We start from the raw sequence: 114,311 nt of genomic DNA, 5'->3' as shown, positions 1-114,311 counted from the left end.
AGAGCATCGAGGCTGCCAAGAACCGTTTCCAGCGAATGGAGGGAGGCGGTTTCGGAGTAGCCTTCAAAACGTTCTTCCGGCCCAACGGCTGGTACTTCAGTGCAGGCGTCGTATTCAACTATTACGGCGTATGGTATGACGGATATACGTATGTCTCTTTCGAGGAGGAGGGGTCGTCTTACCTGAAACGCGAGGCGGGCGTCATACGGGCCGATTACTATAAGCCGGGATTCAATTTCAATATCGGTAAACATTTCGCCCTGACCCGCAACCTGTTCTTCGATGCGTATGTCGGTGTGGGCTATGCCTACAGTTTTTACGACAGCCGGCACCGTTTCGCCTTCGACGGAACCAATCCTTTCACGTTTGCTTACCGGGGATTGCTGGTGAGCGGCGGTTTCCGTATCGGCTGGCTCTGGGGCGGCAGCCGCTGACCTGTCGGCCGGTGCTTCGCCCGGATGGGCGTGGAACGGAGATTTGGACATGAAAGTACAGGCGGCCCGCGGGCCGCCTGTCTGGTCTCGGGACGGGACGAGGGTTATAAAGCCTGTTTGATTAAGCTCATGATGTATTCTAGATGGTCGTTATTGGAGACTTTGATTCCATAATCGCCGTTTCCCAAATGTCCGATACCGGAGATGTCTCGGGCCAGATGTTTGGGGTCGTCCAATGCGCCGCGTTTGATGTTGATTATCAGTTTCAGTCCGGCTGTCTGGATTGCGATATCGGTAATATTGTGGCCGTCTTTTTTGAAGGCTATGTAAAATTTTTGCGGCTGGACTTCGATACCGTCGGTCAGATTGTGTATCGCAGCTTTGAATTGTTGGTATAGCTCCGTGACCGTATCCGGTTTTCCTTTTAGCAAATCCTCTTCCGTATATGTCTTGATGACTGCGGTAATCGTTTTAATCGCAGCGGTGTTTTTGCCTGTAAGTTGTTTGATGCTCTCTGCATTTTTGCTTTTTTGAATAGGCGTTATGCTGACCGTTCTGTTCTCATAGCGTTTTACCTGCAACAGTTCGATGGAGAAATCCTTGAAATTGGTCGCCTCGATTTGATTTTCCGTAAAATCCGAAGAGACGAAAATTACGCGGGTCTGTGACCAATCGACGGCAGTCCGTTTCAAGGTACGGTTCAGGGACTCGTTGTATTCGATGATGAAGACCTCTTTGTTTTGCAGCATCAGGTTCAGATAGGTCACTCTCTGGTCGAAGACGCTGGCATTCCTGTCGCGTTTGTATTCGATGATGGCGAAAGCCTTGCTTTGGGGGTCAAAAGCCAGCGTGTCGATACGTTTGTTTTTGACGGAAAACTCTGATTTTACCAGTTCCAATCCCATAATCTGTTTGAGATTTAACTCGAATAAACGTTGTATGTCCTTTTCGAGTTTGAACGGTTTTTCCTTGATTGCGGTTAATAGGTTATCGGCACCGGCGTTGAACAGTATCATGTGTGCAGGTTATTTGTCCGTATTGGAAAGATGTCGGATTCCGTCGTGACCGACGGATTGATTGAATGTTGTCCGGATGAGTGGCAAACGGTCGTAAACGGTGTATGCAAAATACATCTGTCCGGCTCAGCCGGACAGCGTTCATGTTCGTCCGTGTCGGTCTGCGGATTTATCGGCGCAGTCTGCCGAAAGCCTGGACATTCGTTCCCTGTCGGAGGAAAAGCGAGTCGTCCGTGCTTTTCCGGTCGATGGTCAGGGTATCGGTGAAGGCGATGTTGATGCCGTTGCCGACGCTTTTCCCGGTCAGGATGAGTTTGTCTCCCTCGCGTTTCCAGCTTTCGAGGACCAAGGTGTACATATTTACCGAACTTGCCGTACCGTCCGCATTGAGCTGCATACCCTGCGACCATCCGCCCGCTTGGCCCGGTACGGGTTGGGTCCATGTTCCTGTCAGGTCGATTTCTTTGGGCTTGCAGCATACCGATGCGGCCGCCAGCATCAGGATAAGAAGTTTTTTCATCGGGATGTGGTTTTATGTCTCTTTGCTCTGGTGGTACGTTCGGGAACGGCTGTGGTCGTTCGCATAACGCTCTCCGGCGCTAAATTACCAAATATTTCGATAGGTTCGACCGACCGGACCGGTTTCCGGAGCGAAGGACTCCTTATCCTTTGATGGCGAAGACGAAGGTTTCGATGCCGTTGAGTATCATCTGCAGTCCGATGGCGGCCACGATGAGCGCCGTGATGCGGATGAGCGGCATGAGCATGTTTTGCCGGACGAGAAATTTCCCTATCCGGTCGGCATTGCGCATGATGAGCAGGTTCAGCAGCAGGGCGAGTATCACGGCCGCTATCGTCATCCACCGGCCGTAAACGGCAGGCATCGTCACAGCCGCGGTAATGGTTGCCGGGCCGGCTATCATGGGGATGGCTATCGGGACGGCAATCAGTTCCTCCATGCGCGTATTCTTGTCTATCGTGAGGAAAGCACCCTTTTGTAATCCGACAAAACCGTTGTAGAACAGGACGATGCCGCAGGTTATCTGGAAAGCGTATATCTTCAGGTTGAATACGTAGCCGAGGATGGCTTCGCCCAGAAAGAGAAACAGCAGCAGTACGCCGATGGCCGTCACCGTGGCCTTGTCCACGATGCGGTGCAGCTCGGCCCGGGAGTAGTTCTCCTGCAGCGAAAAGACCACGAAAACCTTCTGTATCGGGTTAATCAGCGCGAGAAAGGCGAAGAAGGCACTGAAGAATGTTTTTATATCCATGACCCTAATAATGCATGATTACGAGCAGCGAAAGGATGGAGACCGTTATCCACAGGATGATGCCGAGTATGAGCGGTTTCCAGCCAACCGACTTGATTTTTTCGACCGACAGTCCGGCACCTATCAGGAAGAGCGTTACGACGAGAGCCGATTTCGATATGGCCGTTATCGCCGGTGCGACGGTACTGATACCGGGCAGGTAGCTGTTGGCCAGCATGGCGAGGATGAAGAAGAGGATGAACCACGGTATCGAGATTTTCTTTCCCTTGTTCTTGAATAGGAAGGCGGAGAGGAGTGATACGGGAATTATCCACAAGGCGCGTGCCAGCTTGACGGTCGTGGCCACTTCGAGGGCCTCGTTGCCGTAGGCGGAGGCGGCTCCGACAACCGAACTCGTGTCGTGGATGGCAATGGCGCTCCACAATCCGAACTGGTGCTGCGAGAGGCCGAGCAGGTGTCCGATGAAAGGGAAGACCACGAGGGCGACGGCATTCAGCAGGAAGACAACACCGAGCGATACGGATATCTCCTTCTCCGATGCATTGACTGCGGGAGCCACGGCGGCTATCGCGCTGCCACCGCATATCGCCGTGCCGGAGGCTACCAGATGGGAGGATTTGCGCGGCATTTTGAGCCATCCGCCCACGAGGTAGCCGAGTATGAGGACGGTCGTAATCGAGGCGACGGTGAGGCCCAACCCTTCGCGGCCCACTTGCAGGGCGCTCTGCACGTTCATTCCGAAGCCGAGCCCTACGACCGATGCCTTGAGCAGGATGTTCGTGGCCTTGTGGTTGAGCTTCGCATAGGGATGGCCGAAGAACAGGGTGAAGAGAAAGCCGCCGACAAGGGCGATGGGGGCGGATACGTAAGGGGTGGCACAGAGTACGAGGGCGAGAATGAATCCCGTTTTGGTGAAGACTTCGCGTTTGGTGGTTTTGCTCTTTTCCATGAAATATCGGCATTTGTCGTTTACAGTGCAAAAGTAACGCCCTGTCCGATAAATGTCCAATATATAAATGTATTCGTCTATAACTTCGTGTTATGATGATTTGTGCAGAACTGTTTGAACAGTTTCGGGAGCCTGCCATAGTTGCCGTGAGCGGTAACGAAGCTGAAACTGCGGTTGATTTCGAGACCGTCCGTGTCGACAATACGCAGTTTGTTGTGTGCGAGTTCGTCCAGAATGGCCTGAATGGAGATAAAGGCGAAGGCTCCCGAATCGTACAGGTAGCGTTTGATGCTTTCGCTGCTGCCGAGTTGCATCTCAATGTTCATGGATTGCAGTTCCAGACCGCAGCGGGCGAGGGCTTCCGTGAGGATGTCCAGCGTCCCGGAACCGTTCTCCCGGATGACGAGGGGGAGGCGACCGAGTGTTGCCATGTCCACTTCGTCGTCGCGGAAAGCCGAATTCGATGCAGAGGTTACCAGTACCAGTTCGTCGTGCATGAAGGGTTCGTAGTGCAGGGCATGGCCCGCGGCTTTTCCCTCTATCATACCGATGTCGATACGTCCCCCGGCGACGAGCTCCTCTATCTGTTCGGTATTGCCGTTGGCCAGTTCCACGTCGATTTCCGGATAACGTCGCCGGAACGAAGCGAGGATGCCCGGCAGGAGGTATTGGGCGATGGTGGTACTTGCGCCTATCCGGATGTTGCCGGCGGGTCTGCCGGCATCGTCCGCGAACGTGTCGTTCAGGTCGGCGTAGATGGCGAGGATACGGTTTGCGTAGTCGAGCATCAGCTTGCCGTGTGCGGTAAGGGAGACGTTTCCCCTGCATCTGTCGAACAAGGGGACACCTAACTGTTTTTCGAGTTCGCTGATGTGTCTGGTGACGGCCGGCTGCGAAATGAGCAGTTCGGCGGCGGCTTTGGTGAAACTCAGCCTGTCGGCGACCGTCTTGAATACTTTCAGTCTGAAATCGGTTATCATCTTATCCGTAATTCGTGCGGCGGAGGTGGGTGTGGCGTTGCCTGTTGCGGGGCGGAGTTTCTGGACCGCCTTGTCGGAACAGAAACAAAGGTAACAATATTATTCGATGAAAACACCGAAAGCGCCTGCCGGTAATCGGTGTGCGTTGCGGAAGATGCCGTTCGAAGCCACATGTCAGGATGACGGGGCAGCGGGCGCGCCCCCGGATGTTTCTGCCTGCCGGCAAAAGCGGATGCATGCCGTCGCTCTTCGCAATCGGTTATTGCCGCGGCCGGGGATGGAAAAGAAAGACTCCCCCTCGGGAATCAATCCTGTCGGGGGAGCATTCTCTGTCGCCTCTGTCGTATCCACGGTGCCGTGGAAGGCGGGGCGTGCATTCCGGATTATTTCCGGAAATATCTGTTGTAGAGTCCTTCGAACCCTTTTCCGTGACGAGCCTCGTCCCGGGCCATTTCATGGACAGTGTCGTGGATGGCATCCAGATTCTGCTGTTTGGCGAGTGTGGCGATGCGTTTTTTGTCTTCGCATGCACCGGCTTCCGCCTCCATGCGTTTTTTCAGGTTGGTTTTCGTATCCCAAACCACGTCGCCGAGCAGTTCGGCGAATTTGGCGGCGTGTTCGGCTTCTTCCCATGCATAACGCTTGAAGGCTTCGGCTACTTCCGGATAGCCTTCCCGGTCGGCCTGACGGCTCATGGCAAGGTACATGCCCACTTCCGTACATTCACCCATGAAATGTGCGTTCAGCCCTTCGAGTATCTCCGGAGCGACGCCTTTGGCTACACCGAGCACATGTTCGTCCGCAAAGGAAAGCGCTCCTTCCGATTCGACGAGTTCTTTGAACTTCTCTTTGGGTTGCTTGCACTGGGGGCAGAATTCGGGTGCTTCATCGCCTTCGTGTACGTATCCGCATACGGTACAAATCCATTTCTTCGTCATAATTCTTAGCCTTTTCGTAAATTGATAAAAAAGTCGTCTTGCAAAAGTAATCAATATTTGCGAACCGTCATACACGGGAAGAAGAATCGGGAACGGGCGGCCGGAGCGCTTTTCGGTTCGGAGATTCGGTTAGGCACAAGGCTGCTGGCTGCCCGTAACTTCTCCGATAACGTCCCGATGGGAATCTTTCTGTCCGGATATGCGGCTAAGCTTCATATTTTTACAAAATATCGACAGACAGAGTAAAAACAAATGAAGGACAGAAGCCGTGCCGTATAATTCAGAGAGCAGGATACGTTTCCATGTGGTGTTGATTCTGGCTATTGTGACGATGGTTTGTCTGGGGGCCATGATTTATTTTTATACGTTCCGGGTGAACATCGACCAGCAGAAAGAGGCGGTCAAAGGTTATTCCGTGGAAGTAAGGAATATCAACGGTCTCATACAGTCGGTAAGCGATACGAGAACGGCGGCCAACATGTATGTCATTACCCGGGACAGGAGATACCTCGACGATTTCGAGAAGTATATGGGGGAGGTTCGGTGTCGGGCCGATTCGCTGCTGTTCGATAATCCCGAATACGGAGCGCAGATTGCCGAATTCAACGAACTGTTGGAGGAGAAAAGGAGTATCGTAGCGGAGCTGACGGCCCTTTTCGGCCGGAGCGATACGATGGCCCCGCTTGACGAGGTGATTCGCATCTATGAGCCGGCCGATACCCTCAGGCAGATACGGGTGACTACCGTGACGACCGATACGCTGACATTACCCGCGCCGAAAAGACGCTTTTTCCGGCGGTTGGCCGATGTATTCTCCGCCCGGGCGAAAAGTGCGGAGACCGTGGTGGTGAATTCGTCCGTCGCGGTGGATACGACCGAGATTCCGGCGTCGGTCATGGTCGATATTAGCGGAGCGGCCGAACAGGTGCGCCGGAATTACGAACGGCAGATGGCTACCATCGAACGGAATGTCATCTCGCTGTTGTCGGCCGACCAGACCATTTCGTCCCGGATAGCGGCCATTCTTCTCGACCTGCAGAACGATGTGATGCATTCCCGTATGAACGAAATCGAGCAGTACGAGAATCTGGTACGGCGCAACAGTACCTTCTCCATCGTGGGCGGCACCCTGGCACTGGTCGCAATCATGGCCTTTATTGTGCTTATCGTATTGAATGTCAATAGAAGCGTGAGAATACGGGAGAAGCTGGAGGAGGCGAATCTGCTTGCGCAGAAAACCATAGAGAGCAGGCATCGGCTGCTGCTCTCCGTGTCTCACGACATAAAGACTCCGATGAACTCCATTCTCGGGTATCTGGACATCAGCGATGCCGACGGCAAGTTGTCGGCGCAGGAGATAGCTGCGATGCGCAATTCGGGCAGGCATATTCTCGCTCTGCTCGAAAATCTGTTGGAGTATTCCGGACTGGAGCAGGGAACCCTGCAGGCTGTTATGGAACCGTTCAATGTCCGTGAGCTGTTCCTCGAAACGTCCGATATGCTCAAGCCGCTGACTTTGCGCAAAAATTTGCATCTGGAGTACGACGTACGGATAGGCAATGAAGTGCAGCTCGTTTCCGACCCTTTGAAAATCAGACAGATTGTAATGAATTTGCTTTCCAATGCGGTAAAGTACACGCCTCAGGGCGGCATTCGGTTTACGGCAGCTTACCGTGCGGGGATGCTGGAGTTCTGCGTTGCCGATACGGGGGCGGGGATTCCTGCCGAGTTTCTTGCGAAACTTTACGAACCTTTTACCCGGAGTGTGGAAAATAGTCATTATGCGGAAGGTACGGGTCTCGGTATGTTTGTGGTCAAAGGACTCGTCGAACTGCTGAACGGAACGGTGGATATCTGGTCGGAAGTCGGCAAGGGAACGGCCGTAGAGGTCAAGATACCGGCCGGAAAGGCGGAGGAGACGGATGCGGCGGCTGTCTCGGGACAGGCTCCGCAGCACATCATTCTGGTGGACGACGACCCGTCCATCCTTCTCCTGCTGGAAGATATGCTGCACCGGTTGGGGCATGACGTTACGCCGTGCAATACGTGGACGGAGTTTGAACGGGCCTTGTTTGCGGATACCCTGTATGATGCTATCCTGACCGATATGGAGATGGGAACCTTTTCCGGGGGAAGCGTGCTTGCCCGGACACGGGATGCCGGCTTTTCGGTACCGGTAATCGTCATGACGGGAAGGGGGAATTTCGGACTCGACCGGGCCCGCAGACTGGGGTTCAGCCATTATCTCTGCAAGCCGGTCTCCATGTCGGCCCTTTCCCGGCTGTTCGGAGCGGTCGGCTCCGGGAAGGCGGAGTCCTCTTCTGCAAAGGAGGGAGTGGGATTCGCTGCCCTCGAAGAGATGCTCGGCGGTGACCGGGCGGCTGTCCAAGAGGTATTGGAGAGTTTCCGGACAGCCACTCGGGAGAATATGGCAGCGCTTGAGAGGGCGACGGAGGAGCAGGATTTCGGGCGGGCGCAGGCGTTATGCCACAAGATGCTCCCCATGTTTCTTCAGATAGGGGCCGTAGAGGCCGGGGATTTACTGAAAAAGATGGACTCCATGCGCGGTCGTCCGGCGGAAGACTATCCCGGTTGGAGGGAAGAGATGCACCGCCTGCTCGAACTCGCAAAGGAGGTGCTGAACCTTATCGAACGGGAATATCCGGCTTCCTGAGGACGGTCGGGCGTTCCGAAAAACCGCCCGAAGACCGTCCGTTGGGAAGGGGACAGTCTTTCTTTCAGACATGGACCGGAGTGTCGCTCCGGGCTATCGATTCCAGCATGGAGGAGGGGAGGTTCTGTAACGTCACTTCGTCTCCGCTGGCGAAGAGTACGGCACGGCGGACGACATTCCGCAGTTCCCGCAGGTTTCCTTTCCAGGCATAATGTTCCATGGCGGCCATCGCATCCCGGCTGAATCCTTTGATATTCTTATTCAGTTCCTGGTTGGCGTTTTCCAGGAAATGTTCCACGTATCGCGGCAGGTCGCCGTGCCGTTCCCGCAGGGGAGGCATTCGCAGCATGAATTCATCGAGTCGGTGGTACAGGTCTTCCCGAAACCGTCCGGCCGCAATGGCCGCTTCGAGATTTTCGTTGGTGGCAACGATGATGCGTACGTCGATAGTGATGTCGTTGGCTGCGCCGACCGGGCGTATCTTACGCTCCTGCAGGGCGCGCAGCAACTGTATCTGTACGTCGTAGGGAAGGTTGCCTACTTCATCGAGAAATACGGTACCTCCGTTCGCTACTTCGAATACCCCTTTCTTGTTGGCGACAGCCGATGTGAATGCTCCTTTCAGGTGGCCGAACAGTTCGCTGGGGGCAAGCTCCCGCGAAAGGCTGCCGCAGTCTACCGCGATGAAGGGGGCCGCACTGCGCGGACTGTATTCGTGTATCATGTGGGCGGCATGTTCCTTGCCCGTCCCGCTCTCGCCGACGATGAGGACCGACATGTTCGTGGGGGCTACAATCCGGATGTAATCGTACAGTTGTTTTGAGGCCGGGCTCTCTCCGTAGACGATGTTGCCGACCCGGTTTCCGTCCCTGTCTTCGTCTCCGTCCCCGTCCCGCTGTTTTTTCTGCGATACGGAGACCCGCGGCGAGGGTAGCGGTGCATTTTGCATGGCCTGTTCGATTTTTTCCTTGAGTATTCTCGGATTCACGGGCTTCTCCAGATAGTCGAAGGCACCCAGCTTGATGGCCGACACGGCACTCTGTATTTCGGCATAGCTGGTCATTACGATGACCTGTACGTCGGGACGTTTGTCCTTTATCCAGGCCAACAGCATGATACCGTCGCCGTCGGGGAGCCGCAGGTCGGTCAGGGCGATGCGGAAATTCTGCCGCAGTATCTCTTTCTTGGCCAACTCCATCGTCATGCAGTGCGTGGGTTCGTAACCGTTTTTCTTTGCCCAGTTCGATATGGTCAGGCCGTATGCGGCGTCGTCTTCTATAATAAGTATCTTGTTCATGGCGAATAATTCCGTTAGTAGTCGGTAAGAGAATTGGTACAGGCGGATATTACCAGAAAGGGGAACCTGTGAAGCGGAGGCAGTGAATCTTCTTGCCGGCGAGGCAGCCTGTATCCGTGCGGTGTACGGACCGGTGTGGGTTTTGCCGGTTTTCGGCACAAGTGTACCCGGTATCGTGCGTCCGGGCAGGGGTACGCCAATGGGCCGAAGGACCGGACGGTTGATGGAAATATGAAAGCGAATACCGGTTCAGTATATTGAATACATTTACCATGCATCTACCTAAGTTGGGGCTAAATACGTTCTTCAAAAATTCAGAATAAAGGTACGGCGTTTCTTGGATTGATACAGGGTATTGTGTCATTCCGGGACTTTATCTGGGAAGTTCCGGATGATTTTGCCTTCTTCGAGGCTGAACATACCGGTATTTGGCCTCCGATTCAACGATAGAATAACAGGGGCGATCCAAGGGGAAATTTTTGTTGTGACAATTTGAATTATTGCGGTCGTTGTGGCCCGTTCCGGGGCTGCTCGCCGTAGGGCGGTCACTGCCAACCGAGGTAGTCGGCGTAGATTTCGACTGCGCTTTCGACGAGCTTCCGGCAGCGTTTCCGGTCTTTGCCGGCCGGTCCGCACAGTGTGGCACAGAATACCGAACCGTGGCGCCGTTTGAATTCCGCCACGAGTTCCCTGACCATACGATAGTTCTCTTCGCGTGTTCCGGTATCGCCCGGTATGCTGGTATCTTTCTCGAATCCCGCCATTATCACAAGGGCGTCGGCTGCCCCGCAGGTTCCTCTCAGACGACTGGTGCCGTCGCCGAAAGAGGAAGCCATTCTGAATGCGGTTTCCTGGTCGAGGCCGTAGTGTCCAGCCAGTGCTCCGCAAACCGCTTGGGACGAATTGCAACCGAGTTCATAGAGCTCTCCTGCCTTGAAAATCAGAGCCGCTTTCATTTGGGTCGTCATTTTCGGTTATAATGACTTTAAATCCGTCAAAATACGGGCCGGTTTCCGCCGGAAACGACCGGAATAGTATCCGTAATTACGGTAATCGGGTTCCGTAGCGGAATCGGGAGGCCCGGCGGTATGAACGGAGGACATGCAGCGGTGCCTTTCCGGCCGGAAGATGGTGACCGTGGGGATTCCGGAATGCATGGCGTACACGGTGATGCTATTCAATATCGTTTATCTGCTTAACATCCTTCGGGGAGAAAGAACGTATTTGTTGTCTTTATTTCTAATATAGCGTCCATTTTGGGAGAAGATTCCAAAAGGGGCATATCAAATATTTACCTTTACATCATTATACCGTAAAACCTTTCCCTGACCTGACCTAACTTAACCTATGAATTCCGGTATTGATAAACGTGTTGCCACTCATACTTCCCATATTATTTTAGAGGACCTTTCGCGGTTGCCCATAGGTACTGAACCGACCTATCTGGCCGAGGGGATGGTCGGACTCTGCACCGGCGGAAGTGCCGTCATCGAACTGTTCGACTATTCGAGTCGGGTGTACTGCGACGACATGGTCGTGATACTGCCCCTGCAGTTCGCGTCGCTGCACGACAGGAGCGCCGATTTTTCCATGCGGTTTTTCAAGGTGGACCGGGTGCTTTTCATGGATATCATGAGCGGTGTATGCCGGATGACGCCCGATTTCTACTTCTATATGCGGAAACATTTCTGTTTCCATTTTACGGAAAACGAAGTGCGGCGTTATAATTTATGGTGCGATTCGCTGAACTTCAGGATGGAGCATAAGAAGCCCGCATACAGACGGGAAACCTCCATCCATCTGCTGCGCTCCTTCTTCTGGGATTTGTATGTCGATTACCGGGAGAATCCACAGGTGCACAAACTGTATAATTTCACCCATAAGGAGCAGATTATCTTCAACTTCTCGATGCTTATCGCCGAGTATTACAAGACGGCCCGCGAAGTTTCGTTCTATGCCGACAAGCTGTGCATAACGCCCAAGTACCTGACCTTGATAGCGACGCAGGTGACGGGACGTTCGGCGCGGCAGTGCATCGCCGATTTCGTCATCATCGAGATGAAGGCCCTGCTCCGTAACGCCAATGTCGATATCAAAGAGCTGGTCAAGGAGCTCGGCTTCCGGAACCAGTCGGCACTCAGCCGTTATTTTCGCCGCCAGACCGGCATGTCGCCTTCGGAATACAGAGATTCGATATATCTGACTACGGCTTCCGGCGACCAGCCCGCATAGCCCTTTCTCATTGCGGTCGCTGCGAGTATTTTCTCGACGGCCGGGCAGCCGGAAGCGGAGCTGTCCGGTTTACAGGGCAGTACCTTTGCGGGGAACGAAGGTTCCGGTCAAATCCGCCTGTTCGAGTGTAAGAAGCGCCGTTTTCCGTGCAATACCGCCTGCATAACCCGTCAGGCTGCCGTTGCTGCCTATGACCCGGTGGCAGGGTACGATGATGCTGACCGGATTGTGCCCCACCGCGTTGCCTACGGCTTGCGCCGACAGGGCGGTCTTTCCGTTTTGCCGTGCGACCTTCCGGGCGATTTCACCGTACGTAACGGTCTGTCCGTACGGGATACTGCACAGGATTTCCCATACGGCCATGCGGAAAGGCGTCCCTGTGAGGTGGAGCGGCGGCAGGTATCCGGGATTCTTCCCGCTGAAATAGAGGTCGAGCCACCTCCTCGTCTCTTCAAAAAGCGGCAGAGGCCGGGATTCGCAGGCAGGGGAGAGCGTAGCGGCAAAATATTTCTGTCCGTCGAACCAAAGACCGGTCAGCCCTTCGCTGTCGGCGGCAATCATGATGCCTCCCAGCGGTGATTGATAGCGGCAGGTATAGTGCACGGGCCGGGCCAAGGGTGGTGTTGTCGGTGTGAAATCGGTTTTCGTCATGGCAGTCTTATTTGTTTGTGTTTTGTTCATGGTTTGCGTCTCTTTTCGATGTTCGGCAGGAAGCCGGTGATGACGCCGAGCAACGGCAGCAGGGTACTGACGCGGAAGATGAATTCGATATTCGTCCGGTCGGCGAGCCACCCGAAGAAGGCGGAACCGATGCCGCCCAGTCCGAACATGAGTCCGAAGAAGATGCCGGACACCAGTCCTACCTTGCCGGGCATCAGGTCGGTCGCATAGACGAGGATGGCCGAGAAAGCCGATGAGATGACGAACCCGATGATGACCGCAAGCGCGATTGTCCCGGACAGATTGGCATAGGGCAGCAGCAGGGCGAAGGGGGCTGCTCCCAGAATGGAGCCCCATATCACATACTTTCTTCCGAAACGGTCGCCCAGCGGGCCGCCGATGACCGTGCCTGCCGCCGATGCGGCGAGGAACCCGAACAGGCAGTATTGTGCATCCTGTACCGAAACGGCGAACTTGTCCATGAGAAAGAAGGTGAAGTAGTTCGTCATGCAGGCAATATAGAAGTATTTGGAGAATACGAGTACCGTCAGGATGACCATGGCGGTGCGTACTTTCCGTTTGGGCAGTTCGTATGGCCGGGATGCCGTAGCCGCCGTACGGTACGGTGCGGCCGCGAGTTCTCCCTTGTACCAGTCGCCGATGCGTTTCAGCAGCAGAATGGCGAGCAAAGCGGCGAGGGCGAACCATCCGATGGAGGTTTGCCCGAAGGGAATGACGATGAGTGCGGCCAACAGCGGTCCCATGGCGCTCCCCGCATTGCCGCCGACCTGAAAGATGGATTGGGCCAACCCTTTCCGCCCGCCCGAGGCGAGTTGGGCGACGCGCGACGATTCGGGATGGAAGACCGACGAACCCCAACCGATAAGCGCGACGGCGAGCAGGATGGAGAGAAAGCCGTGTGCCGTTGCGAGCGTGAGCAGTCCGGTGAGGGTGAAGCACATCCCCACAGCCAGCGAGTAGGGTCTCGGGTGCAGGTCGGCGTAACGTCCCATGAGGGGCTGCAGGAGCGAGGAGGTCATCTGAAACACCAGCGTGATGATGCCTATCTGGGTGAAGGTGAAGCCGAAATTATCTTTGAGGAGAGGGTAGACAGCCGGTATTACCGATTGCATCATGTCGTTGAGCAGGTGTGCGGTGCTGACCATGAAGAGTATCGGGTACACGGTAGCGCTCCCTGTCGGTGCACATGCCGGAGCGGAAAGATGTCTGGTTGCGGGATTCATGGCATTACGGTTCCTCCAGAATGATACGTATCGTTTTCAGAGCGTTTCGGGTGTCGTGTGCCAGGATGAAGGCGGCCAGCCGGTCGTGGGAGGGCTGCGATGCGAGCAGGTAGCCCGTATCCGCATAGATACGTTTGAAGCCGTCCCGCAGATGGATTGCGGTCGCCCGGTAGAGTCCGCTCAGAATTTCGTTATGCGTCGCTTCGGCTATAGTCGCGTGGAAGTTCACGTCGGCGTCTATGCACTGTTCTAGCCGGCCCGTTTCGGCCGCCTCTTTCCGTTCGGACAGGTAGGCCTTCATTCTGAAGGCATCCTGCTCCGTATACCTTTCAGCGGCCTTTTCGACGATGGCCGCTTCGAGGATTCGCCGTACTTCGTCCAGCTCCCGGATGTCGGCCCGTTTCAGGCGCTGCGTCATGAGGTCCGGTGCGTTCCGGCTTACGACGAATGTCCCGGCTCCCTGACGTACCCGGAGGAGCCCCATGTCGGAGAGTATCCGGACGGCTTCGCGTACCGTGGAACGGCTGACTCCGAAGATGCGCATCAGTTCCGGTTCGGGGGGAAGTTTCTCTCCGATGCCGAAAATGCCTGCGGCAATCTGTTCCTGGAGTCGTGCCGCCAACTCTTCAGCCAGCGATTTTTTCCGTATGGCCGGATTCTCCATCATCATATCATCTGATGTTTGTGCAAAGGTAACGCTTTTCCGGGAAAGATGTTTTGTTCGTTCGTTTTTTGCCGCTGGATGACCCGGCCGCAGGTCGCCTCCGAAAAGGCTTCGTTCGGGGGACTGTCGGTAGTAGTGCGTTTGGTAAATGACGGAGTATTGTTCGGAACGGCCGGAATATAAAAGGATGTGATAGGCGTATAAAAAATGATTATTTCAACCGGCGGACATGTTCTGGTAATGTTCATTATATTTGTCCCGGAAAAAGTTATCAATCATAAAACAGAGCGTTATGAAATTTACGAAAAGACTTACCGATGCGTTCAATGAACAGATAAAGGCGGAGATGTGGTCTGCGAACCTTTACTCGTCGATGGCAATCTATTTCCAGAGCATGGGGTTGGCCGGCTGCGCTCATTGGATGAAGAAACAGGCCGAAGAGGAGCTGGAGCATGCCAACAAACTCATCGAGTTCGGCGTTACGCGCGGCGGAGAGATGAAGATAAGCTCGATAGACGCCGTTCCCGGTACCTGGGCGGAACCCAAGGCCGTGTTCGAGCATGTGTACAAACACGAATGCCATGTTTCGGAACTTATCGATAATCTGATGGACGTGGCGATAGCCGAAAACGACAAGGCTACGCAGGAGTTCCTCCGGTGGTTCGTGAACGAACAGGTCGAGGAGGAGGAGAATGCACAGGCCATTCTCGACAAGTTCAATGTATTCGGCGTGCACGGTCTCTACTGTGTAGACCACGACCTTGCCAAAAGGTAGCGGTATCCGTTTCCGTCGGAACGAAAGGGATAAAGGGCGGCTTTTCGGGCCGCCCTTCCTTTTTCCCGGAAGAAAATCGCGCAGCAACGGTTGCGTATGTTGCCGGAGGCCGCCGGCGAATAATTGGCGGCACCGGCACCTGTTGCTAAAAAGAATTTCAGAAAACGAAAGTTTAAGTCATTCCATAGCTCGTGTCCCTTACTGTCTATACCCATGGCTGCGTCGTACACGGTGAAATTATCGGGATGGATACATCGAGGCTCCAGAGTTTGAATTACAGAATAGTCATTTCTGACCGTCTGTTCACCATTGATTACGCAAATCTCGGATACCATCTGACTTTGCCCAACGGAATAGATGCCGGAGTGCCGGTGTGGAACTATTGCGGTCAGCGTAAGGCTCTTATCATAAGCCGACTGCAGAAAGACAAGTTCATGCGACTGTGTGCAGCCATCGAGTTCTGTGCCACCCGCAATATTCCTTTCGAGATTGCGGGGATGTCTGAGAACAGCTCCATGACCAAGAGACTGAAACGCCGATATACCCTGCGCCCCGACGTGTTTGCACCCGGAGCCATCAACACAAGGGAATTTCTGAAAAAGAATGCGGACAGATACCTTTTTGTTGCAGGAGTCGGGCAAGTTCTTCTCGAAGCCGGTGCTGCGGGCTTTCCATGTCTGCTCGCATCGAATAAAGGAGCCGAATATTTCACATTCCTGACCAGACACAATGTTCGGGAGAATTACGGCAGAAACCTGACGTTGGCCCATCCGGCAGAGCGGCATACCAATGTCCGGGTGTCGGACATCGAATTTGGCCAACTCGATGACTACGATATTTCCGATGCCATACGGAAGAATTTCTCCTTTTCCAAGTGTTTTGAGGAGTAACTCAACTATATCAATATCCTCCGTCTCCCCGTTTACGCCCTCAATGGCAAGTGCTTCCTGCCTGCCTCGATTCCGTATCATACATATTTACCGAAAACACGTCAATTAGCTGCCTGTGTGTTCGATGTGCCGAAATCATGCGCTTTTACAAAAATGCACCGATATCTTAAATCCTGCCGATGACGTGTGATGGGATATGTCTTCCGGTGACGCTTGTAGCGGGTGCTTTGTACAGCCCGATAGCCCTGTCGGCTTTTGGAAGGCTTTTTGCGCCGTCTTAATTATGTACTTGTTCGTTAGCTTCGTAGTCGTGAAACTGCCTAAATAAAATGTGCCCGACACACTGTGTCGGGCACATTTGTTCGTTTCTCTGCCAATCAACGAGCAAGTGTCAGCTTTATATAATCAATATTCCTCCTCGTTGAAGAAGAAGTCGTCTTTGCTGGGGTAGTCAGGCCAGATGTCTTCGATGCTTTCGTAGATGTCGCCCTCGTCCTCAATCTCGTTCAGGTTCTCTATGACTTCAAGCGGAGCGCCGGAACGGACCGCGTAATCTATCAATTCGTCTTTTGTGGCAGGCCACGGCGCATCTTCCAATTTGGATGCGAGTTCTAATGTCCAATACATAATTTGCCTGTATTTAAGTTGTCACTCAATCCTACAAGGATGCGAATGTATAAAAAAATTTTCAATATGCAACTCCCTCTCATCAATGGGCACTGATTTTCTTGGCTTTTGTCTTATGCCTTATCGTAACGTATTTGCCCGGAGGCTTATTGCGCGTCTGTCCGGTAAAGAGGGCATTTGTCGCCGGCCTTCAGGGTTCCCACAGGATTTCCTCTGCGCCGAGGAGCATGGCGAGTCTTCGTCCGAGTACGTAAAAGTAGTCCGACAGTCTGTTCAGGAACATGAGCGCATTGGAAGAGATGGGGTACTGCGCGGCAGCGCGACAGGCCTGGCGTTCGGCCCTGCGGCAGACGGTACGGCAGATGTGGGCCTGCGATACGACGATGTGTCCGCCCGGCAGGGTGAACCGCTCTATCGGCGGCAGGACGGCGCTGATTTCGTCGATTCGTTTTTCGAGAAATCCGATGTCAGCGCCGTTGAGGTCTTTTACCTTATCTTCGCTGCCATGCCCAAGGGCCATCAGCGATTCGGTGTGCATCAGCAGTCTCGATATGACAATCAGGTCGTCGTCGAACTGTGTAACGTCCTCACCGTTCAACATGTCCCGGAGCATGGCCGTCTGGGCGGAGAGTTCGTCGATGGAACCGTAGGCCTCCACCCGGACGTCGTATTTCGGGACGCGTTCTCCGCCGATGAGGGAGGTACTCCCTTGGTCGCCGCCTTTGGTATATATTTTCATCGTTTCAGAGTTTTATGTGTTCATTGTTCAGGCCGTCGGAACCGAAAAGAAAGATGACTGTCCGACAATCGATGCTCATTCCTCTGTGGTTGCTTACCGCCTTCATACACCCGCGGTAACGAGCTTTTCCTTTGGCAGGAGAGAGCAGGCAGACGATGTGCCCGGGGGCGGGCAGCGTTTCATTGCCGACGGTCGTCGCCGTCGTGAAAACCTCCATACTTCCTCCGTCTTCCCTTGCGGGGCTTTCCGCGACAGGTTCTGCGTCTATGCAGCATTGCCGGCATACCAGATAGTCGTATAGAGCCTGTATCAGGCTGGCCTGCCGTACGGTACCGCCATGTTCCCTGAGAGCCGAATAGACGCTGCCTTTTGCAGGGAGGTGCCGGCGTTTCATGTAGATATTCCGAACCAAACCGTAGGCAAAAGGCGAGTGAACGCCATGTCCCCGGAAATGGCGTAGCCGGCAACAGGAGGCTGCGTGCATGAAAGCGTTGAAGATGTAGTCTCTCGCTCCTGGCATCTATTCCTCGTGTTTAAGCCGGCCGGCCAGACGGCCTGTGGAGAAGGCTATCTGGAGGTTGTAACCGCCGGTGTTGGCGTCGAGGTCGAGCACTTCCCCTGCGAAATACAATCCCCGTACCAGCCTCGACTCCATCGTGGCGGGATTGACTTCACTGACCGTTATGCCACCTGCGGTAACTATGGCCTCTTCGAACGGGCGGTAGTCGCTGACAGGAATGCGGAAATCCTTCAGTGTCCTTATCAATGTTTCCGCCATCTCCGGAGCGGCCTGCCGAAGGAGCCGTTTCGGATGTCCGCCGACGGCTTTGGCTATCGGCATCACCAGTTCTTTCGGGACGAGCCGGCGCAGCAGGTCGGCCATCGGGGCTTCCGGACCGAGCTCGCCGGTCTCCCGTCCGATACGTTCACGCAGGGTGGCCTCGTCCAGCGCCGGTTTGAGGTCGACAGACAGCTCTACCCGGTGCCCCTCTATCAGGGCATCTACGGCTGTCCGGCTCATGCGCAGTACGACGGCCCCCTCTACGCCGCGCGGCGAAAAGGACATCTCCCCGAACTCCTCTGCGACGGCCGTTCCGTCCAGAAGAAGTTTGGCGGATATGTTCCGCAGATGTAGTCCGTACAGAAACTCCCGGTCGGGCATGGAGGTCTCCAGCGGGACGAGCGATGGCCGGATGGGTTCGATGGTATGCCCGAGGGCATGGGCCAGAGCGTATCCGTCACCCGTGGAACCTGTGGCCGGGTAGGAGGCGCCTCCCGTACAGAGAACGACGGCCGGGGCTTCCGCCCGTCGGAGGAATCCCTTTTTCGTCTTGTAATTGACGCCGCGCACCCGGTTGCCGAGCAGCAGTATCTCGCAGACGGCCGCATGACAGATTATCTCCACGCCCGCCTCCCGACACCACTCCACGAGTGCTTCGGCGATATCCCATGCCTTGCCGCTTTTGGGGAATACGCGTCCGCCCTGTTCGGTGGAGAGCCGTACCCCGAGCCTCTCGAAGAATTTTACGAGTGCCCTGTTGTCGAACTCCGCATAGGCAGGGGCGAAGAACTCCTGGTTGGCCTGTATCTTTGCGAGGAACTCTTCGGCGGGTCTGATATTCGTCAGGTTGCAGCGTCCCTTGCCCGTGATGCGTACTTTGCGTGCGGGTTTCTCCATTTTTTCCAGCAGGACTACTTTCGCTCCGGCCGAGGCGGCGGTACCTGCCGCCATGAGTCCGGCAGCCCCGCCGCCGATTATGATGAGGTCGTATTCCATATGTCCGTCTAATTTTACGCAAAGATAGCCTCTTGTCCACAAAACGTCTTATCGGCGGCGGTTATTTATCCGTTGCATGGAAAAATGATTATCTTTGCCGACGCTAAACGAAACCACGATAGAGATATGTTCAGCCGCAGGTTCCTGAGGATAAAAGTTATAAAGGCCCTTTATTCGCATTTCAAGTCGGGATGCGACTCCATGATAACGTCGGAGAAGAATCTCGTCGGCAGCATAGACAAGGCCTATGACCTTTATTTTCAGATGCTCCGTCTCGTGGCGGACGTGAAGGTCTATGCGGAGGAGCGGATTGAGCTCGGGCGCAACAAGAAGCTGCCCACCTATTCCGACCTGCATCCGAATCTGAGTTTCGTCGAGAATGGGGTGATAGCCCAGATAGAAGAGAGCGCGGCGCTCAATGCACGGCTTGAAAAAGCGGCGCTGGGGTGGAACCAGTATCCGGAGCTCATTAAACACCTCTACACCCTGATGTCCGAAAGCGAATACTACAAGCGTTACATGCAGTTGCCGACCCATGGTTATGCAAGCGACCGGACCGTGGTGGAAGACTTCTACATCGAGACGGTACAGAACAACGATATGTTGGAGTCTGTCGTGGAGGAGCAGTCCATCCTGTGGTGCGACGACATAGATTTCGCCCTTATCATGGTGGTACGTACCCTGGAGAACTGCCGGGAGAAGCAGGACGACCTGCCCATCCGGCGTGAATATAAGAGCGAGGACGACCTTTCCTTCACGAAAGAGCTGTTCCGTAAGACGGTCGTGCATTTCGACGAGTATCAGGAGTATATCGAGAAGTTTACTACCAACTGGGATGTGGAGCGTATTGCGTTCCTCGACAACATCATCCTCGCATGTGCCGTGGCCGAGATTGTCGGATTTGATTCCATACCGGTCAAAGTGACGCTGGACGAGTATATCGAAATAGCCAAATATTACAGTACGCCGGGCAGTAGTCTCTTCATCAACGGCGTGCTCGACCGGATTGTCGAGTCGCTCCGCAGTGAGGGAAAGATAAACAAAACCGGCCGCGGGCTGATGGAGTGAGCGGACAGCGGCGCGATGAAAGTGGGGAGGAGATACATGGCATTGCTTTTAGCCGGAGGCCTTGCGGCCTGCTGTTTCTCCTGCCGTTCTCGTGGAGCTGCGACTCATCTTCCGGGTACGGTGCTGGAAGTCTCCGATTCGTCCATTCTCTCTCTCCGCAGGGATACGTTCGATTTGGGCAGGCTTCGGGAAGGAGAACGCATCGTGAAGGAGTTTTCCGTGAAGAATAGCGGCAATGTACCGTTCGTCGTCAGCAGTGCGGAGTCCGATTGCGGATGTATCGTGTCCGAATACGACCGCCGGCCCGTTGCGCCTGGTGAGTATGCGCCGCTCGGTGTATCGTTCGATTCGCGCGGCTACCGGGGATACCTGCTGAAGAGGGTGGCGCTGACTACCACGTTACGTCGCGAACCGCTGGTATTCTATCTGGAGGCAGTCATCGAATAGGGAAAAATAGACGTTCCGTCTTGTAATTTCACTGAAAAGGCTTACATTTGCAGAACAACATTTTAATATAGTAAGGATACGACGATGAGTTTAAACATGATTTATTTGCAGCAGGCTGCCGCACAGGGAGGCAGCGGTCTCAGTTTCATCATAATGATGGTTCTGATATTTGTCGTGATGTGGTTCTTTATGATACGTCCGCAGCAGAAACGGCAGAAAGAGCTGAACAATTTCCGCAATTCGCTCGAGGTGGGGCAGAAAGTCATCACCGCCGGCGGTATTTACGGCAAGATAAAGGAGGTGAAGGAGGCTTACGTACTGATGGAAATCGACAACAACGTCCACATCCGCGTAGATAAGAATATGATTATGAAAGACCCGACGGACCTGCCCCAGCCGCAGAAGTAGCCGTCGTCCGTTACAGACGATATGCAGCACGGCCGGATAAGTGAACTTATCCGGCCGTGCTTTTCCTGCGGACAGGCATCCGTGCCGTTATTTCGTGGCGACGAAAAACATGTCGAAACATTTGTCGTCGGCTTTCTTGAGAAAATAGTCACTGGTGCAGATGGAACTCGTCAGTTCGTGGTCGGCTTTCAAGAGTTTCCGACGGTTCAGCCGGTTCATGATGTCGTACGGCAGGCGGAGCATCCATCGGGGCAGGTGCTGCTGCAATTTGAGAATGTCGAACTTCATGATGCGTTCCACCGACTGTCGGTTGTTCTCGTAATATTGCATGACTTTTCCGTTGCCGTATATGCCGAGCGGCTCGTAATCGTCGAAGTAGCAGCCGATGAGTCCCTTGAATTCGTCTACGGTGTACTCCCGCAGATGCCACGGATTGCGCGTGAGCGACATCTCCTTGTTGGGAGTCGTGATTATCAGTTTGCCGCCCGGTCGGAGTACCCGCCGGATTTCGTTTATTGTACCGAAGTCGTCTCTGATGTGTTCGATGACCTGAAAGCAGAGAACGAAATCCATGCAGCCCGATTGTATTCCCTTTAGGGGAGGCGCCTTCATCCGGCAGAACTCGACATTGCCGCCTTCCGGCAGGATGCCGGCCGGGGGAGGTGTCTTGTCTATGGTGGTGAATCTGTCGGCATGCGGTGCAATGACGGATACGCCGTATCCGCTTCCGGTTCCTATTTCCAGTACGTTGCCGTGGACTATTTCCGCTGCCTTGCAGTAGGCCAGCATGGAACGCTGGAAAACGTAGTTGTCGGATGCATCCGTTTGAGATACCCGCTCTGCGCTCTGTATGGCCATTGTGTCATCCTTTCTTTTTTATTGCCTTTATCGTTCCATCCTCTGTATACACCGCTCCGTGGCTCAGCAGGTGGCCGAGCGCCCGCTTGAACACCTTTTTGCTCATGCCCGTGACGGTGGCCACCTTTTCCGGGGAACTTTTGTCGTGCAGGGGGAGGGTGCCTCCCGCTTCGTCGATGAGGAGTGCAAGCCGGCGGGCCGCATCCTTCACCTCATCGAATCCCTGCCGTTGCAGGCTGATGTCGATTCGGCCCTCCTCCGTGATGCGGTTCACATATCCTTCGAGTCTGTCGCCGATGTGTATCGGGCGGAACAGTTGGTTGTCGTACAATACGCCCCAATGGCGGTTTTCGATGACGACCCGGTAACCGACCGGAATGCGGCGGGCCACCAGGATATCCACCCGCTGCCGCGGACGGACGGAAACGGATTCGTTGGAGATGAAGCCGTTGAGTTTCGTGGTGGCGACTACCCGACCCGAAAGGTTGTCGCGGTAGACGAATACCACGTATCGCTTGCCCGGTTCCATTCGGAAGGACTGGTTGGAGTTGGGTACGAAGAGGTCCTTGGCCGTTATTCCCCATGCGAGGAATGCGCCGTGCAGGTTCTTGTCCACCACTTCGAGAAAAGCCGTTTCGCCCGCAGCTGCATAGGGGCGTTCGGTCGTGGCGGTCAGCCGGTTTTCGGTATCGTGATAGACGAACACCTCTTTCGTGTCGCCAATTCGGTCAGCGAGCGACACGTAGCGGTTGGGAAGCAGCACTTCGTTGCCTTCCTCGTCCGCGAGGTAGAGTCCGTAATCGGATATTCTGTTTACCGTCAGTGTGTGGTAGCTTCCCGCCTGCAGCATGATTGAAGATTTATCTCTTGCAAAGTTAAGCCGGAATCCCCGCATTTCCGCATGCCGGAGGATTTTTATTTGTCGCAGTTGAATGGTGTATCGTGGACCTGGCGGCGTCAATGTCGTCATAAATCCCTACTTTTGCGGAAAACTCATGGAGATGGTATTGCGGGCAGCATTGCTTCAGATGGATATCGAGTGGGGAAAGCCTGCGGCCAATCGGGCCGTAGCCGGGCGGTTGGTACGTGCCCTGCACGATACGGATATTGCCTTTCTGCCGGAGATGTTCACCACGGGATTCATGGCTGCAGACACCGCTCTGGCCGAACCGATGGAGGGGCCTTCGGTGGAGTGGATGCGTTGTACGGCAGCCGAAACGGGTATCGCCCTGGCCGGAAGCCTTATCATAGGCGACGGCAGAGAACGGCCCTACAACCGGTTCGTGTTCGCCTTTCCGGACGGGCGTATCGATTGGTACGACAAACGGCACCTTTTTTCGTTCAGCGGCGAAGATACGCTGTATGCTCCCGGATGCGCCAGGGTCGTATTGGAATACAAGGGTTTCCGTATCCTGCCGATGGTGTGCTACGACCTTCGTTTCCCCGTGTGGAGCCGCGCTCGGTCGGATTATGACGTGGCTGTCTATGCGGCATCCTGGCCGCAGGCCCGGATAGGGGCGTGGGATGCCTTGCTTCGGGCGCGGGCCATCGAGAATCAGTGCTACGTGCTCGGCATCAACCGGGTGGGCAGCGACCCGTCGGCCTTTTATGACGGCCATTCCGTCGCAGTGGATTTCTTCGGCAATGTCATGGGCAGGCTGGCGGAGGGCGAAGCGGGCGTTATTCGTACCGAACTCGACCACGAGCGGCTCGATGCCTACCGAGAACGTTTCCGGGCATGGGAGGATGCCGACCGTTTTACGCTGACGGTGTAGCGCGTTCCGTTTTCCTTCGGCCGACTGTTGCGGCAGAAGAGTTGCGGAAATAAAATCGTATCTTTACACGTTTAATTTATCAATGGGATTCCGATGAAAAGATTGACCTTGTATGCGGCGACATGCGCGGTTCTGCTCGCGGGGTGTTCGCAGCCCTCCTATTCGCAGGTCTCGGCGGGGGGAGAGGAGTTTTCGGCTATCGCTCTGCCGGCGTTGCCCGAGAAGCTGGATTTTGCGGGCGAAGAGGTGCCGCTGGAGTATTTCGACGTCCGGGAGGCTCTTCAGCGGGAACTGCTCGTGACCTCGTACATGCATTCCGGTACGTTCCGGACGCTGCTGAACATGAAGCGCTACTTCAGCGTCATCGAACCGATATTGGAGCGGAACGGGATTCCGGACGATTTCAAATATCTGTGCATGGCCGAGAGTGCTCTGAATCCGGAAACGGTTTCACCGGCCGGGGCGGCGGGGCTGTGGCAGTTCATGCCCAAGACGGGTAGAGAGTACGGATTGGCCGTCGGGTCTCAGGTAGACGAACGGTACGACATCGAGAAATCGACCGAGGCGGCCTGTGCATACCTGCGCGATGCCTATGAACGGTTCGGCAGTTGGACGCTCGCGGCGGCGGCCTACAACGCCGGCAATGCAGGGGTGAGCCGCCGCATGGAGATTCAGGGAACGGAAAACTATTACGATACTTTTCTGCCGCAGGAGACCATGCGGTACCTTTATCGCATCCTCTCCCTCAAAATCGTGGGGTCCGACCCGGAAGCATACGGGTTCCGACTGCGTGGGGACGATTACTACGGGCCGCTGGACGATTACCGGACGGTGGAGGTGAGCGGACGCGACATCAAGTGGCCGGAGGTGGCAGGCCGTTACGGGACGAACTATAAGATGCTGCGGTTGCTCAATCCGTGGATGCGCGATTATGTGTACGACAACAAGGAGGGTCGCATCCTGAAGGTCAAGGTGCCCGGCAGAAATTTCAGGGCTGCGCGGTAGGAAACGGGCCGCGGGCGCAACGGAGAGCTGTGAAGTGAAGGAAAACGATATGATATCGGTCCTCGGAGCGAGGGCCAACAATCTGAAGGATATAGACGTCGATATTCCGCGCGGGAAACTGGTGGTGATAACCGGCCTGTCCGGGTCGGGCAAGTCGTCGCTCGCATTCGACACCATCTATGCCGAGGGGCAGCGGCGTTATATGGAAACGTTGTCGGCCTATGCGCGGCAGTTCGTCGGAGCCATGGAGCGTCCCGACGTGGACAAGATAACGGGGCTCAGTCCTGTAGTGGCCATCGAGCAGAAGACCACCAACAAAAATCCCCGCTCGACGGTGGGGACGGTGACCGAAATCAACGACTTTCTGCGTCTGCTCTATGCGCGGGCTGCACGGGCCTATTCGCCCGTGACGGGCGAGGAGATGGTGCACTACACCGACGCGCAGATAGCCGACCTGATTATGGACGGTTACTCCGGCCGGAAAGTGGCGCTGCTGGCTCCGGTCGTGGCCGGCCGCAAGGGGCATTACCGGGAACTGTTCGAAGCTTTTGCCAAAAAAGGGTACATTTATGCCCGTGTGGACGGAGAGATACGGGAAATCACGCCCGGCATGCATCTCGACCGTTACAAGGTGCATAACATAGACCTCGTCGTAGACCGTCTTGTGGTGAACGACGGAGTGCGGGAGCGTCTGATGAAGAGCCTGCAGGAGGCGATGCGTCAGGGAAAGGGGACGATATCCTTGTACGATTACGAGCGGGACACGTCGCGTTATTACAGCCGTCATCTCATGTGTCCGACCAGCGGAGTGGCGTTCAACGACCCTGCACCGCACACCTTCTCCTTCAATTCGCCGCAGGGGGCTTGTCCGCATTGCGGCGGCCTGGGCGAGGTGGCGGTATTCGACCGGGAAAAAGTGATTCCCGACCCCCGCAAGTCCATCAAGGCCGGAGGCATCGAACCGTTCGGCAGGTATGCCAACAACATGCTGTTCGCCATTCTTACCGCATTGGGGCACCGTTACGGTTTCACGCTGGAGGAACCCATACGGAACATATCGGAAGAGGGTATCAATGCCATCCTGAACGGCGACTCGGAACCGTTGAAAATCAATATGCAGGAGTTCGCCTCTTACGGCGGGACGCGTATGGTGGGCTGGGAGGGTATCGGTGAATACATCTCCCGGCTCGATGACGATGCGGCCGGCGGCAGGGGTAACAAATGGGCCGGACAGTTCATTGTCCGCCGTCCGTGCGAAGTGTGCGGCGGAACACGTCTGAAAGACGAAGCGCTGCATTTCCGTATCGCGGGTAGGAATATTGCCGAAGTGTCGGCCATGAGTATCGAGGAGTTCGCGCGCTGGGTGGACGATGTGCCTGCGCAGCTGACCGAACGGGAGCTGACCATTGCCCGCGAGATACTCAAGGAGATACGCGAGCGGCTCGGTTTCCTTATCGACGTGGGATTGGGGTACCTTTCCCTCGCGCGTTCGTCGCGGTCGCTATCGGGCGGCGAGAGCCAGCGTATCCGGCTCGCCACACAGATAGGTTCCAAATTGGTGAACGTTCTCTATATTCTGGACGAGCCGAGCATCGGGCTCCATCAGCGGGACAACCGCAAACTCATCCGAAGCCTTCAGGAGCTCCGGGACGCCGGCAATTCGGTCATCGTAGTGGAGCACGACGAGGAGATGATACGCAGTGCCGACCATATCATCGACGTCGGGCCGCTTGCCGGGCGGAAAGGCGGCTATATCGTGGCGCAGGGTACTCCGGAGGAGATTATGAAGTCCGACAGCATCACCGCCCGGTACCTGAACGGTGAATGCCGCATCGAAGTGCCCTCCAGAAGACGCGCAGGCAACGGGAACCGTATCGTACTGAGAGGGGCGCGGGGCAACAACCTGAAAAACGTTACGGTCGAGTTCCCGCTCGGCGAACTGATATGCGTGACGGGTGTCAGCGGCAGCGGCAAGTCCACCATCGTGAACGATACGCTGCGTCCGGCCATCAGCCGTCGGCTCTACCGTTCGTTCGACCAGCCGCTCGAATACGACTCCATCGAGGGGCTGGAGCATATCGACAAGCTGGTCGTCGTGGACCAATCCCCGATAGGACGTACCCCGCGGAGCAATCCGGCCACCTACTCCAATGTTTTCGGTGATATACGCAAACTCTTCGAGGCCACTCCCGATGCGCAGGCACGCGGTTTCAAGGCGGGACGTTTCTCCTTCAATGTGAAGGGGGGACGCTGCGAAGAGTGCAAGGGAGCCGGAGTACAGACGATTGAAATGAACTTCCTGCCCGATGTTTACGTGACGTGCAAGGCGTGCGGCGGGAAACGTTACAACCGGGAGACGCTCGAGGTGAAATACAAGGGGAAAAGCATCAACGACGTGCTCGACATGACCGTGAACATGGCCGTCGAATTTTTTGAGCATATTCCCGGTATCTATACGAAACTGCGTGCGATTCAAGAGGTGGGACTCGGCTATCTCAAGCTGGGACAGCCGTGTACCACGCTGTCGGGCGGCGAGAGCCAGCGTATCAAGCTGGCGAGCGAACTGGCCAAACGCGATACGGGTCGTACCCTTTATATCCTTGACGAACCCACGACGGGGCTGCATTTCGAAGACGTGCGTCAGTTGCTGGAGGTTATCAACAAACTGGTGGAACGGGGCAATACGGTCATCGTGATAGAGCATAATCTCGATGTGGTGAAGACGGCGGACCACATCATCGACATCGGTCCCGAAGGGGGAGCCGGGGGCGGTCGGGTGATAGCGTCCGGTACGCCGGAGGATGTTGCCCGTACCGAGGGCAGCTATACGGGGCAGTATCTGAAGGAGCTGCTCGGCGCGGACCGGTAGCTCACCCGACGGAAACGGAATGGATGGTGCGGGGCGACATTTGTCGCCCCGCACCATCCTGTTTTATATAAGTTGTTATATGTGGCTGGAAGTGTATGAACGTATTACCTCTAACGGCTGATGGATTATGAAGAGATTGTTGCTCGCAGTCCTGTTCGTGTGCGCATTGTTCCCGTTGTCGGGGCAGATACGTCCTTATTAGCTGATGGTGAACGAGGAGCGTACGAAAAGGTATAGTTGGGGTGTGGAGGCTACGACCAGCCTTTTTCTTGAGGGTGGGCTGCTGGCCGCATGCAATGTGTTGTACGGCTACCATTTGTCGGAAGTCTTTACGGTCGGGCTCGGATTCGGACTGAATACGCCCGTCGGCGATTTGCTTCCCGGTACCGACTTTTTCGCCCGGCTGGAAGCCGAACTGCCTGCGGGAAAGGTGGCACCGTACCTTTCGTTCGACATCGGGGGAATGTACAGTCCGTGGAGCGGCATGCCGTTTTTCGCTTTTGTCAATCCCGGTATGGGGCTCTCTTTCCGGCTCCGGAATGCCGACCGCATCTATCTCGGTCTGAGATATCAATATATGTGGCGGTATCTCTATCCCTACAGGCTCTATTCGCATAACCTGACCTTCAAGTTCGGGTACCGGTTCTGAAGCAGCCCGACGGGAGGGGGCCGTGCGATTTTTTCAGCCGCAAGTATTTGTATTTCGGAATGGAATGCCTATATTTGCACCCGCATTTTGCATATACTTAATGTAAACAACACATTTATGAACAATTACGAATCCGTTTTCATTGCCACTCCGGTCCTTTCGGACCAGCAGCTCGAAGAGCTCGCAGGCAAATTCCGCGGTGTTATCACCGAAAACGGGGGTCAAATCGTGAATGAAGAGGCGTGGGGCTTGAAAAAACTCGCGTATCCTATTCAGAAGAAGACCACCGGATACTATTTCCTCTTCGAATTTACGGGTGAAGGTCCCATCGTAGAGGCTCTCGAAACGCAGTACCGCCGCGACGAGCGTATCATCCGCTTCCTTACTTTCCGTCAGGACAAGTATGCGGTGGAATACTCGGAAAAACGCAGGAACAAACTCGCCGGTAAAACAGTCGAAAAGAAAGAGGAGGAATAGACCATGGCAGCACCTAACGCACAACAGTCGGAGATAAGGTATCTCAATCCCGTTACGGTAGATGTACGGAAGAAAAAATATTGCCGTTTCAAGAAGGCAGGTATCAAGTATGTGGATTACAAGGACCCGGAATTTCTCAAGAAGTTTCTGAACGAGCAGGGTAAGATTCTGCCCCGCCGTCTGACCGGTACTTCGCAGAAGTTCCAGAAGAAAGTGGCCCAGGCCGTCAAGCGTGCCCGTCACCTTGCCATCCTGCCATTCGTAACCGATTTGATGAAATAATAAGAGGAGGAGAGACGACCATGGAAGTAATTCTGAAAAAAGACGTAGAGAATTTGGGCTATGCCAACGACATCGTTTCGGTAAAGCCCGGTTACGCCAACAACTATCTCCTTCCGCGCGGCCTGGCGACCGTAGCTACCGAATCGGCGAAGAAGGTGTTGGCCGAGAACCTGAAACAGCGTGCCCATAAAGACGCTAAGATACTTGCCGACGCACAGGCGCTCGCAGCGAAGATAGAGGGCCTTGCGCTTGTTATCACCGCCAAGGCGGAGGAGGGGCGTATCTTCGGCTCCGTGACCTCCGCAGACCTGGCCGAAGCGATGGCCGCTCAGAGTGTGGAAGTAGACCGCAAGAACATTTCCGTAGAACCCGTCAAACAGGTGGGACAGTATGAAGCGACGGTCAAGCTCCACAGGGATGTGAAAGCGACGCTTCACTTCTCCGTAGTAGCTGCACAGGAAGAGTAACAGTTAGACAACACGAGGAAAATGAAAAAAGATATACATCCCAAGAATTACCGGTTGGTGGCATTCAAGGATATGTCCAACGACCATGTATTCATTACCCGTTCGGCGGTGAATACGAAGGAGACCATCGAGATAGACGGCGAAACCTATCCCGTGTACAAGATGGAAATTTCCAATACCTCTCATCCGTTCTATACGGGTAAGATGAAGCTCGTGGATACGGCCGGCCGTGTGGACAAGTTCATGAGCCGTTACCAGAAACACTACGACAAGAAGAACAACAAACAGTAGTTCCCTTGCGTGTAAGGATAATTTCGGGCGCAACCAAGACGGTTGCGCCCGAAATCGTTTTGGACGGGGATGGAAAGCAGCAGGAGCAGGAAAAGGAAGCGTCATGACGTGCTGTGATTGAGAAGTTTCCGTCTCGTTTGATGAAGGATGGAACGTTTGCAGGTCGGGACAGATATCTGCATCCATATTCAGGGAGATGGGACAGTGAAACTTTTCCATTGACCGACCGGCCGGGTTCTCGTTTCGGATAATCGTTAAACGGGAACATCGTAAAGATGTTCCCGTGATTATTGATGGGCGTGGAAAGATAGAGTGTGGAGAAGGGGACGAAATGTGTCGGACGGAATTTCGTGGTTCCGCCCGGCGGGCCGTATTTTACTGCATGGATTCTGCGATGCGGATGGCAGCTTCGAGAACTTCGTCCCGTCCGGCGAGGAGACCTTCGGGGGTGGGTTCCGCCCAGTGGTCGATGCGTACCCCGCAGCGTTGCGTCTCGCTGCCGTCGGGGTAGTAGACTCCTAAGCTCGATATGAGTGTCTTGTAACCGCCGGGCAGCGGGATTTCGGCAATGTTGCCGTCTGCCCCCAAGGTCGTCGAACCGACCGTTAGGCCGCGGGGAAGGGCCTGTACGGTTATGGCGGTATATTCCGCCTGACTGATGGTGTTGCCGTCAACCAGGGCGATGACAGCACCCCGGTAATAGTCCGGATTATCGTGACCTATCGCGGGACGGTCTTCACGGAAACAGCCGGGCAGGCTGTAAACGGGGTGCGTGAATATTACATGGTTGATTGCATAGGGAGCGAAATACTTACCGAGGAAGGCGAAAATCATGAAGTCGGAGGGGTAGCGCCTGAGGTCGATGATGATGGCTTCGGTATTCTTCAGTACATTCATGATGCGTCTGCCTTGCTCATTGGAGAACTGTGCGGCGTCGATGTATCCTATCCGGTCGTTGATGAGCATACAGCCCTCTTCGGAAACGGCATATTTGGGAAAATCGATGAATTCTCTTGCGTTGCGGTCTGTACGGGTCGCTATCCGTACAGTATCTGTGGCGTTGCCGCGCCGGTATTCGACGACGTACTCATCAGCGTCGGTCGAAGTAAAGGCATAGACTGTCGTTCGAAAACCTACGGCTGTTTCGTTGGAGCAGCTCACGTATTTCCGGATATCGCTGCGGATGCTGTCGATGCTTTTGCCGTTTACTGAAAGAATCTCGTCGCCGAATCGCAGGGGAGGCCATGCCGGAATATCATCCGGAATAGGCGTATGTATATCCGCAGGCTGCGAGGGGACGACCATCAGCCGGTCTCCGATAAACTGCGCATTGACCTGAATGAAAGCTTCGGCAGGGAGGAAGGCTGGGTAGAGCATGGCATGCGAATCGTGGAGCTCGGTTATCAGCATCGCCAATTGTGCGTGGTAACCTTCGGGGCCGCACTCCGTGAAGCGGCGGATATATTCCGGCAGTACCTCGTCCCACTGCTTGTCTGTCAGGTGTCGGTTGGGGTAGAAGTATTCGATGACGTTCCAATAGCGGAAAAGTGCCAGCAACCTGTAACCCGTATCGGGAGAAGTCAGGTTCGGATAACCGTTCTCCCGGGAGAAGTCCGGACTGGAGCTTCCGGGCTGTCGCGGTTTGACATAGCGATTGAACCCGCGCCGGTCGGCGAACCGGAGGCGGCATAGCAGGTCGGACAATTCGCTGCCCAACTCTGCCGTATCGGCCGTCCACGTTGTGGCAGCTTCGTGCCTGAATCCTTCGCCGCAGTACGATTCATAACGTTCGGGGGCCTCCGTGAACTCTCCAAGGCTGTGTATCCATTCGGCGAGCAGCCGGTTCCGTTCCGTTTTGTCCGCATTGCAGATAGTCGGCAGGAGACGCAGAAGCTCGGCGTCGACATCGAGCTGCCCCTTGGTGCCGTAGAAAGCAGGGTGGTGGTATTTGGCATAGCCCCATACCCGGCACAGAACATTCAGATTGCGGACGGCCGGTGTATCGACTTTCGTGCCATTAAATCCGCTGCATGTTGTCGGAAGGGCGTCGTTCCGCCCGTTGCCTGAACCGCAACCTGCAGCGATGCCCATGCAGAGAAACAGAATGCAAAGTTCCGAAAGGAAATGTCTCATATCAAGACCGCTTTTAAAGGGTTTCGGCAAGCAAGATAGGGTATTTCCGGTTCGGAAACAATAACTAATTGGAGAACGCCTATTTGAACGGCGAGTCGGGCTCGCGGGCCATTACCTTATAGAACATCATGTCGAGAAAGCGAGGCGAAAACTTTTTGATGAAGTGTGTCGCACGCCCTTCGAATTCCATTAGCAGGAGCCGTTTGCGGCGCATGATTCCTTTGGCGATGCGGTGCGCCACTTCCTCGGCGGTCATCATCTTCTCCTCTTTGCGCGGTGTGGCTCCCTGTTCCGTGCCGTCGGCAGTCAGGGCGGAGAAGCGCACGTTGGTCGCCGTGAATCCGGGGCAGGCCACCATGACGTGTACCCCTTTGCGGCGGTTCTCTATCCGCACGGTATCGAGGAATCCGGTCATGGCGTATTTGGAGGCCGAATAGCCGGTACGTCCCGGCAGCCCGTGCAGTCCGGCCACGGAAGATACTCCGACGACCGTTCCCCGGGCCGCCTGCAGGTAGGGCAGGGCGTATTTGGTACAGTAGACCGTTCCCCAGAAATTGACATCCATCAATCGGCGGAGCACATCGAGTTGCACATTGTCGAAGAGCGCCCGCATGGAGATGCCGGCGTTGCATACCAGGATGTCGATACCTCCGAAGCGTGCGACGGCCGTTTCTACCAGGCGGCGGCAATCCTCCTCGCGGGTGACATCGGCGGCACACCAGGCCACTGCGGCCCCCCGGTTCGTCAGGTCGCCGGCGATTTCGGCCAGTTTCGTGTCGTGCCGCGCCCCTATGACGACGTTGGCGCCGTTTGCGGCGAATTCATAGGCGAGCGCCCGGCCGATACCCGACGAAGCTCCTGTTATCACTACGGTCTTGCCTTTGAAAAATTCCTTTTCGGACATAGCTGTATGGTCGTTTTGATGGTTTTTGATAATATGTGCCGTCGGCCGTCATGCGGTCAGACCTGTAGCAGGCCGTAGCTCCGCAGAATGTCCCATTTTTTCGAGTGGTAGAGGATGGCAAAGGGCTCGGGGGAGTACTCCGCATAAAGCCCTTTTATCCGGCCGAGGAGAACGGGAGGCTCCGCCGTGCCGCATATTCCGGCCACATGAAGCAGGAAATCGGCCTCAGTACTGCTGAACCGGAGCGTCTTCTCTTCGCTGTTGCTGCGCACGCGTATGCCCTCCTCGATACGTTCCATGCTTCCGCCTATCCATACCAGGCGGGCCTGTTCGTCGAAAATCCGGCTCGCATCCGGCTTTATCAGGTGACCGGCTATCAGCGACTCTTCGACGGTGGTGTGCGGAACTTTCGCCGCGAACCATTTGTGAACGGGACGGTCGAGGCCGTTGCCCGCCATGTAATTGGCCAGCGACAGTCGCAGTGCGTCGCCGACCATGCCGATGTCGTAGCCGCGGTTGTCGGAGAAGAAGACCTCGTTGTTGGCGAAAGGATTCGGAACGGAGCCTTTGCGCCTGACGCCGAAGCGTTCCGGGTTCTGTCCCGACGGGCTGTGGACGGTCATGGCGTACCGATGCCAGAAAGCGGAGCCGACCAGTTCGGCACGAAAGAGCTGCCGTACCACTTCGAGGGCATCTACCGTCTCCTGGAGCGTCTGCGTCGGGAGTCCGTACATGAGGTAGGCGTGTACCATAATCCCTGCTTCGTAGAAGTTGCGCATGGCGATGGTAGCCTGTTCGATGGTGATGCCTTTCCCTATCATTTCGAGCAGCCGGTCGGAGGCTACCTCCAGCCCGCCCGATACGGCAATGCAGCCGGCGGCGGCCATCAGTCGGCACAGGTCGCCCGTAAAGGCCCGCTCGAAACGGATGTTCGTCCACCATGTGTAGCGGCGGCCGCGCCGAAGCAGTTCCAGCGACAGGTCGCGCAGCAGCCTCGGCGGTGCGGCTTCGTCTACGAAATGGAAGCCGCGGGAACCGGTTTGGGCCGCTACCGTGTCCATCCAATCCGCCAGTTCAGCAGCCGTTACGGCGTCGTACCGGCCTATGTAGTCGAGCGACGTATCGCAGAAGGCGCATTTGGCCCAGTAACATCCGTGGGCGAGCATCATCTTGTTCCACCGTCCGTCGCTCCAGAGGCGGTGCATCGGGTTGGTCACCTCGCAGAGCGAGAAGTATTTCGACAAGGGCAGTCCGCTGAAGTCGGGACATCCCCGTTCCCGGTGGCTTATCCGTTCCGCCCCTGTATGATATCCCTCCGCCGTGATGGCTCCGGTGGGTTCCTTTTCTTCCAGAATGCGGGCGAGTGTCGTCTCGCCGTCGTCGAGTACGATATAGTCCACATAGGCGAAAACGGAGCGGTCGCTCATCAGCCGCAGTTCCGTCGTGGGGTATCCGCCGCCCATGATGACCCGTATATCCGGATAACGGAGTTTTATCTGCTGCCCGCAGCGCAGGGCGGCGAGCAGGTTGCCCGGAAAGGGGACGGTGAAAGCGACGAAATCGGGGCGGTGCTCTGCTATGGCAGCGAACAGGAGTTCCGTCATCCGCTCCTCGATGATGTTCATGGGGCGGAGGAGTTCCGCTTCAAGGGTGGAGAATTCGGCAAGCGACAGCGACAGGTGTTCGGCATACCGGACTATTTCGAAAGCCGGTGTGACGGTAGCCCGGATGAAATCGCTGATGTCCTGCAGATAGAGCGTGCAGATATATTTCGCGCAATCCTGTATTCCCATCCAGCCGAACTCCTCTTCCGGCGGGGACATGGTTTCGAAACGCCCCGCCTGCGGCAGAAAGTCGCCCCGGCAGACAGCGGTGGCGAGCGTCGGCTCCTCCCCCCGGAGAAAGGCCATGACGCCCTCTATCGTAGCGGTATATTGGCTGCGCAGTGCATAGATACGTTCGAGATTAGCGTCGGCCGCATCGCCGAGCGCCTCCTCTCCCCGGGCCGATTTGTGTTCCGCGTAGGCCGTGAATACCCTTTCCAGAAATGTCTTCGAGAATATGTCTCCAAGCAGTTCTACCGAAAGGTCGTACTGTTCGGCACGGTGTCCGTGCCGGGCGAGATAACTTTTCAGATAAGCCGTTGCCGGATAGGGCGAATTGGGCTGCAGGAAAGGAGGTGTTACAAGCAATATTTTACCCATCGTGCGGATATTATTCAATCTCTATACGCAGGCCGTCCCAGGCGAATTCTACGCCTGCGGGAAGCGTATCTTTCTTGTCTGCATAGAGTCCGATTTGGTGCGACATGTGTGTGAGGTAGGTACGGCGGGCGTGTACCCGGCGGCTTATCTCCACCGCTTCGTCCACCGTGAAGTGGGAAATGTGTTTTTCGTAGCGCAGCGCATTGATGACCAATACGTCCACACCCCACAGTTTGTCGAGCTGCCTGTCGTCTATACCGTTGAAATCGGTCAGGTAGGCCAGTGCCCCGATGCGGTAGCCCGTCACGGGGAGCAGGTAGTGACGTCCGCTTATCGGTATCACGTGAAATCCTGCTACATCGAAAGGCTCGTTTTGCCGTATCGTCCGCAGGTCTATTTCCGGAGCGCCGGGGTAGCGGTTCTCGGCGAATGCGTAGTCGAAATCCTTGCGGACTGCTCTGCCTACCCGTTCGGTGGCGTATATCGGTACCGCGCGCCCTTCGAAATAGTTGAAGGCGCGGATGTCGTCTATGCCCGCGATGTGGTCCTTATGTTCGTGGGTCAGCAGGATGGCGTCCAGTGTCTTTACTCCTTCGCGCAGCATCTGGTAGCGAAAGTCGGGGCCGGCGTCGATGACGATACGGGCATCTGCGCCGACAGGACGGGGGTACATGGCATGGGCCGGTTGCTGCGGCAGTTCGTCGGCCGGTCGCTTTCCGGGTGCCGAATCGAAACGTTCTATCATGACCGATGAACGCAGCCGTTTGTCGCGGCTGTCGTGCGAGCGGCACACTTCGCAGTTGCATCCAATCATGGGCACTCCCTGCGACGTACCCGTGCCGAGAAACGTCAGTCTTAGCATCTTCCTCCTCCGTTGGTTGTAATCCGTGTTTTGATTCTTCAAAAATAACGAATTTTCGGGCCGCGGCAAATAAAAAGGTCTCCGAATCCGGAGACCTTTCGATATGGTGACGGCGAAGGCTTAGCAGTCTGCGGTAGCCTTTTCGAGTCGTTTAAGAATGGAGAAGATGAAGATGGCGGAGATGACGCATACCACGATGAGTACGCCCCAAATCATCCAGAGCTGCATGCCGCTTTCCCAGATGTTGGCGATGACGCTGGTCAGGTAGTTGCCAACGGCCGTAGCAGCGAACCAGAAGCCCATCATCATACCCTTGTATTTGGGCGGTGCCACCTTCGATACGAACGAGATACCCATCGGGCTGAGGAGCAGCTCGCCGAACGTCAGCACAAGGTATGTGGAGATAAGCCAGTTGGGCGATACGAGAATGTCGCTCGTACCGTTGATTTGCGTAGGATTGGCCAGGCCGCGCGAAGCGAGTGCCATGACGAGGAATCCGCAGGCCGCAATCAACATACCCATACCGATTTTCTTCGGAGTCGAAGGTTCCTTGCCTTTCTTGGCGAGGGCTCCGAAGAGCGCTACCGAGATGGGCGTCAGCAGTACCACGAAGAAGGGGTTGAACTGCTGGAAGAGCTGCGGCTCGATATGTGTACTGGGATTGAGGTTCATGTAAAGGATGATGCACAGTACAATCATTAGGGCGAAGATACCGGCCGAGATGGATTTCGCCTTTTTCGTGGTGGACTGGAAGATGCTGAACAGACTGTACATGGCGATGACGATGCAGGTCATCATGGGAAGGCTGAATCCTATCCGGGTGAGACCTTCGGCTGAATTGGCGGTGTAGTCACGTGCGAACCAGGTGAGTGTAAGACCGTTCTGATGGAAAGACATCCAGAAGAAGATAACGACCACGAATACGAGCACGAGGGCAGTGATACGCTGTTTGGTCTGTTCTTTGGTCAGCTCTACAACCTTTTCTCCATGGGCGGCGGCCTGTGCTGCCTGCTGCTTGGAGGTTACGTCGGCATGTTTGAAGGTCTTCTTGAAACCGAGGTAGATGGCCATGGAAACCACGAGCGAGAAGCAGGCTACCGCGAATCCCATGTGGTATGAACCGGCCAGAGCGTCGATGTAGGAACTTGCGAAATCGGCGATGCTGCCCGTCCATCCCTGAGCGCCGGCGAGGGTCTCCAGCTTGGAGGCCACGTCGCCTCCGGTATCCGGATTCTTGAGGAATTCGTTGGCCAGCGAGGGTATGTTGGCGTCGTAGAAGAAACCGTTTTTCTTCAGCTGCCAGTTGGCGATGGCCGTAGCCGCCGAGGGAGCGTACATGGCGCCGATGTTGATGGCCATGTAGAAGATACTGAACGCGCTGTCGCGTTTGGCGCTGTACCGCGGGTCATCGTAGAGGTTACCTACCATTACCTGCAGGTTGCCCTTGAAAAGGCCCGTGCCGACGCATATCAGCACGAGGGCTCCGATGAGCGAGACCATGGCGACGGAACCCGATGCGGGGACGGCCATGAGCAGGTAGCCGAGGAACATGACCACGATACCGAGCGTGACCATCTTGCCGTATCCGAACTTATCGGCGAGGATACCGCCGATGAGCGGCATGAAATAGACACCGGCCAGGAAGAAGCCGTAGAACTGGCCTGCCTGAGCCGCCGTGAAGCCGAACTTTGCCTGAAGGAACAACACAAAAATGGCGAGCATCGTGTAGTAGCCGAAACGCTCGCCCGTGTTGGCCAAAGCCAAAGCGTACAAGCCTTTGGGATGTCCTTTAAACATAAGATTTTAATTTAGAATTAGTTAATTATGGTAAATGAATTTTCCTTTATTCCTTTTCTGGTCAAGCGATGACAAATATATTAAAAATAAAGGTTAAAACGCCCGTATTACAGGGAAAAAGCCTAACTTTATTTGCCGTATGGCCCGATTCATGCGGCGTGCGCGAAAGATGGCGGAAAGACTGAAGATAGTAAAGGACGACCCGTGGCTGGAACCGGTCGAAGGCGAATTGGAATATCGCCGGAAGCTGTACCTTGATGCCCTGAAGGAGATAGAAGAGGCGTCGGAAAGTATCGCCGACTATGCCGATGGATACCTGTATTTCGGTTTCCAGCGCGACGAGGAGGCGCACGGATGGTGGTTCCGCGAGTGGCTGCCGGGGGCATGGGAGGTGTTTCTGTTCGGTGACTTCAACGGTTGGGAGCGGCGCAGCCTGCCGCTGGCCAGGGGAGCCGACGGTGTGTGGAGTATTTTCCTTTATGACGGCGATTGGGGCAGGGGTCTGAAACACGGCTCCCTGTACAAAATACTCGTGCACGGCGAAAACGGCTGGCACGAGCGTATTCCCGCCTATGCGCGTCGCGTGGTGCAGGACGACGCGACGAAGAATTTCACGGCGCAGTTCTGGAATCCGGAGCCGTTCGATTGGACGGGCGACTGTTTCGATATCGGCAATCTGCCTACGCTTTACATTTACGAAAGCCATGTAGGCATGGCGGTCGAGCAGGAGCGGGTCGGCAGTTATGCCGAATTTGCCCGCGACGTGTTGCCGCGCATCAAGAGGGCGGGATACAATACAGTGCAGCTGATGGGAGTGGCCGAACATCCCTATTACGGCAGTTTCGGTTACCACGTATCGAGTTTTTTCGCCCCTTCGTCGCGTTTCGGAACGCCGGAGGAACTCAAGGCTCTCATCCGAAGCGCCCATGCGCTCGACCTGGCCGTGGTCATGGATTTGGTACATGCGCATTACGTCAAGAATCTGAACGAGGGGCTGAACGGGCTCGACGGTACCGACTGCCAATACTCGCCGTCCGGCGAGGAGGGATATCAACCTTATTGGGACTCCAAGCTGTTCGATTACGGCAAGCCGCAGGTCAGGCATTTTTTGCTGTCGAACATCAAATACTGGCTGGACGAATTTCGTTTCGACGGTTTCCGTTTTGACGGCGTTACTTCGATGATATACCGCCATCACGGTTATACGGAGTTCGACAGCCGCGGGAAATATTTCGGGCCCGACGTGAACCGTGCGGCCCTGACTTATCTGACTCTGGCCAATACGCTCGTCCACGAGGTGCGGCCGTCGGCGGTGACGATAGCCGAGGATGTGAGCGGTATGCCGGGGATGTGCATTCCGGTCGGCGACGGCGGGGTGGGGTTCGATTACCGGCTTGGCATGGCGGTTCCCGATTTCTGGATACGGATGCTGAAGGATGTGCCGGACGAGGATTGGAATATCTGGGATATCTGGAACATTCTGACCGACCGGCTGCCTGTAGTCCGGACGGTGGCGTATGCCGAATCGCACGACCAGGCGATGGTAGGAGACCAGACCATTGCTTTCCGTTTGATGGACAAGGAGATGTATACCGGTATGGCGTGTGGCGTCAGGAATATCGTCGTGGAACGGGGAATTGCGCTTCATAAGATGATACGCCTGGTGACGATTGCGCTGGGCGGACAGGCTTATCTCAATTTCATGGGAAACGAGTTTGGCCATCCGGAGTGGATAGATTTTCCGCGCGAGGGGAACGGATGGAGTTACAGGTATGCCCGGCGACAGTGGTCGCTCGCCGACGATGCCGGCCTGCGCTATGCGCAGCTCGGCCTTTTCGACCGCGACATGCTCGATATGGTGGAACGCAACGGCATCATGCGCAGCGGATATGCGTATAATCACCTGATGGATACGGCAGCGAAGACGATGGTTTTCAGCCATGGATGCGTCCTGTTCGTATTCAATTGGCACCCTTCGCTGAGCATTGCCGATTATATAGTGCCTGTGCCGGAGGCGGGGCGTTACCGAATCATTCTCTCTACGGACGACCTGCGTTACGGAGGACAGGGGCGCAACGACCGGTCGGTCGCCCATTTCAGCTTCCCGGTGACGGATGACGAGGGAGTTACACGGCATTATATTAAGGTGTATAATATATGCCGTACTGCAGTCGTCTATAAAATCATCCGATAGCGGAGCCGGGCTGTACCGGTTCGATGTCGCCGATGCCGACATACCAGATGTAGCCGGATACATCGGCGTATCCCATCTGCAAGAGGAGTTCCATGTAACGTGCTACCTGCCGTCCGTAGCGGGACTGGCGTTTCAGACCGAACTTGTAGTCTACGACCACTGCACGCCCCTCTTTTATCATCACCCTGTCGGGACGGTAGCCTCCGCCGCCGGGAACGAGGAGGTCGTTCTCGTTGCGAACCGTTTCCCAGTCTCCACTGAACCAAGCTTTCACCGTATCGTTTTCCAGGGCCTTGTCGAGCGACGAGCGAAGCGTTGCAGCTTCTTTCGCCGAAACGGAACCGTTGTTCTCCAGCGCTTCGATGCCCCGGCGGATGTCGTCCGTATTGTCCGCCTGCTCGAATAATCGGTGGAGCAGGACGCCATAGTTACGCGGCGACAGCCTGTCATCCGCGACTCCCTCTTCGGCATAGCGTTGCGAATCGAAGCGGACGGCCAGCCGTCCGGAGATGTCGGTCGTCCCGTAAGCTGGGAGTACGGGCGGTTGTACGGGTTTCGTTTCGGAGGGGCCGGAAGGGGTTCCGAACAGGATGGAGAAGCCCTCCTCTCCTTCGACAACCTTTCCGCAGGCATCGCCTAGGCGGGCCTCCCCGCCGCTGCGCGATATGACGCTGTCGAGCAGGGTGCCGATGCGTTCGCTCTCCGTGCGTCCCGGAACGGGCAGCATGATGTGGAGCTCTTCGCGGGCCCGTGTCAATGCTACATAGAAGAGGTTCAGATTGTCCACATGCGACATGACGTATTCGCGGTAGTAGTCGGCAGCGAAGTGGGAGTTTTCCATCGCCTTTTTATAGTGTACGGGGAACTGTCCGACGGCAGCTGGCGGGGAGTCCTCTTCCGCCCCCGACCACACGACGGTACCGGTCTTGGTCGTCAGGGACCAATTGCAGTAGGGAATGATGACGGCCTTGTAGCCGAGCCCTTTGGAGCGGTGGATGGTGTCGATGGTGATGGCGTTTCCCCCGGAGGGCATCGGGATGGATTTGGTACTGCCTTTTTCTGTCCACCACGACAGAAAAAGGGGAATGTCCGCCACGTTCGATTTCGTGAAAGCGATTATCTGTTCGTGGAGGGCCTGCAGGTAGGAGATATCTTCGTCACTGCAGCCGAGCCCGTAACGCATGACCGTGTTTTCAAATGCCTCTTCGGGCGGCATCAGCCGCAGCCGGAGGAGAAACTCCGTATCGTTTCGGGTGAGCCGTTCGCCGAATCCGCGGCCGAGGAAACGGTTGTAAATGGCCCGGTGAATGGAGTCCTCCGGATTGCCGGCGAGCCGCAGGCAGGATATGACGAAATTCACGACGGGGGAGCGGCCGATGACCAGCGCGTCCTGTGTGATGACGTCGTATCGGTAAGGCGACTCCGGATGGGTGCGCTTGTGTTCGAGCAGCATGGATGCGATGCGTGTCGCCTCCGAGTTGCGCCGCACGAGAATAGCAATGTCCCCCGCTGCGTAACCGCGTTCCTGCAGCCGTTCCACTGTCTCCACTACCGGGGGGCCGGTCGTCTCCCTCTCTGTGCCGTAATAAGTGACGGTCACGTAGCCGCCGGTATTGCGCTCGTCCGGCACCTGCACGGCATCGGCGTAGGCTTCGGCCACGGTTCCGCGGAGCTCGTCCCGCAGTTCGGTCCCGATACGGCCGGCTGCGTGTGCATCGTCGAGCAGTGCATCTATCCGGTCGTTCTCCGACCGTGCACAGGCCGATACGGCTGCGTTGATAAAACGTACCACTTCGCTGCGGCTGCGGTGATTTTCGCGCAGCGAGGTTTTGACTACGTGGTCAAAAGCCTCTTCGGCCCTGCGGGCGAGGATACTCCAGTCACCCCCGCGCCAACGGTAGATGGACTGCTTCACATCTCCCACGAGCATCACGGGCGTGGTTTCGGACTGTGCCGTGGCGTTGCGCAGCAGCGGCAGGAAATTCTCCCACTGCATGGCGGAAGTGTCTTGGAACTCGTCTATCATGAAGTGCGAGTAGTAAGTGCCCGCTTTCTCGAAGACGAACGGCGTGTCGTTGCCGGAGATGAGCCTCGCCAGCATGTCGTTTATTTCGGAGATGTGAACGATGTTCTCCTCTTTCGACACTTCGGCGACCTTGGCCTGCAAGTCGCCCAGCAGTGCGAAGTTGCGGTAGTTCTCTTTGAGCAGGGAGGCACTGTTGATAAGCCGGATGTTGGTGTCGTAAGCCTCGGCAAGTTCAGCAAGCAGTTCGGTGAGCTGCGGTGCTATCGCTTCAATCTGTGTCTTTTTGGGCGATTTGGCCGTGCACCACCGGCCGTTGGCGATGGTGTCCGTCACCCGTTTGCCGTAAGGGGCTATCTCTCCGCCGGCTATCTTGGCGGCGTATCCGGCAGGACCCATCCGACCGTTGCTGAAGTCGCTTATGTCGAGGCCGTTTTCGGCTGCCAGGTCGAGTATCCGGCGGGCAGGGGCCATGATGGCATGTTTTGCCCGTGCGGCCTGTGCCGTCGCTTCGGCGACGATTTTGCCGAGTGCCTCCTTGCCTTTGTCCCAGCCGTTGCGTCCGCGTTTGTACTCCTCCTTGAAGAGTTCTCCGCCGAGGTTCAGCAGTTCTCCGCGGATGTCCCATTTCCGGCCGTCCTCTATCCGGTCGTTCACGAAAGCGGTTATCCACTCCCGCAGCGTATCGTCGGATGTTATCTCCTCTATCATTCTGTCCGCCGCACTGCCGAGCAGGGTTTCCACCGGAAGTTCGAGGTTGAAGTTGAGGTCGATGCCGAGTTCCCGGATGAAGGAACGGATGATGCGCTGGAAGAATTTGTCGATGGTCAGGACGGCGAAGTGGCCGTAGTCGTGCAGTATCAGGCTCCGTACCGTGGCCGCCCGTGCCCGGATATCGGCTGCCGGGAGGCCGAGCTCCCGCTGCAGCATGGGCATGTATTCCTTTTCATCGCCGCAGGCGAGGTCGTTGATTTTCGACAGGATACGTCGCTTCATCTCTTCCGTCGCCTTGTTGGTGAACGTGACAGCGAGGATGTGGCGGTAAAGCGGCGGTTCGGCGACGACATTCCGCACGTATTCGTATGCGAGGTTGTAGGTCTTGCCCGAACCGGCCGATGCACTGACTATTTTGACGTTGCCCATTGCTGATATATTATTGCCACGATAAAAGTAGTGAATAATGGCCGGAACTCGGCCTTCGGTTGGATTTTTCGGCGGAAAAGCGCTAACTTGGCGTGCCGGAACGCCCGCAGGGGTTCTTCCCGGAATACGGTTATGGAAACTTTTCTCGGCAATGTGGCCCGTTCGCTTTACGACGAATTCGGCGAAGATATATCCTCCGTCCGGATATTGCTGCCCAATACCCGTTCGAGGCTCTTTTTCCTCGACGAACTGGGGCGTCTTATCCGGAGACCCGTATGGCAGCCCCGTTACACTACGGTGGACGAGGTGATGCGCAGTCTGGCGGGGTACGCACCGGTGGAACGGGTGCGTGCCGTGGCGGAGCTTTACAAAGTCTATTCGCGCTATCACAAGGAGGGCTTCGATTCGTTCTATTTCTGGGGAGAGGTGCTGCTTAACGACTTCGACCAAATCGACAAGTACAGGGTGGATGCCGACATGCTCTTCTCCAACCTGCGCGACCTGAAGGATATGGACGGCGACCTCAGTTATTTCAACGAGCAGCAGCGGGCTGTGGTGCGCCGTTTCTGGGAGGCGTTCGGCGCGGAGGAGGGGTATTCCGACGAGAAACGCGATTTCCTGAGTATCTGGCGCAGTCTGCGGACGATATACCACGAGTTCCGGGAGCGCCTGGCGGAGCTGGGGCTCGCTTATACGGGGATGATGCACCGCCGGGCTGCGGAGCGGCTGCGGAGCGGCGAGGTGTCGGCGGACGATGGCCGTCCCGTGGCCGTCGTGGGTTTCAATGCGCTCTCGGAGTGCGAAAAGGTACTTTTCGACCATTTGCGTAATGTATGCGATGCGCGGTTCTTTTGGGACTGCGACGACTATTATATGCAGGACCGGCATCAGGAAGCCGGGCTTTTCGTGCGGGAGAATATCGCCCGTTACGGACAGGTGGCGGGGTTCGTGAACCGTACGGATAACTTCGTGCAGCCGAAGGAGGTGACGGCCGTTTCCGTCCCGTCGGGGGCGCTCCAATGCAAATATGCGGCGGACTTTCTGCGTGACGTCATCGCCCGTCAGGGGTATGCAGGGAAGGAGACGGCCATCGTTCTGACCGACGAGAGCCTGTTGCTGCCGTTGCTTTACGCGATTCCTCCGGAAGCGGGCGAAATCAACGTGACGATGGGCTATCCGCTGCGGCAGACCCTTGCGTACAGTTTCGTGGAACGCCTGCTGCGGCTTCAGACACATGCCAGGCGCAAGGGCGGGACATCGGCTTTTTATCATGCCGATGTGACGGGTATTCTGTCTCATCCCTTTGTCGTGGAGCTCGAACCGGAGCAGGCCGGTCGGCTTAACAGTGAAATCGTTGCGCGTTCGCATATTTACGTCAAGGCGGCCGATCTCCGACAGGGGGCGTTGCTGGAGACCGTTTTCACCGAACACGGGGAGTGGCGTGAGGTGGCCGAATGGGTGATGGAGGTGCTCTCCGCCGTTGCCGGGAACGGGGAGGATGAGGAAGCCCGGCTGCGGTACGAATATGTCGGCATCATTTCGGATACGCTGCGCCGGCTTGCCAATTCGCTGGAAGGGTGCGGCGTGGAGATGGATGTGCCGGTGTTCGCGTCGCTCGCCCGGCGCATGCTCCAGAATCTCCGGGTACCTTACGAAGGCGAACCGCTTCGGGGCATCCAGGTGATGGGGATACTCGAAACGCGAAACCTCGATTTCCGCAATGTCCTGCTGCTGTCGATGAACGACGACAACTTTCCCGGCAATCCGGCGGCTTCGTCGTCTTTCATCCCCTATAATCTGCGGCTCGGTTACGGACTGCCCACTCCTCAGCATCACGATGGGGTATATGCCTACTATTTCTACCGGCTTCTGCAGCGGGCCGAGCGGGCGGATATGGTTTACAGCTCCCGCACCGACGAGAACAGTACGGGCGAACCGAGCCGATATATCTATCAGTTGGAATACGAATCCCCCCATACGGTACGGCACAGGGAGATAGGGTTGGATGTCGGTATCGCGGTCCCCGAACCGATTGTCGTGGCGAAAGACGAAGCGGTGGTCCGCCGGTTGGAACGATATCTCGGTAGCGGGGGCGAGACCCTTTCTCCCACGGCACTGAATACCTATCTGGAGTGTCCGCTGAAGTTCTATTTCCGGTATGTGGCAGGACTGAAACCGGAAGACGAAGTGGTGGAGGAGGTGGATATGCCGATGTTCGGCACCATTCTCCACAAGACCATGGAGCTGCTTTACACACCGTTGATAGACGTCCCTGCACCGGAACAGACTATCGGAAAGCTGATAGGGTCGGATGCTGTCGCCGATACCGTCGAACGGGCTATTTCCGAAGTCTATTTCCACGGAGGGGAGACAAACCGCAGCGAATACGAAGGCAATCTGTTGCTGGTGCATGATATCGTCATCCGTTACGTGAACGGCAACCTGCTGCCGTTCGACAGCCGGTTGCGGGATTTTACCGTGGCGGCTCTCGAACAACGGCTGACGGCGCCGTTCGCGTTCGGCCCGAAAGGAAAACATGCGGTGACCTTCAGCGGGCTTGCCGACCGTGTGGACCGAATAGCAGGCGGACGCATTCGAATAGTGGACTACAAAACGGGAGCGCCTCATACGGATTTTGCCGGTGTAGCGGCGCTGTTCGGGAAGGAGTCCGGCGAGAGGAACCCGGCAGTACTCCAAACGCTGCTTTACTCCATGATGGTCACCCGTATGCAGGAGGCAGGTGAAATGGAGGGGACGGATGTCTGCCCGTCGCTCTATTATGTACGGTTGATGAACCGGCCGGACTACTCGCCGCTGCTCAACCTGAAGGACGGTCGGAGCATTACCGGTTACGGGCCTTACAGGGAGGAGTTCGAGGCGTATCTCGACGGATTGCTGACGGAAATGTTCGATGCGTCGGTGCCGTTCCGCCAGTGCGGGGATACCAGGCCGTGTACCTTCTGCGACTTCGCACCCGTATGCCGCCGCTGACCGGATACCCGGAAATGTGGATTTCGATAGCGGGCCGTACCTGAAATTGGTTATTGTCCGTCCGACTATTTTTTCCCACCTTTGTGGGCTCAAATAATAGATTCGATATGCGTCTTTCCGACTTGAAGACAGGGCAGAGCGCCGTTATTCTCAAGGTGCTCGGCCATGGGGGATTCCGGCGCCGCATCATGGAGATGGGATTCGTGCGGGGCAAGCGGGTGGAGGTTTTGCAAAACGCTCCGCTGAAAGACCCTATCAAGTACAAGGTGATGGAGTACGAGGTTTCGCTGCGTCGCAGCGAAGCCCAGATGATAGAGGTGATTACGGAAGAAGAGGCCCGGGATATGGCGTTGCAGGCGGAAAGTATCCGCGGCACGTCTGCGGCCGAGGCGATGGAGCGGGCAGTGGACCGTTCCCGAAAGCGGATAAACGTGGCGTTGGTGGGCAATCCCAATAGCGGAAAGACCTCGCTGTTCAATATCGCGTCGGGCAGTCACGAACATGTGGGGAATTACAGCGGTGTCACCGTAGGCGCCAAACTGGGGCACATGCGTTACAAGGGATATGAGTTCAATATATACGACCTGCCCGGAACTTACGCGCTGTCGGCCTATACGCCGGAGGAGGTGTATGTCAGGCGCCAGCTTTTCGAACATACGCCGGATGTGGTGGTGAACGTCGTTACGGCTTCGAACCTCGAACGCAACCTCTACCTTACTACGGAATTGATTGATATCAACCTGCGGATGGTCGTGGCACTCAACATGTACGACGAACTGCAGAACGACAAGGCGGAGCTGGATTACCGGCTGCTCGGCGAACTGCTCGGCGTTCCGATGGTGCCGACCGTTTCGAAGACGGGCAAAGGTATCGACGAATTGTTCGATACGGTGATAGCGTTGTATGAAGACAACGGTCAGGACACCCTCTCGCACCATATACACATCAATCACGGGGCCTGTATCGAGGAGAGTGTCGGACGTCTCGCGGCCGGAATGAAGAAAGACTCCTCGCTGGCGAACTATCACACCCGCTACCTTGCGTTGAAGATGTTGGAACGTGACCGGGAGGTTGAGAGGCTGCTGTCGTCACGGGCCGGTTACGCCGAGTGGGTCGGTTTGCGCGACCGGGAGGTGGAACGTATCGAGAAAGAGCTGGGAGAGGACATCGAGACGGCCATCGCCAATGAGAAATACGGTTTCATAGCGGGCGCCCTGAAGGAGACCTATACGCCGGGAACGCACGAAAAGGAGAAGACGACGAATATCATTGATACCATCGTCACCCATAAGGTGTGGGGATATCCGATATTTTTCTTCATCATGTGGGTGATGTTCGAGGCGACATTCGTGCTCGGCGCATACCCGATGGAGTGGATAGAGCATGGTGTCGGTGCGTTGGGAGCATGGCTGGGGAGGATTATGGCCGACGGCCCGCTGAAAGACCTCGTCGTGGACGGCATCATAGGCGGTGTGGGGGGAGTTATCGTCTTTCTGCCCAATATCCTTATCCTCTATCTGTTCATATCCCTCATGGAGGATTCCGGCTATATGGCCCGTGCGGCATTCATTATGGACAAGATAATGCACAAGATAGGCCTGCACGGCAAGTCGTTCATTCCGCTCGTCATGGGCTTCGGATGCAACGTACCGGCCATTATGGCCACGCGTACCATCGAGAGCAGAAGCAGCCGGTTGATTACCATTCTGATAAACCCCTTCATGTCGTGCAGCGCACGGCTGCCGGTCTTTGTGCTGTTGGCCGGCGTCTTCTTCCCGGCCCATGCCGGTACGGTGCTGTTCTGCCTTTATCTGTTGGGTATCGTAGTGGCTGTCATTACGGCGAAATTGCTGCGAAGATTCCTTTTCCGGAGAGATGATACGCCTTTCGTCATGGAATTGCCGCCTTACCGGGTTCCTACGTCGCGGAGCGTCCTGCGGCACATGTGGGAGCGGGCAGCCATGTACCTTCGGAAAATGGGCGGTCTTATCCTCGTGGCCTCCGTTTGTGTCTGGTTCCTGAGTTATTTTCCGCGTCATGACGACCCTGTGATACAGCAGGAGGATTCCTATATTGGTCGAGTAGGACGGTTCACCGAACCCCTCGTCGAACCGCTGGGACTCAATTGGAAAGCCAGCGTGGCGCTGCTGACGGGGGCTGTCGCCAAAGAGGTGACGGTGAGTACGCTCGGCGTGCTGTATGCCGGTACGGACGATGACGGCGATACGGCGGTGCTGTCACAGCGGTTGACCGAGGTGAATCCCCAAACCGGCGTATCCGATTTCAACAAGGCCAACGCCCTGTCGTTCCTTGTTTTCGTATTGCTCTATTTCCCCTGCCTCGCATCGCTCGTAGCGATAAAGCAGGAGGCCGGAGGATGGAAATGGGCGGCGTTCTCGTTCGTGTACAATACGGTGGTGGCGTGGATAATCGCCTTTGTCGTGTATCATATAGCGGTATTGTTGATATAGAAGGAGGTACGGAGATGTCTGGACAGATGATAATCGTCTATGTTATAGGTGTGGCGGTAGGGGCCTACCTTGTGTATAGGATATATAGAGTCGTGGCAGGGAAAAGACGGGGAGGAGGATGCCCCAATTGCTGCAGCGGGGGGAAAAACTGCTGCTGCGGGGAGTCCGAAAAGCGGGCTGGTGGAGCCGGCAGGGAGCGTTAGGTCCATCTTCGTCGAAACAGATTGAAAGGGCAGGAGCGTTTCCGCGCTCCTGCCCTTTTTGTCGGGATACGTTATGGAATGTGGCGCGTGGCGAATCAGTCGAACGACTGCATGCCGCTCTGTGCTATGCGTATCAGCCGGTGGTACTCGGCGGGAGAGAGCTCCATGAAAAAATAGTTGACGGGGTCAACAGGCTGGCCGTTGTAGATGACTTCGTAGTGGAGGTGCGGGGCGAGCGAGAGTCCGGAGTTGCCCGAAAGGGCGATGATGTCTCCCCGGTTTACTTTCTGTCCCCTCTTGACCGATGTCTTGCTGAGGTGTCCGTAGCGGGTTTGATAACCGTTGCCGTGGTCTATCGTTACGGTCAGTCCCGTAGAGGAGTTCCGTCGGGTAGCCTCCGTGACCGTACCGTCTGCCGTGGCAAAGACGCGGGAACCTTCCGGTACGGTGAAGTCGACGCCATTGTGTTGCGACAGGCTTTTGTAAAAGGGATGTATCCGCATTCCGAACGAAGCGGTCAACAGGGTGAGGTCGTTGTTGATGACGGGCTGTATCGCCGGTATGGCGTCTGCCGCGCCGTCGAGGGCCGATGCGTTCCCGCGGATACTGTCGAACGAGCGGGAGAGGTTGTCCAATCCCTCTTCGAGAAGTGCCGTGTGTTCCAAAAGATGGGCACCGAGGCTGCTGTTGCTCATCGAGAGCAGTCGCTCCATCCTGTTCCAGCGTGAAGAGGCGTATTCGTCGAGAACGTAAGGTTCCGATTCGAATAGGATGCCGAAGACGTTCCGGTCCCGCTCCTCCACATTGTCGAGTACGGCCTCCACCTCTTCGAGGCGTTTTGAGAGTGCCTCGTATTCGCGCCGCATGGCTTCGGTCGATTTACGCATGCTGTACTCCTGCGGGGTATCGAAGAAGAAAGAGAATACCACATAATACAATACTCCGGCACCGAGCAGGACGAACAGGTTGATGAAGAGACGGAAAATCCTTCGCTTCACGACCGTGCGCCTCTCCTCCAGCGGAGGGAATATCTTATGCTGCCTGCCCATACCGTTATTCGAATATTTCGTATGTGGTCTCCCGTGCCGCCCGGATGATGCGTTCGAACTCCTCGTCGTCCATATCCCTGCGGAAGTAGTTGATGGGGTCTACCGTGTGTCCCATGTAGATTACCTCGTAATGGAGGTGCGGGCCGGTTGAGGCTCCGGTGTTGCCGACGCGTCCGATTTGTTCGCCGCGGGTGACGTGCTGCCCCGGCTCCACGTCTATCTGGGAAAGATGGGCATAGCGTGTCTTGTAACCGAAACCGTGGTCGATAAGTATCTGCCTGCCGTATCCCCGATTGCGGAAACCGATGTCGGTGGACTGCACGACACCGTTGCCCGTCGCGTAGACCGGGTCGCCTATTTTTGCGGGAAGGTCGATGCCGTCGTGTTTGATGTATCTTTTATAGATGGGGTGCATCCGGCCTCCGTAGGCACCGATGCTGTTGCGCAGGTCTCGTTTGTCGATGGGCCATATGGCCGGGATGGCGGTGGCCATGTGTTCTTTGTCCGTGGCAAGAAGCTGCAGTTCGTCGAGAGAGCGCGACTGCAGGTAAGTGCGGCGCGTCACCCGGTCGAGCCGTTGCCAGCTTGCCTTTATACGGTCGCCGTAGGGATAGGCATCGAGGTATGCGTAAACGGAATCGGGATAAGGCACATAGATACCCGTTATGTCGAGGGAATCGGCTCCGAAGAGCGGTCTGTAAACGCTGATGTCCCGTTGGTGCATGGCATCCAGACGCTCTGCGTCTTCGCGGATACGGTCGTCGAGCAGGGCGTACCGCAGCAACAGCTCCTCATTCTCGCGTGCGATGCGGTCCATTTTTGGAGTATGGAAGACGAACGAGAAAAGAAGATTGACGATACATACCGTGATGATTACCACCAGTCCTTTCCGCAACAGGCGGTATATGCGCAGACGGAGCGGTTCGCGCACCTCTTCGTATGTCAGCGTCTCCGGATTGAACCTGTATTCCTTTCCCGGCATCCGTCAGTATCCCCCTCTTAAAATATCGTGTAGAATATTCGCGGTCTATTTGACAGACCGGATATACAAAATTAGGCGATTTTGCGTAATTTTACAACCTCGTTTTCATCGCATATGCGGAGCATCGGCTTCGCGACGGACAACTTGGAAGAATAACGTAACGGATAATCGGAATAGTATATCTACCTGACTATGGAATCGAACAGGATAAGGGAGACCTTTCTGGATTTTTTCAGAAGCAAGCAGCATACCATCGTACCTTCGGCACCGATGGTCGTAAAGAACGATCCGACGCTGATGTTTACCAACGCCGGCATGAACCAGTTCAAGGATATTTTCCTCGGCAACAGCCCTGCCAAATACCCCCGTGTGGCGGATGCGCAGAAGTGTCTTCGCGTATCGGGCAAGCACAACGACCTCGATGAAGTGGGGCATGACACCTATCATCACACCATGTTCGAGATGCTCGGCAACTGGTCGTTCGGCGACTATTTCAAGAAAGAGGCTATCGAGTGGGCGTGGGAGCTGCTGACGAAGGTGTACGGGCTGCCCGAAGACCGGTTCTATGCGACGGTATTCGAAGGAAGCGAGGAGGACGGTGTGGCGTTCGACAGCGAGGCGTATGCGTATTGGAAACGTTTCTTTCCCGAAGAGCGGATTTTGCGCGGCAATAAAAAGGATAATTTCTGGGAGATGGGCGATACGGGTCCCTGCGGTCCCTGCAGCGAGATTCATTTCGACCTGCGTTCGGACGAAGAGCGTGCCGCGAAACCCGGACGGGAGCTGGTGAACCGCGACCATCCGCAGGTCATCGAGATATGGAATCTCGTCTTCATGCAGTACAACCGCAAGGCCAACGGTACCTTGGAAGAGCTTCCTCACCGTCATGTCGATACCGGTATGGGGTTTGAAAGGCTCTGTATGATAATGCAGGGCAAGCAGAGCAATTACGATACCGATGTGTTCCAGCCGCTTATCCGGAAGATAGCCGGGATGGCGGGCAAACGTTACGGGGACGACCCCCGCAGCGACGTGGCCATGCGTGTCGTGGCAGACCACCTGCGGGCAATCGCCTTTTCGATTGCCGACGGGCAGCTGCCGTCGAACGTGAAGGCGGGGTATGTCATCCGCCGTATCCTGCGCCGTGCGGTACGTTACGGATATACCTATCTCGGATTCAACGAGCCGTTCATCTGTCGGCTGGTGGATACCCTCGCCGAACAGATGGGAGGGCAGTATCCGGAGCTTGTCGCCCAAAAAGGGCTTATCGTAAGCGTTATCCAGGAGGAGGAGAGCGCTTTCCTTCGGACGCTTTCCACCGGCATCAATCTGCTCGACGGCGTCATCCGCCGGGCCCAGGCCGACGGTGTGAAAGAGATAAGCGGCAAGGATGCTTTCCTGCTTTACGATACGTACGGCTTTCCGATAGACCTGACCGAGCTCATTTCCCGGGAGCACGACATGGGGGTGGACCTCGCCGGGTTCGAACGGGAGTTGGCTGCACAGAAAGAGCGTTCGCGCAATGCCGCCGCGGTGGATACGGACGATTGGGTACAGGTACATCCCGTGGAACAAAGCGAGTTCGTCGGTTATGATACGCTGCGTGCCGAAGTCCGCATCGCCCGTTACCGTCGCGTGACGACCAAGGGAAAGACCTTTTATCAGCTCGTCTTCGACCGTACGCCTTTCTACGGCAATTCCGGCGGCCAGGTAGGTGACAGCGGCTACATAGGGAGTGCGAACGAACGGATTACGATAGTCGATACGCAGAAGGATAACAACCTGACGGTACATATTGCCGAGACACTGCCGGAGAATCCTGCGGCCGATTTCATCGCCGTCGTGGACGAGGGGAGGCGTATCGCTTCGGCGAACAACCATTCGGCCACACACCTGCTCCACCGTGCCCTTCGTACCCTGCTCGGTACGCATGTGGAGCAGAAAGGGTCGCTCGTGAGTCCCGATTATCTGCGGTTCGACTTTTCGCATTTCCAGAAAGTGACGCCCGAACAGATTCGGGAGGTGGAACGGATGGTGAATGCGATGATTCGTGCCAACTATCCGCTCGAAGAGAACAGGAACAGTACGATTGACGAGGCGAGAAAGCAGGGGGCGATGATGCTCTTCGGTGAGAAGTACGGCGAGGTGGTACGTACGGTACGTTTCGGCGATTCGATAGAACTGTGCGGCGGAACGCACGCTTCGGCTACCGGTAATATCGGTTATTTCCGGATTCTTTCCGAAAGTGCCATATCGGCCGGCGTGCGCCGCATCGAAGCGGTTACGGGTGCGAAGGCGGAGGAGTTCGTGTATGTCATGCAGGATACCTTGCAGGGTATCCAGCAGTTGGTGAACACGCCTTCCGTGATGCAGGCGGTCAGAAAGATGTTCGAGGATAATGCCGAGCTGCATCAGAAATTGGAGGCACTGATTAAGGAAAAGATAGCTTCGTTCGTCGAGACGATGGGGTCGGAGCTGGCCGTTTCGTCGGATGAAGTGACGGTGCGTGTGGCGGAGGTTCCCTTTGCCGGGGAACATTTGCGCGACGTGGCCTTCATGCTTCGACCGCGTCTCCGGAATGTGGCGATGGTATTGGGGACGAAGGCCGACGGCAAGGTGAATCTGGCCGTCGTTCTCGGAGACGATGTCGTGGCGCGAGGACTCAACGCATCCGAAATAGTGCGCGAGGCGGCCAGGGAGATACAGGGCGGCGGCGGCGGTCAGCCGTTCTTCGCCATGGCGGGCGGTAAACGTCCCGAAGGGCTCGACAGGGCGATGGAGGCGGCCGAACGGCTTATCAATACCAAATTGGGAAGATAATCCATCTGCGCGCCGAATCTTTAGGAAAACGGAGATAGAAAGATTGAACAGATATACAGGTTTAGGTTATGGCAGGCAAAACAGTAGATAAGAAAGTGTTGCTGATGATACTCGATGGATGGGGCAAAGGCGACCATTCCAAAGGGGATGTGGTGTGGAGCGCTCATCCGGAGTATCTCAATGCGCTGGAGGCGAACTATCCGCATGCGCAGCTCCGTACGGACGGCGAGAATGTCGGTCTTCCGGCCGGACAGATGGGAAATTCGGAAGTCGGACACCTGAATATAGGTGCCGGCAGGGTGGTTTATCAGGACCTTATGAAAATCAACCGTGCAATAGCGGACGGTTCCATCGCAGAAAATCCGGAGATAAAAGCCGTTTTCGAATACGCCCGCAGCAAAGGAACGAGGATTCATTTCATGGGCCTCGTGTCGGACGGAGGTGTGCACAGTTCGTTGGAGCATCTCTTTAAATTATGCGACCTGTCGGAGGCTTACGGCATACCGGAAGCGTATGTTCACTGCTTCATGGACGGACGCGATACCGACCCGCACAGCGGCAAGGGTTTCATCGGTGCGCTTCAGCGCCATATTTACGGCACGAACGTGAAAATTGCCTCGGTGATAGGCCGTTATTATGCCATGGACAGGGATAAACGTTGGGAACGTGTACGGACGGCTTACGACCAGCTCGTAAACGGGGTAGGTGAGAAATCTACCGACCTGGTGGCGAGCATTCTTAAATCCTACGACAACGGCGTGACCGACGAGTTCATCAAACCCATTGTGGCGGTGGACGAACGGGACGAGGCGATAGGTACGATAAAGAATAACGATGCGGTCATCTTCTTCAACTTCCGGAACGACCGGGCTAAGGAGCTCACCATCGCTCTGACGCAGGAGGATATGCCCGCCGAAGGAATGCATACGTTGCCTCTTTACTATTGTACGATGACGCCCTATGATGCCAAATTCCGCGGACTGCACATCCTCTTCGACAAGGAGAACGTGCAGAATACCATCGGGGAGTACGTCGCTTCGCTCGGGCTGAATCAGCTGCGTATTGCCGAAACGGAGAAATATGCCCACGTCACGTTCTTTTTGAACGGTGGCCGCGAGGAGAAGTTCGCCAATGAGGAGCGTATTCTGATTCCTTCTCCCAAGGTGGCGACCTATGACCTCAAGCCGGAGATGAGTGCCTATGAAGTGAAGGATGCGCTGGTAGGGGCTCTATCGTCGGGGCGTTTCGATTTCATCGCCCTCAATTTCGCCAATGGCGACATGGTGGGCCATACGGGCGTGTACGATGCAATAACCAAAGCGGTCAAGGCGGTGGACGAGTGTGCCGGCGAAGTGATAGAGGCTGCCAAGAGAAACGGTTACGAGGTGGTCGTCATCGCAGACCACGGCAATGCCGACAATGCGATTAACCCGGACGGTTCGCCCAATACGGCCCATTCTCTCAATCCGGTGCCGATTATCGTCGTGTCGGACAGGGTGGCGTCGGTGGCCGACGGCGTACTTGCGGATGTCGCTCCGACCGTCCTTGCGCTGATGGGACTTCCGCAGCCGAAGGAGATGACAGGAAAAGCGCTCGTTAGCTTCAAGTAAACGATAGTTAAGAACTAAGGCAGAGGGGGCACTTCACACGGAGTACCCCCTCTGTGTCTGACGTGATTTGCATCCGGCTGACGGTTATGCCGCTTTGAGGAATGTTTGGATATTCTCTACGATTGCCTGTACGAGGTTGTCGATGGACTCTTGCGCCGACCAGGCATTGTGAGGAGAGAGCAGCAGCCGGTAAGGGTCTTTTATTTTGAGCAGGGGGTTGTCGGCCGGTATCGGTTCCTGTGAGAATACATCCACCACGGCCCCGCAGAGGATGCCGCCGTCGAGTGCATCGGCGAGCGCCTGTTCGTCGACGATGCCGCCGCGGGCGACGTTGACGAGGATGGCCGTCGGTTTCATGCAACGAAGTTCCGCCATGCCGATAAGTCCTCGTGTCCGTTCATTAAGCGGTGAGTGTATGGACAGAATATCCGCCCACTTCAATAGTTCCATTAATTCCATTTCGGGGTATTTCTCCGCCCGCTTGTTCCCCGATACCGAATGGTAGGCCACTTCGCATCCGAAAGCGCCGGCGAGTTCCGCCACGGCATGACCGATGGCTCCGAGCCCGACGATACCCCATTTGCGGCCGTACAGTTGCCGGGTGGGGCGGTCGTAGTTGAAGAGCCGCGGAGAGGAGGAGTATTCGCCCTGTTTGACGAAACCGTCGTAATAGACGATTTCGCGCAGCATGGCTATCGCGCCTCCGAGCGTGGCTTCCGCAACGGAGTGGGTGGAGTATCCTTTGGCATTTTTCACGGGAATACCGCGTGCGGCGGCGGCTTGCACGTCGATGTTGTCCACCCCGGTGGCCGCTTCGCAGATGAGCCGGAGTTTCGGCAGGTTGCCGATGATGTCTGCCGTAAGTTTCACCTTGTTCACAATCAGAATATCGGCATTCGCCGCACGTTCGAGAACCTGTTCCGGTGCGGTGAATTCGTAGCCGGTGTAGTTACCCAAAGCCCGGATGCCGTTCAGGTCCGCATCGTTCAGACTGTATTCGTCCAGAAAAACTATATTCGCCATAATGAATCGTTTGTATTTTGTTATCTCAATTCTCCTATAAGGTCGCGGACAACCACCGATGCACAGCAGCAGCCGAAAACGGCCGGCATGTAGGAGATGGTGCCCGTGTTGGATTTTTTGTTGGTCTGTTCATCTATTATCATCGCCCCTTCCCGGATTTTCTCGGCCGAAAAGACGGCTTGGAAACCCGTGTGAATTCCCATTTTGTGCAACCTTTTGCGCAGCATGTGGGCCAGGGGACAGTGGTGGGTACGTGCTATATCCTCTATTTCCACTTTAGTCGGGTCGGTCTTCGCTCCTGCACCCATGGAACTTACTACCGGAATGCCGCGGTCAAGACATCCTTTTATTAGATGCGCCTTCGGGGAGAGCGTATCTATCGCGTCGACGACGTATGTGTAGGGCTCGCTGTCAAGCAGGGTGTAGGTCGCTTCGTCCTTGATGAATTCGCCGACCGTACGAAGCTGTAAATCGGGATTGATATCGAGCAGACGCTGAGCGAGTACCGACGTTTTGGCTTGGCCGATGGTCGAAGTAAGGGCGACGAGCTGCCGGTTGATATTGCTGGCGCTTACCGTATCGGCATCCGCGATGGTCATGCTGCCCACGCCGGCTCGGCATATCATCTCGGCCGCATAGGCTCCTACGCCGCCAAGGCCGACTATCAGTACGTTGGCCTGCCGCAACCTGTCGAGTTTTGCCCTGCCCAGTAGCAGTTCCGTTCTTTCAAGCCACTCCATAATCGGGGAAAACTGTTTTAAAGTTTTGATATATGTCTGCTTTCAGTTCAGGTACGGGTATATTGAGGAGGGCGCCGACGGCAGTGTACATCTGCTCTATCGGGACGTCGCTGTCGTCTGTTTCGATGAAAAGACGATGGAGAGGCGCTTCCCGGAGCGATGCTTCCGTTTTGGGCGACCGCAGCGATATCGGTCCGACCGAGAGGTAATATCCGGCGGCGAAAAGCCTTTCGGTCTGCTGCGGACTGCCTGTATAGCCATGGAAAATGACGGCGGGCAGCGAGTATGCGGCCAAAAGTTCCATCAGTAGCTCGAAAGCTTTGACACAGTGGATAATGACCGGAAGACGGAGCGCCGAAGCGCTTTGCAGTTGGGCAGTCAGGACTGTTGTCTGACATGATTCGTTCCTCCGGCCGGAAGCATGGTCGAGTCCGATTTCTCCGACGGCCGCTGCTCCGCATCGTTTCAGTTGCTGCAGCAGCTCGGGGAGCCGGTGGCATGCCTCCGTCGCATCCCACGGATGAATACCGGCGGAAAAGGGGGCCGGAGGCAATACGCTGTCGTATCCCAAACGGAAAGAGGAGATGCCGATGCACTCTTTCGGTTCCAGAGTGGGAGGGCGATGCGTGTGGATATTCGTGTAGGGTATCATATGCCGAACAAAGGTACGAAAAATCGGGGCGAAGATACGGTTTTGTGCTTGTCCGGCTGTCGGAAACAGTTGTTTTGCTTTTGGTTTTTATGTCTTAATTGATTGATTTATATAGGTTTATTGTGTGTGTCGAAATGGCGGAGTGAGGGTATTTCGGAAAGGTGCCGAATTATTGTGTGAAAAAATTCACATTAAAGTTATCAATCCGGGAAAATAAACGTAAATTTGCCGTGGATTTTTTTCGGGGTATTGGTTTCCCGGCACAAACGTACAGACTTGTAAGCAATTGTTCCGAAACACTCATATCAATAAATCATAGTATGTCGAAAGTCATAAAACTGAAACGTGGTCTCGACATCCGGTTGGTAGGCGAAGCGGAGAAGACAGTGGTCCAGATGCCCGTCGGCTCCACCTATGCCGTCGTTCCGGATAGCTTTCCGCGCATCACGCCGAAACTGCTCGTTTCGGAGGGTGCCAAAGTGAAAGCGGGTACCCCTCTGTTTTTCGACAAGGCGCGTCCGCAGATACTCTTCACCTCGCCGGTGAGCGGTACCGTGTCGGCTGTCCGCCGCGGCGAAAAACGCAGGATAATGTCTGTGGTAATCGATGCCGACCCGGTTGTCGAATACGAGAAATTCCAGGCCCCCGTTCCGGCTAAATCCACTCCGGAGAAAATCACCGAGGTCTTGCTGCAAAGCGGGCTTTGGCCTCTTATTATTCAGCGTCCCTACGGGACGATAGCAAACCCGGGTGACCGGCCGAAAGCCGTTTTCATCTCCGGATTCGATTCCGCTCCTCTCGCACCCGATATGAACTTCGTGCTGAAGGACGAATACGACAACTTGGTTGCGGGCATCGAGGCGCTGAAGAAACTGACCGACGGCGAAGTGCACCTCGGCCTGCGCAACGGCGAGAACGGTGTGCTCAACCGCTTGACGAATGCCGCCCAGCACCTTTTTGAAGGGCCGCATCCGGTTGGCAATGTGGGCGTGCAGATACACCATGTATCGCCCATCAACAAGGGCGAAACGGTGTGGACGGTGGATATACAGAACGTGGCCGTCATCGGTCGTCTGTTCAATACGGGAACGGTCGATATGCGGAAAGTTATCGCCGTGACGGGTTCCGAGGTGACCGAACCCAAGTATGTTTCGGTCATAGCGGGTACTTCGGTCGTGCAGCCGGTCATGGCGGCAGGGGTGAAGCACCAGCGGGCCGGGGAGAGTTTCCGTATCATTTGCGGCAACGTACTGACCGGAACGAAGACCGACGGCGACGGCTATCTGGATGTCTACCATAACCAGATAACCATGATACCCGAAGGCGATAAGTACGAATTGCTGGGGTGGATAGCTCCGCGCTTAGACAAGTTTTCGGTTTCCCGCAGCTACTTCTCGTGGCTCATGCCCAAGAAAAGGTATGACCTCGATACCAACCTGAATGGAGGCAGGCGTGCATTGGTGGTGACCGGGCTCTACGACCGCTATCTGCCGATGAACATCTATCCGATTTATCTGCTTAAGGCCTGCATGGCCGGAGATATCGACAAGATGGAGAATCTCGGTATCTACGAGGTGCTTCCGGAAGATTTCGCGCTCTGCGAATTCGTAGACCCCTCCAAGACGGAGATGCAGGCGGTCATTGCGGACGGTATCAATTTGATGATTAAAGAGCTGAGCTAAGGATATGGAGAAACAACTGAGAAAAATCGTAGACAAATACAAACCGGCGTTCTCCAAGGGCGGAAAGTTCGGTTTCCTGCACTCTACGTTCGATGCGTTTGAAACGTTCCTGTTCGTTCCGAATACGGTGACCCGCAGGGGAAGTCATATACGTGATGCGAACGACTTGAAGCGTACGATGATAATCGTCATTATCGCCCTGTTGCCCGCCCTGTTGTTCGGCATGTATAATGTCGGTTACCAGCACTTCGCTGCCATAGCCGACCCCGTATCGCAGGCGATGTGGTTCAAATGCTGGTGGTACGGATTCGTGCGTATGCTGCCGATGATACTCGTTTCGTATATCGTCGGGCTCGGTATCGAGTTCGCAGTCGCACAGCATAAGGGCGAGGAGGTGAACGAAGGATTTCTCGTCACCGGTCTGCTCATCCCGATGATAATGCCTATCGACATCCCGCTGTGGATACTGGCGCTTGCCGTCGCATTCTCGGTGGTGTTCGGCAAAGAAGTGTTCGGCGGAACGGGCATGAACGTCTTCAACCCGGCCCTGCTGGCGCGTGCATTCGTCTTCTTTGCCTATACGCCGAAGATTTCCGGCGAACAGGTGTGGATTCGCGGTTTCTCCAAGGGGGGGGCGTATGCCGACGGATTCTCCGGCGCTACGCCGCTCGGGTACATCAATGACAGCGTTTCGGCCGGTGCCTCTACGCTAGACTTCGGCGGTACGACGCCGTGCGACTGGTTCTGGGGCTTCATTCCCGGCAGTATCGGCGAGGTTTCCACTTTCTGTATCCTCATAGGCGCTGCTATACTCCTTTACACGGGAGTGGCGAGCTGGAGAACGATGCTGAGCGTTTTTGCAGGCGGCCTCATTATGGGGTGGATATTCAATCTCGTGGGCGGCAATGCCTACATGGAGATGCCCGCCTACTACCATCTGCTGCTGGGCGGTTTCGCTTTCGGTGCGGTCTTTATGGCTACCGACCCGGTGACCTCCAGCCAGACCAATGCGGGCAAGATAATCACGGGACTTATCATCGGTATGCTGACCGTGCTCATCAGGGTGGTGAACCCCGGTTATCCGGAGGGCATGATGCTTTCGATACTCTTCGTGAACGCCCTGGCGCCGCTCGTGGATTACTATGTGGTACAGGCCAATGTCCGTAACAGGAAAAAACGTTTGAAAACAGTTAAACAGTAGTGCGGCCATGAATAAGAACAGCAACGTTTATATTATCATATATGCTTCGGTGATGATAATCATCGTGGCGGTGCTTCTTTCGGTGGCCTCCATGGCACTGAAAAGCCGGCAGCAGGCCAACATTGCCGTTGAGAAACAGGGGGCCATCCTCTCTACCATCGGTTTGGGCGGTGATGCCGACAAAGTGAAAGACAAGACCAAATACATCGAACAGGAGTACGAGAAATACATTACGGACAGCTATGTGGTGAACGGCGAAGGCGACCGTGTGGAAGGTGCGGCGGCGTTCGGCCTGCTTGACAAGCTGAAGGACGAATATGCCAAACCGCAGGCAGAAAGGCAACTGCCCGTCTTTGTTGCCAGGCTGGACGACGGTACCGTACTGAATGTACTCGCCGTGTACGGCGCGGGGCTTTGGGGACCGATATGGGGATATATCGCCCTCGGAAGCGATTGGGATACCATCCGCGGTGCGGTTTTCGACCATCAGGGCGAGACTCCCGGACTCGGTGCGGAAATCACCACTCCCGCATTTTCAGGACAGTTCATCGGCAAGACCATATTCGACGGCGAGGAGTTTACCGGAATAGCGGTGCTCAAAGGGGCCGGTGCTTCGGCCGGGAACGACCATGCCGTGGATGCGATATCGGGCGGAACCATCACCAGCCGCGGTGTCGAAAGTATGCTCCGGAACTGCCTGGAGGCCTACCTCCCGCTGATACGCAAGCAGCAGGCCGCCGCGGCGCAGCCGGAGTTGAAACAGGTCAGCTTAACCGATATAACAGTTGAAAACCATGAGTAAAGATAAAGCGTCCATGTTCTCTTCGAAGAACTTCAAATTACTGTGGGGGCCGTTGAACCTGAACAACCCGGTCATCGTACAGATACTCGGTATCTGCTCTTCGCTGGCCGTGACGGCGAAACTGAAACCCGCATTCGTAATGGCGGTGTCCGTTACGGTCGTGACCGCCTTTTCCAACCTTGTCATGTCGCTTCTGCGCAAGGGGCTGCCCAACCGTATCCGAATCATCGTGCAGCTCGTTGTGATTGCCACGCTGGTAATTCTCGTAGACCAGGTGCTCAAAGCCTACGTCTATGACGTCAGCAAACAGCTCTCCGTATTCGTCGGACTGATAATCACCAACTGTATCATCATGGGCCGCGTGGAGGCGTTCGCGCTGAGCAACAAGCCCTGGCCGTCGTTCCTCGACGGTATCGGCAACGGTTTAGGGTACGGACTCATTCTGATTGTCATCGCGTTCGTCAGGGAACTGTTCGGAGCAGGCACGCTTTGGGGATACAGGATAATTCCCGAGAGCGCCTATCTGCATGGCTACATGAACAACAGCCTCATGCTGCTGCCGCCCATGGCCCTTATCCTCGTGGGCGTCATTATCTGGATACACCGCAGTAAAAACAGGGATTTGATAGAAAAGTAGGGGTATGGAGAGTATATTTAATATATTTATAAGGTCGATATTTATCGACAACATGGTTTTCGCCTACTTCTTCGGCATGTGTTCCTACATCGCCGTAAGCAAGAATGTGAAAACGGCTTTGGGACTGGGTGCTGCCGTGACGTTCGTCATGTTCATCACCGTACCCCTGAACTACCTGATAGACGAGTTCCTGCTGCAGCCGGGCGCTTTGGCATGGATTAGTCCGAAACTGGCCGATGTGGATTTGAGTTTCCTTTCGTTCATTGTCTTCATCGCTGTTATCGCTTCATTCGTGCAGCTCGTCGAGATGGTTGTGGAGAGGTTCAGCCCTTCGCTCTATAACTCGCTCGGTATCTTCCTGCCGTTGATAGCCGTGAACTGTGCCATCATGGGTGGTTCGCTCTTCATGCAGCAGCGGGAGTTCCTGAACGTGGGCGAAGCCGCTTCGTACGGACTCGGTTCCGGTATCGGCTGGTGGCTCGCCATACTGATGATGGCTGCTATCCGTGAAAAGATAAGCTATTCCAATATACCCGCACCGCTCAGAGGGCCGGGTATCGCTTTCATCATTACGGGGCTCATGGGTATCGCATTCATGTCGTTCCTCGGTATTCAAATCAATTAAATAGGTTAGTGGATTATGATGAACTCTATTATAATCGCGGTAGTGGCGGCATTGATAATCGTACTGTTGCTCGTCGTACTGCTGTTGTTCGCCAAAGCCAAACTGACGACCTCGGGCGAGGTCACCATAGATATCAACGACGGCGAGAGGGTGCTCACGGCTTCGACCGGCGAATCGCTTCTTGCGACGCTTGCTGCCCAGAATATTTATCTGCCGTCCGCCTGCGGCGGACAGGGTACCTGCGGAATGTGCAAGTGCCAGGTATTGGAGGGCGGAGGTGAAATACTGCCTACCGAAACGGGCTTCTTCTCCCGTCGCCAGCAAAAGGAACATTGGAGGCTCGGCTGTCAGGTGAAGGTGAAGGACAACCTCAAGATACATGTCAGCGAAGCCGTGCTCGGCGTGAAGAAGTGGGAATGCGAGGTGGTTTCGAACCACAATGTGGCCACGTTCATCAAGGAGTTCGTGGTGAAGCTTCCGGCCGGTGAGAACCTGAACTTCCGCAGCGGCGGCTATATTCAGATAGATGTTCCGAAATACGACGCTATCAAGTTCTCGGATTTCGACATCGACGAAGAGTATCACGAGGATTGGAATAAGAACAAGATGTGGGGGCTGGTAGCCAAGAATCCGGAACCGACGTTCCGGGCCTATTCGATGGCCAACCATCCGGCCGAGGGTAATATCATCATGCTGAACATCCGTATCGCAACGCCGCCGTGGGATAGGGCTGCGGGTGCTTTCATGAATGTAAATCCCGGTATATGTTCTTCTTACATCTATTCGCTTAAACCCGGTGACAAGATTACGATATCCGGTCCGTACGGTGAGTTCTTCGTGAAGGATACGCCGAACGAAAAGATGTTTATCGGCGGCGGTGCCGGTATGGCTCCCATGCGTTCGCATATTTTCGACCTGTTCCTGACCAAGAAGACGACCGTTCCTGTGACGTTCTGGTACGGTGCCCGTAGCAAACGGGAGATATTCTACGAAGAACAGTTCGAGGAGATAGCGCGTGAACACGAGAATTTCCGTTACGAGGTGGCGCTTTCGGAACCCAAACCGGAGGATAACTGGACCGGTTATACGGGATTCATTCATCAGGTCATTTATGATAACTACCTGAAGTATCACGATGCGCCGGAGGATATCGAGTATTATATCTGTGGTCCCGGTCCGATGACCGCTGCCGTAGAGAAGATGCTCGACAACCTTGGAGTACCGAAGGAGAATATCATGTATGATAACTTCGGTTAGCAGTCTGTGTATTTTGGATAAAAGCGGCGGAGCTTCCAAGCCCCGCCGCTTTTATCCAAATGCCAAAAGGGAGCGCTGGCTGTTGTGCAATATAATAGAATTATGGTAAAGGGTGAAATCATGTTCCTTCCGCCGGGAGTCAGTGAAGCGTTTGCCGAGCGCTCCGGATGGGGATTCGAGTATGTTACATGGGATGAAGTCAGGGCGTTGGTGAAGCCGCGGGCGGAAGATGCCCATAAAGGCATGTATGGGCATGCCTTGTTGGTCTGCGGTTCGAGGGGAATGCCGGGGGCGGCCGTGCTTTCCGCAGGAGCCGCTCTGCGTTCTGGTTGCGGATTGGTGACGGTGCATCTGCCGGAAAGCGAACGTTTTCCGGTCGAAGCGAATTTTCCGTCGGCCATGGTCAGTCTGGATACGGCCGACTGTTTTACGGAACTGCCTGCCGACATGACACGTTATACGGCAGTGGGTATCGGATGCGGATTGGGACAGGATTCCCGGACGGTGGAAGCGCTGGAGTGTCTGTTGGAGTGGTGTCGTACCCGTAAGGTTCGGATGGTGATAGATGCCGATGCGTTGAATATGCTTTCCCGGCATACCGGATTGCAGCGGTTGGTTCCTGCAGGAACGATATTGACGCCCCATTTGGGGGAACTGCGCAGATTGGTGGGAACATGGCGGGACGAGGAGGAGATGCTGGAGAGGGCGAATGGGCTGGCCGCCCGGCTCGACAGCGTTGTCGTCGTGAAAGGACCCAATTCAGCCGTTTTCAACCGAGGAAAGTGCGTAGTATTCAACTCTACCGGAAACGGCGGGATGGCCAAGGGTGGAAGCGGTGATGTGCTGACCGGATTTCTCACCGGATTACTTGCCCGCGGGTATGAGCCGGATGTGGCGGCGGTATTGGGTGTATTCCTGCACGGGGTGGCCGGAGATAAGGCTGCGGAGTATTACGGCATGGAGGGTATGAACAGTGCCGACCTGATAGATTTTCTGGCCGAGGCATTGAAAGAGACGGAATAAATTCTTATATTTGTCTCAAATGAATCACGTTAGGCCGTGGGACGGGCTTGTCGTCCGACAGTCGCTTTCGGTTTTCATTGAATATGTTCCTATATTTTCAATAATAGCTTATTGTATAACCGTTAAATTGATTTATCCGCAATGGCAAGTTTGAGAAGAGTAAAAAAAGATATAGATTACCTTGTAAGCGAGGTGGTGTACGACTGTTATCTGGCCCTGTATTTCCATTCGGAACGCCGTGATGCTATCGTGGCGGTGATGGAAGAGGCGGTGGATGCCCGTAACGAATTTTACGAGATGGCGAACCATCCGGCCGAGAAACACAACAAATCCCTGGTGAAAAAACATTATGCTTTCCTTCGCAACGAACTGATGGAACGTATCGACGGCTTGTTCGATAAACTGAGCAAAGTGGTCAATGAGAAATAACAAGGAAGCCTTTTCCGGAAATTTTCCGGAAAAGGTTCTTTCTTGCCGACCATGGGAAATACAGTCGAGGGGGCTTGACGGGTATTTCTCAGAAAGTGTATCGGTGGAGAATTTGTTTTCAGCACCAACTCCGAGAAGAAATCGTATAGGGCTTTTCTGAGTTGGTGTTTTACTTTTTGTCTTTTTAGGAGCTATGTCTGTTTCCGGAACACAAATCAAAGTGGATTGAATTGGAAGGGGGCCGTGTACTTATGAGGCGCTGAAGAGGGGGGACAGTGATAGGGTAGGCAGAACAGCCGCAAGCAGACCGTAGGAGTTTCTGATACGCAGGAATAAACAGATAGGTAATGAACCTGTCAGAATCCTTTTTCAAGTACAAAATCTTTGCCGCAGAATAACCTAATAAGCAGGGTATGTGGGTTCTTGTAATCTGCTTTCTGGGAATATTATAGAGGACTTTGTCGTACTGGAGGCAAACAGTCTTTTCGGTGTTTTAGTGTCTTTTCAGTACGGTATGGGGAACATCGCCGTGCGTTATCAGTTGGATAGGACAGTTGTAATTGGCCAACTGTTCGGGGGTAATATTATTCGTGTTGTGTCGGTGTACCGTGCGGTTGACGCAAACGATGCTCTTGACGTAACTTGTTATCGTCCCCAGGTCATGCGACACCATGACGATAGCCATGCGGTCATTGAGAGAGGCCAGTATTTCGTACAGTTCCTTTTCAAATTTGTTATCGACAAAATTGGTCGGTTCGTCCAGAATGAGCAGTTTCGGGTCGGAAATCAGTGCCCGACAGAGTAGGGCTCTTTGCATTTCGCCGCCGGATATCGCTCCGATGGGTTTTCCGGAGAGCGGTGCAATGCCTGCCATGGCCATCAGTTCGTCGGCTTTTTTCCGTTCGTCGGAGGAAATACGGAAAACAAGCCGTTTGCGCGACTGCAAACCGCTGTATACCACCTCCGCGACTGATATGGGAAATTGTCTGTCGAAATTATTTTGTTGGGGTAGGTAGCCGATAGTGCCGTCGTGTATGCTTATTCCGTCCGCGAATTCGATGCGTCCCGAATAGGGTACCATGCCCAGTATAGCCTTTACCAGAGTCGTTTTTCCGCCGCCGTTGGGCCCGATGATACCGGTGAAGTCATCGGAGAAAAGGTCGAGCGTCACGTCACGAAGCGCCGGAATGCCTTCGTACGACACCGATACATTATGGAGCGACACCAGTTTCATGAGCGGTGATAATATCGGTTATGCGCAGTATCTCGCTGACAATGTCCTCCTTCAGCGGGTCAATCTCAATCGGGACGGCACCTATGTCGGTCGCCGCTGTGGAGACTACGGTCAGCGGGAACTGTTTCTGATAAAGAACGACTTTGATGCCCTGTTCATGGGCTTTGCGGATAATGCTCTCCATCTGTACGGCCGAAGGCTCCTTCCCCTCGTTTTCAAGCGGTATTTGAGTTAAGCCGTAATCGTCGGCGTAATAGGTCAGTGCGGGATGGTAGATGATGAATGAACGGGTAGGGGAGGCGGCCACCTTTTCCCGGATTTCCCGTGAGGCCGCATCCAGTTTCTCTTTTAAAGTCTCATAAGCCTGGCTGTATCGTGTCGAGTCGGGAAACAGACGGTGGACGGCTTCGTACGTATCGGCCGCCATGATTTTCAGTTGTTCGGGCGAAGTCCATATATGGGGGTCGACACCGTGGCCTGTCGCGTCGTGTGAGTGGCTGCATGACCCTTTCTTGATGTCGATATGTCGGCTTAAATCGACGATTGCCTCTTTGTTTATCGGAAGGCGGGCAATGAGCTCCTGCTCGAAGTCGAGCAGCCCGCTGGTGAATATGAGTCTGGAGTCTTCCACGTGAACTATTTGCGACGCAGAAGGGGAGTAGGATTCGGGGCTCGCACCGTCCGGAACGAGTACTTCTACCCGAAAGTCTCCGCAGGTGATGTACTCTACCAGATACTTTATGGGCGATATGGAAGCGGTGAACACCGTCTCCGATGCGTTTTTTTGACTGTTACAGCTTGACAACAAGATTATTGCCGTTATCAATCCTGTAATCGATATGTGTTTTTTCAGTGTCACGTTTATTTCCCGATACAATTCCAATGAAGAAAACTTTATTCGATAACGACCGAATTCGTGCCTCGGACAACGGAACCTGTGGTCGCACCATGATTCGGCTGACTCAAATATACACAATATATTCGCTAACAACCGAATGCGGTCTTCGGCCGGCAGTCCGGTGCGTGGTCGCAGGTGCGATTCGGTTGAAACAAATATAGCAAAAGTTCATGTAAAATACGGAATCTGCCGCTGCTTTTTCAGACCGAGCCGCATCATTTCGTATGTATGCGTTTGATAGGGTGTGTGCTGTTATTCTATCGGCTTGCCGTTGTTGAAAAAGTCTTCGGTAAAGATATATTCGTAATGGCGGCCGGTATCGCTCGCCGACGTGAGCGTATAGGTTTCCATATCTAGCAAACTATCATCTTCGTTCTTGACCAGCAAATATTTGCTTGCATTCAACCATTCGAAAGGGTCTGCGAAAGTATACCATCAAATACTATTGTGTTTTCTTCTCCGGGCAATATCGTAAGCGTTTTGTACAAATCCTCCGGATTGACGAATTTATCTTCCAATACCCAGCGGAATTTTCCAATAAAACTTGCCGTAATTCGGTTCTTCATGAACCCGTCTGTATTTGGCATCCGTTGTCATTCGTTACTGTAGAATCTTGCAAGAAGCATCGGTTTCCTGTTTACGCCACCATCCGGAAGTTGCTGCCGATTCCTTGCCTGCGAATTCTTCATGTCCCGCTTTATCTTGTCGTTGGTGATTTTGGCGTAATCTGGGACGTCGCGATATGTTGTGCCTCGACCCGCTTCGGTACCGTTAGCAGGCAAAATGTTATCGGAAGGGGGTTGGTATTTTAGTTTATTCCGGGCAATCCCCTATATTACTTAACATAATATAAATTATATTTCATAGATTCTATCTAAATATTATGAGGATTATTCGTTGTTGCAGTAGTCAAACGATTCAACCGTGTGGTCGGAAAAGAATATCATCACTTTTCGAATCGCTTTTTTGGCAGATTGGCCGGAGGTACTGTCGGAAAAGTTACGGTCGGAAGATTGCCGGGATTGCGTTGCCGGAGCTGCAGAAAATAAATCCTGTTCCGCTATCTGGGGTGTCGGCCGGATGGCTGAGGGCTGAGAGGCATCGGAAATACTAACAGGCGGTGCAGCAGTAACCGAGACGGCAGGTTGCGTCGGGTTTGTTGCAGTGCGGTACATGTCGCCTTTACCAAGGATGAACCAATCCGGAGAGATGTCGGGAAATACGGTCAGCAATTTGGTTATAAAATCCATGCTCGGTTTGTTGCGCCCGGAAAGGATATGGGAGATGCCGGAAGGCTGAACTTCAAGCATCTCGGCCAGTTTATTCGACGATAACGACTTCTCTTTTAAAATCCTCTCTATGCGCTCTTTCATAGTATCTGTTTTTACAAAAATATAAATTACAGGAGTAATATCAAAGCGTTTTCGTGGTTTTCCCTTGCTGATTCTGTCTGAATATACCCGGAGACAATGGGTATTCTCTGCCATATTTCCTTTCCTATTTGTATGAAATTCATATTTAATTTGCGCGTAATAATTTACTGATAATGATATTGTTATATATTGCATATATGTGAAGGCATGTATTTTATGGTTATTCGGGACGCATATGTCCAGAATCAATATTAATTATTAATTGATGTGTTAGTTGATTATGTCTTGATTGTTAGTATTTTATGTGTTATAATTCAATGGATGTTGTGGCAGGTAACTGCGAAAGTTTGGATGTTGCAAGGATATGAATATTTGTAATTTATTTTATAGAAATGGCAATTACAATTGTAATTAATGGTGATATAAAAGAGTCACAGAGAGATGTAAAAGAGATAAAAAGGGGAGGACAGGGTACTTGTCCTCCCCTTTTCATTCGCTCTATAATATAAATAGAAGTTTTCGGGTGCCTTTTTATGCGTTGATTTTATCGGCTACGGCTTTCAATTCTTCTTGGGAAGGATGCTGTTTGTGTTTAAAATCGATATCGCTCTCCTTAGAGATAGGGAGAAGATGGATGTGGGCATGGGGGACTTCCAGTCCGATGACCGTAACGGCAATCCTTTTGCATTCGATTTTTGTTTCCAGCTTACGAGCGACTTTCTTGGCAAATACCATCAGGTCTGCCAACTCGTCATCTTCCAAATTAAAAAGGTAATCATTCTCTTTTTTAGGCACTACCAGCGTATGACCTTCGACAACAGGATTGATGTCCAGAAATGCGTAATGTTTATCATCCTCGGCTATCTTATAGCTGGGAATCTCTCCGTTAATGATTTTTGTAAAAATAGTAGCCATATTGCAGAAATAAATTGAAGTATCAGAATTTGGGACGCAATATCTCCGAATAGACAACGGCTTTCCGTAAATCGAAATCCTCCCATACTGCGTCGGTTTGCTCCGTTTGTTCCGGTTCAAGCGGTATTTCGGAAAGCTGACAGAGCGTCGATTCGTTTTGACGGCGGGGATGTTGATAAATAGGCCGTCCGTCGACTGCCGTTGTTGTCTTTGTCTGTTCCGGAGAGAAAGTGCGACTGATAGCAGAATCCGATGTAATTATATTTGTAATGTTACCGGATGCGGACATCCTCTTTTTTTTCAGCTTACTTTTCTTTTGTATTCCTTTCTGTATCGCCGGAATTGCAGATATTAGCAGCAATACTACCACGTAAACAAAATCTTCCATAAGTGTGGTAAAATATATGTTGTTACAAATGTAATTATAGCGTTCGCTTCACTTTTTCGATGCCTTTGATACTGCCTACCCTATCCAGCAAGGCATTCAAATTTTCGGTATCTTTTACGTAAACGCTTATTTTGCCCTCAAAAATACCGTCATGACTCTGTATGGCGAGTTCACGGATGTTGATGCCGAGTTCCAGGGTGATGACCTGTGAAAGGTCTACCAATATCCCTACTCTGTCTATGCCCCGGACCTCTATTTCCGCCAGGTAGGATTCGGCTTTGTAGCTCGACCATTTGATGCTGGTGATGATATTCTCCCCATGCTGGGCGGCCAGGCGGGTAATGTCTTCGCAGCCGGCTTTATGAACTACGATGGTATTCGTGCCGGGGGTTCTGTATCCTACGATATCGTCGCCCGGAATGGGATTGCACCCTTCTGCGATGACAAATTTCGGCGTATTGCCGTCTTTCGTATCCGAATTTCCGACAAGCAATGTATCCTGTTTGTCGGACTTGAAGGGTTTGGTGAGCTGGATGTCCCAAAACTTCAGCACCTTGCTCATCGAATTTTGACGCAGAACTTTATCTACACCGTCGAGATTGATGATGCCGGACCCCAGCTTGCTATAAAATTCATCCTTGTTGCTGCATTCGTAGGCAGGCAATATTTTCCGGAAAACGCGTGCGCTGGGAGTGATGCCGAACTCCTCCATGCGTCGGTCGAACAGTTCGATACCCCGTTCGATGTTGTTTTCCCGTGAACGTTTCAGGTAGGTGGTGATGGATTGTTTGGCTTTCGCCGTAGTCACATGGTCGAGCCATTCGAGATTGGGCCGCGAATTGTCGGAGGTGATAATCTCTATCTGGTCGCCGTTTTTCAGCGTCTCGAAGATGGACTCTATCTTGTGGTTCACTTTGGCGCCGATTGCCTTGTTCCCCACATTCGTATGGATATTGTAGGCGAAATCCAGTACCGTCGCACCCTGCGGCATCTTTCGGGGTTCTCCTTTGGGGGTGAAAACGACGATTTCATTGGTATATAAGGTGAGGCGTACATTGTCGAGAAACTCTACCGCATCTTCGGTAGGTCCCTTCAGTGCATTCCTCACCTCTTTAAGCCATTTGTCGAATTCGTCTTCGCTGCTGTGAGCCTGTTTGTATTTCCAATGGGCGGCGAATCCCCGTTCGGCTATCTCTTCCATGCGTTCGGAGCGTATTTGCACTTCGGCCCAGATACCGTCCGGCCCCATGACTGTGGCATGTAGCGCTTCGTAGCCGTTGGCTTTCGGAAAGTTTACCCAGTCGCGGATGCGGTCCGGCTTCGGAGCGTAGATGTCCGTGATGAGGGAGTAGATGTGCCAGCACTGCGATTTTTCGGGAATGAGTTCCGTGGGCTTGAATACGATGCGGATGGCGAAGAGGTCGTAAACGTCTTCGAAGGAGATTCCTTTCCGCTGCATCTTCGACCAGATGGAGAAGATGCTTTTGACGCGTCCTGCTATCGTAAAGTCGATGCCGCTCTCGGTGAGGCGCTGCCTGATGGGGGCGATGAAACGGTTTATGAATTCGTTTCTGTCTGGCTCCGTCTCGTCCAGTTTCCGGACAATCTCGAAGTATTGTTCCGGATACCGGTAGCGCAGGCTCAAGTCTTCCAACTCGGTTTTGATGGCATACAGACCAAGTCGGTAGGCCAGCGGAGCGAACAGATAGAGGGTTTCGCTCGATATCTTCACCTGCTTGTCGCGCGGCATGGAGGCCATTGTCCGCATGTTATGCAGCCGGTCGGCTATCTTGATGAGGATGACCCTCACATCGTCTGACAGCGTCAGCAGCACTTTGCGGAAATAGGCGGCCTGTTTGGAGGTGTCCGTGTTCACTACCCCGGCCATTTTGGTCAGGCCGTCCACCATGTAGGCAATCTTCTCCCCGAAAATGGTATCGATTTCCTCCACCGTGTAGGCCGTATCCTCCACTACGTCGTGCAGAAGAGCGGCCGCCACGGATTTTACGCCCAGCCCTATCTCCTCCACTACGATTTTGGCGACGGCGAGGGGGTGCAGTATATAGGGTTCCCCGCTGCGGCGCAATACCCCCTTATGGGCCTCCTTTGCGAGGAAGAAAGCCTTGCGTATCAACTCCCAGTCCTCCTCCTTCTTGACTATTTTCGAGCAGGATGAGAGAAGGTCGTTGAAACGGTCCGTAATGATTATTTCGTGTTCTTCGGAGTAGCCAGCTGTTGCCATAGGCAGATACGGTTTGATTGGTTCGGAAGCCAGCGGAACGCATGGGGCGTTTGCCGGAGGCGGCAACCTATTTCTTCGGGGCGTTGCGTGCTTCTTTCATGGCTTCGCGCACTTTGCCCTCGATTTCTTCCATCAACGGTTCGTCGGCCGTCAGCAAATCCTTGACGGCGTCACGGCCCTGTGCGAGTCGCCTGTCGCCGTAAGAATACCACGAACCGCTTTTTTTGATTACGTCGAAATCAACGCCGAGGTCTACTATCTCCCCTACTTTGGAGATACCTTCGCCGTACATGATGTCGAATTCGGCGCGGCGGAAAGGCGGAGCCACCTTGTTCTTGACGACTTTGACTTTGGCTCTTGCACCGAGCTGCTCTTCACCGTCCTTGATGCTGGAGGCTTTGCGGATATCGATGCGGACACTGGCATAGAATTTCAGTGCATTGCCGCCGGTGGTCGTTTCCGGATTGCCATATACCACGCCTATCTTGTCGCGGAGCTGGTTGATGAAGATGCAGACCGTTTTGGTCTTGCTGATGCTCGCGGTCAGTTTTCGGAGTGCCTGCGACATCAACCGGGCCTGGAGTCCCATTTTGGATTCTCCCATGTCGCCCTCTATCTCCGCTTTGGGTGTCAGGGCCGCTACTGAGTCTATTACGATGATATCTATCGCGCTGGAACGGATAAGGCTGTCGGCTATCTCCAATGCCTGTTCGCCGTTGTCCGGCTGGGAAATCAACAGATTGTCCACGTCTACTCCGAGCGCCTGGGCATAGCTTCTGTCGAAAGCGTGTTCGGCATCGATGAAGGCAGCCAGTCCGCCCGCTTTCTGGGCTTCTGCTATGGCGTGCAGCGCCAGGGTCGTCTTACCCGACGATTCGGGGCCGAATATCTCCACGACTCGGCCTTTGGGATAGCCTCCCACTCCGAGGGCCATATCCAGCGTAATCGAACCGGAGGGGATAACGGCCACCTCCTCGACCTTGTCGCTGCTCATTCTCATAACGGCTCCTTTGCCGAAATCCTTCTCTATTTTGTCGAGCACTGCATTGAGTACTTTCAGCTTGTCTGCGCTCACTTCTTTTTTTTCTGCCATATTTGTTTTCTTATCAAAATATTAACTCGTTTTATTTCAAGTTTTCCACCCTGTCGGTTCGGAATGGTTGTTAATAAAGGTAAAAGTACGAAAAATATATCAATAATGAAGCGATAAGGCCGGAAACATCGCTGTTCCGGCCGCGTTAAAAGACAAGGTGCCGTATTATTTGGCCAGCACCTTGCGTTCTATCTCCTCTATCATTTGATTGAAGGCTTTGTCGGTCTCTATGAGGTTGGAGACGGTTTTGCACGCATGCAACACCGTTGCGTGGTTCTTGCCGCCTATCGCCGCACCGATGGTTGTCAAGGGGGCCTTCGTGTGCTGTTTGCAGAGGTACATGGCTATCTGGCGGGCCTGTGCTACTTCACGCGTGCGTTTGGTCGAATCGAAAACCGCCTGGTCTATCTTCAGGTGGTCGCACACGATATTACGGATGTGTTCTATCGTTATCTCCTTTTGGTTGAATTTGACATACACTTTCAAAATTTCTTTGGCCAGCGTGATGGTTATCTTCCTGCCGAGGAATGTCGCGTTGGCGACCAGTGAAGAGAGGGCACCCTCTATCTCCCGGATATTGGCATTGATATTCTCGGCGAAAAAATGGATGACTTCATCCGGAATATCCGCATTGAGCCGGGCCGCCTTGTGTTTGATGATTTTGACCTTGGTGTCGAAATCGGGCGGCAGCAACTCTGCAGCCAGCCCCCAGCGGAAGCGGGTGAGTAGCCGGTCGTTGATGTCTTTCAACTCGACCGGCCGTTTATCCGATGTAAGGATAAGCTGCTTGCCGGATAGCTGCAGGTGGTTGAAAATGTTGAAAAAGGCGTTCTGCGTACTCTCCTTGTTGCCGGAGAGCTCCTGTATGTCGTCGATTATCAGCACGTCTATCATCTGGTAGAAGTGGATGAAATCGTTCACCTCCTTGTTCAGAACGGCCGATGTGTATTGTGCCTGGAATTTGTTCATGGAGACGTAGAGCACCTGCAGATTCGGGTGGCGCTGTTTTATCTCCATTCCTATCGCTTGGGCTACATGCGTTTTACCTAACCCGGAGTCGCCGAATACGTACAGCGGATTGTAGGCCGTACTGCCCGGATTGACCGCTATGGACATTCCCGCCGAACGGGCCAGCCGGTTGCAGTCGCCTTCGATGAATGTATCGAACGTGTAGTTGGGGTTGAGCTGCGAGTCGATGACTATCCTCTTTATACCCGGTATGACGAACGGATTTTTTATATTTGCCGTATCGGTCTGTTCCACATATTTTGAAATCGGCGTAGTATTTGCTTCCTGCGGATAGGCGGCCGGTTGCTGTGTGTGATGTTCGTGGTTGGGTATCGAATAGCGGAGTTTGGTCTTCTGTCCGAAAGTCTGGTAGATTATCGGGCGGAGGAACGGGATGTAGTGTTTCTCTATGTGATAGACGTACGCTTCGTTGGGTACCCGCAACTGCAGCGTGGTGCCGTCGAAGTTGACCGGCACGATGGGCTTGAACCACTTGATGAACTCCTCCTGGGAGGTCTTCTCCCGGATACGGGACAAGCAGTTCTGCCACATATCGCTGTATGTCGGATTGTTGATAACCATAAGTGCGGGGTGGTTTTTCCGAGTACAAAAGTGTGTTATAAAAATGTTTAAAAAAACCGTACCCCATGTTGCGTTTTCAGATTTAATTTTTATAGAAAAATGGGGGTTCTCGGAGGGGGCGGATTTAAAGGTTTGATAGCGAGAAATTCTAAAAAAACGCCTAATTTTGTATATAGAAAATATCATTGAGCGGCATACGAATCATAAATAAAATCAATGACGATTATGGGTATGAAAGCAGACGAACAAGTGCTGCTGCGGGCCGAAAAATGGCTTGCAGGGGATTTTGACGAAGCGACTAAAAGGCAAGTCAAGCATCTGATTGACAATAATCAAAAGGAGCTTACCGAAAGTTTTTACAGAGATTTGGAATTTGGTACAGGAGGTCTGCGCGGCATCATGGGTGTGGGAACGAACCGGATGAATGTCTACACGGTAGGCATGGCCACGCAGGGGCTTGCCAATTACCTCGCCAAGACATTTGCCGGAGAGGAGATAAAGGTGGCTGTCAGTCACGACTGTCGCAACCACAGCCGCGAGTTCGCCGAACGCGTGGCCGACATCTTCGCATCGAATGGTTTCAGGGTATTCCTGTTCGACTCGCTCCGTCCTACTCCGGAGCTCAGCTTCGCTATCCGGGAGCTCGGCTGCAAAAGCGGCGTGATGGTGACCGCGTCGCACAATCCCCGCGAATACAACGGTTATAAGGCTTACTGGACGGACGGTTCGCAGGTGGTCGCGCCTCACGACCGGAATATTATCGCCGAGGTCGCGGCGATTACCGACATCGACCGGATAAAATCCGGCCTGCATCCGGAGAACATTACCATACTGGACGAGGCTTTCGACCGGGTGTATCTCCAGCGCATCAAATCGCTCTCTCTGTCGCCGGAGGCGGTGGCCGCCAACCGGGATATGAAGATAGTCTATACACCCATTCACGGATGTGGTTACAGGCTGGTGCCTCAAGCACTGCGTGAGTTCGGCTTTACCGACGTGAGTACCGTCGCGGAGCAGATGGTGATTGACGGCAACTTCCCGACGGTGGAATCTCCCAACCCGGAGGAGCGTACGACGATGCGTATGGCCATCGAACAAGGGATGCGGGAGAGGGCCGATATCGTTCTCGCCACCGACCCCGATGCCGACCGCATCGGTATCGCGGTACCGGACGAGGAAGGAAATTACGTATTGCTGAACGGCAATCAGACCTGCGTCCTGCTTACCTATTATATTTGCCGCCGCTGGAGCGAGACGGGAAGACTCGACGGACACCAGTTCGTCGTGAAGACCATTGTGACCTCCGAGATGGTTGCCGAAGTGGCTCGAAGTTTCGGGGTGAAGGTATTCGACTGCCTGACCGGGTTCAAGTATATTGCAGGCATCATCCGTCGGCAGGAGCCGCTCGGAGAGAAGTATATCGGCGGCGGCGAGGAGAGCTTCGGGTACCTGCCTGAGGATTTCGTGCGGGACAAGGACGGCGTCAGCTCGTGTGCGCTGGCTGCGGAGGCTGCGGCCTGGGCCAAGAGTATCGGAACGACGCTTTATCAGTTAATTAAGGAGCTTTATGTAAAATACGGCTTCTATAAAGAAGGGTTGGTGTCGATAGTGCGCAAGGGCCAGGAGGGCCAGGAGGAGATACATCGTATGATGGTCGATTGGCGTACTGCGCCGCCTAAGGTCATCGCCGGTTCTTCCGTCGCAGTCATCAGAGATTATCTGACAGGAGAGAGTCGCGACCTGACGACAGGCAAGGTAACCCCGATTGATATGGAAAAGAGCGACGTCCTGCAATTTATTACGGCCGACCGAAGCATGGTCTCCGTGCGTCCTTCCGGGACGGAACCCAAGATAAAGTATTATTTCAGCGTTCGGGAACCGCTCGATGCCATCGACCGGTATGATGCCGTCGGCAGCGAACTCGATGCGAAGCTCGAAAGGATAAAGAAAGACCTTCGGTTGGAATAGGGAAAAGTTCGGTTTGATGGATGCGGCAGGGGAAAAGGAGGAGTTTCTTTTCCCCTGCCGGCATTTTCGGAAGCATACTTTCCGGTATAAGGGGTTTGCTTTACGGAAGATGGGATGGTGTGTCGCTGTCGAGAAAAATCTCCTCCGGATAACGGACGGCGGTCAGGAAAAGTCCCTGTGCCGGGGCGGAGGAGCCCGCCCGCGAAAGGTCACGGGCGGCGATGATGCTGCGGAATTCGTCCGGCGTCATTTTGCCCCGGCCTACTCCCACCAGTGTGCCCGTAATGGCCCTGACCATATTGCGCAGGAAGCGGTTGGCGCGGATGGTGAAGATGAGTTCCGTTCCCTCCTGCCTCCATCGGGCATATGTGACTTTGCAGATGTTGGTCTTGTTGGCGGAGTTGAGTTTGGCGAAGGTCGTGAAGTCGTCGAATGCGAGCAGATGCGCGGCGGCTTCGTTCATGGCGGCGGTGTCCAGAGCGCCGCGATACTGCCACGATGTTTCGCGGCTGAAGGGGTCTTTCTCGCTGCGCATGTAATAGGTATATTCCCGTTCGGCGGCATCGAAACGGGCATGCGCATCGTCCCGGACGCGGCGGATGCGGTGGACGGCGATGTCGTCCGGCAGCATCGCATTCAATTGGTAGCGGAGCGCTTCCGCCTCCGCGACGGGAGCGGCGTCGAAATGGGCCGTATAGTCGCGGGCATGTACGCCCGTGTCCGTCCGTCCCGCACCCGTCACCGGCGTGGGGAGACGCAGGACGGTGGACAGGGCGCGTTCGAGTTCCGCCTGGACGGAGGGAGCATTCCGCTGTATCTGCCAGCCGTGATAATTCGTCCCCTTATAGGATAGGTTCATGAAGTAGCGCATGCGTCTTGTTTTAGCACAAAGATAGGCACCGGTACGCATATCGCGTGCGGAGGCAGCCATAAAATTGCCGGAACCGCCGGTAGGATACAGTAGTGTGCGGATGAAGTGTCCGCTCCGGTTTTGCCGGGTGTCCCCGTGCCTGTGGCGGGACGGGAGGATTTCGCAGCGGCCGGTCGCTTTTTTGTAACCTGAGAGGCGGAGTATTCAGGGATTATATGTTACTTTTGCAAAAAAATTTCGGGCGGTACCCTTTGATATGGCCGACATTAACCGACGGTGCCGACTGCTGATTATTCCGATACTGCCGATGAAAAAAGTCCTTACTTTTTCCCTGCTCCTGATTCTCGGCCTTGCGGCCTCTCAAATGTTGCCCGGTTTGCTCGGCGAAGGGTATGCCGCTTTCCGGAACATCTCCACTACCCTCCTCTATGTCTGCCTGTCGTTCATCATGATAAATGTGGGGCGGGAATTTGAGATAGATAAAACCCGCTGGCGCTCCTATGCGGCGGATTATTTTATCGCCATGGCGACGGCTGCCGTTCCGTGGCTGCTCATCGCACTCTACTATGTCTTCGTTCTGCTGCCTCCGGGGTATTGGGGCGATGCCGGCGCATGGAAGGAGAACCTGTTGCTCAGCCGTTTTGCCGCTCCCACTTCCGCTGGTATCCTGTTCACCATGCTGGCGGCGCTGAATCTCAAGCAGAGCTGGATGTACAGGAAGATTCAGGTGTTGGCCATTTTCGATGATTTGGATACCATTCTGCTGATGATTCCACTGCAAATCATGATGATAGGCCTTCGATGGCAGTTGTTTGCGGTCATGCTTATCGTGTTCCTGCTCCTGTGGCTCGGATGGAAAAAGCTGAATGCCTATAACCTGCGGCAGGAGTGGTGGGCCATCCTCCTCTATTCGGTTGCAGTTTTCGGAATAACCCAGGTGATTTATTTGGTCTCCAAACATTTTTACGGCGAACAAGGGAGTATCCATATCGAGGTGCTGCTGCCGGCCTTCGTACTCGGTATGGTCATGAAGACCCGCCATATGGATTCCCCCCGCGAACGCGCTGCCTCGTCCGGTATCTCGTTCATGTTCATGTTTCTCGTCGGACTCAGCATGCCGCTGTTCATCGGGCTCGATACATCGTCGGCTGCGGGTGCCGCTTCCGTAACTGGTTCGCAGCCCATGATGTCCTGGGGTGTCATCGCCCTCCATGTCGTCGCCGTATCTTTTTTGTCCAATATCGGCAAGCTGGTGCCCATGTTTTTCTACCGCGACCGGAAATGGAGCGAACGCCTGGCACTCTCCATCGGCATGTTCACTCGCGGAGAGGTGGGGGCCGGCGTCATTTTTATCGCCATCGGTTACAATCTCGGCGGACCGGCGCTGGTCATTTCAGTGCTGACGCTTGTACTGAACCTGATTCTCACGGGTATTTTCGTCGTATGGGTGAAAAAACTCGCTTTGCGTACCTATACGCCCGACGTTCTTTCCGTAGCCGAATAGCGGAGAGAACCGTGATGTTGCCGGACGGTAGGAAAAATACCGTTTGGATATGCTGTGCATCGGGACGTTTTGAGTACCTTTGCACAATACCGGTCTTTTCCGGAACTCGATAAGAAGGCATGAAAACAGTCATCATAGGATACGGCACGATGGGGCACGAGATAGAACGTGTGCTTATCGACCGGGGCCATACGGTACTTTTTACGGTGGATGCGGGGGAAGAGGCGAAACTTGCAACGGAGCGTTTGGCGCAGGCCGATGTCGCCATCGAGTTCACCACTCCCGCTACGGCATTCGGCAATGTCGAGACCTGTCTCCGGGCGGGAGTGCCTGTAGTGTGCGGTACGACAGGATGGAACGAACGCCGGGAGGAGGCGGAAAAGCTGTGCGAAGAGCTGGACGGTACGTTCTTTTGGTCGTCCAATTTCAGTATCGGTGTAAATATCCTTTTCCGCGTCAGCGAGTATCTAGCCCGCATCATGGACCGGTTCCCGGAGTACGCGGTGTCGATGCGCGAGGTGCATCACACAAGAAAAAAGGATGCGCCGAGCGGAACGGCTGTCACGCTGGCCGAGGGTATTCTGCGTAACATCGGCTGGACCGAAGCGTGGGTGAACCATGAAACGGACTGCCCCTCCGCGCTGGGTATCGTTTCCGTGCGTGAAGGCGATGTCGCCGGTATCCACGAGGTGATATACGATTCAGTGGCGGATACCATCACGCTGTGCCATGAGGCCAAGGGGCGCCGCGGATTCGCCGTGGGTGCGGTGATGGCGGCGGAGTTCGCTGCCGGACACAAGGGGGTGCTGACCATGGACGACATGCTCGGTAGCATTATTCATTAAGAGATAATCGAGATAACTGTATAGAATAGACAGAACGACAGAACAATGAAGGAATTTTGGAGTAAGGTGCGTACGTTTTTCCGGAATCGATGGACCAAATTTACCATCGTATCGGTAATTTATATTTTGTGGCTCGTGATATGGTCGCGCAATCCTTGGATGCTTCTCGGACTGCCCGTCATATTCGACATCTACATTACGAAATATCTGTCGAGGTTCCTTTTCGGCAAAAAACATCAGGAGCGCAAGGCGACCAACAAGGCCTACCGTGAAACTTGGAGCTGGATAGAGGCCATTGTGTTCGCTGTTATCGCGGCATCGCTCATCCATACCTATATCTTCCAGATGTACCGGATACCCACCTCCTCGATGGAAAAGACGCTGCTGGTGGGCGATTATCTCTGTGTCAGCAAAGTGGCTTACGGGCCGCGGATGCCCATGACTCCCCTGTCGTTTCCGTTGGTGCATAACAGAATGCCATTTTCGCAGACGAAAAAGTCCTATTCGGAAGCAGTGAAGCGGCCCTATAAGCGCTTGGCTGGATGCGGCAGCGTGCAGCGCGACGACATCGTGGTGTTTAATTTTCCCGCTGGCGATACTGTACTCATGGAGAATCCCAATGTCACCTATTACGATGTGCTGCGCGAATTCCAGCTCACTTACGGCGAGCGGCGCGGGCGGGAACTGCTCGAGCGGCAGTATACGGTCATCTCCCACCCCGCCGACAAGCGCGAACACTACGTGAAGCGCTGCGTCGGTCTGCCGGGCGATACCGTAGCGGTCGTACACGGAGACCTTTATGTCAACGGCGTACGACACCGGGATGCTCCAGGGCGTCAATACAACTATTACGTGCGTACCGCAGGCAATCCCATCAGCCGGCGGACTTTCGACGAACTCGGCATAGCGAAAGACGACATTCTGTATGACCAGAGCGTACATACCTATCTGCTTCCCCTGACCGATGCCAATGTGGAGCAGCTTCGCGGCATGTCCAATATCGTTTCGATAGAGCGGTACGAATCGAGCGGCACGGGCTACTGGATATTCCCTAACGACGACCGTTTCGACTGGAATGAGGACAATTTCGGCCCGCTGTGGATTCCGAAGCAAGGGGCTACCGTTGCCCTTACGACGGAGAACCTGCCCCTTTACCGGAGGATAATCAGGAATTACGAGGGCAACGACCTCGAAGTGCGTGACGGGGAGATTTATATCAACGGTGCTCCGGCCGACTCCTATACATTCGCCATGGATTACTACTTCATGATGGGCGACAACCGGCATAATTCCGCCGACTCCCGTTTTTGGGGATTCGTTCCCGAAGACCATGTGGTGGGCAAACCGGTGTTTATCGGATGGTCTGCCGATAAAGACAAGAGTTTCCCAGGCAAAATACGCTGGAACAGAATATTCAGCCATCCGAAATAAAGTTTTACAGCAGTTATGGCGGATGGTGAAGACCTTTACCGGACGATAGATGCTCCTGCCGAGGCGCAATTCAAGGAGCGCAGCAGCAAGTTTTTCGCTTATGCCTATCCCGTTTCTTCGCCCGAGGAGGCCATGGAGCTTGTCGAGGGGCTGCGCAAGCGGTATTACGATGCCACCCATCACTGCTATGCCTATCGTCTCGGTGCGGACGGGGGCGTGTACCGGGCGAACGATGACGGCGAACCCTCCGGAACGGCCGGCCGGCCGATATTGGGACAGATGCTGTCCGCGGGGGTGACCGACTGCCTGATTGTCGTGGTGCGTTACTTCGGCGGGACGAAACTAGGCGTGCCGGGGCTTATCAACGCCTATCGGGAATCGGCTGCCGGGGCGCTTGCCGCAGCGAAAATCGTGGAGAAAACGGTGGATACAATATTCACGGTCGCTTTCCCGTATGTATGTATGAACGATGTGATGAAGACCGTCAAGGAGGAACAGCCCCGTATCGTTTCCCAGCATTTCGATAACCTGTGTACCATGACGCTGGCCATACGCCGGAGTCGTGCCGCTGCATTGGAGGCGAAACTGGGGAATGTGGAAGGGGCCGATGTGAAAAGGAAGGGATAAGGAACAGATGCAGAAGAACGACGCGGAAAAACACGATTCCATTTACATAAAGGGGGCTAGGGTACATAATTTGAAGAATATCAGCCTCGAAATTCCCCATAACCGGCTGGTGGTCGTCACAGGGCTTTCAGGTTCCGGTAAATCCACGCTGGCTTTCGATACCCTGTTCGCCGAAGGGCAGCGCAGGTATGTCGAGAGCCTTTCCGCCTATGCCCGCCAGTTTCTCGGCCGTATCGACAAACCCGATGTAGATTCGATAAGCGGCATCGCTCCCGCGATTGCGATAGAGCAGAAAGTTAATACGCGCAATCCCCGTTCGACGGTCGGTACGTCTACCGAGATATACGACTACCTGAAACTGCTTTTCGCCCGTATAGGGCGGACCTACTCTCCCGTCACAGGTCGGGAGGTGAGGTGTTATCAGGTACAGGATATCGTCTCCTACATCGTCGGACAGACCGGCCGACGTGTACTCATCTGTGCCACCGTCCGGCCCGCAGCAGGTCAGGGTGCCGTAGAACGGCTTACCCTGCTCGTCAAGGAGGGTATCCAGCGCATTTATGCCGACGGTGCTGCCATCCCTGTCGAAGAGTATATCTCCCGGCCGGGAATTGAACAGACCGGGGAGTTCGACATCGTGGTGGACCGTGTCAAGGTCCGCGATGACGAGGAGACGAAGAGCAGGCTGGGCGATTCGGTCGCACAGGCGCTGAGTTACGGCGGCGGGAGCTGCAAGATAGTCGTGCAGGAGGAGGACGGCGACCGGGCGGAGATCTTCTCTACCCGTTTTGAGGCCGACGGGATGACTTTCGAAGTTCCGACCGAGCATATGTTTTCGTTCAACAATCCGATAGGGGCCTGCCCGGTTTGCGAAGGGTATGGCAAGGTTATCGGAATCGACGAAGAGCTCGTCGTGCCCGACAAGACCAGAAGCATCTACGACGACGCGATAGCCGCCTGGCGCGGCGATACCATGAAGTGGTGGAAAGAGCAGTTGGTGGCTTCTGCCCACAAGTTTGATTTTCCGATACACAGGCCCTACTACGAACTCACCAGAGAGCAGAAACAGTTGCTGTGGACGGGAAACCGCTATTTCAAAGGGCTGAACGATTTCTTCGCATACCTCGAAAGCGAACGCTACAAGATACAGTATCGGGTATTGCTCTCCAGATATACGGGCAAGACGCTTTGCCATGAATGCGGCGGGAGCAGGCTCCGTAAGGAGGCACTTTACGTCAAAGTAGGCGGCAAGAACATCGCAGAGCTTGTGGCCATGAGCGTGGACAGCCTCATGGAATTTTTCGGCAGTCTCGTCCTGGACGAACACGACGCACAGACGGCTTCGCGCGTCTTGGTCGAAATACGCAACCGGCTGGCTTACCTCTCCGATGTGGGGTTGGGATATCTGACGCTCGACCGTCTCTCCTCCACCCTTTCCGGAGGCGAGAGCCAGCGCATCAATCTCGCCACGTCGCTCGGTAGCAACCTGACCGGCTCGCTCTATATTCTCGACGAACCGAGTATCGGTCTCCATCCGCGCGATACGGCGCGGCTCATTAAGGTTCTTAGGCAACTCCGCGATTTGGGCAATACGGTAATCGTCGTCGAACACGAGGAGGAGATAATCCGTGCTGCCGACCGCATCATCGACATCGGCCCGGAAGCGGGTTACAACGGCGGACAGGTGGTATTCAACGGTTCGTTCGAACAGCTTGAAAAGGCGGAAGGCAGCCTGACGGCGGATTACCTGACAGGCAAACGCGCCATACATCCTCCGACCTCTCCGCGCGGCTGGAGCAACTGCATTGAAATAAAGGGTGCGAGAGAGAACAATCTCAAAGGGATAGACGTGAAGATACCGCTCGGTGTGATGACCTGTGTTACCGGGGTGAGCGGCAGCGGCAAATCGTCTCTCGTCAAGGGGATACTCTATCCGGCTGTCCGGCGCAAACTGTTTGAAACGGGTGTGAAACCGGGTAGTTTTGAAGGGCTGGCCGGCGACGTCGGCATGTTGAAATCCATCGAGATGATAGACCAAAATCCGATTGGAAAGTCGCAGCGTTCCAATCCCGTCACCTATACCAAGGCCTACGACTACATTCGCAAGATATTCGCCGACCAGCCCTATGCCGTGAACAACGGCATGACGCCCTCCTATTTTTCGTTCAACCGGCCCGGCGGCCGGTGCGAAGAGTGTCAGGGTGACGGTTTCGTGGTGGTAGGTATGCAGTTTATGGCCGACATCGAGCTCAAATGTGAGTACTGCGGAGGCAAACGCTTCAATGACAACGTATTGGAGGTCAAGTATCATGGCCGGTCGATATACGATGTGCTGGAGATGACGGTGGACGAGGCGATGGAGTTTTTTGCGCTGGACGGCGGCAATGCCGCGAACAGGAAAGTGCTGGAGATACTGAAAACGCTGCAGGATGTGGGGCTGGGGTATATCAAGCTCGGCCAATCCACCTCCACCCTCTCCGGAGGAGAGATACAGCGGGTGAAACTGGCTACTTTTCTGATGAAGGACAATGCTTCGGAGAGTACCCTGTTCGTGTTCGACGAACCGACGACCGGACTCCATTTTCACGACATCAACAAGCTCCTCGCGGCCTTCAATGCTCTCATCGAAAAGGGACATACCATTGTGGTTGTGGAGCACAACATGGATGTCATCCGGTGTGCCGACTGGGTGATAGACCTCGGCCCGGAAGCGGGCGAAGGGGGTGGACGCCTGGTGTTTGCAGGAACTCCGGCCGACCTTGCGGAGTGTCCGGAGAGCCATACCGGACAATATCTCTCTTTACGGGCCCAAAACCGAAACGACTGATGGAATTCATCACATATACCTTGCCCAACGGCATCAGATGCATCCTCAAACAGGTCAAATCGGCGGTGGTACATTGTGCCCTGACCGTAAATACCGGCAGCCGCGACGAGCTGCCCGGCGAATACGGCATGGCCCATCTTGTAGAACACACGCTGTTCAAGGGGACGCAGCGGCGGAAAGCCTGGCAAGTGAATTGTCGGCTGGAGAACATGGGTGGAGAACTCAACGCCTATACGACCAAGGAAGAGACCGTGGTGCATGCCACTACCCTGCGAGGCGACTACGCCAAGGCGGTGGAACTGATAGCCGACATCGTTTTCCGCTCTACTTTTCCGGAACATGAGGTAGAGAAGGAGAAGAACGTGATTTTCGATGAGATAAATCTCTACAAGGATTCTCCGACCGACCGTATATACGACGAATTTGAGGACCGGATTTTCGACGGTTCGTCGCTCGGACACAACATTCTCGGCAGTAAGGCTACGCTGCGCCGGATGCACAGTGAAGATATCCGGCGGTTCGTCGCCCGAACCTATACGACCGACCAGATGGTCTTTTCGCTTATCGGCAACCTCTCCGAAAAGGCTTTTCGGACAGTGGCCGACCGCTGGTTCGGAGGCATACCGGCGAGCCAGCGGGCATTCGGCCGGACGGTACATCCTGCCCCGGAACCGTTCTGTCACTCTGTCGGCCGCGGCACCCATCAGGTACACTGTATGAAGGGCAAGCGTGCCTACGACCTGAAGGACGACAGACGCCTGCCGCTGATGTTGCTGATGAATACCCTCGGCGGCCCGTCTGCCAATTCGCTGCTGAATGTGCTGCTTCGGGAAAAAAACGCGCTTTCCTATTCGGTGGAAGCCACCTATACGCCCTTTACCGACTCGGGTGTCGCCTCCATCTACTTCAGCTGTGAGAAGGAGAATGCCTCCCGGTGCATAGAGTTGATGGACAGGCAATTGGGTGAGTTGGCAGAGCATGTCCTCTCTCCGCGCCGTCTTTCGGTCGCCAAAAGACAATTCCTCGGACAGCTCGCCATTTCTGCCGAAAACAACGAATCGTATATGCTGGGGGCGGCCAAAAGCTATCTCGTATTCGGAGATGTGGACGGTTTCGGGGAGGCGAAGGAGAAGATAGAGGCGCTCGACGGGGAGACGCTCCGGACGGTAGCGGAAGAGATATTTACGGGCATGTCGGCCCTGATTTACAAGTAGCGGATGGAACGTTTGGAACGTTATATACACGAAATGTCGTCGCCCGAGGACGCATTGATGGAGGAACTGACACGGACCACAAATCAGCGGGCTGTTCATCCCCAGATGCTCTCGGGACAAATACAGGGGCGATTCCTCGGTATGCTTGTCAGAATGCTGCGTCCGCACCGGGTACTCGAAATAGGTACGTTTACGGGATATTCGGCGCTCTCCATGGCCACTGGCATGGAGGCCGGAGCGATACTCGATACGATAGAAGCGGACGACGAACAGGAGGAGCTGATACGTTCGTTCGTGGAGCGCAGCGGATACGGTGACCGAATCCGCCTGCATATCGGCAGTGCTTTCGCGGTGATGCCCTCTCTGAACGAAACTTACGATTTGGTCTTTATCGATGGCGACAAGCGCGAATATCCGGCCTATTACCGTATGCTGATGGACGAAGGGCGGACGGTGCCGCTGGTCCGTTCCGGCAGTTACCTCATCGCCGACAACATCCTGTGGTACGGGAAGGTGGCCGAACCGGAGCAGTACCGCGACCCCCATACCATGGCGATACGGGAATTCAATCGGATGGTCAGGGAAGACGACCGGGTGGAAAATGTAGTACTCCCCCTGCGTGACGGTCTGAACCTGATTCGGGTGAAATAATGCATGCTCGGGATAACGGAAAAGGTATAATTAATTCAATAAATTAATAAATCAGTTTCTTTTCCGGTAATTTGCCGGACTTATTCGGTAATCTATATGGAGATAATGAAGATAGCGATTCTGGTGGACGGTGGTTTTTTCGATGCCGTTAATAAGAACAGAGTCAACGGTATGCTTCCGACGGCAGACCATGTGAAGCAGGAAGTGGAGAATACGATGCGATTGATTCGGGCGAAAACCCTTACCGATTCGGAAAATATTAAGGACGTATTGTTTCGCGTCTATTTCTATGACGCCCGGCCGTTCAGCGGTAAAAAGACAAACCCGCAAGGGGAAGAGTACGATTTTACGCTATCGAAGTCGTATGTCGCGAAGACCGATTTGTTAAACGAACTTGCCCGAACCGATAAATTCTGTCTGCGGTTGGGAATGTTGTCTTTTGCCGGATGGCAGCCTAAGATTGATGATAACGGCATTTTGACCGGGTATCGTCCATCTTTCAAGCAAAAGGGTGTGGATATCAAGGTCGGAATGGATATGGTTTGGATAGCGACCCATAAGGTTGTAGATAAAATCGCTATCATAGGCGGGGATTCCGATTTCATAGACCCGATTGAATTTGCAAAAAGAGAGGGAATACAGGTATATCTCAACCACATGGGCCTTAAAGTGAAAGATGAACTCATCCAGAGTTGTGATTTCGAATTGAAGTAATTTGTTATCGTAGTGAAAAAGGCAGGCCCCAGGGCCTGCCTTTTTCACTATCGACGCTTTACTGCCGTGGCGGTTTGCCGGTGGACGCCCTGTTACAGGTGTACCGCATGGCCGAGGGCGGCTTCCGCAGCTTCCATAACGGCTTCGCTCATTGTGGGGTGCGGATGTACCGTCGCGGCTATCTGGTGCGCCGTCGCTCCCAGCGCTTTCGCCAACGTGGGTTCGGCGAGCATCTCCGTTACATTGGCCCCCATCATGTGGGCGCCCAGCAGTCGGTCGGTTTTCGCATCGAAAATCAACTTGACAAACCCGTCTCGGTCGCCTGCGGCCGTTGCCTTTCCGGAAGCCGTATAGGGGAACTGTCCGACTTTGATTTCGTAACCGCCTTCGATGGCCTGTTTCTCCGTCAGCCCGACCATGGCGATTTCCGGCGTAGTGTAGACACATGACGGAATGGTGGTATAATCTATCGGGGCGGGAGCGTGACCGCATATCTTTTCCACGCAGCAGATGGCTTCGGCAGAGGCCACATGCGCCAGTGCGGGGCCGTGAACGATGTCGCCGATGGCATATACGCCTTCGACATTCGTACGGTAGAAGTCGTCTACTGTTATTTTGTCACCCTGGAGCGTGATGCCCGCCTCTTCGAGACCGAGTCCTTCGAGGTTCGACTTGATGCCGACTGCCGAAAGGACGATGTCGGCCGTAAGTATCTCTTCGCCTTTTTTCCCTTCGATGCGGAGTTCGCATTTTCCGTCGCCGTTTACCGTCACGTCTTTCACCGTAGTACCGGTCATGACGCCTATCTTCATCTTCCGGAAGGCGCGTTCGAGCGCTTTGCTGACGTCGGTATCGGCGGCCGGAAGCAGTTGCGGCAGGTATTCGATAACCGTTACCTTCACTCCGAGCGAGGCATAGAAATAGGCGAACTCGCAGCCGATGGCACCCGAACCGACTACGGCCATGCTTTCGGGAAGTTCCCTGAGGACGAGAGCCTCTTTGGAGGAGATGATTTTCCGGCCGTCGATAGGCATGAACTTCATCTCGCGCGGACGGGAACCGGTCGCCAGTATGATGTGGGAAGCCTCTACGGTCTGTTTCGTACCGTCGGTTCCTTCCACCTCGACCGTACCTTTCCCGCCGAGCCGTCCGCGGCCGTTGATGACCTCGATTCCGTTCTTCTTCATCAGGAACGATACGCCCTTGCTCATCGTATCGGCCACTCCCCTGCTGCGTTCGACGATTTTGTCGAGCGGGGCGGTTATCTCTCCGTTTATCTCGATACCGTAACCGGCCGCGTGTTTGGCATAATTGTACACCTGAGCGCTTTTCAGAAGGGCTTTGGTGGGAATGCAACCCCAGTTCAGGCAGACGCCGCCCAATTCGGCTTTTTCCACTACGGCGGTTTTCAGGCCGTTCTGCGCGGCCTTTATCGCGGCCACATATCCTCCGGGGCCGCTGCCTATTACGACAACATCGTATTTCATTTCTTGTTTGTTTTAATGTGATTATCCATTTTCTTTCAAACCTGCGGCCCGAACGGAGCGGGCTCCGGCCAGGCCGCAAATTTAACAAATAAGCCCCGGATTCCTTCCGCGGCCGGCTGCTTTTATTCCACTACGCGCAGCACGTCGCCGTGGTCCCGGACGACCGCTTCCTTCCATTCGTCCGTATAACCGGGCCATTCGGGTGTTTCGGGTATCTTGTCGCTGTAACCGTTGGTTACGAAACCGTCGGCGTTCTCCACCTTCACGTTACCGTCGATATATTTAACCATCAGGTATCTGTCCAGTGTCTTCCATCGGTCGAACAGCCGTTGTGCGTTCTCGACGGAAAATCTCGTGGCTTCGCGTATCATTCGGTTATGCGACATATTGCTGTGCATCACCTTTTCGTCGAACTCCTGTACCTTGAGCAGCATTTCATTCTCCCATGCGTCCACGTTCTCGCGGACAGCCTTGCCGATTACATTGTACCGCAGGTAGGCGAACTGTGCCACACGGTTGAAAATCCAGAACGCCGCCGTGTCGGAGTACTCCAGCAGACTGCCGTTCTCTTCGCTGAAACAGGGAGGGACTTCGGTCGTCCCGCAGTATATCGGTGTCAGCGCCGAAGTGGCAGCATCGTCCACACCGAACCAGAGTACGCCCCCTATCGCATCGGGCAGATAGCTGCGGGCCTGCGCCACGAACCAGAAACCGGTCTGCTGCGTTGCGGTCGCACGTTCGTTCACATAGGTCTCTCCTTCCCACTCCCACTCCATGGGCCGCCAGCGGTAGGGACATGCGCTGCCGCCTGCACCGATGTCGGCGGTCATGTCCATCGGAGTACCCTCGAAATGGTCGCGCATGGCGTCGAACACCTCCTTGGGCGAAATCTTCTTCGAGGGTTTCACCCACAGGGGCATGCGATTTTCGGGATTGTATCCCATCGCATAATCCAGGTAAGCGTCCATGCCCGGGGCGAACGTACGGAAGAACGACCATACGCGGGCTTCGCAGCCGCGCATCGTTCCGAATTCGAGCGGCGCGTACACGTCGCTGAAGCTGAAATCCTCGTCGCTGCCGTCGTAATATCCCATCTCGCGGGCGAACGAAATGACATCCGGGGCATAAAGACAATTCTCTGGGTCGTCAAGCGGGAACTGCGTGATGCGGGCCTGGTTGGCATGCGCACAGATGTAACCGTCGGGGATACGGCGGGCTACCCAGACGATGCCTTTGTTGACGTTCCGACCCTCCACGATTTTGCTCCCCTTGCCTATCATCTCGAAAATCCACGCCTCTTCCTTGTCCACTATCGAGAACGATTCGCCGCTGGAGGCGTAACCGTACGTATTGGCCAGCTCCACGATGGTGGCGATGGCCTCCCGCGCCGTAGCAGCCCGCTGGAGCGTGATGTAGATGAGCGAACCGTAGTCGATGCCGCCATCGGGGTCTGCCAGTTCCGGACGGCCGCCATAGGTAGTCTCAGCGATAATCAACTGACGGTCGTTCATGTTGCCTACCGTGGAGTAGGTGTGCGCGGCTTGCGGAATGTCTCCGAGGTAGCGGCCCGTATCCCATTCATAGACGGGCATCATGGTTCCCGGCCTGTAGCCCTTGCGCGGGGCATCGTATTTGTACAGCGCCCCGTAGAGCTGGTGCGAATCGGCGGCATAACTTACCATGGCCGAACCGTCCGTGGATGCTCCTTTCGTGATGATGAAATTGGTACATGCGGCAGCGGTTCCCACCCCTATGGTCGCAAGTAGTCCGGCTGCCAAAAAGAATTTTCTCATTTTATAGCGTATTAATTGATTGTCCGTATCGACACGGAAAGCAAATATATGAAAATTATGCGTATTTTTGTCTTAACATAAAAATAGCGATGTCACTGACAGAAAGATTACAGGAGGTTAAGACCTCCATTCCGGAGGACGTCACGCTGGTGGCCGTCTCCAAAACCCATCCGGCAGAGATGATACGCGAGGCGTACGATGCCGGCCAGCGGATATTCGGCGAGAACCGTCCGCAGGAACTCAGGGAGAAGTATCCCCTTTTACCGCCCGACATACGGTGGCACATGATAGGACATTTGCAGACCAATAAGGTGAAGTACATCGCTCCCTTCGTGGAGCTCATCCATTCGGTCGATTCGGACAGGTTGCTGGCCGTGATAGACCGCGAAGCCGCCAGGAACGACCGGACCATCGATGTCCTCTTTGAGGTGCACGTTGCCATGGAGGAGACCAAGAGCGGATGGGCACCGGAGGAGCTGCGCAGCTACCTGGCCGGAGGGGCATGGCGGACATATGGAAACGTACGCATCCGGGGCTTGATGGCCGTGGCGTCGCAAACGGATGACGATGCACGGATACGGGCCGAATTTACTGCAGTACACGGGTTGTTCCGTGAATTTCGGGAAGCCTACTTCGGAGCCGGGTTCGATACGCTGTCCATGGGAATGACGCACGACTATCCCATTGCCGTGGAGTGCGGTGCCACCATGGTACGCATAGGCAGCAGGATATTCGGAGAGCGGGATTATAGGAAATAAATAAACGATAGCGATTATGACAGACCTTTCGGTAAAATACATGGGGCTCAGGCTGAAGAACCCCTTGATAGCAAGCAGTTCTCCGCTGACGGCAACGGCCGCTCACATCGAGGAGCTTGCCCGCAACGGCATCGGTGCGGTGGTGCTGAAATCCATTTTCGAGGAGCAGATATCCGGCGAAGCGGCCATGATGGCGCGTTATGGCAACGACTCTCCGGAGGCGGCCGATTACCTCCATGCTTATCTCGGGGCCGATTATATGAAAGGGTTTATCGACCTGATATCGGAGGTCAAGCGAAAGACCGACCTTCCCGTCATTGCCAGCATCAACTGCATGAGCAAAGGCAAATGGGTGGAGTATGCCGGAAAGATAGCGTGTGCCGGTGCAGACGGACTGGAGCTGAACATTTTCTTCATGCCCGATAACGAGACGCAGGCATCGGCGGAGATAGAGTCGCGTTACCTCGGTATCATAGAGGCCGTTACGCGGTCGGTGGATATTCCCGTGTCGGTCAAGTTCAGCATGCGTTTCACGAATATTTTCCACATGATGCAGGCTTCGTTCAACCGCGGTGTCCGGGGAGCTGTCCTCTACAACCGGTTTTTCGAACCCGATATCGATATCGATAGCATGGAGTATGTTCCGGCCAGCGGGCTCAGCACTCCGGCCGAGTTGCATAAATCCCTGCGCGACGTAGCCATCGCAACGGCCGAAATTCCCGGTATGGACATATCGGTCTCCACTGGCGTGCACAGCGGAGCGGATACCGTCAAGGCGATACTTGCCGGTGCCCGTACCGTACAGCTTTGCAGTACCCTGCTTATAAACGGTATGCAGGTTATCGGTGATATCGACGCTTTCCTGACCGGATGGATGGAGCGCAACGGCTTCGGAACCGTGGACGACTTCCGCGGACTGATGAACCGGAAAGAGCGCCCCGGCGACCCGCTGCTCGAACGCGTACAGTATATGAAGACTTTCCCGGCGGAGATTTGAATCATTCTGGAATAAAATAAAGGGAGCGTGGTAGGTCCGTAACCGCGCTCCCTTTTTTGTGAATTCCTGTTCCGTACTTTATCGCACGCGTAGTTTGCGTCCTTCCCGGATGATGGCATCTTCCGAAATGTTGTTCAGCTGGCAAAGCCTCTTGACGGTCGTACCGTACTGTCTGGCTATTTTGCCGAGATAATCGCCGCGCCGGATGGTATGGTACAGAGGGTCGGTTTTTGCCTGCTCCTGTTTGATGGCGGCCTGTGTGGTGGATTCGATGTTCTCCAGAATGTCTTCGGAGGTGAGTTCCCCGTCCGGAGAGTGTACGGCGAGCAGGGATTCATCGTAATCGTCCTCCTCTTCCAGTGTTTCAGAGGCCCGTGAATAGATGCTGAAGAACGAACGGTCGAGGGCGAAAGTCTGATAACGGAGGTCGCCCGTGGAGAAGTCGATGAGATGTTCCGGGTCGAACGCCTGGTCGCAATACCGCATCTCGAAATGGAGGTGCGCCCCGCGGCTGCGGCCCGTATTGCCGCAGAAGCCGATAACCGTACCGGCCGTCACATAATCGTCCTGCGCCACGTTGCAACGTGTCAGGTGGGCATACCAGGTTTCCAGCCCGTTTTCGTGGCGGATGATGACCAGATTGCCGTAACCGCCGGTATTGTACCGGGCATAGCGCACTTTGCCGTTGAAAGCGGCGTATATCGGTTCGCCGACGGAGAGGGGGATATCCACTCCCTGATGCCGCCGCCGGCCGCGGGTACCGTATTTCGAGAAGACTTTGCCTATAGCCGGGGCGTGGAAATCCCCGTACCGGTCAATGAGCTGCAGGTCGATAACCGGCGGCAGCTCTTTGAGCTGGATGTCCGTATAGGCGAAAACCCGGTCGTTCACCCAATGTTCCCGATAGACCTCCCTGTCCATTCTTTCGTTCAGGTCGGGATAGTAGTAACACCAGGTATTGTTCGTGAATATCACTATTTTGATATTGCTGTCGTCCGTATCGAGCGTATCTATCGCCCGGCGAGGCAAGTCTTCGAGTTTCGGGACACTGCGCTGTGCGGCGAGCAAAAGGGGGATGGTCCACAATACGACGGTACAGACTATCGCTTTGGCGGCGGAAGTGTTGCGTTTCATTCTGTTCGATATTCTTTCTCCATGTATTTGGCCGCTGCATCCAGCTCTTTGTAGAATTCGGCGCCGAATTTCCGGATGATGGGTTCCCGGAGCGACTCATAGACGCGTATTCCCGTTTTCCTGCCGTATCGACGAGCCGGTGCACAGATATCCCAACGGTGGTAGTGCAGTCCTTCGCTGCCGTCGCTGAACTTCGTGACGCGTATCGGATAGAGATGGCATGAGACCGGTTTGCGAAAAGCGGTACGGCCTTCGTGCCATGCCTTTTCGATGGCGCAGAGAGTCGTGCCGTTTTCCCGGCAGGCATAGGCGCAGTCGGCATCCCCTATCAGGGGCGTGGTATAGTCCCCGTCCCCATCTATCACGAAAAACCCCTGTTGCGCGACCGCCTGTCTGCCCTCTTCGGTCATGTAGGGACTGAACCGCTCGTATTCTCTCTCCAGAACGGCGAGTTCCTCCTTTTCGAGCGGAGCGCCGGCATTGCCCTCCACGCAGCACATGCCCCGGCAGGCTGCAAGGTCGCAGCAGAACCGTTCGGTCAGGATGTCGGTGACGACTATCCGTTCCTCTATCTCTATCAGCGCCTGCATAGGGTATCTTCGATAACGGCGTTTATCACCTCCGTCATGTTCAGGCCTGCCGCGGCTATCTGTTTGGGTACGATGCTTCCGCCGCTCATGCCGGGGACGGAGTTGATTTCCACCATATATATATCCCCGGTGGGAGTCATGATGAAGTCCACGCGTACGATTCCGCGGCAGTTGCATGCCTTGGCCGCCGCTTCGGCGAGCCGCTGTATCCGGACCGTTGCTGCGGCGGGAATCTCCGCCGGCGTGATTTCGTCCGACATCCCCGCGGTATATTTCGCCTCGTAATCGAAAAACTCTTTGTGCGACTTGATTTCCGTTACGGGAAGCGCCCGGATTCCGTCGGCAGTTATCCAGACGCCGCAGCCGAACTCCCTCCCCTCGATGAACTCCTCGATGAGCACAGCGTCGCTTTCGGTGAAGGCGCGTTCGATTGCGGGGACCATGTCGGCAACGCTCTTTACTTTGGTTACTCCACAACTGCTTCCGCTGGCATTCGGCTTTACGAAGACGGGCAGTCCGAGCCGGGCGGCTATCGCATCGGCATCCACCCGGTCGCCCCGGCGCAGCAGGACTTCGCGGGCAAGACACAAACCGTCGATTTCTGACACGATGCGTTTGCAGAGTGTCTTGTCGAACGTCTCCACCGAGGAGACGAAACCCGATGTGGAGTACGGAATACCCATCATCTCCAGATATCCCTGCAACTTGCCGTCTTCGCCGGGCGTACCGTGTATCATGATGAAAGCATAGTCGAACCGTATCTTGCCGTCGCCGACCGGAACGGAGAAGTCCGTCTTGTCCACTTCGACCTTCCGGTCCCCGGCCCCCTTACAGGTCCAGTGTAAACCGTGGACATCGACTGGAATGACATTATATCGACTGCGGTCGAAAGCATCGAGTATCATTGCGGCGCTTGCCAGCGCTACCTCCCTTTCGGAGGAGTTCCCACCCGCAAGCAGGGCTATATTTAATTTTTTCATCGGAAGAGTCTCTGAAACGACGGCCTGTCGCTGTCTTTCCCTGCTGAATCAGGGGTTGTAAATATCATTGTAACGAAACTCCAGTATCTCGTTTATCATTTTGACATACTGTCTTATTTCTTCGTTGTGCTCTTCGGCGAGCAGTACCCGGTTGAAATCGTTCAGTGCGCTTCCGAAATCGTGGGCACGGAAGTGTATCTTGCCGCGTTCGGCATACAGCGTCATATCCTCGGGCGAAGCCTCTATTGCAGCCGTCAGCCGCTCTATCTCTTGCCTGTGTTCCATAATCCCTGTGTTTTGATATACTCTTTGACTACATCCGGAACCATATCGTCTCCGCCGCCCTCCGTCAGCGCAGTCCTTACCTCTGTCGAGGAGTAATCTTCGAAAGGGGCGCCTTCGAGTACGGTGAATCCGCAATCCGCCGCAGGAGCCGGATATCCCCTCCGCGGATATACATATATTTTATAATTGTCCAGCAGTTTCCTCCACTCCTTCCATTGCGTTATCTGGCCGGGAATGTCGCTTCCCACCAGCAGGGAGAATGTCGTGTCCGGATAACGTTCGGTCAGTACCGACAGCGTATCGACGGTATAAGAGGGACGCGGGAGCGAGAATTCCACGTCGCACGCCCTCATTCTCCGCGAATAACGCGATGCTGCCGCCGCAAGCCGTACCATGGCCAGCCGCTCCTCTTCGCCGATAAGCGAACCGTCTCGTTTCAGCGGATTCTGCGGCGAAACGACAAACCACACCTCATTGCACAGCCCCTGTTCCAGTATCCATTCCGCAACGGCCATGTGTCCCTTGTGAACGGGATTGAACGAACCGAAATAGAGAATGACGGAATGCATGCGGCTACTCCTTTATGAACTTCGCGACGAGGGTTTCCACCTCTACTATCGCCTGTTGCAGGTCGTCGTTGATGACGACGTAATCGAAACGGTCGGCATATGAAATTTCCTGTTCTGCTTTGGCTATCCGTTTCTCGATGGTTTCCGGTGAATCGGTACCCCGTCCCGTCAGCCGTTCGCGCAGTGCGGCGACAGAGGGCGGCATGACGAAGATGGAGAGGGCGTTCGCGCCGAAAATCGACTTGAGCCTTATCCCGCCCATGACATCCACGTCGAACAGAATGATATTGCCTTTCCGCCAGATGCGTTCCATCTCGGACTTGAGCGTTCCGTACCGTGTCCCGGCATAGACCTCCTCCCACTCTACGAACCGTTCCTCTTCACAGGCTTTCCGAAATTCCTCGGCCGAGAGGAAATAGTAGTCGCGGCCGTGCTGCTCGTTGTGCCGAGGTTGCCGCGAAGTAGCTGAAATAGAGAACTCCAGGCGGGGAAAACGTTCCGTCAGCGCATGGACTATCGTTGTCTTGCCGGCCCCGGACGGGGCTGAGAATATGATGAGCTTGCCGCTCTTTCCGTCAGCCATATTATCTTGTCGAATCGTTCGTTCCCCTGATGCCGTATTTCCCGACGGACGTCAGAGGATATTCAATACCTGTTCCTTTATCTTTTCCAGCTCGTCTTTCATCATGACGACCGTTTTCTGCATGTCGCTGTCGTTTGCTTTCGAGCCGAGCGTGTTTATCTCCCGTCCCATCTCCTGGGCGATGAATCCGAGTTTCCGGCCCACGTTCTCCTCCTCCGAGGCGACTTCACGGAAATAACGGCAGTGGTTGTCCAGGCGTACCTTCTCCTCGGTGATGTCCAGTTTCTCGACATAGAATATCATCTCCTGTTCAAGCCGGTTCGCATCGACAGGAACGCCCAGGGAGGCGATGTTTTCGCGTATCCGTTCCTTGATGACACCGATGCGGCGGGCTTCGAAAGGTTCGATGCTCTTCCTGTACGCCTCTATTTTGCCGATACGGGCCAGCAGGTCGGCAATGAGCGTCTGCCCCTCCTGCGTGCGGAACGCATCGAAAGCCGCCAACGCTTCGTCCACGGCATCGAACAATGCGGTACGCTCCCCGTCGGATATTTCTTCCGTTTCGCTGGTTACGACCTCCGGCATCTTCAGGATGGCGGTCATCAGGACAGGGTCCATTCCCCTGCCCTTCTCCTCCATTCCGGAACCGAGCTCTTTCAGTACGGAATAATAGGCCATGAACAGTTCCCTGTTCACGTTGACGGGAATGGCTGCGGTATCGGTTTCTACATTGATATATACATCGACCTTGCCGCGCTGCACGGCTTTCCCGATGCGGTTCCTCACCTCATACTCCAGCGGTCTGTAAGCCTGCGGTATCCTGACGGACATATCGAGCTGCTTGCTGTTGAGCGAGCGTATCTCCACCGTGATTTTCCTCTTTCCTTCCACGGCTTCCGCCTTGCCGTAGCCGGTCATCGATTTTATCATAGAAAAGCGTTTTGAGATACAAAGATAAGGTAAAATGGAGAGATTGTACAACACTTCCGCCCGTCGGTAAATTATTGCCGGGAATCGGTTGCGGAATCAGAAACTATTCATATCTTTGCAAAACAAAGCGATAATTCGGAATCAAAATCCTCAATACAACTAACAAATTAAAAGATTTAGCATCATGAAGAAGCACAATTTTAACGCGGGACCTTGCGTATTGCCGAAACAGGCGATAGAATCCGCAATCGAGGCTATCCGTGATTTCGACAACACGGGCATCGGTATTCTGGAAATCTCGCACCGTACCCCGGGTTGGGAACGTGTAATGGCTGAGACCGAACAGCTTTGGAGGGACCTCCTCAATATTCCGGACGACTATGCAGTCCTCTTCCTCGGCGGCGGTGCATCCACCCAGTTCTTCGAAGTGCCGGCCAACCTCATGAAGAAGAAAGCCGCTTACCTCCAGACCGGTGTATGGGCTAAGAAAGCGGCCAAAGAGGCGAAGTTCTACGGCGAAGTGGAGATAGTGGCCTCTTCCGAGGACAAGAACTATACCTACATTCCGAAGGGATACAAGATACCGACGGATGCGGATTATTTCCACATCACCACCAACAACACCATTTACGGTACCGAGATACACGAGGATATCGACTCGCCCGTAACGCTCGTTGCAGACATGTCGTCGGATATCATGAGCCGTCCGGTAGATGTTAAGAAATACGGTCTCATCTACGGCGGTGCGCAAAAGAACGTGGGTCCTGCCGGCGTGACTTTCGTTATCGTCCGCAAGGACCTGCTCGGTCAGACCGGCCGCAACCTCCAGACGATGGTCGATTACCGCACCCATATAGGCGACGAACCGAGGAACAACTCGATGTTCAACACCCCGCCCGTATTCCCGATTTTCGTAATGCACGAGACCCTCAAGTGGGTGAAGGAACTCGGTGGCGTAGAGGAGATGTACAAGCGCAACAAGAAAAAAGCAGAGCTTCTTTACAACGAAATCGACCGCAACTCCCTCTTCGTAGGTACCGCCGTGAAGGAAGACCGTTCGCTCATGAACGTATGCTTCGTAATGGCTCCGGGCCACGAGGCGCTCGAAGGCGAATTCATGGCATTTGCCAAGGAGAAGGGCATGGTAGGTATCAAGGGACACCGTTCGGTGGGCGGCTTCAGGGCTTCCATCTACAACGCATGCCCGCTTGAAAGCGTAGGGGCGCTGGTAGCATGCATGCAGGAGTTCGAGAAAATGCACAAGTAGGCCGTGGGCTATTTCGTGACATACAAGCCTAAGAAACAGGAAAACAGTATTGATTTCTATTCGTTAAACGATTTCGAAATGAAAGTATTACTTGCTACCGAGAAGCCGTTCGCCAAAGTTGCGTCGGACGGCATCAGGGAGATAGTGGAAAAAGCCGGTTACGAGCTGGTCGTACTTGAAAAGTATACCGACAAGAGCGAACTCCTCAAGGCGGTTGCTGACGTGGATGCCATCATCATCCGCAGCGACAAGATTACCGCAGAGGTAATCGAAGCAGCCAAGAACCTCAAAATCGTCGTTCGTGCAGGTGCTGGATACGATAACGTGGACCTTGCAGCCGCTACGGCCCGCAAGATTGTCGTAATGAATACGCCCGGGCAGAACTCCAACGCCGTTGCAGAACTCGCCATCGGTCTGATGATATTCATGGCCCGCAACAAGTTCACTCCGGGTACGGGAACCGAAATCCACGGCAAACGCCTCGGTATCCACGCCTACGGCAATGTGGGTAAACTCGTTGCCCGCTACGGCAAGGGCTTCGGTATGGAGGTATATGCCTATGACCCATTCATCACCGACAAGGCAGTGTATGAGAAGGACGGCGTCATTCCGGTAGGTTCCGTAGAGGAGCTCTACTCGAAGTGCGACTATGTTTCGGTACACATTCCCGCTACCGAACAAACAAAGAAGTCCATCAATTACGACCTGCTTAGCAAGATGCCGAAAGGTGCCACGATAGTCAATACCGCCCGCAAGGAGGTTATCGACGAAGAGGGCCTGGCAAAAGTGCTCGCAGAGAGGACCGACCTCAAGTATGTGACCGACATCGCCGCAGACATGCAGGTAGTTCTCAACGAGAAGTTCGGCAACCGCGTATTCGCTACACCGAAGAAGATGGGCGCCGAAACTCAGGAAGCCAATGTCAATGCCGCTCTGGCAGCCGCGAACCAGATTGTCGCTTTCTTCACCAAGGGCGAGAACCGGTTCCAGGTCAACAAGTGGTAAACGATTGAATAAGGGACCGGCATACATTGTGGAAACAGTGGTGCCGGTCTTTACTGTATCCGATACGGAATCATTTAAAATTAGACACAATGGTAAAGATAAAACCTTTTAAAGGCACTCGTCCGCCCAAGCAGTATGCGGCGGAGGTGGCTTCGCGTCCCTACGACGTACTCAACTCGAAAGAGGCCAAGGCAGAAGCGACGGAACGTTCGCTGCTTCACATCATCAAGCCCGAGATAGATTTCGACCCGATTGCCGACGAGCACGACAAGAAGGTGTATGACAAGGCGGTTGAGAACTTCAAACTCTGGAAAGAGAAAGGCTGGCTCGTGAAGGACAACGAGGAGCACTACTACATCTATGCCCAGACGATGAACGGCAAAACGCAGTACGGTCTTGCTGTGGCTTCCAATTTCATGGATTACATCGACGGCAAGATTAAGAAACACGAGCTGACCCGCACGGAGAAGGAGGAAGACCGTATGATACATGTGAACATCCAGAGCGCCAACATGGAGCCGGTGTTCTTCGCCTACCCCGATATCAAGGAGATAGACGACATCGTAGCCGCTACGGTCAAGAATCAGCCTGCCGAATACGACTTTACTTCGGCCGACGACGTGCGTCACCAGATGTGGATAATCAGCGACAAAGCCGTTATCGACCGTATCACCAAGATATTCGAAGGCGTTCCGGCACTTTATGTAGCTGACGGTCATCACCGTACCGCTGCCGCTGCGCGTGTGGGCCAAGAGCGGATGAAAGCCAATCCGCACCATACGGGCGAAGAGGAGTACAACTATTTCCTCGCCGTGCTCTTCCCGGCCAACCAGCTCAACATCATCGATTACAACCGCGTGGTAAAAGACCTGAACGGCCTTACTCCGGCACAGTTCCTCGATGCGTTGAAGAAGGATTTCGACGTGAAGGAGATGGGCAAGGAGATTTACAAGCCCAACAAGCTCCACAATTTCGGCATGTATCTCGACGGCAAATGGTACAGCCTGACGGCCAAGGCGGGAACGTACAACGATGCAGATCCTATCGGCGTACTCGACGTGACGGTACTCTCCAATCTCGTTCTCGATAATATCCTCGGCATTAAGGACCTGCGTACCGACAAGAGGATAGATTTCGTAGGTGGTATCCGCGGGCTCGGCGAGCTCCAGCGTCGTGTGGACAGCGGTGAGATGAAGGTGGCTTTCGCCCTCTACCCCGTTTCCATGCAGCAGCTCATCGACATTGCCGACAGCGGGAACATCATGCCTCCGAAGACGACGTGGTTCGAACCGAAACTCCGTTCCGGCATTGTGATACACGAATTCTAAATGGCGGACGACCAAAAAGCAAGCGGGACCTCTTGTAGGGGCCCCGCTCGTTTTTTAATTCGGAGATGTTACATCGACAGGAATGCGGCCATGCCTATCAGACCCAGAATTATCAGGAGCACGACGAGACCGAGCGCTACGATGGTCAGAATACCGCCGAGTTGGAAATAGTATTTCATGTTCCGGATACCGCTGCCGAACGCCGCTTTATCCCCGTCGGCAATGGCTCGTTTAATCTTGACCGAGAACATATACATGAAGTAGGAAAGGAAAAAGTAGATGACGGTCACTGCCAGATAGCCGCCACCCAAGATACCGCCCGCACCTGGCTCCATGTCGTTGTCGAACCAAGTGCTCGGGTCAACGGCGAAACAAACAATTGACAGAAGGAACATCATGCCTGTTCCGATAAACATCATGATGGAGAGAAATTTCGCCCACGACATCGCTTTTCTCAAATCGATTGCCATGTCACTGTTTACGACCAATTCCTCCCTGTTTTCAAATTTAGGTAGATTTTCTTCCATATACCGAATATGTTTTGAGATTTAACGGGATTAAAAGTAGGTAAAAAGAGAGAAAGAAACAACGATAATAATAAAAATACTGCGGAAGGGACCGGGATATAAGTTTTGGCGACTAAAAAACGTCAGCGATTCGGCGAAAGGCAGGGGAACAAAGAAGAGTGGTATGGCCTGACGTGTCCTGTGCTTCCCACTTGCAATCGTCTGTTTTATACCTGACCTCCGAAATACTGCGTTCCGTACGGGCGGAGCTGTTTCTCTCCCATCCTCGCACGGAACCACAATCGCTGCTGTCGGACGATGCAAATACGGGCATTCCCGACCGTACGAAGAATCCCGTACTCCCCCTAAAACGTATATCCGAAATGAACGGACGGTCCTGTGGCGAAAGGCATACATCCATGAAAAACCCATATGTTCCGGATGCCGATGCCGAAGGTTATCCGGTCGTCGTTGCGCAGCCTAAACCGGGCTCCGAGGATGAAATTGCTTTCAGGCCAGAAAGTATCGTAATTTTGTCGGGAAAGAAGTACTCCCAGGCTGAAATCCTCGAGAAGAACGGGGGAAACTCTCCATTTCGGTACTTCGAACCGCAGCCGTACAAATGCCCGTCCGTACATCAGGGCAGTATAGTTACTATAACTCGTGGCGGAGTGGAGCACTCCGGCTCCGGCCCCGACGATAAACCAGTCGGCGACCGCATAATTGTAGATTCCGTCCACAGAGATTGCGCCGTCGATGAATGGAGCTACGTAGGTATTCACTTCCGCACCCCAGCGTCCCCTCGGCGGTTTCTGCCGAACGGGAGTCTGTCCCGTCGCTGCCAGAGCGAGAAGCGTTGCAACGCATAAAAGGAGAAGTTTTCTTTTCATTGGTCAGGTTGGTTAAATGTATAGCCGAAATGCCAGAGAGGCAAAGGAAAAAATTCGTTGGTTACAATAGCGTATCCGGTCGTGTAAGTTCCGCCACCGACATGTTATGGTATCCCCATTACGAAGTTTGAATCGCGCACCCACCTATAAAATCGACGGCCGACGTGCCGCCTGCACCCCCTGCGTCCAAAATAAGAAAAGGCTATACTTTCCATTGCGGCACTTCGGTTTGGATTCTTGCGAACAGTTGGACGGCAATGTCTGTCATCACCACCCGAAGACCTGCGCCTTCGCCCAGAGCGAGCCAGGAAGCAACGCGATAGGTGTAGGCACCGTTCAGATGGGGCAGTCCATTGTACACCGGAATACCGATGTTGCTGAAGCCGATGGTTCCATTCTCCCCTTTTCAACAGTTGGTCGGTGTCGGGAAGAGCTTTGAGTTGCGGCTGGCAGACTTCGGACTGGGCGACCGCATAGGAGAAGATTCCGGAGAAAAGGAGGACTAAAAGAAGTCGTTTCATAACAGCAGGTTTAGGTCAGTTGAGTTGTACTCACGCCAGCAGGCGCGTATCATTGTAGACAAATATAACACTTCCGGTCCGGAGTTGCAATAACTATTATTGCGGTGATAATACGAAAAGGTGCTCCGAAAATAAATTCCGGAGCGCCCCCTGCGTCGTGTACGCCATGGCTTTTACCTGACTTCTTTCGCGACTACCCTGTCGATAACCTCGCAAAGGCGGGCGAATACCTCTTCGATAGTGCCGAGCCCGTTGATGGGGATATATTTGCCCTGCCGCGCATAATGGTCGGCGACGACGGCTGTCTGTGCCTTGTAGACGTCTATCCGGTTACGGATGACTCCTTCGTCGGCATCGTCCGCCCTGCCGCTGACCTCCGCCCTCAGGAGAAGCCGGGAAATCAACTCTTCGTCCGGAACGTCGAGCGATATCATCACATCCACCTTGTCGGAACGTTTTTCCATTATTACATCAAACGTTTCCGCCTGATGCGTGGTACGCGGAAAACCATCGAAAATATTGCCCTTGCTGTCGCCGTGCGACGCAAGGTACTCTTCGATAATACCTATCACGAGTTCGTCCGACGCGAGCCTGCCGCTCTCGATGACCTCTTTCACCTGCAGTCCGAGTTCCGTCCCGCGCTGAATTTCGTTTCGGATGACCTCGCCGGTAGAGATGTGGTTAAAGCCGTACTTCTCACTCAGCATCTTCGCCTGGGTTCCCTTCCCTGCTCCGGGAGGGCCGAACAAGACTATGTTTATCATAAGGTTGACTTTTGGTTGTTATCAGATTAACAGCCGACAAAATTAACCAGATTTTCCACCAAACCAAAAATAATGTAACTTTGTGGAAAGCACTGCCGGAAAATAAGTACAAATACCACCCTGCTGCCGCTCCGACAAATTGGTCGGACAGCCGCGGAACAAACGATAAACAAAAAAATATGCCTGCGAAAAGAACGGAGATAGCCGAGCTCGGAGAGTTCGGACTGATAGAGCGGCTTACCTGCCAGTTTCCCATACGTAACGCATCCACGGTGCTGGGCGCCGGGGACGATGCCGCTGTAATAGATGCCGGAGAACGTTATCTGTTGCTCTCCTCGGACATGTTGCTGGAGGGCGTCAATTTCGACCTGGTCTATTTCCCTTTGAAACATTTAGGCTATAAGGCAGTCGTCGTGGGAATCAACGACATATACGCCATGAATGGAACGCCTGAACAACTGACTGTCTGCATCGGCGTATCGGCCAAATTTTCGGTAGAGGACCTGGAAGAGCTGTATTCGGGAATACGGAGTGCATGCGAAGACTATCGGATAGACCTCGTGGGAGGCGATACGACGGCGTCCGTGAATGGATTGGCCATCAGCGTATCGGTGGCAGGGAGTGTGGATAAGGACAAAATAGCGTACCGCAGCGGAGCTCGTGTCAATGACATCGTGTGCATTACGGGCGACTTGGGTGCGGCTTATATGGGACTTCACCTGCTCGAACGGGAGAAGCGTGCCTTTGCGGGCAATGATTCTCCCCAGCCCCAGTTCGAGGGGTATGAATACCTGCTGCGCAGGCAATTGAAACCGACCGCGGCCTCCGATACTGTTGCTTCGCTCCGGTCGGCCGGTATCGTACCCACTTCCATGATAGACCTCTCCGACGGGCTGGCGTCGGACATGCTGCAGATATGCAAAAATTCCGGATGCGGTGTCAGACTCTATCTCGAAAGGATACCGATAGCCCGGGAAACTCATAAGATGGCCGAAGAGCTGCATGCCGATCCGGTAGTGGCTGCCCTCAACGGAGGCGATGACAACGAACTGCTCTTTACCGTTCCCGTGACCCAGCAGGCCAAAATAGCGGGTATAGGAGGTATCGACATCATCGGTCACATCACACCTGCCTCGACCGGTACGAGGCTCGTTACCCCCGACGGCAGCGAACTTTCGCTGACCGCGCCGGGATTCAGGGAACAATGATTATGGGTATCTAGCTGAAGCTCTTCAGAATGCCGTCATAGTAACCTCGCATATAGGCGACGTGAGGACTTTTATGTCTTTGATTTTGTGCCTGGCTTTCGCTCAAACTACCGACAACTTGAGCAATATCAATAGTCATGATACGGTTGCGGCCATCTTGATAACCTTGTTCATATGCACAGGCAGCGCATTTATGTCGTCCGATACCACCTTGGTCATCAGGAAGTTCCTGCATAATCTTCTGAATGCTAGAATGGTCTTTATTGCATAGCATAAGGTTTGTCGTATTATAAAGTTCCGTTTTTTATCCCGGTAATAAAATCAGTTACCGTTGCTAAATTATAAATTTTTGGAATAACGGCAAAAGCTTCCTCCAATTTATTACGCGCCGATTTCCATCCGATTCCATCCGTTATCCATACGAATTCGTAGTTTGGAAATTGGTTGATTTTCGGAGCGAGTTCGGAATAGGAACGTGCAACCTCATTCAGTTTGGAACCACCCCCACTATAAAAATTAACCTCAATCAAATAAGTTTTGATATGGGAAGAGATGACAAAATCGAATCGTTTTAAATCGCTTCCCAAACATTGCATTTCCGGAAATGCAGACGAATATACCTCTTGTCGGAAAGAAATGTCATACGAACGAAGTAATGTGGCTATCCGCTGTTCCATAATATATCCGCTTCTATTTTTGCGGGCATTGGTATCGAGACCTGTTTCAATGCCAAAGACATAATCCACCAAGTTATGTATTTGTTTATTCTGGAGTATCTTTTTGAGTCCCGTCCCTTCGATGTATTCGATTACGCCTTCCGGAGTTTGGAAAAACTCTTCAACCAAACGGGTCTTTCCGTATTTGTCGATCGTTTTTTTCCTGTCTGTGGCACGTACGGCAATCAGAATATCCAAAGCGCTGAATACTTTAGGATTCTCATTCCAAAGATTGCGTATTGCCCGCTCCATATCCTCCTGACCGACTAAATAGTTCAATTGATTGAGTTTGACGGCTATCGCATCGACATTCGCGGCTATTTTCTTGAAATCGGAGAAAAAACTTAACGGGGCATTGGTCTCTACGAGTTCCGACATGAATTTGTCAAAACGTTCTTTCATAACAATTTGGGAAATAAAAATCAATCCTGATAATTCCTGATAAGTAGTTCCGGTAATTTACCTCGTTTCGCTGCGTTGGCATTAATACAACGAACGGCCTGGATGCGGTTGATGTGGTATTCGCGATACAGTTCATCCAGGAAGTTATCTTCTGGATTCCATTCCCGACAATCGGCATTACTCAGCATCAGGAAGCAATGTTTCAGAGACAATCTGTCGGCGTATTTTTTCAGACGTATCTGGTCCGCATCGGAAAATGATTGTACAGAATAGGCGCTGAAATTGGCCGTAGCTGTCAGGGGCCGGTACGGCGGGTCGCAATATATGAATGTATTATCCGCAATTGCGAATTTTTCAGTCTGTTCAAAATCGCCGTACAGTACCTCTACCTTTTGCAGCAAAAGACTGTCCGCATAAATAGTTCGTTCATCACAAATGGTAGGGTTGGTATACTTGCCGAAAGGAACATTGAACTGACCTTTGGAGTTTACGCGGTACAAACCGTTGAAACAGGTTCTGTTTAAAAAAATAAAATATGCCGTATTATCGATATCGGACAGCCCGCCCTGATTGAACTTTTGGCGTATGTCGAGATAGAACTCTTTCCGTTTATCTGTTTCCGGGATTTTCCAATATGTATCCTGAATTTTCGATAGGATGCCGACAAGACGTTCGGGAGTGTCCTTGATTACTTCGTATGCTTTGATTAAATTGGTGTTTACGTCACTGATAACGGCTTTTTTGATATTGCCGAAGTTTTGCAACATAAAGAAGAGCATAGCCCCTCCCCCGACAAAAGGTTCGATATAGACAGCATCTTCTATGTTGCAGAACGTCTCGGGTAATGCCTGGCCCAATGTTGTCAACAGCTGGCCTTTGCCTCCGGCCCATTTTACAAACGGTTTGGCGGGATATTGTTTCATCGTTTTTGCTGTCAAAGTTCTAAGTCGGTATCATGGTCGATACAACTTGCTTGGATGAAGTTCATACTCAATATGAAACTCTGCCGGCCGAAGGCCTGAAATTTGCATACAGGTGAACCAATAACAATCCCGACAATGTGTCGAAACATTACTCCTGCCGCAGATACTCTTCCATTTTCGCACGCCACTCCTTTTTCAGCGGAAAGGACTCCTGTCGGAGAAAGTCGTAGCCGACGGCGACCGAACGGCAATCGGCATTGATGCCGCCGTCGGCGCGGTCGATAAGGTGCTGGAAGATGGTCACGCTCGAATTGCCTATCTTCTCCACCCACGTCCGTACGACGAGTTGCGAATGGAGCCTGCTCTGGCGGTGGTAGTTGGTGTGTATAGATACGAGTATCAGGCTCTCCGCGTCGGGGTCGATGGTCTTGCCGAGCACTTTTTCGTAGAATTCCATCTTTCCGACGTCGAAATAGTGCTGCAGATTCACGTTGTTGATATGGCCGAGGCTGTCCGCGTCGGCGAACCGTATCTGTATATCGCTTTCGATGTATTTGCCCATAGGCTTATTCTCTGATGATTTTCACTTCTCCATCCTCTCCGAGCATGATGATGGAGGATGCCTTGCGGGTGGGAGCGCCTTCGCAGCGGATATCGACCGTGTAATCGACACCCGCACGTATCTCTTCGGCAATATCGCCGAACCCTTTCGGGGTAGCCTCGCCGGAGATGTTCGCCGAGGTCGATACCAGCGGCCGGCCGAATCGGTGCAGCAGGTTCCGGCAGAATGCGTGGTTGGGGACGCGGACTGCAAGCGTTCCCTCCTCCGGCACCAGATTTTTCGCCACGCCGCAGGCTCCTGGTAGGATGAGTGTCAGCGGCTTGTCTGCACATTCGAGCAGATCCCAAGCTACGGCCGGGACGTTTCTGAAGTAGCATCCCACGCGGTCGATGCTCTCTGTCAGCACAATCATGCCCTTCTTGTTGCAGGAACGTTTCAGTTGATAGACCCTCTCCACCGCAGTCTCGTCGGTTGCATCGCAGCCTATTCCCCATACCGTATCGGTCGGGTAAAGAATGATACCTCCCCTGCGCAGCACCTCCACGGCCCTCTCTATTTCCTCCTTCATGCCTTCGGATTTTGCATTTGCAAAAGTAAGCCGTTTTTTTGTCTTTTTATCGAAAAGGTTATACTTTTGTGTTCCTGAAAAAACAACTCAATAACAGACTTGCAATACACATGGGAAGGGCATTCGAATATCGTAAGGCCACGAAGCTGAAACGCTGGGGCCACATGGCGCGGACATTTACCAAGATAGGAAAAGCCATAGAGGTATCGGTACAACAGGCCGGCCCCGACCCCGCGAGCAATACCCGTCTGAGGTTGCTCATCCAGAATGCCAAGGCGGAGAACATGCCGAAAGACAATATCGAGAGGGCCATCAAAAGGGCTATTTCGAAAGATACGTCCGACTACAAGGAGATGGTCTACGAAGGATACGGTCCTCATGGCATCGCCATCCTCGTCGAAACCGCGACCGACAATCCCACCCGGACGGTAGCCAATGTCCGGAGTTATTTCAACAAGATGGGAGGTGCGCTTGGAACGAGCGGAAGCGTAAGTTTCATGTTTGTCCACAAGGCCATCTTCAAGACCCCTTACAAGGAGGATATCGACCTCGACCAGCTTGAACTCGACCTTATCGATTTCGAAGTGGACGAAGTGTTCGTGGACGACGAGAATCAAATCAATATTTACGGCCCGTTCGAATCCTACGGTCAGATACAGGCCTACCTCGAGGGGCACGGCATGGAGATAACGAGCGGCGAATTCATCCGTATTCCGACCGACACCAAGGAACTTCCGGAGGAGCAGCGGCAATCGGTCCACAAACTCATCGAGAAGTTGGAAGAAGACGACGACGTAGTGAATGTCTTCCACAACATGAAGGAGGAAGAGGAGGCTGAATAGGCATGATACAATCGAAAACGAGAACGGAAGTCATCGACTTCCGTTCCCTTTTTCCCCTTAGCACGTCGCCCTGTATTCGTTCGGGGTACATCCCACCACGTTTTTGAAAAGCCGGGTGAAATGGGCCGGATATTTGAATCCCAGGTCGTAGGCTATCTCGCTTATCGAAAGTCCCCGGTCGGCTATCCGTTCTTTGGCGGTATCTATCACGTAGAGCTGGATGTGTTCCTGCGCCGTCTTGCCCGTCTCCTTTTTAATCAGGTCGCCAAAATAGTTGGGAGACAGATGCAGTTCTCGGGCGCAGTACTGTACCGTCGGCAGCCCTATGGTCTGTGGCCTGTCCGAACGGAAGTAGCCGTTCAGAATCTCCTCGAAACGCGACAGGATGTCCTTGTTGGCAATTTCGCTGCGCGTGACGAACTGTCGGTCGTAAAAACGGATGCAGTAGTTCAGAAACATTTCGATGTTGTTTATTATCAGCGTGCGGCTGTGCCGGTCTATCGGGTGCTGCAGCTCGGCCCGGATGTTGTGCAGACAGTCGACAATCGTACCGCGCTCCTGTTGAGAAAGATGGAGGGCTTCATTGACAGCGTATGAAAAGAAGGTGTAATTCCGAATGTTGCGACCGAGCTGCGTTCCCCGGATGAAGTCGGGGTGGAACAGCAAGGCCCATCCTTTGGGCTGAAACATCTCCCCGCGCCGGGTGATGCCGACGCACTGTCCCGGAGCGATGAATACGAGCGTTCCTTCCTGGTAATCGTACGTGCTCCGTCCGTACTGTATGTCGCCGCATTTCACGTCCTTGAGGAATACAGCATAGAAGCCGAGACAAAAACGGATATGCTCTGCCGGGGTGCATGTCGAGAAATCTATGACATTGACGAGCGGATGAAGCGTTTCGCAGTGTAGCAGTTCGTTGTACTGGAAAACGTTGTCGAGTTGCATTATCTCTTCCATAACGGTTTTGTTATTGGTATCGTACCATGCAAAGGTATCCCTTTTCTTCCGTTCGGCAATATGCGGGAATGTATATCCGGAATAGTGGTAATACAATCCGTAATCCATATAATGCCGGGGGAAGTCTGTGCCGGTAATTTTGCACCGTACGGAAAAAGTACCGACTTTTAAACTGCGATATATCATGGAAGCAAAAATGGATTTTGGATTTTTCTGTCCTACGCGGATACTCTTCGGGGCAGGTCGGCTGAACGACCTTCACAAACAGGCGTTGCCGGGTAGAAAGGCTTTGGTCGTGATTTCAAACGGACGTTCCACGAAAGCCTCCGGCTACCTGTCGAGAACGGTCAACCAACTGCAGAATGCCGGTGTGGCCACGGTGATTTTCGACCGTATCGAAGCGAATCCGCTGAAATCGACCGTAATGGCCGGCGCGTCGTTCGCCCGGGAAAATGGCTGCGACTTTATCGTGGCGCTCGGCGGCGGCAGTGTTATGGACGCGTCGAAAGCCATATCGTTCATGGCGACGAACGACGGAGACTATTGGGACTATGTTCCGGCCGGCACGGGAAAGGGCTTGCCGTTGAAGCATAAACCGCTTCCTGTCGTCGCTATTACGACTACGGCGGGTACGGGGTCAGAGGCAGACCCCTGGGGAGTCATTACCAACGAGGAGACGCATGAAAAAATCGGGTTCGGAACCGACGACTCGTTTCCCGTTCTGGCCATTGTGGACCCCGAACTGATGGTTACCGTTCCACCCCGGTTCACTGCATACCAGGGGTTCGATGCACTGTTTCACAGTGTGGAGAGCTATCTGTCCGGACAAGCGAACCTCATGTCCGACATGCTCGCCCTCACGGCTGTGGAACACGTGACGGCAGCTCTTCCCAGTGCCGTAGAGCACGGCGACGACCTGGAGGCACGTACCCGCGTGGCCTTCGGCAATACCCTTTCGGGTATCGTGATGCACGTCAGCGGAACAACGAGCCAGCACTCTCTCGAACATGCCATGTCGGCCTTCCATCAGGATTTGCCGCACGGGGCGGGACTGATAATGATAAGCCGGGCATACTTTTCCCATTTCATCGGAAAGCACGTCTGCGACGACCGTTTCGTACGGTTGGCGCAAGCCATGGGCATGACCGGAACATCGGCTCCGGAGGATTTCATTACGGCGCTTATGAACCTGCAGCATGCATGTGGAGTAGATGGCCTGCGGATGTCGGATTACGGTATCAAACCGGAAGAGTTTCGGAAGATGGCCTTCAATGCTTACGATACGATGGGCGGACTGTTCGCCAACGACCGTTCGGAGCTCAGTATAGACGACTGCGTCGCCATTTACGAAGCGTCGTACAAGTAAGGGAAGCATGACCGACGCTGCCGCCTCTTCGTCGTCATCGGTTCAGGAACGGCAAGAACATGCAGTAGTCCTGTAACCTGTCCGGTTTCGGAACGCCGCAAATTCGCGGCGGGCTTGCTGCTCGAAAGCGGCGGGCTGTAACACGCATGAAGCAGAGCATAATATGAGATATGTCATGTTTCATGAAATTAACGAAATACGGGAATGTTCATCATTCCCGTATTCTTTTCATTGTCTGTGATGACATTTCTGTTCACCTACAGGACGATACCGTAAAAACGGTTCGGGGAACCTTGAAGAAAGTTCCCCGAACTGTTTTTCATCGAAAGAAGGAGGCGCTGAACTCCTCGCTTCCCGCATTTTCGTTACCGTCCTGACCGAACACGGGGCTGTATCCCCCGGCAGGCATATCGCCGATGGCCTCTTCGTTGCATTGGCGGCCGAGCTCTATCTCCTTTGTCAAAGCAGCAGACAACATATCGCCCAACATGTTTAAGAGTACGCTGCCGCTGCTCGTATTGGGGTTATAAATCACCGTTCCTTTCCGGTGAAACAGGATTGCGTCCGTTTTTGCAGAGCGCAGCGTATATTCTACCGTTACTTGTACTTGTGCGGCAATCGTCGTTTTCGTCCATTCATGGATGGTGGTAAAGAGAACTGCATCCACTCCGAACAGACGACCGACCGGCTGCATGGAGCTCTCCTCGAACATCTCCGCATCATAGGCACTTTCCTCCTTGAGGATTTCCATGGTCAGCAGCGGCGGAAACACATAATAACCCCGTTGGCTCAACGGCACAATCAGCGAGCTGTAAAACAGCGCCTTGGCATCTACTTTCGTACTGCGGTTGATGGGCGGCATCACCAGAATCGAAACGGGCCGTTCGGCATATACCTGAGGGTAACGCTGCGATTTCGTAACGCTGACCGTAGAGCAGGAAGACAACAATCCCCCTGCAACAAGGGCCCACAGGAACTTTTTCATCATTCAAAACGCTTTAGAATCCTGTCGATAAACTTTTTGGATTCAGGATACAAAACCGTTTCCTGTTCGAGCAGGGCTTTCCCCTCGTCCGTTTTTCCGTTCATCAGCAACAGATATCCGTAATCCGCACACACTCCCGGCGGTGGAACCATCCGGACACCACCAGGCGCATGGAGCAACCGGTCGTACACCGTCAACAATTTTTCGAGGTTTTGTTCGTCCGGCGTCTGCGTATAGGCATATACCGCCTGTTCGTATCCTTTCCAGTTGTATAGCTGGGAGTTGGACGAGCAGGATGCGCATACGACCGCCACGGCACCGACGGCGAACGGTAAGCGGCAACGTTTCATCGTATCAGCACCGTTTTGGTTTCCTGCAATCCAAGGAAAACGGTTTCATCCGCATGCACGATTCCGTCTATAACCACGCGCAGGTTATGTTTGCCCGGCTTCACCGTGACGACGGGTGCCTTGCGTTTGGCCTTCTGCTTATACACCTTGCCGTAGAAGCAAGTGCTGCCGTCGATGACAAGCTGCACGTCGTCGTACGACGTTCTGTCGGTGTTCTCCTTAATCACTATCACGTAAGCGACATCGTCCGTACCGGACGACATGGTCTTGTACATGTGGGGGCCGCACGACGGCAACATAAGGCAGGCCAGCAGGCACAGGACGACAATCCAATTGCTTTTCATATCGGCTCGATTACATTTCGGTTATATAATATTTTTCCAGCGTTTCGTTGTCGAGTTCTCCGTCGGTCAGGGTCGCCATGGAGATTTCGTCCGCTACGGTCGAACCCAGCGTCTGGTCAATCCGAATCTCCCCGACCGTTTTCCCGGGCAGTTCCACCAGCAGTCCAGTCTGCGGATTTTTCACCTGTTTGCCCCGTTCCACGACTGCGAACCGGTCGCCTGCCGCTATTCCCTGACTCGCACCGCCCGACACGAAATAGACGCCGTCGTCATAGCTGAGCAGGTAGGCCCGCCACGGATTGTCCATACATTTGTTGATGATGTTTTCCACCAGTTTGCTTATCGCGGCCGAAATGGCCTTGTCGGACAGCGTGGCATCGTAGTCGGCGGTGCTCCCGAGCCCCAACACCTGTTTGTCTTCCGTGGATGCCTGTCCCTGCGCCTCGCCGCTGAAGACAATCATGCCGGTCGCCACATCCACGAGCCGGATGCTGACGGTCGCTTCCACAATCTGTTCTTTGCTGCTTGAGAACAACTTTTGCGTGCCGACCGTCTTGCGGCCGAATTCGGTAATGGAACCGATGATGAGGTAATCGGCACCGATACTGTTTGACAGTCCGTTGCCGGTATTGAGCTCTTCGACGATTTTATCGTAATCCTGCCGCTCAATCAACAGGAACTTATCCGATGCAGCCAGGCGTGCGGACAGCAGGTCGGAAGCCTGTTTCCCCATCGGGTCGTTGTCCTTGTCGTAAAAAATACTTTTGGCATACTGGGTCTCGTTGGAGAAACGTCCGATAGCCACTTTCCGTTTCAGGCTTTTTTCCTGTCCTTCGGCAGTAAAGGTCGCGGTTAAGGCGAAAAGTGCCAATACGACCGCCGTGATTCGTCTTATCTTCATAGAATGTAACGATTTTATGGATACAAAGATAGGAAATATATTCGTTGAAATACGCAAGTGCATGCCGGTTCAAACGACCGATGTACGGTTGCGAAACGATTCGTTCGAAGCAAATATACGCAAAAGTCTTCGGGACGGAATCCATTCCGTCCGGTTTTGGGTATCGTAATTCGTGCCCGCTACGGCTTTTGCGGG

The 114,311-nt window shown here is 54.3% G+C and carries 105 protein-coding genes (1 of these 105 only partly in view); 46 read left to right on the top strand and 59 right to left on the bottom strand.

Translation table 11 applies throughout. From position 1 onward, the window contains the following. On the top strand, window positions 1-434 hold the 3' portion of the coding sequence (locus tag BQ5361_RS04495; protein WP_022063658.1) for a hypothetical protein. Its footprint begins 328 nt before the window's first position; the window shows 434 of its 762 coding nt (coding positions 329-762); the start codon falls outside the window, past its left edge; the stop codon is at window positions 432-434. A 104-nt stretch (window positions 435-538) separates the two neighbouring features. Here BQ5361_RS04495 and BQ5361_RS04490 read toward each other — a convergent pair whose 3' ends face one another. From BQ5361_RS04490 to BQ5361_RS04465, 6 genes are all read right to left on the bottom strand, one after another. Next, complete coding sequence (locus tag BQ5361_RS04490; RefSeq protein WP_071424938.1) at window positions 539-1,450, bottom strand: DUF5655 domain-containing protein; 912 nt, start codon at window positions 1,448-1,450, stop codon at window positions 539-541. 169 nt (window positions 1,451-1,619) lie between these two features. Next, window positions 1,620-1,970 (bottom strand): lipocalin-like domain-containing protein, encoded by a 351-nt coding sequence (locus BQ5361_RS04485; protein WP_022063656.1) that lies wholly within the window; start codon window positions 1,968-1,970, stop codon window positions 1,620-1,622. 142 nt (window positions 1,971-2,112) lie between these two features. Then, complete coding sequence (locus BQ5361_RS04480; protein ID WP_022063655.1) at window positions 2,113-2,721, bottom strand: MarC family protein; 609 nt, start codon at window positions 2,719-2,721, stop codon at window positions 2,113-2,115. 4 nt (window positions 2,722-2,725) lie between these two features. Then, window positions 2,726-3,670: a YeiH family protein gene (locus BQ5361_RS04475; RefSeq protein WP_035473907.1), complete on the bottom strand. Its 945-nt coding sequence runs from the start codon at window positions 3,668-3,670 to the stop codon at window positions 2,726-2,728. Between the two features lie 77 nt (window positions 3,671-3,747). After that, window positions 3,748-4,650 carry a LysR family transcriptional regulator gene (locus BQ5361_RS04470; RefSeq protein ID WP_022063653.1) on the bottom strand — a complete coding sequence of 301 codons (903 nt, stop codon included), beginning with the start codon at window positions 4,648-4,650 and terminating at the stop codon, window positions 3,748-3,750. Window positions 4,651-5,033: 383 nt separating this feature from the next. Next, window positions 5,034-5,588, bottom strand: a complete 555-nt coding sequence (locus BQ5361_RS04465) for an NADH peroxidase (RefSeq protein WP_035473905.1) — start codon at window positions 5,586-5,588, stop codon at window positions 5,034-5,036. A 268-nt stretch (window positions 5,589-5,856) separates the two neighbouring features. Between BQ5361_RS04465 and BQ5361_RS04460 the strand changes: the two genes are divergently transcribed. Beyond that, window positions 5,857-8,262, top strand: a complete 2,406-nt coding sequence (locus tag BQ5361_RS04460) for an ATP-binding protein (protein ID WP_143047494.1) — start codon at window positions 5,857-5,859, stop codon at window positions 8,260-8,262. Between the two features lie 64 nt (window positions 8,263-8,326). Here the strand turns inward: BQ5361_RS04460 and BQ5361_RS04455 are convergent, their stop codons facing one another. Together BQ5361_RS04455 and BQ5361_RS04450 are read right to left on the bottom strand one after the other, a co-directional pair. Beyond that, window positions 8,327-9,559: a sigma-54-dependent transcriptional regulator gene (locus tag BQ5361_RS04455; RefSeq protein WP_052131100.1), complete on the bottom strand. Its 1,233-nt coding sequence runs from the start codon at window positions 9,557-9,559 to the stop codon at window positions 8,327-8,329. Window positions 9,560-10,104: 545 nt separating this feature from the next. Next, a complete protein-coding gene (locus BQ5361_RS04450; RefSeq protein WP_052131099.1) occupies window positions 10,105-10,515 on the bottom strand; it encodes a C-GCAxxG-C-C family protein in 411 nt (136 codons plus the stop codon). A 460-nt stretch (window positions 10,516-10,975) separates the two neighbouring features. On the opposite strand from BQ5361_RS04450, the gene BQ5361_RS04445 reads away from it, so the two are divergent. Beyond that, entirely contained in the window at window positions 10,976-11,791 is an 816-nt protein-coding gene (locus BQ5361_RS04445; protein WP_257527036.1) for a helix-turn-helix domain-containing protein, read from the top strand. Between the two features lie 69 nt (window positions 11,792-11,860). Here the strand turns inward: BQ5361_RS04445 and BQ5361_RS04440 are convergent, their stop codons facing one another. From BQ5361_RS04440 to BQ5361_RS04430, 3 genes are all read right to left on the bottom strand, one after another. Next, the gene (locus tag BQ5361_RS04440) at window positions 11,861-12,394 is read right to left on the bottom strand and encodes a methylated-DNA--[protein]-cysteine S-methyltransferase (protein ID WP_035473934.1); all 534 of its coding nucleotides are present in this window, start codon (window positions 12,392-12,394) and stop codon (window positions 11,861-11,863) included. Window positions 12,395-12,468: 74 nt separating this feature from the next. Then, window positions 12,469-13,695, bottom strand: a complete 1,227-nt coding sequence (locus BQ5361_RS04435) for an MFS transporter (RefSeq protein WP_052131098.1) — start codon at window positions 13,693-13,695, stop codon at window positions 12,469-12,471. A 4-nt stretch (window positions 13,696-13,699) separates the two neighbouring features. Then, window positions 13,700-14,365 carry a FadR/GntR family transcriptional regulator gene (locus tag BQ5361_RS04430; protein WP_257527033.1) on the bottom strand — a complete coding sequence of 222 codons (666 nt, stop codon included), beginning with the start codon at window positions 14,363-14,365 and terminating at the stop codon, window positions 13,700-13,702. A gap of 286 nt (window positions 14,366-14,651) precedes the next feature. Here BQ5361_RS04430 and BQ5361_RS04425 point away from each other — a divergent pair, with 286 nt between their 5' ends. Next, the gene (locus BQ5361_RS04425) at window positions 14,652-15,134 is read left to right on the top strand and encodes a ferritin (RefSeq protein WP_035473901.1); all 483 of its coding nucleotides are present in this window, start codon (window positions 14,652-14,654) and stop codon (window positions 15,132-15,134) included. A 245-nt stretch (window positions 15,135-15,379) separates the two neighbouring features. After that, window positions 15,380-16,024: a glycosyltransferase family protein gene (locus BQ5361_RS04420; RefSeq protein WP_071424937.1), complete on the top strand. Its 645-nt coding sequence runs from the start codon at window positions 15,380-15,382 to the stop codon at window positions 16,022-16,024. A 405-nt stretch (window positions 16,025-16,429) separates the two neighbouring features. Here the strand turns inward: BQ5361_RS04420 and BQ5361_RS04415 are convergent, their stop codons facing one another. The 4 genes from BQ5361_RS04415 to BQ5361_RS04400 form a co-directional block, all read right to left on the bottom strand. After that, complete coding sequence (locus BQ5361_RS04415; RefSeq protein ID WP_022063641.1) at window positions 16,430-16,651, bottom strand: DUF2795 domain-containing protein; 222 nt, start codon at window positions 16,649-16,651, stop codon at window positions 16,430-16,432. A gap of 190 nt (window positions 16,652-16,841) precedes the next feature. Then, a complete protein-coding gene (locus BQ5361_RS04410; RefSeq protein ID WP_035473897.1) occupies window positions 16,842-17,390 on the bottom strand; it encodes a cob(I)yrinic acid a,c-diamide adenosyltransferase in 549 nt (182 codons plus the stop codon). Between the two features lie 4 nt (window positions 17,391-17,394). Next, on the bottom strand, window positions 17,395-17,910 hold the full coding sequence (locus tag BQ5361_RS04405; RefSeq protein WP_022063639.1) for a hypothetical protein: 516 nt from the start codon (window positions 17,908-17,910) through the stop codon (window positions 17,395-17,397). Continuing rightward, the gene (locus tag BQ5361_RS04400) at window positions 17,911-19,209 is read right to left on the bottom strand and encodes a BaiN/RdsA family NAD(P)/FAD-dependent oxidoreductase (RefSeq protein WP_257527029.1); all 1,299 of its coding nucleotides are present in this window, start codon (window positions 19,207-19,209) and stop codon (window positions 17,911-17,913) included. Between the two features lie 84 nt (window positions 19,210-19,293). On the opposite strand from BQ5361_RS04400, the gene nusB reads away from it, so the two are divergent. The 3 genes from nusB to yajC all read left to right on the top strand — a co-directional run bounded on the left by nusB (window position 19,294) and on the right by yajC (window position 21,090). Next, complete coding sequence (gene nusB, locus BQ5361_RS04395) at window positions 19,294-20,235, top strand: transcription antitermination factor NusB (RefSeq protein ID WP_022063637.1); 942 nt, start codon at window positions 19,294-19,296, stop codon at window positions 20,233-20,235. Window positions 20,236-20,271: 36 nt separating this feature from the next. Then, window positions 20,272-20,682 carry a DUF1573 domain-containing protein gene (locus BQ5361_RS04390; protein ID WP_022063636.1) on the top strand — a complete coding sequence of 137 codons (411 nt, stop codon included), beginning with the start codon at window positions 20,272-20,274 and terminating at the stop codon, window positions 20,680-20,682. Window positions 20,683-20,766: 84 nt separating this feature from the next. Beyond that, window positions 20,767-21,090: a preprotein translocase subunit YajC gene (gene yajC / locus BQ5361_RS04385; protein ID WP_022063635.1), complete on the top strand. Its 324-nt coding sequence runs from the start codon at window positions 20,767-20,769 to the stop codon at window positions 21,088-21,090. A gap of 87 nt (window positions 21,091-21,177) precedes the next feature. Here the strand turns inward: yajC and BQ5361_RS04380 are convergent, their stop codons facing one another. Further along, window positions 21,178-21,948, bottom strand: coding sequence for a class I SAM-dependent methyltransferase (locus tag BQ5361_RS04380; RefSeq protein ID WP_022063634.1), 771 nt, complete (start codon window positions 21,946-21,948; stop codon window positions 21,178-21,180). A gap of 4 nt (window positions 21,949-21,952) precedes the next feature. Beyond that, a complete protein-coding gene (locus tag BQ5361_RS04375; RefSeq protein ID WP_035473891.1) occupies window positions 21,953-22,798 on the bottom strand; it encodes a CvfB family protein in 846 nt (281 codons plus the stop codon). Between the two features lie 145 nt (window positions 22,799-22,943). Between BQ5361_RS04375 and BQ5361_RS04370 the strand changes: the two genes are divergently transcribed. The 8 genes from BQ5361_RS04370 to BQ5361_RS04335 all read left to right on the top strand — a co-directional run bounded on the left by BQ5361_RS04370 (window position 22,944) and on the right by BQ5361_RS04335 (window position 29,763). After that, window positions 22,944-23,723 (top strand): nitrilase-related carbon-nitrogen hydrolase, encoded by a 780-nt coding sequence (locus tag BQ5361_RS04370; RefSeq protein ID WP_257527024.1) that lies wholly within the window; start codon window positions 22,944-22,946, stop codon window positions 23,721-23,723. Window positions 23,724-23,816: 93 nt separating this feature from the next. Further along, a complete protein-coding gene (locus BQ5361_RS04365) occupies window positions 23,817-24,728 on the top strand; it encodes a lytic transglycosylase domain-containing protein (RefSeq protein ID WP_022063631.1) in 912 nt (303 codons plus the stop codon). A 49-nt stretch (window positions 24,729-24,777) separates the two neighbouring features. Next, the gene (gene uvrA, locus BQ5361_RS04360; RefSeq protein ID WP_035473926.1) at window positions 24,778-27,597 is read left to right on the top strand and encodes an excinuclease ABC subunit UvrA; all 2,820 of its coding nucleotides are present in this window, start codon (window positions 24,778-24,780) and stop codon (window positions 27,595-27,597) included. A 205-nt stretch (window positions 27,598-27,802) separates the two neighbouring features. Next, a complete protein-coding gene (locus tag BQ5361_RS04355) occupies window positions 27,803-28,246 on the top strand; it encodes a hypothetical protein (protein ID WP_035473889.1) in 444 nt (147 codons plus the stop codon). 117 nt (window positions 28,247-28,363) lie between these two features. Beyond that, window positions 28,364-28,723 (top strand): 30S ribosomal protein S6, encoded by a 360-nt coding sequence (gene rpsF, locus BQ5361_RS04350; RefSeq protein WP_022063627.1) that lies wholly within the window; start codon window positions 28,364-28,366, stop codon window positions 28,721-28,723. Between the two features lie 3 nt (window positions 28,724-28,726). Then, window positions 28,727-29,005, top strand: a complete 279-nt coding sequence (gene rpsR, locus BQ5361_RS04345) for a 30S ribosomal protein S18 (protein ID WP_022063626.1) — start codon at window positions 28,727-28,729, stop codon at window positions 29,003-29,005. A gap of 20 nt (window positions 29,006-29,025) precedes the next feature. Beyond that, a complete protein-coding gene (rplI, locus tag BQ5361_RS04340; RefSeq protein ID WP_022063625.1) occupies window positions 29,026-29,472 on the top strand; it encodes a 50S ribosomal protein L9 in 447 nt (148 codons plus the stop codon). Between the two features lie 21 nt (window positions 29,473-29,493). After that, complete coding sequence (locus tag BQ5361_RS04335) at window positions 29,494-29,763, top strand: type B 50S ribosomal protein L31 (protein ID WP_022063624.1); 270 nt, start codon at window positions 29,494-29,496, stop codon at window positions 29,761-29,763. Between the two features lie 375 nt (window positions 29,764-30,138). Here BQ5361_RS04335 and BQ5361_RS04330 read toward each other — a convergent pair whose 3' ends face one another. From BQ5361_RS04330 to BQ5361_RS04310, 5 genes are all read right to left on the bottom strand, one after another. Then, window positions 30,139-31,896 (bottom strand): S41 family peptidase, encoded by a 1,758-nt coding sequence (locus BQ5361_RS04330; RefSeq protein WP_035473887.1) that lies wholly within the window; start codon window positions 31,894-31,896, stop codon window positions 30,139-30,141. Window positions 31,897-31,975: 79 nt separating this feature from the next. Further along, window positions 31,976-32,800 (bottom strand): SDR family oxidoreductase, encoded by an 825-nt coding sequence (locus BQ5361_RS04325; RefSeq protein ID WP_022063622.1) that lies wholly within the window; start codon window positions 32,798-32,800, stop codon window positions 31,976-31,978. Window positions 32,801-32,856: 56 nt separating this feature from the next. Beyond that, window positions 32,857-35,004, bottom strand: a complete 2,148-nt coding sequence (locus tag BQ5361_RS04320; RefSeq protein WP_035473884.1) for a B12-binding domain-containing radical SAM protein — start codon at window positions 35,002-35,004, stop codon at window positions 32,857-32,859. A gap of 10 nt (window positions 35,005-35,014) precedes the next feature. Further along, window positions 35,015-35,866, bottom strand: coding sequence for an MBL fold metallo-hydrolase (locus tag BQ5361_RS04315; protein WP_035473882.1), 852 nt, complete (start codon window positions 35,864-35,866; stop codon window positions 35,015-35,017). Between the two features lie 120 nt (window positions 35,867-35,986). Further along, the gene (locus tag BQ5361_RS04310; protein ID WP_022063619.1) at window positions 35,987-37,663 is read right to left on the bottom strand and encodes a peptide MFS transporter; all 1,677 of its coding nucleotides are present in this window, start codon (window positions 37,661-37,663) and stop codon (window positions 35,987-35,989) included. Window positions 37,664-37,802: 139 nt separating this feature from the next. Here BQ5361_RS04310 and BQ5361_RS04305 point away from each other — a divergent pair, with 139 nt between their 5' ends. Further along, window positions 37,803-39,857, top strand: coding sequence for an alpha-amylase family glycosyl hydrolase (locus BQ5361_RS04305; RefSeq protein ID WP_081976861.1), 2,055 nt, complete (start codon window positions 37,803-37,805; stop codon window positions 39,855-39,857). On the opposite strand, the gene BQ5361_RS04300 is transcribed toward BQ5361_RS04305, so the two are convergent. Next, window positions 39,847-43,023 (bottom strand): UvrD-helicase domain-containing protein, encoded by a 3,177-nt coding sequence (locus BQ5361_RS04300; RefSeq protein WP_035473878.1) that lies wholly within the window; start codon window positions 43,021-43,023, stop codon window positions 39,847-39,849. The two genes, BQ5361_RS04305 and BQ5361_RS04300, sit on opposite strands and share 11 nt — an antisense overlap. 132 nt (window positions 43,024-43,155) lie before the next feature. Between BQ5361_RS04300 and BQ5361_RS04295 the strand changes: the two genes are divergently transcribed. Beyond that, window positions 43,156-46,014, top strand: coding sequence for a PD-(D/E)XK nuclease family protein (locus BQ5361_RS04295; RefSeq protein ID WP_035473875.1), 2,859 nt, complete (start codon window positions 43,156-43,158; stop codon window positions 46,012-46,014). A gap of 107 nt (window positions 46,015-46,121) precedes the next feature. Beyond that, on the top strand, window positions 46,122-48,485 hold the full coding sequence (gene feoB, locus BQ5361_RS04290; protein WP_035473873.1) for a ferrous iron transport protein B: 2,364 nt from the start codon (window positions 46,122-46,124) through the stop codon (window positions 48,483-48,485). Between the two features lie 298 nt (window positions 48,486-48,783). Here feoB and BQ5361_RS04285 read toward each other — a convergent pair whose 3' ends face one another. Continuing rightward, entirely contained in the window at window positions 48,784-49,737 is a 954-nt protein-coding gene (locus BQ5361_RS04285; RefSeq protein ID WP_022063614.1) for a M23 family metallopeptidase, read from the bottom strand. A 4-nt stretch (window positions 49,738-49,741) separates the two neighbouring features. Further along, a complete protein-coding gene (locus BQ5361_RS04280) occupies window positions 49,742-50,719 on the bottom strand; it encodes a M23 family metallopeptidase (protein ID WP_022063613.1) in 978 nt (325 codons plus the stop codon). A 192-nt stretch (window positions 50,720-50,911) separates the two neighbouring features. On the opposite strand from BQ5361_RS04280, the gene alaS reads away from it, so the two are divergent. Both alaS and gpmI read left to right on the top strand, forming a co-directional pair. Further along, window positions 50,912-53,539, top strand: coding sequence for an alanine--tRNA ligase (gene alaS / locus BQ5361_RS04275; RefSeq protein WP_035473871.1), 2,628 nt, complete (start codon window positions 50,912-50,914; stop codon window positions 53,537-53,539). 68 nt (window positions 53,540-53,607) lie between these two features. After that, entirely contained in the window at window positions 53,608-55,149 is a 1,542-nt protein-coding gene (gpmI, locus tag BQ5361_RS04270; RefSeq protein WP_022063611.1) for a 2,3-bisphosphoglycerate-independent phosphoglycerate mutase, read from the top strand. 84 nt (window positions 55,150-55,233) lie between these two features. Here gpmI and BQ5361_RS04265 read toward each other — a convergent pair whose 3' ends face one another. From BQ5361_RS04265 to BQ5361_RS04255, 3 genes are read right to left on the bottom strand one after another with little or no spacing between them, the layout of a single operon-like run. Beyond that, window positions 55,234-56,172: an NAD(P)-dependent oxidoreductase gene (locus BQ5361_RS04265; RefSeq protein ID WP_022063610.1), complete on the bottom strand. Its 939-nt coding sequence runs from the start codon at window positions 56,170-56,172 to the stop codon at window positions 55,234-55,236. 20 nt (window positions 56,173-56,192) lie between these two features. Continuing rightward, window positions 56,193-56,912 carry a tRNA threonylcarbamoyladenosine dehydratase gene (locus tag BQ5361_RS04260; protein ID WP_035473869.1) on the bottom strand — a complete coding sequence of 240 codons (720 nt, stop codon included), beginning with the start codon at window positions 56,910-56,912 and terminating at the stop codon, window positions 56,193-56,195. Beyond that, entirely contained in the window at window positions 56,899-57,564 is a 666-nt protein-coding gene (locus tag BQ5361_RS04255) for a TatD family hydrolase (RefSeq protein WP_052131096.1), read from the bottom strand. The genes BQ5361_RS04260 and BQ5361_RS04255 overlap by 14 nt, the downstream gene beginning before the upstream one ends. Before the next feature lie 320 nt (window positions 57,565-57,884). On the opposite strand from BQ5361_RS04255, the gene BQ5361_RS04250 reads away from it, so the two are divergent. The 8 genes from BQ5361_RS04250 (at window position 57,885) to BQ5361_RS04215 (ending at window position 65,220) form a co-directional block, all read left to right on the top strand. Next, window positions 57,885-59,246 carry a Na(+)-translocating NADH-quinone reductase subunit A gene (locus BQ5361_RS04250; RefSeq protein WP_035473867.1) on the top strand — a complete coding sequence of 454 codons (1,362 nt, stop codon included), beginning with the start codon at window positions 57,885-57,887 and terminating at the stop codon, window positions 59,244-59,246. 4 nt (window positions 59,247-59,250) lie between these two features. Then, entirely contained in the window at window positions 59,251-60,447 is a 1,197-nt protein-coding gene (locus BQ5361_RS04245) for an NADH:ubiquinone reductase (Na(+)-transporting) subunit B (RefSeq protein ID WP_022063606.1), read from the top strand. 7 nt (window positions 60,448-60,454) lie between these two features. After that, window positions 60,455-61,249: an NADH:ubiquinone reductase (Na(+)-transporting) subunit C gene (nqrC, locus tag BQ5361_RS04240; RefSeq protein WP_022063605.1), complete on the top strand. Its 795-nt coding sequence runs from the start codon at window positions 60,455-60,457 to the stop codon at window positions 61,247-61,249. After that, window positions 61,242-61,886 (top strand): NADH:ubiquinone reductase (Na(+)-transporting) subunit D, encoded by a 645-nt coding sequence (locus BQ5361_RS04235; protein WP_035473865.1) that lies wholly within the window; start codon window positions 61,242-61,244, stop codon window positions 61,884-61,886. The genes nqrC and BQ5361_RS04235 overlap by 8 nt, the downstream gene beginning before the upstream one ends. 4 nt (window positions 61,887-61,890) lie before the next feature. Beyond that, window positions 61,891-62,511: an NADH:ubiquinone reductase (Na(+)-transporting) subunit E gene (gene nqrE, locus BQ5361_RS04230; RefSeq protein WP_022063603.1), complete on the top strand. Its 621-nt coding sequence runs from the start codon at window positions 61,891-61,893 to the stop codon at window positions 62,509-62,511. Between the two features lie 15 nt (window positions 62,512-62,526). Further along, the gene (gene nqrF / locus BQ5361_RS04225; protein WP_022063602.1) at window positions 62,527-63,768 is read left to right on the top strand and encodes an NADH:ubiquinone reductase (Na(+)-transporting) subunit F; all 1,242 of its coding nucleotides are present in this window, start codon (window positions 62,527-62,529) and stop codon (window positions 63,766-63,768) included. Between the two features lie 102 nt (window positions 63,769-63,870). Beyond that, complete coding sequence (locus BQ5361_RS04220) at window positions 63,871-64,791, top strand: NAD(P)H-hydrate dehydratase (protein WP_052131095.1); 921 nt, start codon at window positions 63,871-63,873, stop codon at window positions 64,789-64,791. 141 nt (window positions 64,792-64,932) lie between these two features. Beyond that, entirely contained in the window at window positions 64,933-65,220 is a 288-nt protein-coding gene (locus BQ5361_RS04215) for a hypothetical protein (RefSeq protein ID WP_022063600.1), read from the top strand. A gap of 493 nt (window positions 65,221-65,713) precedes the next feature. Here BQ5361_RS04215 and BQ5361_RS04210 read toward each other — a convergent pair whose 3' ends face one another. The 8 genes from BQ5361_RS04210 to dnaA form a co-directional block, all read right to left on the bottom strand. After that, a complete protein-coding gene (locus BQ5361_RS04210; RefSeq protein ID WP_035473863.1) occupies window positions 65,714-66,454 on the bottom strand; it encodes a metal ABC transporter ATP-binding protein in 741 nt (246 codons plus the stop codon). Next, window positions 66,432-67,262: a metal ABC transporter solute-binding protein, Zn/Mn family gene (locus BQ5361_RS04205; RefSeq protein WP_257587944.1), complete on the bottom strand. Its 831-nt coding sequence runs from the start codon at window positions 67,260-67,262 to the stop codon at window positions 66,432-66,434. The genes BQ5361_RS04210 and BQ5361_RS04205 overlap by 23 nt, the downstream gene beginning before the upstream one ends. A gap of 980 nt (window positions 67,263-68,242) precedes the next feature. Next, window positions 68,243-68,839 (bottom strand): helix-turn-helix domain-containing protein, encoded by a 597-nt coding sequence (locus BQ5361_RS04190; protein ID WP_022063596.1) that lies wholly within the window; start codon window positions 68,837-68,839, stop codon window positions 68,243-68,245. A gap of 417 nt (window positions 68,840-69,256) precedes the next feature. Then, on the bottom strand, window positions 69,257-69,640 hold the full coding sequence (locus BQ5361_RS04185; RefSeq protein WP_022063595.1) for an HIT family protein: 384 nt from the start codon (window positions 69,638-69,640) through the stop codon (window positions 69,257-69,259). A gap of 22 nt (window positions 69,641-69,662) precedes the next feature. After that, on the bottom strand, window positions 69,663-70,028 hold the full coding sequence (locus BQ5361_RS04180) for a hypothetical protein (RefSeq protein WP_035473311.1): 366 nt from the start codon (window positions 70,026-70,028) through the stop codon (window positions 69,663-69,665). A gap of 34 nt (window positions 70,029-70,062) precedes the next feature. Next, entirely contained in the window at window positions 70,063-72,270 is a 2,208-nt protein-coding gene (locus tag BQ5361_RS04175; protein ID WP_035473308.1) for a RelA/SpoT family protein, read from the bottom strand. A gap of 67 nt (window positions 72,271-72,337) precedes the next feature. Continuing rightward, the gene (gene recA / locus BQ5361_RS04170; protein ID WP_022063592.1) at window positions 72,338-73,363 is read right to left on the bottom strand and encodes a recombinase RecA; all 1,026 of its coding nucleotides are present in this window, start codon (window positions 73,361-73,363) and stop codon (window positions 72,338-72,340) included. 165 nt (window positions 73,364-73,528) lie between these two features. Next, window positions 73,529-74,953, bottom strand: a complete 1,425-nt coding sequence (dnaA, locus tag BQ5361_RS04165) for a chromosomal replication initiator protein DnaA (RefSeq protein WP_035473305.1) — start codon at window positions 74,951-74,953, stop codon at window positions 73,529-73,531. 225 nt (window positions 74,954-75,178) lie between these two features. On the opposite strand from dnaA, the gene BQ5361_RS04160 reads away from it, so the two are divergent. Beyond that, a complete protein-coding gene (locus tag BQ5361_RS04160) occupies window positions 75,179-76,921 on the top strand; it encodes a phospho-sugar mutase (RefSeq protein WP_035473303.1) in 1,743 nt (580 codons plus the stop codon). A 100-nt stretch (window positions 76,922-77,021) separates the two neighbouring features. On the opposite strand, the gene truA is transcribed toward BQ5361_RS04160, so the two are convergent. Next, window positions 77,022-77,792: a tRNA pseudouridine(38-40) synthase TruA gene (gene truA / locus BQ5361_RS04155; RefSeq protein WP_035473300.1), complete on the bottom strand. Its 771-nt coding sequence runs from the start codon at window positions 77,790-77,792 to the stop codon at window positions 77,022-77,024. A 307-nt stretch (window positions 77,793-78,099) separates the two neighbouring features. Between truA and BQ5361_RS04150 the strand changes: the two genes are divergently transcribed. From BQ5361_RS04150 to BQ5361_RS04115, 8 genes are all read left to right on the top strand, one after another. After that, the gene (locus tag BQ5361_RS04150; RefSeq protein WP_035473380.1) at window positions 78,100-79,296 is read left to right on the top strand and encodes a hypothetical protein; all 1,197 of its coding nucleotides are present in this window, start codon (window positions 78,100-78,102) and stop codon (window positions 79,294-79,296) included. 119 nt (window positions 79,297-79,415) lie between these two features. Further along, window positions 79,416-80,141: a 4-hydroxy-tetrahydrodipicolinate reductase gene (dapB, locus tag BQ5361_RS04145; RefSeq protein WP_035473298.1), complete on the top strand. Its 726-nt coding sequence runs from the start codon at window positions 79,416-79,418 to the stop codon at window positions 80,139-80,141. 45 nt (window positions 80,142-80,186) lie between these two features. Continuing rightward, the gene (locus BQ5361_RS04140) at window positions 80,187-81,572 is read left to right on the top strand and encodes a S26 family signal peptidase (protein ID WP_035473296.1); all 1,386 of its coding nucleotides are present in this window, start codon (window positions 80,187-80,189) and stop codon (window positions 81,570-81,572) included. A gap of 15 nt (window positions 81,573-81,587) precedes the next feature. Continuing rightward, window positions 81,588-82,199, top strand: a complete 612-nt coding sequence (locus tag BQ5361_RS04135) for an IMPACT family protein (RefSeq protein ID WP_035473293.1) — start codon at window positions 81,588-81,590, stop codon at window positions 82,197-82,199. Window positions 82,200-82,206: 7 nt separating this feature from the next. Then, window positions 82,207-85,026: an excinuclease ABC subunit UvrA gene (gene uvrA, locus BQ5361_RS04130; protein ID WP_035473290.1), complete on the top strand. Its 2,820-nt coding sequence runs from the start codon at window positions 82,207-82,209 to the stop codon at window positions 85,024-85,026. Continuing rightward, window positions 85,026-86,240, top strand: coding sequence for a M16 family metallopeptidase (locus tag BQ5361_RS04125; protein WP_035473288.1), 1,215 nt, complete (start codon window positions 85,026-85,028; stop codon window positions 86,238-86,240). The genes uvrA (BQ5361_RS04130) and BQ5361_RS04125 overlap by 1 nt, the downstream gene beginning before the upstream one ends. A gap of 3 nt (window positions 86,241-86,243) precedes the next feature. Next, window positions 86,244-86,891, top strand: a complete 648-nt coding sequence (locus BQ5361_RS10530) for an O-methyltransferase (protein ID WP_035473286.1) — start codon at window positions 86,244-86,246, stop codon at window positions 86,889-86,891. A gap of 96 nt (window positions 86,892-86,987) precedes the next feature. Continuing rightward, a complete protein-coding gene (locus BQ5361_RS04115) occupies window positions 86,988-87,605 on the top strand; it encodes an NYN domain-containing protein (RefSeq protein ID WP_035473284.1) in 618 nt (205 codons plus the stop codon). Between the two features lie 92 nt (window positions 87,606-87,697). On the opposite strand, the gene lpdA is transcribed toward BQ5361_RS04115, so the two are convergent. Further along, window positions 87,698-89,092 carry a dihydrolipoyl dehydrogenase gene (lpdA, locus tag BQ5361_RS04110; RefSeq protein WP_022063580.1) on the bottom strand — a complete coding sequence of 465 codons (1,395 nt, stop codon included), beginning with the start codon at window positions 89,090-89,092 and terminating at the stop codon, window positions 87,698-87,700. Between the two features lie 122 nt (window positions 89,093-89,214). Next, window positions 89,215-90,885, bottom strand: coding sequence for a dipeptidase (locus BQ5361_RS04105; RefSeq protein WP_022063579.1), 1,671 nt, complete (start codon window positions 90,883-90,885; stop codon window positions 89,215-89,217). Window positions 90,886-90,974: 89 nt separating this feature from the next. On the opposite strand from BQ5361_RS04105, the gene BQ5361_RS04100 reads away from it, so the two are divergent. Both BQ5361_RS04100 and BQ5361_RS04095 read left to right on the top strand, forming a co-directional pair. Beyond that, window positions 90,975-91,643 (top strand): YggS family pyridoxal phosphate-dependent enzyme, encoded by a 669-nt coding sequence (locus tag BQ5361_RS04100; protein WP_035473282.1) that lies wholly within the window; start codon window positions 90,975-90,977, stop codon window positions 91,641-91,643. Window positions 91,644-91,659: 16 nt separating this feature from the next. Beyond that, the gene (locus BQ5361_RS04095) at window positions 91,660-92,640 is read left to right on the top strand and encodes a dihydroorotate dehydrogenase-like protein (protein ID WP_022063577.1); all 981 of its coding nucleotides are present in this window, start codon (window positions 91,660-91,662) and stop codon (window positions 92,638-92,640) included. Window positions 92,641-92,718: 78 nt separating this feature from the next. On the opposite strand, the gene BQ5361_RS04090 is transcribed toward BQ5361_RS04095, so the two are convergent. The 7 genes from BQ5361_RS04090 to BQ5361_RS04060 are packed head-to-tail and all read right to left on the bottom strand — an operon-like array spanning window position 92,719 to window position 97,711. Further along, window positions 92,719-93,774: a peptidoglycan DD-metalloendopeptidase family protein gene (locus BQ5361_RS04090; RefSeq protein ID WP_035473280.1), complete on the bottom strand. Its 1,056-nt coding sequence runs from the start codon at window positions 93,772-93,774 to the stop codon at window positions 92,719-92,721. After that, on the bottom strand, window positions 93,771-94,355 hold the full coding sequence (locus tag BQ5361_RS04085) for a DUF3109 family protein (RefSeq protein ID WP_035473378.1): 585 nt from the start codon (window positions 94,353-94,355) through the stop codon (window positions 93,771-93,773). The genes BQ5361_RS04090 and BQ5361_RS04085 overlap by 4 nt, the downstream gene beginning before the upstream one ends. Further along, window positions 94,352-95,344 (bottom strand): D-alanine--D-alanine ligase family protein, encoded by a 993-nt coding sequence (locus BQ5361_RS04080; RefSeq protein ID WP_035473278.1) that lies wholly within the window; start codon window positions 95,342-95,344, stop codon window positions 94,352-94,354. The genes BQ5361_RS04085 and BQ5361_RS04080 overlap by 4 nt, the downstream gene beginning before the upstream one ends. A 48-nt stretch (window positions 95,345-95,392) precedes the next feature. Beyond that, the gene (locus BQ5361_RS10820) at window positions 95,393-95,629 is read right to left on the bottom strand and encodes a hypothetical protein (RefSeq protein WP_022063573.1); all 237 of its coding nucleotides are present in this window, start codon (window positions 95,627-95,629) and stop codon (window positions 95,393-95,395) included. Further along, window positions 95,608-96,198, bottom strand: a complete 591-nt coding sequence (nadD, locus tag BQ5361_RS04070) for a nicotinate (nicotinamide) nucleotide adenylyltransferase (protein WP_035473276.1) — start codon at window positions 96,196-96,198, stop codon at window positions 95,608-95,610. Before nadD ends, BQ5361_RS10820 begins: the two co-directional genes overlap by 22 nt. 4 nt (window positions 96,199-96,202) lie before the next feature. Further along, window positions 96,203-96,781, bottom strand: a complete 579-nt coding sequence (gmk, locus tag BQ5361_RS04065; protein WP_035473274.1) for a guanylate kinase — start codon at window positions 96,779-96,781, stop codon at window positions 96,203-96,205. Between the two features lie 51 nt (window positions 96,782-96,832). Further along, the gene (locus BQ5361_RS04060; RefSeq protein WP_022063570.1) at window positions 96,833-97,711 is read right to left on the bottom strand and encodes a YicC/YloC family endoribonuclease; all 879 of its coding nucleotides are present in this window, start codon (window positions 97,709-97,711) and stop codon (window positions 96,833-96,835) included. A gap of 184 nt (window positions 97,712-97,895) precedes the next feature. Here BQ5361_RS04060 and serC point away from each other — a divergent pair, with 184 nt between their 5' ends. The 3 genes from serC to BQ5361_RS04045 all read left to right on the top strand — a co-directional run bounded on the left by serC (window position 97,896) and on the right by BQ5361_RS04045 (window position 101,311). Continuing rightward, window positions 97,896-98,978: a 3-phosphoserine/phosphohydroxythreonine transaminase gene (serC, locus tag BQ5361_RS04055; RefSeq protein WP_035473272.1), complete on the top strand. Its 1,083-nt coding sequence runs from the start codon at window positions 97,896-97,898 to the stop codon at window positions 98,976-98,978. A gap of 78 nt (window positions 98,979-99,056) precedes the next feature. Next, a complete protein-coding gene (locus BQ5361_RS04050) occupies window positions 99,057-99,983 on the top strand; it encodes a 3-phosphoglycerate dehydrogenase (RefSeq protein WP_035473374.1) in 927 nt (308 codons plus the stop codon). Between the two features lie 89 nt (window positions 99,984-100,072). Continuing rightward, window positions 100,073-101,311, top strand: coding sequence for a DUF1015 domain-containing protein (locus BQ5361_RS04045; RefSeq protein ID WP_035473270.1), 1,239 nt, complete (start codon window positions 100,073-100,075; stop codon window positions 101,309-101,311). Between the two features lie 68 nt (window positions 101,312-101,379). Here the strand turns inward: BQ5361_RS04045 and BQ5361_RS04040 are convergent, their stop codons facing one another. The 3 genes from BQ5361_RS04040 to BQ5361_RS04030 all read right to left on the bottom strand — a co-directional run bounded on the left by BQ5361_RS04040 (window position 101,380) and on the right by BQ5361_RS04030 (window position 103,992). Beyond that, window positions 101,380-101,838 (bottom strand): hypothetical protein, encoded by a 459-nt coding sequence (locus BQ5361_RS04040; RefSeq protein ID WP_071424935.1) that lies wholly within the window; start codon window positions 101,836-101,838, stop codon window positions 101,380-101,382. A gap of 344 nt (window positions 101,839-102,182) precedes the next feature. Then, window positions 102,183-102,707 (bottom strand): hypothetical protein, encoded by a 525-nt coding sequence (locus BQ5361_RS04035; RefSeq protein WP_022063565.1) that lies wholly within the window; start codon window positions 102,705-102,707, stop codon window positions 102,183-102,185. A 694-nt stretch (window positions 102,708-103,401) separates the two neighbouring features. Further along, window positions 103,402-103,992, bottom strand: a complete 591-nt coding sequence (locus tag BQ5361_RS04030; protein WP_022063562.1) for an adenylate kinase — start codon at window positions 103,990-103,992, stop codon at window positions 103,402-103,404. Window positions 103,993-104,171: 179 nt separating this feature from the next. On the opposite strand from BQ5361_RS04030, the gene thiL reads away from it, so the two are divergent. Then, window positions 104,172-105,200 carry a thiamine-phosphate kinase gene (gene thiL / locus BQ5361_RS04025; RefSeq protein WP_035473266.1) on the top strand — a complete coding sequence of 343 codons (1,029 nt, stop codon included), beginning with the start codon at window positions 104,172-104,174 and terminating at the stop codon, window positions 105,198-105,200. Window positions 105,201-105,210: 10 nt separating this feature from the next. On the opposite strand, the gene BQ5361_RS04020 is transcribed toward thiL, so the two are convergent. From BQ5361_RS04020 to BQ5361_RS04000, 5 genes are all read right to left on the bottom strand, one after another. Then, window positions 105,211-105,474 carry a hypothetical protein gene (locus BQ5361_RS04020; protein ID WP_046445286.1) on the bottom strand — a complete coding sequence of 88 codons (264 nt, stop codon included), beginning with the start codon at window positions 105,472-105,474 and terminating at the stop codon, window positions 105,211-105,213. A 13-nt stretch (window positions 105,475-105,487) separates the two neighbouring features. Then, window positions 105,488-106,318 carry a type II restriction endonuclease gene (locus BQ5361_RS04015; protein ID WP_035473264.1) on the bottom strand — a complete coding sequence of 277 codons (831 nt, stop codon included), beginning with the start codon at window positions 106,316-106,318 and terminating at the stop codon, window positions 105,488-105,490. A gap of 20 nt (window positions 106,319-106,338) precedes the next feature. Beyond that, window positions 106,339-107,241, bottom strand: coding sequence for a DNA adenine methylase (locus BQ5361_RS04010; RefSeq protein ID WP_052131055.1), 903 nt, complete (start codon window positions 107,239-107,241; stop codon window positions 106,339-106,341). Window positions 107,242-107,389: 148 nt separating this feature from the next. Continuing rightward, on the bottom strand, window positions 107,390-107,803 hold the full coding sequence (locus BQ5361_RS04005) for an acyl-CoA thioesterase (RefSeq protein ID WP_022063558.1): 414 nt from the start codon (window positions 107,801-107,803) through the stop codon (window positions 107,390-107,392). Between the two features lie 4 nt (window positions 107,804-107,807). Then, window positions 107,808-108,371, bottom strand: a complete 564-nt coding sequence (locus BQ5361_RS04000; protein ID WP_035473262.1) for an L-threonylcarbamoyladenylate synthase — start codon at window positions 108,369-108,371, stop codon at window positions 107,808-107,810. A gap of 110 nt (window positions 108,372-108,481) precedes the next feature. Between BQ5361_RS04000 and BQ5361_RS03995 the strand changes: the two genes are divergently transcribed. Then, window positions 108,482-109,213, top strand: a complete 732-nt coding sequence (locus BQ5361_RS03995; RefSeq protein ID WP_035473260.1) for a YebC/PmpR family DNA-binding transcriptional regulator — start codon at window positions 108,482-108,484, stop codon at window positions 109,211-109,213. A gap of 57 nt (window positions 109,214-109,270) precedes the next feature. Here the strand turns inward: BQ5361_RS03995 and BQ5361_RS03990 are convergent, their stop codons facing one another. Next, complete coding sequence (locus BQ5361_RS03990; protein WP_035473370.1) at window positions 109,271-110,170, bottom strand: helix-turn-helix domain-containing protein; 900 nt, start codon at window positions 110,168-110,170, stop codon at window positions 109,271-109,273. Between the two features lie 184 nt (window positions 110,171-110,354). Here BQ5361_RS03990 and BQ5361_RS03985 point away from each other — a divergent pair, with 184 nt between their 5' ends. Next, window positions 110,355-111,536 (top strand): iron-containing alcohol dehydrogenase, encoded by a 1,182-nt coding sequence (locus tag BQ5361_RS03985; RefSeq protein ID WP_257526626.1) that lies wholly within the window; start codon window positions 110,355-110,357, stop codon window positions 111,534-111,536. Between the two features lie 319 nt (window positions 111,537-111,855). On the opposite strand, the gene BQ5361_RS03980 is transcribed toward BQ5361_RS03985, so the two are convergent. The 4 genes from BQ5361_RS03980 to BQ5361_RS03965 are packed head-to-tail and all read right to left on the bottom strand — an operon-like array spanning window position 111,856 to window position 114,116. Continuing rightward, complete coding sequence (locus BQ5361_RS03980; protein ID WP_052131054.1) at window positions 111,856-112,524, bottom strand: GNA1162 family protein; 669 nt, start codon at window positions 112,522-112,524, stop codon at window positions 111,856-111,858. After that, on the bottom strand, window positions 112,521-112,871 hold the full coding sequence (locus BQ5361_RS03975; protein ID WP_022063552.1) for a DUF4810 domain-containing protein: 351 nt from the start codon (window positions 112,869-112,871) through the stop codon (window positions 112,521-112,523). The genes BQ5361_RS03980 and BQ5361_RS03975 overlap by 4 nt, the downstream gene beginning before the upstream one ends. Next, window positions 112,868-113,215, bottom strand: a complete 348-nt coding sequence (locus BQ5361_RS03970; RefSeq protein ID WP_022063551.1) for a hypothetical protein — start codon at window positions 113,213-113,215, stop codon at window positions 112,868-112,870. The genes BQ5361_RS03975 and BQ5361_RS03970 overlap by 4 nt, the downstream gene beginning before the upstream one ends. Window positions 113,216-113,225: 10 nt before the next feature. Then, the gene (locus BQ5361_RS03965) at window positions 113,226-114,116 is read right to left on the bottom strand and encodes a CsgG/HfaB family protein (RefSeq protein WP_022063550.1); all 891 of its coding nucleotides are present in this window, start codon (window positions 114,114-114,116) and stop codon (window positions 113,226-113,228) included. Between the last annotated feature and the right edge of the window lie 195 nt (window positions 114,117-114,311).

Origin of the sequence: Tidjanibacter massiliensis (genome assembly GCF_900104605.1) — a bacterium.
In the GTDB taxonomy this organism is placed as follows: Bacteria; Bacteroidota; Bacteroidia; order Bacteroidales; family Rikenellaceae; genus Tidjanibacter; species Tidjanibacter inops.
This window is presented reverse-complemented; position numbering and strand designations above follow the sequence as displayed.

What these genes read in the sequence shown, in the direction of transcription:
- BQ5361_RS04490 (WP_071424938.1), bottom strand. Translation starts at nt 1,450, where the DNA reads ATGATACTGTTCAACGCCGGTGCCGATAACCTATTAACCGCAATCAAG.
- BQ5361_RS04485 (WP_022063656.1), bottom strand. Translation starts at nt 1,970, where the DNA reads ATGAAAAAACTTCTTATCCTGATGCTGGCGGCCGCATCGGTATGCTGC.
- BQ5361_RS04480 (WP_022063655.1), bottom strand. Translation starts at nt 2,721, where the DNA reads ATGGATATAAAAACATTCTTCAGTGCCTTCTTCGCCTTTCTCGCGCTG.
- BQ5361_RS04475 (WP_035473907.1), bottom strand. Translation starts at nt 3,670, where the DNA reads ATGGAAAAGAGCAAAACCACCAAACGCGAAGTCTTCACCAAAACGGGA.
- BQ5361_RS04470 (WP_022063653.1), bottom strand. Translation starts at nt 4,650, where the DNA reads ATGATAACCGATTTCAGACTGAAAGTATTCAAGACGGTCGCCGACAGG.
- BQ5361_RS04465 (WP_035473905.1), bottom strand. Translation starts at nt 5,588, where the DNA reads ATGACGAAGAAATGGATTTGTACCGTATGCGGATACGTACACGAAGGC.
- BQ5361_RS04455 (WP_052131100.1), bottom strand. Translation starts at nt 9,559, where the DNA reads ATGAACAAGATACTTATTATAGAAGACGACGCCGCATACGGCCTGACC.
- BQ5361_RS04450 (WP_052131099.1), bottom strand. Translation starts at nt 10,515, where the DNA reads ATGAAAGCGGCTCTGATTTTCAAGGCAGGAGAGCTCTATGAACTCGGT.
- BQ5361_RS04435 (WP_052131098.1), bottom strand. Translation starts at nt 13,695, where the DNA reads ATGAATCCCGCAACCAGACATCTTTCCGCTCCGGCATGTGCACCGACA.
- BQ5361_RS04430 (WP_257527033.1), bottom strand. Translation starts at nt 14,365, where the DNA reads ATGATGATGGAGAATCCGGCCATACGGAAAAAATCGCTGGCTGAAGAG.
- BQ5361_RS04425 (WP_035473901.1), top strand. Translation starts at nt 14,652, where the DNA reads ATGAAATTTACGAAAAGACTTACCGATGCGTTCAATGAACAGATAAAG.
- BQ5361_RS04420 (WP_071424937.1), top strand. Translation starts at nt 15,380, where the DNA reads ATGGATACATCGAGGCTCCAGAGTTTGAATTACAGAATAGTCATTTCT.
- BQ5361_RS04415 (WP_022063641.1), bottom strand. Translation starts at nt 16,651, where the DNA reads ATGTATTGGACATTAGAACTCGCATCCAAATTGGAAGATGCGCCGTGG.
- BQ5361_RS04410 (WP_035473897.1), bottom strand. Translation starts at nt 17,390, where the DNA reads ATGAAAATATATACCAAAGGCGGCGACCAAGGGAGTACCTCCCTCATC.
- BQ5361_RS04405 (WP_022063639.1), bottom strand. Translation starts at nt 17,910, where the DNA reads ATGCCAGGAGCGAGAGACTACATCTTCAACGCTTTCATGCACGCAGCC.
- nusB (WP_022063637.1), top strand. Translation starts at nt 19,294, where the DNA reads ATGTTCAGCCGCAGGTTCCTGAGGATAAAAGTTATAAAGGCCCTTTAT.
- BQ5361_RS04390 (WP_022063636.1), top strand. Translation starts at nt 20,272, where the DNA reads ATGGCATTGCTTTTAGCCGGAGGCCTTGCGGCCTGCTGTTTCTCCTGC.
- yajC (WP_022063635.1), top strand. Translation starts at nt 20,767, where the DNA reads ATGAGTTTAAACATGATTTATTTGCAGCAGGCTGCCGCACAGGGAGGC.
- BQ5361_RS04380 (WP_022063634.1), bottom strand. Translation starts at nt 21,948, where the DNA reads ATGGCCATACAGAGCGCAGAGCGGGTATCTCAAACGGATGCATCCGAC.
- BQ5361_RS04375 (WP_035473891.1), bottom strand. Translation starts at nt 22,798, where the DNA reads ATGCTGCAGGCGGGAAGCTACCACACACTGACGGTAAACAGAATATCC.
- BQ5361_RS04370 (WP_257527024.1), top strand. Translation starts at nt 22,944, where the DNA reads ATGGAGATGGTATTGCGGGCAGCATTGCTTCAGATGGATATCGAGTGG.
- BQ5361_RS04365 (WP_022063631.1), top strand. Translation starts at nt 23,817, where the DNA reads ATGAAAAGATTGACCTTGTATGCGGCGACATGCGCGGTTCTGCTCGCG.
- uvrA (WP_035473926.1), top strand. Translation starts at nt 24,778, where the DNA reads ATGATATCGGTCCTCGGAGCGAGGGCCAACAATCTGAAGGATATAGAC.
- BQ5361_RS04355 (WP_035473889.1), top strand. Translation starts at nt 27,803, where the DNA reads ATGGTGAACGAGGAGCGTACGAAAAGGTATAGTTGGGGTGTGGAGGCT.
- rpsF (WP_022063627.1), top strand. Translation starts at nt 28,364, where the DNA reads ATGAACAATTACGAATCCGTTTTCATTGCCACTCCGGTCCTTTCGGAC.
- rpsR (WP_022063626.1), top strand. Translation starts at nt 28,727, where the DNA reads ATGGCAGCACCTAACGCACAACAGTCGGAGATAAGGTATCTCAATCCC.
- rplI (WP_022063625.1), top strand. Translation starts at nt 29,026, where the DNA reads ATGGAAGTAATTCTGAAAAAAGACGTAGAGAATTTGGGCTATGCCAAC.
- BQ5361_RS04335 (WP_022063624.1), top strand. Translation starts at nt 29,494, where the DNA reads ATGAAAAAAGATATACATCCCAAGAATTACCGGTTGGTGGCATTCAAG.
- BQ5361_RS04330 (WP_035473887.1), bottom strand. Translation starts at nt 31,896, where the DNA reads ATGAGACATTTCCTTTCGGAACTTTGCATTCTGTTTCTCTGCATGGGC.
- BQ5361_RS04325 (WP_022063622.1), bottom strand. Translation starts at nt 32,800, where the DNA reads ATGTCCGAAAAGGAATTTTTCAAAGGCAAGACCGTAGTGATAACAGGA.
- BQ5361_RS04320 (WP_035473884.1), bottom strand. Translation starts at nt 35,004, where the DNA reads ATGGGTAAAATATTGCTTGTAACACCTCCTTTCCTGCAGCCCAATTCG.
- BQ5361_RS04315 (WP_035473882.1), bottom strand. Translation starts at nt 35,866, where the DNA reads ATGCTAAGACTGACGTTTCTCGGCACGGGTACGTCGCAGGGAGTGCCC.
- BQ5361_RS04310 (WP_022063619.1), bottom strand. Translation starts at nt 37,663, where the DNA reads ATGTTTAAAGGACATCCCAAAGGCTTGTACGCTTTGGCTTTGGCCAAC.
- BQ5361_RS04305 (WP_081976861.1), top strand. Translation starts at nt 37,803, where the DNA reads ATGGCCCGATTCATGCGGCGTGCGCGAAAGATGGCGGAAAGACTGAAG.
- BQ5361_RS04300 (WP_035473878.1), bottom strand. Translation starts at nt 43,023, where the DNA reads ATGGGCAACGTCAAAATAGTCAGTGCATCGGCCGGTTCGGGCAAGACC.
- BQ5361_RS04295 (WP_035473875.1), top strand. Translation starts at nt 43,156, where the DNA reads ATGGAAACTTTTCTCGGCAATGTGGCCCGTTCGCTTTACGACGAATTC.
- feoB (WP_035473873.1), top strand. Translation starts at nt 46,122, where the DNA reads ATGCGTCTTTCCGACTTGAAGACAGGGCAGAGCGCCGTTATTCTCAAG.
- BQ5361_RS04285 (WP_022063614.1), bottom strand. Translation starts at nt 49,737, where the DNA reads ATGGGCAGGCAGCATAAGATATTCCCTCCGCTGGAGGAGAGGCGCACG.
- BQ5361_RS04280 (WP_022063613.1), bottom strand. Translation starts at nt 50,719, where the DNA reads ATGCCGGGAAAGGAATACAGGTTCAATCCGGAGACGCTGACATACGAA.
- alaS (WP_035473871.1), top strand. Translation starts at nt 50,912, where the DNA reads ATGGAATCGAACAGGATAAGGGAGACCTTTCTGGATTTTTTCAGAAGC.
- gpmI (WP_022063611.1), top strand. Translation starts at nt 53,608, where the DNA reads ATGGCAGGCAAAACAGTAGATAAGAAAGTGTTGCTGATGATACTCGAT.
- BQ5361_RS04265 (WP_022063610.1), bottom strand. Translation starts at nt 56,172, where the DNA reads ATGGCGAATATAGTTTTTCTGGACGAATACAGTCTGAACGATGCGGAC.
- BQ5361_RS04260 (WP_035473869.1), bottom strand. Translation starts at nt 56,912, where the DNA reads ATGGAGTGGCTTGAAAGAACGGAACTGCTACTGGGCAGGGCAAAACTC.
- BQ5361_RS04255 (WP_052131096.1), bottom strand. Translation starts at nt 57,564, where the DNA reads ATGATACCCTACACGAATATCCACACGCATCGCCCTCCCACTCTGGAA.
- BQ5361_RS04250 (WP_035473867.1), top strand. Translation starts at nt 57,885, where the DNA reads ATGTCGAAAGTCATAAAACTGAAACGTGGTCTCGACATCCGGTTGGTA.
- BQ5361_RS04245 (WP_022063606.1), top strand. Translation starts at nt 59,251, where the DNA reads ATGGAGAAACAACTGAGAAAAATCGTAGACAAATACAAACCGGCGTTC.
- nqrC (WP_022063605.1), top strand. Translation starts at nt 60,455, where the DNA reads ATGAATAAGAACAGCAACGTTTATATTATCATATATGCTTCGGTGATG.
- BQ5361_RS04235 (WP_035473865.1), top strand. Translation starts at nt 61,242, where the DNA reads ATGAGTAAAGATAAAGCGTCCATGTTCTCTTCGAAGAACTTCAAATTA.
- nqrE (WP_022063603.1), top strand. Translation starts at nt 61,891, where the DNA reads ATGGAGAGTATATTTAATATATTTATAAGGTCGATATTTATCGACAAC.
- nqrF (WP_022063602.1), top strand. Translation starts at nt 62,527, where the DNA reads ATGATGAACTCTATTATAATCGCGGTAGTGGCGGCATTGATAATCGTA.
- BQ5361_RS04220 (WP_052131095.1), top strand. Translation starts at nt 63,871, where the DNA reads ATGGTAAAGGGTGAAATCATGTTCCTTCCGCCGGGAGTCAGTGAAGCG.
- BQ5361_RS04215 (WP_022063600.1), top strand. Translation starts at nt 64,933, where the DNA reads ATGGCAAGTTTGAGAAGAGTAAAAAAAGATATAGATTACCTTGTAAGC.
- BQ5361_RS04210 (WP_035473863.1), bottom strand. Translation starts at nt 66,454, where the DNA reads ATGAAACTGGTGTCGCTCCATAATGTATCGGTGTCGTACGAAGGCATT.
- BQ5361_RS04190 (WP_022063596.1), bottom strand. Translation starts at nt 68,839, where the DNA reads ATGGCAGAGAATACCCATTGTCTCCGGGTATATTCAGACAGAATCAGC.
- BQ5361_RS04185 (WP_022063595.1), bottom strand. Translation starts at nt 69,640, where the DNA reads ATGGCTACTATTTTTACAAAAATCATTAACGGAGAGATTCCCAGCTAT.
- BQ5361_RS04180 (WP_035473311.1), bottom strand. Translation starts at nt 70,028, where the DNA reads ATGGAAGATTTTGTTTACGTGGTAGTATTGCTGCTAATATCTGCAATT.
- BQ5361_RS04175 (WP_035473308.1), bottom strand. Translation starts at nt 72,270, where the DNA reads ATGGCAACAGCTGGCTACTCCGAAGAACACGAAATAATCATTACGGAC.
- recA (WP_022063592.1), bottom strand. Translation starts at nt 73,363, where the DNA reads ATGGCAGAAAAAAAAGAAGTGAGCGCAGACAAGCTGAAAGTACTCAAT.
- dnaA (WP_035473305.1), bottom strand. Translation starts at nt 74,953, where the DNA reads ATGGTTATCAACAATCCGACATACAGCGATATGTGGCAGAACTGCTTG.
- BQ5361_RS04160 (WP_035473303.1), top strand. Translation starts at nt 75,179, where the DNA reads ATGGGTATGAAAGCAGACGAACAAGTGCTGCTGCGGGCCGAAAAATGG.
- truA (WP_035473300.1), bottom strand. Translation starts at nt 77,792, where the DNA reads ATGCGCTACTTCATGAACCTATCCTATAAGGGGACGAATTATCACGGC.
- BQ5361_RS04150 (WP_035473380.1), top strand. Translation starts at nt 78,100, where the DNA reads ATGAAAAAAGTCCTTACTTTTTCCCTGCTCCTGATTCTCGGCCTTGCG.
- dapB (WP_035473298.1), top strand. Translation starts at nt 79,416, where the DNA reads ATGAAAACAGTCATCATAGGATACGGCACGATGGGGCACGAGATAGAA.
- BQ5361_RS04140 (WP_035473296.1), top strand. Translation starts at nt 80,187, where the DNA reads ATGAAGGAATTTTGGAGTAAGGTGCGTACGTTTTTCCGGAATCGATGG.
- BQ5361_RS04135 (WP_035473293.1), top strand. Translation starts at nt 81,588, where the DNA reads ATGGCGGATGGTGAAGACCTTTACCGGACGATAGATGCTCCTGCCGAG.
- uvrA (WP_035473290.1), top strand. Translation starts at nt 82,207, where the DNA reads ATGCAGAAGAACGACGCGGAAAAACACGATTCCATTTACATAAAGGGG.
- BQ5361_RS04125 (WP_035473288.1), top strand. Translation starts at nt 85,026, where the DNA reads ATGGAATTCATCACATATACCTTGCCCAACGGCATCAGATGCATCCTC.
- BQ5361_RS10530 (WP_035473286.1), top strand. Translation starts at nt 86,244, where the DNA reads ATGGAACGTTTGGAACGTTATATACACGAAATGTCGTCGCCCGAGGAC.
- BQ5361_RS04115 (WP_035473284.1), top strand. Translation starts at nt 86,988, where the DNA reads ATGGAGATAATGAAGATAGCGATTCTGGTGGACGGTGGTTTTTTCGAT.
- lpdA (WP_022063580.1), bottom strand. Translation starts at nt 89,092, where the DNA reads ATGAAATACGATGTTGTCGTAATAGGCAGCGGCCCCGGAGGATATGTG.
- BQ5361_RS04105 (WP_022063579.1), bottom strand. Translation starts at nt 90,885, where the DNA reads ATGAGAAAATTCTTTTTGGCAGCCGGACTACTTGCGACCATAGGGGTG.
- BQ5361_RS04100 (WP_035473282.1), top strand. Translation starts at nt 90,975, where the DNA reads ATGTCACTGACAGAAAGATTACAGGAGGTTAAGACCTCCATTCCGGAG.
- BQ5361_RS04095 (WP_022063577.1), top strand. Translation starts at nt 91,660, where the DNA reads ATGACAGACCTTTCGGTAAAATACATGGGGCTCAGGCTGAAGAACCCC.
- BQ5361_RS04090 (WP_035473280.1), bottom strand. Translation starts at nt 93,774, where the DNA reads ATGAAACGCAACACTTCCGCCGCCAAAGCGATAGTCTGTACCGTCGTA.
- BQ5361_RS04080 (WP_035473278.1), bottom strand. Translation starts at nt 95,344, where the DNA reads ATGAAAAAATTAAATATAGCCCTGCTTGCGGGTGGGAACTCCTCCGAA.
- BQ5361_RS10820 (WP_022063573.1), bottom strand. Translation starts at nt 95,629, where the DNA reads ATGGAACACAGGCAAGAGATAGAGCGGCTGACGGCTGCAATAGAGGCT.
- nadD (WP_035473276.1), bottom strand. Translation starts at nt 96,198, where the DNA reads ATGCATTCCGTCATTCTCTATTTCGGTTCGTTCAATCCCGTTCACAAG.
- gmk (WP_035473274.1), bottom strand. Translation starts at nt 96,781, where the DNA reads ATGGCTGACGGAAAGAGCGGCAAGCTCATCATATTCTCAGCCCCGTCC.
- BQ5361_RS04060 (WP_022063570.1), bottom strand. Translation starts at nt 97,711, where the DNA reads ATGATAAAATCGATGACCGGCTACGGCAAGGCGGAAGCCGTGGAAGGA.
- serC (WP_035473272.1), top strand. Translation starts at nt 97,896, where the DNA reads ATGAAGAAGCACAATTTTAACGCGGGACCTTGCGTATTGCCGAAACAG.
- BQ5361_RS04050 (WP_035473374.1), top strand. Translation starts at nt 99,057, where the DNA reads ATGAAAGTATTACTTGCTACCGAGAAGCCGTTCGCCAAAGTTGCGTCG.
- BQ5361_RS04045 (WP_035473270.1), top strand. Translation starts at nt 100,073, where the DNA reads ATGGTAAAGATAAAACCTTTTAAAGGCACTCGTCCGCCCAAGCAGTAT.
- BQ5361_RS04040 (WP_071424935.1), bottom strand. Translation starts at nt 101,838, where the DNA reads ATGGAAGAAAATCTACCTAAATTTGAAAACAGGGAGGAATTGGTCGTA.
- BQ5361_RS04035 (WP_022063565.1), bottom strand. Translation starts at nt 102,707, where the DNA reads ATGAAAAGAAAACTTCTCCTTTTATGCGTTGCAACGCTTCTCGCTCTG.
- BQ5361_RS04030 (WP_022063562.1), bottom strand. Translation starts at nt 103,992, where the DNA reads ATGATAAACATAGTCTTGTTCGGCCCTCCCGGAGCAGGGAAGGGAACC.
- thiL (WP_035473266.1), top strand. Translation starts at nt 104,172, where the DNA reads ATGCCTGCGAAAAGAACGGAGATAGCCGAGCTCGGAGAGTTCGGACTG.
- BQ5361_RS04020 (WP_046445286.1), bottom strand. Translation starts at nt 105,474, where the DNA reads ATGCTATGCAATAAAGACCATTCTAGCATTCAGAAGATTATGCAGGAA.
- BQ5361_RS04015 (WP_035473264.1), bottom strand. Translation starts at nt 106,318, where the DNA reads ATGAAAGAACGTTTTGACAAATTCATGTCGGAACTCGTAGAGACCAAT.
- BQ5361_RS04010 (WP_052131055.1), bottom strand. Translation starts at nt 107,241, where the DNA reads ATGAAACAATATCCCGCCAAACCGTTTGTAAAATGGGCCGGAGGCAAA.
- BQ5361_RS04005 (WP_022063558.1), bottom strand. Translation starts at nt 107,803, where the DNA reads ATGGGCAAATACATCGAAAGCGATATACAGATACGGTTCGCCGACGCG.
- BQ5361_RS04000 (WP_035473262.1), bottom strand. Translation starts at nt 108,371, where the DNA reads ATGAAGGAGGAAATAGAGAGGGCCGTGGAGGTGCTGCGCAGGGGAGGT.
- BQ5361_RS03995 (WP_035473260.1), top strand. Translation starts at nt 108,482, where the DNA reads ATGGGAAGGGCATTCGAATATCGTAAGGCCACGAAGCTGAAACGCTGG.
- BQ5361_RS03990 (WP_035473370.1), bottom strand. Translation starts at nt 110,170, where the DNA reads ATGGAAGAGATAATGCAACTCGACAACGTTTTCCAGTACAACGAACTG.
- BQ5361_RS03985 (WP_257526626.1), top strand. Translation starts at nt 110,355, where the DNA reads ATGGAAGCAAAAATGGATTTTGGATTTTTCTGTCCTACGCGGATACTC.
- BQ5361_RS03980 (WP_052131054.1), bottom strand. Translation starts at nt 112,524, where the DNA reads ATGATGAAAAAGTTCCTGTGGGCCCTTGTTGCAGGGGGATTGTTGTCT.
- BQ5361_RS03975 (WP_022063552.1), bottom strand. Translation starts at nt 112,871, where the DNA reads ATGAAACGTTGCCGCTTACCGTTCGCCGTCGGTGCCGTGGCGGTCGTA.
- BQ5361_RS03970 (WP_022063551.1), bottom strand. Translation starts at nt 113,215, where the DNA reads ATGAAAAGCAATTGGATTGTCGTCCTGTGCCTGCTGGCCTGCCTTATG.
- BQ5361_RS03965 (WP_022063550.1), bottom strand. Translation starts at nt 114,116, where the DNA reads ATGAAGATAAGACGAATCACGGCGGTCGTATTGGCACTTTTCGCCTTA.